This is a genomic window from Clostridium simiarum (genome assembly GCF_018919175.1).
In the GTDB taxonomy this organism is placed as follows: Bacteria; Bacillota; Clostridia; order Clostridiales; family Clostridiaceae; genus Clostridium_L; species Clostridium_L simiarum.
Genome location: NZ_JAHLQL010000001.1, coordinates 1,499,460 through 1,614,802, shown reverse-complemented (window position 1 = coordinate 1,614,802; position 115,343 = coordinate 1,499,460). Strand labels below are relative to the sequence as shown.

The window sequence follows — 115,343 nt, the reverse complement described above, 5'->3', positions numbered from 1 at the left end:
AGATATTACAGAAATGAATGATGATGAACTATCAGAATTTAGGAAGAAAAATTTAGGTTTTGTTTTTCAGGATTTTAATTTATTAGATACACTTACAATAGAAGAAAATATTGTACTACCTATGACACTTCATAAGAAGTCAAAAGAAGAGATTAAGAATAAGATAAATGAAATAACTATAAAGTTAGGAATAGAGGGAATAAGAGAAAAGTTTCCATATCAAGTGTCAGGAGGACAAAAGCAACGTTGTGCTTGTGCAAGAGCTATTGTGAACGAACCTAAGTTAATATTAGCAGATGAACCTACAGGGGCCTTAGATTCAAAATCAGCACAAATGCTATTAGAGACATTTCAAACAATGAATGAAGATATGAGAGCTACTATTTTAATGGTTACCCACGATGCATTTTCAGCAAGTTATGCACATAGAATCTTATTTTTAAAAGATGGTGAGATTTTTCATGAGTTAGTAAGAGGAGAGCAAAAAAGACGTGAATTCTTGAATGAAATTTTAGATGTATTATCTCTTACAGGAGGTGGCATATCAGATGTTAGGTAAGCTTGCAATCCGTAATGCAAAAAGATCAACTAGAGATTATCTTGTCTATTTTATTACTATGACTATTGCTTCAGGACTAATGTTTGCTTTTAATTCTATGATTTTTTCAAAAGATGTTAGAGCTTTATGTGCAATAGGCGGAGCAATGGAAGCGATGATAGGACTAGCTTCTATATTTATTATAATAATTCTAACTTGGTTAATTAATTATATGATAAATTTTATGATGGAAAAGAGAAGTAAAGAATTTGGAACATATCTTTTAATTGGCATGAAGAAAAAAGAAGTCTCAAATCTGTTTATGATAGAGAATCAATTACTTGGTGCAGCTGCCTTTATTCCAGGGGTATTATTAGGATTACTTTTGCAACAAATTTTAACTGCAATATTTTATAGTGTTTTTAATAAAGATTATCAAATATCAATTGAATTTAATATAGGTGCACTTCTTTTAACTTTAGGTTTATATGTGTTTATTTATATATTAGCACTTATTAGGAGTAAGAAAAAGTTAAAAAAGATGAATATAAATGACATGATGTATATGGATAAGCAAAATCAGTCTTTTGATGATAAGAATAGTAAGATGAAGCAAATCTTATTCTTTGTATCTATTTTATATTTTATTTTTTTTGATGTAATGATTTTTGGAGGATGGATTTATATTGAGAATGTATTTTTCTTAATAGCTGGATTAATTATATCAGTATATTTAATGTATTATGGAATATCTTCTTTTATTATACAATATATAAAAAAAGAAAAATCAGGAGTTTATAAAAGTGGGAAGCTATTTCTACTAAGACAGTTTTCATCTAAGATAAAGACAATGCAGTTTACAATGGGAACTTTAACTATTTTATTTACAGCTTCTTTATTAGGTGGAACAGTTTCTATGATGTTATGTGATTATAATAAAAAAGAGCTAGATAAAGCTATAGCATTTGATATTATGCTATTTAGTGATAATGTACAAGATGATTTTAAAAATCAATTAGATTTAATAAATAAAGAAACTGAAATCAAGGACAAAAGAATTTATAATATTTATGAAGATAAAGCAGAAGATATTAATCAGTTCTTATATAATAATTATTACTATTTTACTGAAAATCCATCAGCTATTTATAAGGATAAAGATAGGAATACTAATGAATACTTTGATTATGATACCTATATGAAGCTTAGTGATTATAATGCTTTAAGAAGGATGATAGGATATGAAGAAGTTACTTTATCTGAAGATGGATATTTAATACACGTAAAAGAAAGAATGAAAGAATATATGCTTAAGTATAGAAATGAAGAAAAGCTAGTAAAAGAAGGGAAAGAACTTAAGTGTGAAGGAGTTTATACAGAGCCTTTTTCACAAAGTGGTCAAAATGGATCTGACTATATAATAATTGTTTCAGATAGAGTTGTAGAAAAAATGAGTCCTTTCTACTCATTAGTAGCAGTTGATATTGAGGGGGACGCACCAGAAGGTTTACAAGAAAATTTAGAAAAATTAAGTAAGTTTAAAGATGATTATAAATATGAAACAAGTAATATTACCCATGCCTATGGAACAGATCAGATTTTTAGTTTTGGAGAAACTGGAAGTACTATAGTTAAAACAAATTTGATGAATCTAGGGAAATTTGTAATGACTATGACAACATACCCAATAGTTTATATGGCATTAGTATTTGTATGTGTTGCATTAACTATTTTATCAGTTCAGCAATTAAGTGATTCTAACAAATATAAATTTCGTTATTCAGTTTTAAGTAAATTAGGATTAAATGAAAAAGAAATTGATAATATTATTTTAAAACAATTAGGTGTTTATTATTTATGTCCTTTACTGGCTGCAGTAGCCATTAGTATTGTGACAGCATTATTTATGAGTAAAAAATTTGTATTATACACAGGAGTACACTCATCAATGTTCTTATATTATGGAATGTCACTTATACTATTAGGTTTTATATATACTATTTATTTTATTGCTACATATGTAAGCTTTAAAAGGAATGTACATGAGAGTTAAGGTTTTATATTAAATTAGGTGGTGATTTCACTATCTTATTTTTATTGTGTGGCCAGCATGGGCAACAACTTGATGGTGAAAGTCTGTTGTGGGCTTGGTAGTGGGAACCACTAGTGCCCTTACCCACTTTGGTAGGCACGATAAACTCGGGTTATCCTAAAAGTTCTGAAATTATAATGAAACGTATAGATAAAATAGTTACAAAATAGATAATACTATTATAGAAAATGTGTACACATGTAAAGTTTTATGCTAAAATATTCTAAAGACTGTGAAGAGAAGAGTAAATAAATATAAGAATTTACAGAGAGCTCTATAAGGTGAGAATGAGCAAGGACTTATTTATTGAAAAAGGCCTCAGAGTTGCACACCGAGTCTAGTTTTAGAGGTAGGCTGTGACGGTATAACCCGTTATAGTTATAGAGTATATAATTGTACTTGAAGAGGTCTGTATGGCAACGTATGGATAAACTGAGGTGGTACCACGAAGATATAACTTTCGTCCTCAAGATTAAATTCTTGGAGGTGAAGGTTTTTTTTATTTGTCAAAAATCTATTAAAGCACAAATAAATATGTAAAGGTGGTATTGAAAAAATGTATAATGAGTATGAAAGCATTGACAACTTAGAAAAGATAATGGCAGATTCAAATGAATTTGTAGTGGAAAGAATTAAAAAATTAAATAAGATTTATGAATTGGGAATTAATCCATATCCTTATAGCTACAAAGACATAACTCATACTAAGGATATTTATGATAACTTTGACAACATAGGAAAAGAAGAGGAATTTACATTAGCAGGAAGGGTTATGCTGATAAGAAGGATGGGAAATGCAACCTTTGCTAATATTACAGATGAAAAAGGAAGTATACAAATATACTTCGGTAAAAATCAAATAGGAGCTGAAAGTTATAAAATCTTAAAATTAATTGATATTGGAGATATTATTGGAATTGAGGGAACTGTATTTAAGACTCAAACTGGTGAAATTACCATAAAAGCAAGGAAGTTTGAATTACTATCTAAGTCTATCAGAACTCTTCCAGAAAAGTATCATGGCATTCAGGATGCTGACTTAAGACAAAGACATCGTTCACTAGATATGATAATGAATGGGGATGTTAAGGAACGATTTATCAAACGTTCAAGAGCAATAACTGCTATGAGGGAATATTTGAACAATATTAATTTTATTGAAGCAGATACACCTATTCTTGATACTAAATACGGCGGAGGAGAAGCAAAGCCTTTTACAACCTTCGTTAATGCCTTAGATTGTAATGTATATATGAATGTTTCTCCAGAGTTATATTTAAAAAGGCTTGTAGTTGGGGGAATTGAAAGAGTTTATACTTTTGTTAGGGCTTTTAGGAATGAGGGAATTGATAGGACACATTATCCAGAATTCACTTTATTTGAGTGCTACATGTCCTATGCTGACTATAATGACATGATGGAACTTATGGAAAATATATATGAACATGTATTTACTAAAGTTAATGGCACAACGAAGGTTCAGTATGGAGAAGTAGAAATTGATTTTAAAGCTCCATGGAAGAGAGAAAAGATGTGTGACCTTGTGAAAAAGGATACAGGAATTGATGTTGAAATTCTTACTAAGGAAGAAATTATTAAGAGCATTAAAGATAAGGAACTTTTAATAGAAAGTCAAAATGAGGGATTAAATATTGATAAATGTTCTAGGGGAGAATTAATAGTTAATTTGTTTGAAGAGTATTCAGAAAAGAAACTAATTCAACCAACCTTCGTAATAGACTTTCCAAAAGAATCTTCTCCATTATGCAAGAGTCATAGAAATAATCCAGATTTAATTGAAAGATTTGAACCTTATGCATATGGTATTGAACTTGGAAATGCTTATTCAGAACTTAATGATCCATTGAAGCAGAGAATTCTTTTGCATGACCAAGCATCAAAATTAAGAGCGGGACTTGAAACGGCTAGTCCAATGGATGAAGAATTCGCTGTTGCTATTGACACTGCAATGCCACCAACAGGAGGATTAGGAATAGGTATTGATAGAATGATAATGTTCCTTACTGGCTCTTACAACATAAGAGATGTTATAGCATTTCCTCTAATTAAAAGATAAAAATAAAGCAGGTGGCCTCATATAATTAGCAAAAAAGGTGGATATAACTATAAAAGTATATTAAGTGTAGTAAAGTACTATTAATTAAAATAGATATCTAAAATTACTTAGTAAATTTAGATATCTATTTATTTTTTTCGATGAATTGTGTAACACAAATATATTGTTAAAAAGTTTTTATTGGTTAAATTAAAAAGTTTATAAAAACTATTGACTTTACCTATAGTTAGAACTACAATAGTTACAACAGAGGTGATAAAAATGAAAATAAGCAGTAGATTTTCTGTAGCAGTTCATATTTTATCTATACTATCTATGGAAGATAGAAATTTATGTACTTCTGAGTGGATAGCAGATAGTGTAAATACTAATCCTGTTGTTATACGAAGAGTAATGGGAATGCTAAAGAGAGCTGGCTTGGTTAATGTTATAGCAGGTGCTGGTGGAGCTTATTTATTAAAGGAGCTGGACCAAATAACATTGCTAGAGGTATATAGGGCTGTAGAGGTTGTGCAAGAAGGAGAATTATTTCAATTTCATGAATCACCAAATATAAATTGTCCTATTGGTGCAAATATTGAAGCAGTGATGGAAGGCATATTACTAAGTGCTCAAGAAGCTATGGAACAGGTATTAGAAAATGTAACAATGGAATATGTGGTTACAGGTTTAAGAAAAAAAATTGAGAAATAAATCAATTTTTTTTTACAATAGATGTAACCTTCAAAGGTACAACCGTTAAGTAACTTCATAGGTTATTATAACTGAATTAATTATCATAGGAAATAAATTTTTTTAAACTTGTTGTAACTATAATAATTACAACAAGAAGAGAATAATATAATTTAATGTTTATAAGAATACAATTAAAAGGAGGAGTCATAATGATTAAAAAACAGCCAGTTTTATTTATAGCACATGGAAGTCCCATGAATGCAATAATAAAAAATTCCTATACTGAAAGTCTTAATAAATTAGGTGAGGAGTTAGAGAAACCTAAGGCTATAATGGTTATATCGGCTCATTGGCTAACAGAGGGAACTTTTATCACAGAGCAAGATTCACCTAGAGAGATATACGATTTTTACGGATTTCCTGAAGCGTTATATAAGGTTAAATATTCAACTAGTGGAGCTAAACCTTATATTAACATGGCTTTTGAAGAATTAAAAGATTATAACGTGAAACTAACTGATACATGGGGATTAGACCATGGGGCTTGGAGTGTATTAAGACATATTTTCCCTAAGGCTGACATTCCTGTATTTCAATTAAGCTTAAATGCATTAGAAAAGGAAGAATACCATTATAACTTAGGAAAAAAATTAGCTAGACTTAGAGAACAAGGAATACTAATTTTAGCCAGTGGAAATATAGTTCATAACTTAAGGAAGATGAAGCAAAATGAGGATGATACTCCCCATAGTTGGGCTTTGGAGTTTGATAATCTTGTAGCTGATGCTATTATTAAAGGTGAGCATGATAAGTTAATTAATTACAAAAATTTTGGAGAAGCAGCTTTGCTTTCTGCTCCAACAGATGAACACTTTTTACCATTACTATATGTTATGGCATTAAAGGAAGAGCAGGATAAAGTTGAATTTATATTTGATGGAATACATCATGGATCTCTTTCTATGAGATCTGTAAAAATAGGATAGAGTATTTATTTAAATTGCCTTACTATGAAAGTATATATTTACTTAAATAGTTTTTAAGTATTTAAAGTAGTGGGTTTCACTCACTGTGCTTTACCTTCACCAATAAAAACCCTGGATATATGTCTAGGGTTTTTATATTTTGATTAAGTATACATAAAATAGTATAATATAGAAAAATTCCAAATTTACTATAACTATTGGGGAAAAATTAAAATTAGATTTTAATCCAAGATGGTATGATGATTACTAAAGTTTCTATAAAGAGATTGTAAAATATCCTATTATTCAAAAATGAATTCCGAGCAATTGAGGACAGTGTTCTCTATATGATATAATCACTAATTAATTGAGAACAAATCACAATTTATAACGAATAAAGAGATGGTGATAAAATGGAAAATTGTAACATATTAATTAATTTAGAAATTCAAAATCATGAGGTACCGACTCTTCGTCAAGCTGTAGGTTGGGAAGGAAGAGATAGCGACTATCCTGTTTTATTTGAACACTGTTTATTTTGGGCAGGGTTACGGGATAAGAATGGTAATCTGATTGCATTTGGATATATGGTAGGTCCAGGTATAGAACATGGATATCTTGAGGATGTCATTGTTCATCCAAGTTATCAAGGGAAAGGTATTGGTAATGCACTTGTAAAAAGGTTGATGAAGGAAGCTGAAGATAGGGGAATTTCCATTGTAACAGTAACATTCGAAGAAAGTAATCGTAGCTTTTATGAAGAGTGTGGTTTTACTTCATGTCCTGGAGGAGTATGGAGAAAACACTAAAAGTTTATATGTAACATTATTTTTGAGATGAAAAATAATTTGATAGAAGAAATCGTAGACTATTAGGGAGATAATGGAGACCTCAAGATGAAGATTAGATGAAATTACCCAAGAATAATAGTAAATAATGGATAGTTATAAAGAATGCAAGAAAATATATCATTATATGTAGTTATTTACTATAAATACTATTAGTGATAATATTTAATTATTGGTTAATATTGAGAAAGGAGGAGATTTTATGATAGCTAAAATTACAGAAAAAAATTATGAGGTGATTGTTTTATAAGTTTTTGAATTCACTTGACCATGTGAATTGAGTATAGTTTTATATTATCTGTCACCTGAAAAGGAGATTGTTATGTATTATACTTATTTAAAAAATTCTCATGTTGAAGAGGTAGCTAATATTATCTCAACTAATTATAAAAATGCCAGGTTAGCATTACCTATTATATCTGATAAGTATGAAAATGCTGAAATGCACATAAAGGAAATTGGAAAATATGTTGATAACAATAATTTTGTTGTAGCTACAGAATCTGGTAAAGTTGCTGGGTTTATAAGCGGATTTAGTATTAATGAGTTTAAAGGAACAGCAAGAGGGGTATTATCATTACCTTCACTTCATGGAATAGCTGATGGATATGATAAAAATTATTTATATAGTGAACTCTATAGAAGGGTTTCTGATTTGTGGGTTAACTCAGATTGTTATACACATGCCGTAATGCTGTACCTTAATGATAAAAATGTAATTGATTCTTGGGTTATGAATGGATTTGGTATGTTAGTTGTTGACGCTGTACGTCCTCTTGAGGAAATAGCTATACCAAATATAGATAATAACACATTCATAAGAAAGGCAGAGATAAAGGATCTTATTAATATGCAAAATCTATTTAAAGGAATAGACAAGCATCTTTCCTCAACACCAATCTATTTACATAATTACATTAGTGAAAATTATATAGATGAATATGGAAGTTGGCTTAAAACAGAAGGTAACAATTTATGGATTGCAGAGATTAATAGCAAAATTATAGGTTATTTAAAAACAAATACAACTGAAATTAATATGGATGAATTAGATGATGGTTATACAATGGCGATAAATGGAGCTTACGTATTACCAGAATATAGAGGACAGCATATAATGTCAAGACTATTAAATATAGCAACTGATTGGGCTATTGAAAAGGATCTAAAACGTTGTTCTACAGATTTTGAATCTGCTAATATTGAAGGAAGACGTTTTTGGCTTAAACATTTTGCCCCATATTGTTATTCGATGATTAGAAGAATTGATGAAAGAAATCATTTAAATTCAATTAGTATTGGAGATAAATGATATGGACGAAATTATAATTGAAACAGAACGTTTATATATAAAACCTTGGTCATTAGATTATACTGACAAGCTGTATAACTTAATGTCAGACAATCGAGTTCATTTATACACTGGTGATAGTGTTTGGACTAAAGAAAGGACTAAGAGATATATTCAATTTAATATTAATAGAGGAAGTTTATCATTAGATAACTTTCATGGAGCAGTTATATTAAAAGAAAGCAATGAAATTATAGGATTAACAGGCTTGAATCCATATTTTCTTAAGCAACCAGAAATAGAATGGCAATTAGGAACTGAATTTTGGAATAAAGGATATGCTACTGAAATTGGCAACGCTATCATACAATCTGCTTTTAAGAATAGTAATATAATAAGAATATATGGGATGGCTAATCCTAAAAATATTGCTTCTATGACGGTTATGAAAAAAGTTGGAATGACCTGCCTTGGAGCTAGGGATTTCAGAGGTGAGCAGGCTATGTTTTATGAAATATTACGAAAAGTTTAATTAACGGTAGGTTAGTTTTTATAATTGTTGTAGACTTCTTGTAAAATATAAGTAGAAATAACATCAAAAAATAAGATAACGTGCCTTGAGTTTTGTTTACTTTAATTCAAGAGTATAATAATTTTATCATTATTAATGATTCAAAAGATGATTTAGAGAATGAAGTTATATATAAAGAATTAAATTAGTAGAATAAAGACTAAAAAGCCTAATTTAATCTGATTTGATTTGAAGTATTTATTAAAGTAGCGAATTCAAAAATCGTTACTTTTTTCTTTATTATAAGAATATAAATTTTGCTCATGATAAAAGTTATTTAACCACCCTTATCTGTATTTATAGATACCTTACAGTGTGCATATAAACGCAGGGATGAAATGGGAAAAAGAGGTAGAGATCATAAGGCCTTTACTTGTAGTATTTTTGATACTTAAATAAAAATCTATGCACATGAACTATTAGACATAGCTTCTGTTTAATATTATAATGGAAACTGATAGTGGAAACCTACAAGAAACAAAATAGGCTTATAATAAAGAGTTACAAAGAAAGAATTTATAGCAAGTAAAAAGAGAAGAAATGATTTATTTACTATTGCCTTAAAATGATTAACGTAGTATTAGGAATATAAATTTCAGTATATGATGGAATTTGGAGGAAGGTAAATAGTAAAAATTAAGAATATTATAGTATAAAATTTAGAATTAATAAAATAATAGAATAATTAGATAATTTATGATAATATAGTTTATGATTAAGGAAGGTGACATATTTATGGGATATAAATCAGAAGGAACTAAAAAAGCCGAAATAAGTATGAGATTTTCAGAATTTGAAATGCCTCCTATGCAAGATATATTAATTGTAGGTAAGAAGGCACCAATTGGACCAGAAGCTGCTAGAAGAATGGTAGATATATTATCTCCTGATCAATACGAAATAGTAAGAATAGAACACCAGTGTGTGGAAGCAGTAGTTGTTAGAAGAACCATATTAAATATGCTTCCTCAAGATAAACTAATTCCAATAATAATGGAGGAGGTTGAAAGGATTGCTAATGAAGATATGATTATAAAAGCACAAGTAAATATAACTATCAATGTTAGTAAATCCATAGATTTATGATACAAAGAGCCTTAGATATATTAGATAAAAATTTTTATAAAATAGATGTATTAGATGGAGTAAAAAAGGTTCAGGAAATATTTTATCAAAATAATATTGAGTGTTGTGCTGTTTATGATAAGAAGAAGTTAGTAGGTGTTTTAACTCTTAGAGAATTAGGAATTGCCCATCCTAACAGAATAGTTGCAGATGCTATGACTAATAGATATATTTCTGTAGGGGCAGAAACCTATGTATGGGACATTAAAAAGTTATTTAATTCAAATGAAGATATAGATGTAATCCTTGTAGAAAATAGAGGTAAGATTATAGGGTTTATAACTAAAAATCATTTAAAAGTAGAACTTGGAAAGCATATTGACTTACTAACCGGATTATATAAAAGCGATTACTTATTTTACCATCTACATACTTTAATAGAACAGAAGCAAAAAGTTTCGTTAATTTTTATAGACTTGAATAATTTTGGATATATTGATAAAAAGTTTGGACATATAAATGGAGATACAGTATTAAAAATTGTGGCAGGTTTACTTAGAGAAAATATACAACCAGATAATTTTTTATGTAGATATGCAGGGGATGAATTTGCAATTTTAACTTCTTATAGCGAAGATAAATGCAAAGTGCTTTCAGAAAAAATTTTGATGAAAATAAAGCAGTACAGTTATCCTAGTAATATTAAAGTTTCTGCATCCATTGGTGTAGTAAGTTATAATTTTAGTGAAGAAACAATTGATAATAAAATAAATACAATAAAAAATTTAGTAAACGCAGCAAGCTTGGCATCAACAAAAGCAAAACAAAGCATAAGTAATAATCCTATTTTTATTGAAAAATTCGATATAATGGAAACCGCATAAAAAGTTATTAATTTTAACATAGATTAACTAAGAGATATTATATAGATTTATATGAAGTAATGTGTATATAATGAAAACCTTTTTTAATTTAATATATAATTCTAAAAGAGGTTTCATTCCAATAGATTCAAAAATAGTAGAAACATTGGTTAAAAATATAAGTACAAGCTATAAAAGATAATAAAAATAAAATAATACTTATTTCACTGGCATCGATTATTTCGGTGCTTTTAATTTGGGCTTTTATAGCCATAGCATAATCTTTATAGAATCAATATCTACTGACATATCATTTTTTTAAAAACCTCTTAATTCCCTGAAATGTTTCATCGCTGATGATGTGCTCAACTTTACATGCGTCCTTCTCAGCTATTTCTTCACAGACCTTTGCTGTTTCAACGAAGAATTCAGTTAATACCTGATGACGTTCATATATGCTTTCTGCCTTTTCACGTCCTTTATCAGTTAAACTTATATATCCTTTAGGATCTACATTAATGTATCCCGATTCTTTTAACAATCCTACTGCATGGCTTACACTTGGCTTGCTAAAATTAAGTGTCTTTGCAATATCAATAGATCTTACAGAACCGTTTTTATTTTCTAATATTAAAATTGTTTCTAAATAATTTTCACCTGATTCGTACATGATTACCCTCCATGATATGAAATATAACATTATACTAGCAGTGGATATGATTTTCCACAAATTAATCACTTTATTCACTATCATATAATACTTAGGCATATTTTTCAATGAACTTAGCATTTATCCTTGTATCTATATAATCCAAAGGCTAAAAGAAAAGCTTAAACAATTGTCACATACAAATGCTTAAGCTTTCTAAAGATTATTTTAAATTATGATTTATACAATTCCTGCCTTTTCAAAATGTTTATGCAGAAGCTTTTTACCCCATAAGCTTCCCAAGTATGCTGCAATAACTGTTATAATACTTAAAATAATCATTGTTTGGACATTTAATATATTTAAGCATCTTTTTAATATTTCTAAGGATTGTGAGCCTTTTGCAGATTCCTGAGCAATATATGCACTCTTCATAAAAACAAAAGGAACATATTCTCCTAGTGCAAATCCAAGCATAAAGGAAGCAAAGCCTGTAGCTGCTGCTAAAAATTTCTTTCTACCCATAAGGCTGAATATAATTTCCCCAAGTACTCCTCCAAGGAAGATACAAATTCCCATAACACCACCAGGTGCCATAGTTAAAAAGCATACTCCAAGAAGTGTACCACTTATAATAAATATTCCAGGCATATCAGCTTTTGCAATCATAAGCATAAAAATAATACCTCCAACTAGGGACAAAATAATTGGAAGAACCACTAAAATTGGTGGAAACAGTCCTATAGTAAACCCTAAAGCAAAAAACATGGCAATCATCAAAGCATTAAATATTCCAATTGTTATTAACTTTCTTACAACGTTATTACTGTTTTTCTTGCTAGCCATAATATCATCTCCTCTATTATACAATTCTTGAATAAAGTAATTCACTTGAATATTTATGGAATGGAAAACTGCTGAATTTTCCATTATCATCAAAAGATAATAAGCGGTTAAATGTATTTAATGCAAACTCGTAGTCATGGGTAATTACAAAAATGCACCTACCCTCTTTTGCTAGTTCTTTTAAAATGCCGCTAATTATTTTCATGTTTTTTGCATCTAATCCGCTGGTAGGCTCGTCCAAAAATAAAAACTTACTATGTTGCATACATGCAAGAGCAATGGCAAGACGCTGTTTTTCACCGCCTGAAAGTGAAGCGGGATGAGCTGTTTTATAGTTTTCTAAATGAAATAATTTAAGGTACTTCTCTGCCTTCTCCTGTATATCTTTTGTTGGTTTTATACCAACCAGGATTTCTTCCCAGACGCTTGGAGCAAATAATTGATAATCAACATCCTGCATAACATAGAAAGAATTTTTAATACGACATCTATTTCCTGCTGGCTTTCCATTTATGTATATCTTTCCATCCTTTTGTTTAGTAAGTCCCATGAGTACTCTTGCTAAGGTACTTTTTCCAGTGCCGTTTTTTCCTACAATTCCTATAATATCACCTTCATTGGCATCAAAAGATACATCAAACCACAACCTTTTTCCCATCTTATAACCAAAGGCAAGATTTTTCACCTGAAGTAAGGGAGATTTTTCTTCTTTTACAGAAAAATTTTTAAAGTCTGGAATTGGAAGTGTGTCTAGTGCAACATGGCGAAGTCCTATATCATCAAACCACTGATTAGGTTTCTTTGAAAAAATTTCTCCTTTAAGGGTTTTCTTTATTTTACCTTTTTCCATTATAACTACCCTGTCTGCTAAATCCTTTAAGTAATATAGTTTGTGTTCAGAAACAATAATGGTATGTCCCTTGGCTTTAAGTATTTTTAAAACCTCAGAAAGTTGTCTAGTTCCTTCCATATCTAGATTTGCTGAAGGTTCATCTAAAACATATATTTTAGGTTTTAACGCATAAACAGAAGCAACTGCAATTTTTTGTTTTTCACCACTGGATAAATTGAAAATCTGTCTGTCCATTAAAGAATGCAGCTTTAAATCTTCTATAGATTCTTTTACCCTATTTTGTATTTTCTCTCTGTGAATTCCATAATTTTCACTTGGAAATGGTATCTCCGTTTTTACATGTAAGGTAAAAAATTGTGAGCGAGGATCTTGAAAAACAGAACCTACTTCTCTTGAAATTTCCCTAAGTGGAACTTTACTAATATCCATACCAGAGATTATGACGTCTCCTTCTAACTTACCATCATAAAATTCTGGTATCAAACCGTTTATGCATCGATTTACTGTTGTTTTTCCACAGCCACTTTCACCTGTAAGTACAATAAATTCACCCTGAGTTATCTTTAAATTGAAATCTAACAGGCTTTTTTCATCACTACCTTCATATGTAAAATTAACATTATTAAATTCAATCACACTTTTATCAGTGTTGTTCTTTTTTTCTTTACTTTGATTCTCAGCCAAAAGAAATCCCCTCCCTTCTTTAAATTATTCAAGCAAAAATATTACTTTTATTAATTAGTATAAATAACACAGAAACAGCTATACATCCAAAGCAGTAAATAACATCTCCTATTTCAAAGTGTACATTTGTACATGATGTTCTTTTATGTTCTGTATCAAGCCCTTTGCATAATGAAGCAGCTGATAGTTCCTCAGATATTTTTCCACTTCTGATTAGTAGCGGTATCATAAAATTCTCCACAGCACTCATAGGATGTGTTAATATCCCAATAAAAGAAGTATTTAATCCCCTCATCTTTAAGTTTTCTCTTACTTGTACTATTTCATCTTTGATGGTTGGAACATAACGGTAAACCACAGCTAGTGGAAGAATTAGTACTTTTGGAATATGCATTTTCTCCAAGGCAAATAAAAGCTCATCCATGTAAGTTTTCTGAATTAATATAATACATGCCATGTAAACTGGAAATAACCGAAGGCACAAAAATATAAGTGTTGTAAACATCATGGTAATAAGGGGGATTTTTAGATACATAAGTAAGGCATTACCTATATATAGTAATAAATAAGTAATTGAAAACCGGATAGCTATGGAAATCATCCCATGAAACAGCATTAAAATAGCCATTAAAAGAAACAAAAGTAATAGCTCTATAGGACGATTTATTACAAAATTGAGACTTGCTACAACTATCACTTGAAATATAAGCACTCTGGGATCAGGTTTCGATGCTTTAAATTCTATTCCATTGTTCAATGCTCTCACCTCCTAAATTTCAGGAGTTAGTGTAGACTAACCACCTAATCATAATACATTATGTTTTTTTACTTTTCAATCCTTTCTATAGCCTTCGTCTAATCATGGTATACTTTCGTCTAATCCTGGCATAATAAGGATTTTTATAGATTTCTTTTTCTTTTAAAAGTTACTCAAGCTGGTTGTAAAATTTGATGGTGTAATACTATCCTTCATAAATAAATACATTACCATTACAAAAATGTTCTTGTGATGTGCTTGTCCATTAATTCATAAGGCGATATAATGATTTTAAGTTAGTGTTAACTAACATTCATATACAATGTACAAATATACACTTAAGCCTTTAATATGATTTTAATATAGATGCACCTTTCAGGTATTTATTCGTCTAATCATGATATAAGGAGAGAATGAAATGAAGAATATTTTAAAAGAAATACATGATCCATGCCTAATGAAGTATGGTTTTCATTTAGATAAAGAATTTAAGGGATTTAACAGTGAAGGTATATGTTATTCAGTTCCCCCTGAAAAAGGTTCAGGACACTATTGGGTTTATACCCATAAAAACTTATTTTCTATCTCTATTCATGATTTTGTATTTTTCGAAGATATATTTATTGAATATAAGATTCCAGAATATTTAAGCATAAGTTATTTAAAATCTGGATCAGGAGAAGAATTTAAACCATATAAACGAATAACCTGTGGCTGTATTAGAGGTTTTATAGGAAATCATAATTTGTATCAAGCTCTATTTCATAAAAACATTCCTGTGCGTTCTATTGGTATTGAAATTATGCCAGAATACTACAACGATTATTTACAAAAACAATACCCTGGGGAGTATAAAAATCCATGCTCTGCTTTTTTAAGCATAGATGGCGCCAAAGATTTTCCTGAGTTAGTGTATTTATTAAAACAAGTTAAGAATTATCGTGGAACTGGTATGTCAGCAAAGCTATTTTACGAAAGTAAGGTGGCAGAAGCTATTTCTCTAGTAGTTGATAAATCAAAGACTATGCCGCCTACATCACAAGCTAAAAAAATATCAAATGAAGATATGGATAGGATAAGAACTGTAGCTAAATATATTGACCACCACTATGCCTTTGATATTCATCTAGAGCAACTTACTAGGATTGCCTGCATGGGTATAACTAAGTTAAAATATACATTTAAAAGAGTTTATAAATGCACAATTACTGAGTATATACAAAATAGAAGGATGCATGAAGCAGAACACATACTTTTGAATACAGATTTAAATATTAATCAAGTGGCACAGATTGTAGGGTATAAAAATGCAAGTCGATTTTCTGAATTATTTCATAAAAATACTGGTTTGCTTCCAAAGGAATTCCGTAAAAATTCAAAGGTTTAATTATGCTTACTAATAAACCTATATTAATGTAAATATGCTTGATTTTCATATGGATTATATAAACCTTGAAATAAAGCATAAGAAGAAAAAAGACCTATTTAAGGGAAGGAGGGGGATACTGAATGGAACATAAATTTTATATAAATACAAAAAAAGGATGTTCATCAATGCTTATGCAATATTCATCAATACGCAATAAGTTTGCAACAATACGAGATTATATGAATTTTAATAATGAGAAAGAAATTATATATGATATAAAACCTGAATATGGCAAAGGATGTATAAAATTTTATAAACTCATGGGAAATGTGATGCTTATAATTTATGATACAATATTTAATCATGATATGATAACAGAATTTGATCTATCAGAAGAATACTTTGAAATAGAATATTGTGTTGATGGGTGTTTAAATATTCATGAAGATAAAGTGGGCAATACCTATCTTTCTAAAAATGAACTTTCTATATCAATGTCTCGTGAAACTTGTGGAAGGGTAATTAATTGTGCAGGTCAGAAATATCAAGGGATTTCAATTACTACTGAAAAATCAGCTATAGAATCATATTTTGGCAGTTGTGGGATTAAACTATGGGAGGATACAATAGAGGAGTTAGAAAATGAACTTCGAAATCAGTATTATCAAGGAATAAATATTTCTCCTGAAATCGCTAATATATTTTTGCAAATATTTAATTGTAGTTTACCAGAGAAATCAAAAATTCTATTTTTTGAAAGTAAGGTAATGGAGATATTATCAAAGATAGTATCCTATGAAATTCTAGGAACAAGCAGAATAAATCAGTTGCAACTGGATGAATTTGAAATTAATCAGATAAAAAAGATACCAGAGGTATTAATGAAAAATTTGTACGAACTTCCCACCATAAATATTCTATCAAAACAGTTAGCAATAAATAAGAATAAATTGGCGAAAGGGTTTAAAGCAGTATATGGGGACACAATATTTAGATACCATAGAAAAATGTGTCTGGAGCGTGCTACTATACTATTATTAGATACTGATAAATCTATCAATGAAATTGCTTTTGATGTAGGCTATTCAAATCCAAGTAATTTCTGTTATGCTTTTAAAAAAAAGTTTGGAGTAACTCCAATGCAATATAAAGAGGACTCTTTAAAACTTGTAAACTAAAATTTAAAATAATTCTTTTATTTAAATTGCCACAGGTATTATACTTGTGGCTTATTTTATTAGAAAAATTTACTAGATATAGACATATTTAAATAACATTTAAAGCTAATATACATTGTCATTAGCTTTAAAGTTTTTTTCTCAATAGAAACAGTGACTACATCAATATAGTTAATATGAATTGTTTTGTATTATAGTTCTTGAGAAGAAATATAAGTTTGTAAAAGTTACAATACATAAGGAGGTAAAAATGTTAAAAAAATATGTCACATTATTCATAGGAGGTATTTTAATTTTAGGCTTTGTGGGATGCTCTCAATCTATGAAAAGTAAAGATAGTCAAGAGCAGAGCAGTATGGTACAAAAGCAAGAAATCCATAGTTTTAAAAGGGGGGATGATTATCCTGTTGAAATTAAGATTTATACGAAGGAAGGGAAAGAGGTAATACAAACCATTGAAAAAGAACCCCAAAAGGTTGTAGTAGTTGGATCAGCAGTGGCTGAGCTTATGATTGAATTTGGGCAAAAGGAAAAAGTTATTGGACTAGGATATATAGACAAATCCTTTTCAAAATATGATGATCAAATTGCTGAGTTGCCTCTTATCACAGAATTGTTGCCATCTAAAGAATCTGTGCTTGCATTGCAACCGGACATCATTTATTCAATTTCTTCAGCTTTTAGAGAAGATTCATTGGGAGATATTTCTTTTTGGAATGATCGAGGAATTCCAGTGATTTCAGCTGTTAACTTTACAGTGGGGCGTAGTATTGATGAATATTTTAAAGAAATAAACAATTTTGGACTCACATTTAACGTTACAGACAGAACAGATGCGTACCTAAAAGAGCAGAATTCTAGAATTGCTGAGATTAAAAAGATAGCTGAAGGAGCTGAGGAAACTCCAAAAGTATTGTTTATCGGTAGCGCACGTGATACCTACTATTACTATCCACCTTCATGGTGCATGATTGATGAAATGATTGAAGGCGCAGGAGGAGAATATATGAAGTTGTCAAAGGACGGATATATTGAGATGTCAATTGAAGCAATCATTGAGGCCAATCCGGAAAAAATTATCATAACAGAATTTCAGCAACCAGATAGTGAAGCTATAAAAAATAAATTACTTTCAAACGAAAGACTTCAAAATGTTAATGCAATAAAAACAGGCAATGTTATGGTAGCGGAATATACAAGTGCAATAAATGGCGGTATTGAACTTGTGAACCTATATGAGGATGTGGCAGAGTTTATTCATCCTAAATTATTTGGAGGGAAGGAAGAATGACATCAAAGATAAAGCAAAGTGCTAGAAAAGTCACTTCGATAAATTTTAATTCTGTATTAAAAAGCCGATATATGTTTACTTCAATAATCATTGCATTAATTGTGGCTACTGTATTTTCTGTTGTCATTTCAGTATCTATAGGACAAGTGTCCATTCCTTTTACTGAGTCCTTTCGAATATTGATTTATAAATTAACTGGTATACAAATGGGTGATGTTACTGGACTTACGTCAGGGATGTTTGTGGATATTATTTGGCTAATTCGTTTTCCAAGAGTATTGTTGGCCATGATTGCTGGAGTAGGTCTTACTTTGTGTGGAACAATTATGCAAGCATCTGTACAGAACCCCTTGGCCGATCCATATATATTAGGTATTTCATCTGGTGCCTCTTTAGGTGCAACATTTTCCATTATGATGGGTTTTAGTACTGCTGGTATCATTGGGGAAATGGGCGTTGCTTTTTGGGCCTTTATTGGTGCATTAGGATCTGCCACCATGGTCTTATTTCTTGCAAGCGTTGGTGGTAAAATGTCTTCCATTAAGTTAGTTCTTGCTGGAACGGTGATCAATGCTTTATGCAGTGCACTTTCGAACTTTATTATTTATTTTGCCAAAGATGCAGAAGGTATCCGTTCTATAACTTTCTGGACAATGGGCAGTTTTGCTTCTGCAAAGTGGGGCAAGTTACCGGTGATTACCCTTGTTACAATTATAGCTACTCTTTTCTTCTTATCTCAATCAAAGGTAATGAATGTTATGCTGATGGGGGATGAAACAGCAGTTACTCTTGGGATAAATCTCAATTTTTACAGAAGGTTATATATGGTGATTTCATCTGTTGTCACAGGGGTAATTGTATCAACCTGTGGTATTATCGGATTCGTTGGATTAATTGTTCCTCATATTGTAAGAAGTGTTGTTGGCTCCGATCATAAACGGCTTTTACCAACGGCTATTCTTTTTAGTGCAATATTTTTAATTTGGACAGATATTTTTGCAAGAATAATTATTCCAAATGGAGAACTTCCAATTGGTATTGTAACATCCCTTCTTGGAGCTCCTGTATTTATGTATATGTTGATGAAGAAAAGCTATGGGTTTGGAGGAAAGTAATATGAACTTAAAGGTTGATAATATTGATGTTGTAATTTCGGGCACCAATATTGTAAAAGACATTTCTCTTTATGTTGAGAGTGGACAATTTGTAGGTATTATTGGGCCTAATGGATGCGGCAAATCCACATTGCTAAAAAGTATATATAAAGTAATTAAACCTAAACAAGGTTCCGTATTTTTAGATGGGGAAGATGTTTTGAAATCCAGCCCAAAGTCAATTTCAAAAAGAATGAGTGTGGTTGGACAATTTAATGATTTAAGCTTTGATTTTACTGTTTATGAAATGGTTATGATGGGTAGAACTCCTCATAAGCACTTAATGGAATCCCATAATAAAGAAGATTATAAAATTGTGGATGCTGCTCTTGAAAAAGTGAATTTACTTTCATACTCGGATCGAAGTTACTTAACTCTTTCTGGTGGGGAAAAGCAAAGGGTTATATTAGCAAGGGCTATTGCACAAGAACCTAAATTTTTAGTTCTTGATGAGCCCACAAACCATTTGGATATTAAATATCAGTTGCAGATTTTATCTATTGTTAAATCTTTAAAAGTGGGAACTTTGACTGCATTGCATGATCTTCCCCTTGCCGCAACTTATTGCGATATTTTATATGTTGTAAAAAATGGGGAAATAGTCACCTATGGAAAGCCTGATGAGGTTTTAACTAAAGAACTTGTAAAACAAGTATTTGAAATTGATTGTGAGATCTACGTGAATCCCGTAACTGGTGGTTTGGCCATGGCGTATATACCTCCATCCAATTAAAAAAGTTTTATTTACAAGAAAGAAGGTTCTTACTATGGAAACTGATATGACAAAAGGAAAACCAATGAATATTATCATTGGATTTGCAATTCCTATGTTTATTGGCAATCTGTTTCAACAATTTTATAATATTGTTGATACAATTATCGTTGGTCGATTTGTTGGGAAAGAGGCATTAGCTGCCGTTGGTTCATCCTTTGCAATTATGACATTTGTAACATCTATTTTGATTGGGCTTTCTATGGGAGCCTCTGCACTTTTTTCTCAATTATTTGGTGCAAAGCAGTATGAAGAGTTGAAAAAAGCCATTTCAACTTCCTTTATATTCATTTTAGTTGTAAGCATTACTCTTACTGTTATAACGTCACTGTTTATGAATCAAATCATTCATTTGTTCCAGATGCCAGTGGAAACAAGAGCATATGCTGCCAACTATTTAAGATTTATATTTGCAGGACTGATTTTTTCAGGAGTCTATAATAGTTTTTCATTTTTACTTAGGGCTGTTGGCGATTCAAAATCTCCTCTTTATTTTTTAATTTTATCTGCTATCATTAATATAATTTTGGACTTGTTTTTTGTTGTAATTTTAAATATGGAAGTGACAGGCGTTGCACTGGCAACATTTATTGCACAAGGTGTTTCAGCAATTAGTTGCGCTATCTATACAATTAAACGTATGAATTTTCTTGAATTTAACCGTGAAGATATTATATTTCACAGACAGATGTTTAAGAAAATAGCCAGCTACTCTATTTTAACGGCTGTGCAACAATCAGCATCAAGTTTTGGTATGATGATGGTTCAAGGACTTGTTAATACCTTTGGAGCAATCGTAATGGCAGCCTTTGCAGCTGCTTCAAAGATTGATTCTTTTGCTAATATACCTATGCAAGATTTTGGTAATGCTTTATCTACCTATGTTGCACAAAATAAAGGGGCGAATAATACGAAAAGAATTCGTGAAGGAATTCGGGGTGTTTCTAAAATTATAATTATATTTTCTTTGGGTATCTCTATACTGGTTTTTGTTTTTGCGCCGCAGTTGGTATTGATTTTTGTTAAAAAAGAAGCACTAGATGTTATTGAAGTTAGTGTATACTATTTGCGTATTGTGTGTGTAACTTATATACTGCTTGGATTTTTACAAATGTTTTATGGATTTTATCGAGGACTTGGAGAGGTTAAAGTGTCTATTATGCTGACTTTTGTTTCACAGGTAACAAGAGTAGTCTTGGCATATGGACTAGCCTTGACACCTTTAGGGTTTACTGGAATTTGTTTAGCAATACCTATTGGATGGTTTTTATCGGATGCTTTAGGAGTCGCAATGTATAAAAAAATAATGATAAAATAGTGATTGCCTCTGGTGATTTGCTATACTTATTAACTTAAAAATCTTCTTGATTGTAGCACTAAATCCTGTTTTTCATAAAACTCATGAATTAGAAGGTGGATTTCCACCTTCAAAATTAATAGATTACAGTTTTGAATTAGATTTGTACATTTCAAATTGTACAATTATGAAATTCATGAAAAGTTATTATCATAACACCTATTGATTAGGGGTGTTGCTTCCAAAGAAATTCCGTAAAAATTCAAAGGTTTGATTATGCTTACTATCAATTGGAAATAACAATATTGACATTAGACAGTAAAGAGGTTAACATGAAAACAATTGAATAATAATGATACAGGTCTGTGAATGAACTTCATGGATAATAGGGAAGAGAGGTGAAAATCCTACACAGTCCCGCTGCTGTAATAGTTGAGCTATTTATAATTGCCACTGCCTTTAATAAGGTGGGAAGGCATAAATAGTGTTGAAGCTTGAGTCAGAAGACCTGCCTGTATTGATTTGTTAATAACCCTACGGATGATAGGGGCAAAACAATACGGACTAATATTATACTTTTATTTTATTGCCTGTTTAAGCCACTTATCTATATGATAAGTGGCTTTTTTGTTAGCAATTTTTTAGAAATATTGAAAAGGTTATAAGGTTAAGAAAGTTTTGTTTTGTAAAATTCAATAGGGTTAATAACTGGCTTTATCAAAGTAAGAATTGAAAGGAGGATAAAATTATGTTGAATAAGAAGGTTTTGAAAATTGCTCTTTATGGAAAAGGAGGTATAGGGAAATCCACTATAGCCACTAATCTATCTGCTGCTTTTTCAAAAATTGGATTAAAAGTTCTACATATTGGATGTGATCCCAAAGGTGATTCCACAAGAAATTTAGTGGGGCATAAGATTCCTACTGTAATGGAAGTGATTCGAAAAAAAGGAACAAATATAGAAGAAAAAGATATTTTACATTATGGATTTAATGAAATTGCATGTATAGAAGCGGGAGGTCCCAAAGCAGGTATGGGATGTGCAGGTATGGGAATAACAATGATGACTGAAGAATTACAAACTCTTGGTGTATTTAATAAGCCCTGGGATATAGTTATTTATGATGTCTTAGGGGATGTAGTCTGTGGTGGATTCGCAGTACCTATGCGTGAAAAATATGTTGATAAGGTATATATTGTTTCATCTTCAGAGTTTATGTCCATTTATGCTGCTAATAACATATTAAAAAGCGTTTCTACGTTTTCAGACAAAGAAAAGAATATTTTTGGAGGACTTATTCATAACCGGAGAACGGATAACTCTAAAGATGAAATAATTAAAAGTTTTGCAAAAAATACCAATATCAATGTTTTAAAGGATATTCCTTTTACTAATGAAATTGGTATATCTGAATTAATGGGGAAAACAGTCTTTGAAGCGTTACCTGATTCACAACTATGCGAAACTTTTATAAGCTTAGCTTATCTTATAAAAAGCAGCAATGAAACTAATGTACCAAGTCCATTGGAAGATTTTGAATTAGAGGCGTTTAGAAAAGAAGCATTGCAAATGGAGATGAAAAAATGAGTATGGATAAACTTTCTAATAGCCACAAGAGTAATGATTTTTTTACCAAAGCAGTTTATAAAGAGAGTTGTATGGGGATTATTAATCTAGCATTGAGTATTCCAGATATACATGTTTTAGCTATAGGACCAGAATCTTGCTTAAGAGTTCTGTATTTTAGAGCTTTGAGAGAGGGGCAAAATGAAAGATTACATATACAAAGTATGAGCCAAAATGATTTAGCATCATCTCAGCACTTGGAAGTGACAGAGAAAGTGTTAGATAAAATTATTTCTATTGAAAATAGAAAAATTAAAGCTGTGATTGTTTATATTTCATGCATTGATATTCTTATAGGAAGTGACTTTGACAGTATTTTCAAAAGGATAGAGGAGCGTTACGGTATTCCAGTGAAACTTTTTAAAAGAGGACCGCTTTCTAAAAGACGTATAACTCCAAAAGAAAGATTGAGCCTAATTTTTTCAGAAATACTTGATGTGTATGCTGAAGACAGTTCTTATGATAAAACTAAGGTTAGTCCTATTATTAATATTCTTGGAGAACAAAAACTAATTGAACAATGTCAATTGAAAACAGTGCTAAAAAATAAGGGGGATTTAAAACTTCAGGAATTTACAGAATGTGAATCTTTCAATGATTTTAAAAACCTTAGTAAAGCAACTTTTAGTGTTGTTACTGATAGGTTTGGAGTTAGCATAGCGGAATATCTAAAAGAGAATTTCAAGATTCCCTACTTTGTTACCTCAATAGAGTGTTCAGAGGAAATGGTTACTATGGAAATTAATAAAATGAATGGAAGACAAGGTGATAGATGATGCATAAATTATGGAATAGGATTCCTCCTTTAGCTAGTGACTATTCTGGAGTTTGTTCAATTTTATTTGAACTAAACTCACTAAATATACTGTATACACCAAGTGGATGTGTCCATCCCATTGTTGAAGTAGATGAAATAAGAAATTTTGATAATGTGTTTTTTTATAAATCTAATTTGAGTGATATTGATGTCATTATGGGAGTAGATGATAAATTTTTAGCAGAAGCAGAATTACTTGTTTTAAATAATCCCAACTTAGAATTCATTTCAATTATAGGGACACCAGTTTCTAATATTACAAATGTGGATTTTCAAAAAATAGCTGAAGAGTTAGAGAGAAAAACCAAAATTCCTGTAATTATTTTTAATACCAATGGATTTGAAAGCTATAATGTTGGGATTTATGAAGGACTATTAATGCTTGCTAAAGGATTATCTAAGGAGGCAGTTAGAAATCCAAAACATATCAATGTGATAGGATATTCTACTATTGCGTTGGGTTATAAGTATCATCTAAATGAGTTGGTAAAAGTACTAGAAAATATAGGATTAAAAGTGACGTTCTTTGCATCAGATGGATGTATAAAAAGTATCACTGAGGCTGCAAAAGCAGCAGTTAATTTTGTGATATCACCGGAAGGTGTAGGTGCTGCTGAATATTTTAAAGAGAAGTTTCATATCCCATATTTTATGGATATACCTGTAGGATTGAATGGAATCTCAAGAGTATTGAAATTATTAGGAACTCACCTTAATGTTGATTTATCTGAAATTGAAGAATCCATAGTCACGAGAACAGAATTAAGGGGTATCAATGAATATATTAATAAAAACGTTTTAATTATAGGAGAACCTTTAACTTCAATAGGAATCAGAGAATGCTTAAGAGCTGATTTCGTAATAAATAACATAACCATAATAACAAATTTAAATTCTACTAAAAAGAGCAGAGAAATTTATAAAGAAGATTTATTTTCACAAGTTATTTTTGTTGAAGATGAAGAACATGTAGCAAAATATATTAGTCAAGCTGATATTATCATCGCTGATCCACTATATACAATATTTATTAGAAAGGAGGATAATAAAATTTTTATACCATTACCTCACATAGGTCTAAGTGGTAGGGAGTTTGCAAAGATGGAATATGAATATGTAGGAAAGATGGGATTTGAATATTTTAAAAAGTTTTTAAAGTCAGAGGTTTAATTTAAAGGAGGTAGTTTGATATGAAGAAAAAAAATAAGTTTTTTATAAAAGGATTTACTATTGTTCTAGCTTTAACTCTATTTGGACTGGTAGGTTGCTCAACGAAACAGAAAGCAACTGATGCAGGAAATACAAATGTTAGTACTTCAGAAGGAAAAAAGATCATAACAGATACAACAGGTAAAAAAGTTGAATTAAAGCAAGAGATAGAAAGAATAGCTGTTGTTCCAATTCCTTGGGCATCTATAGCATATGCAGTAGATGGTTCTGGTGAAAGAATTGTAGGGATGCATCCTTCAGCAAAGACATCATACCAAAAGAGTATTTTAAAATCTATGGCACCAGAATTAAATGAGGCTTCTACTAATTTTGTAGGAAACGATTTTGCAATACATATGGAAGAGAGTGGTAAGCTAAATTTAGATGCTATAATTGTATGGGATTATCAAGAAAAAGAAATTGAACAATTAAAGAGTGTTGGTATACCAGCAGTATCTTTAAAATATGGTTCATTAGAAGATTTGCAAAATGGAATGGATGTTATAGGTCAATTACTTGGAAAAGAAGATAGGGCTAAAAAGCTAGTTGATTATCATAAGGAATCCATAAAATATTTTGATTGGAAAAAGGATGAAATCCAGGGTACTGAAAAACCAAGAGTTTTGTACTTAAGAGATGATCAACTTAAAGTAGCTGGAGCTGGAGCAGTTAATACAAATTTTATTGAAATGGCTGGAGGGGAAAACGTAGCAAAACAGGTGTCTGGTCAATGGGTAAATGTGACTATGGAACAAATAATGGAATGGAATCCTGAAATAATTATTATGAGCAATTTTTCTAATTTTAAACCAGAAGATATAATGAACAATAAAATTGAAGGACAAGATTGGAGAAATATAGATGCTGTAAAAAACAATAAAGTTCTAAAAGCACCTATGGGAATTTACAGATGGGATGCACCATGTGCTGAAACACCACTTATGATTAAATGGATTGCTAAGCAGTTACAACCTGATGTATTTAATGATTTTGACTTAGAAAAGGATATTAAAAGTTTTTATAATGAATTCTTGAATCATGATATAACTAAAGAGGAGGTTGATTCAGTTTTACAAAAAGAACTGAATGGAAAATAAAATATGGACAAGTCTAAGGTATTTAAAAAGAATAAAACTGCAAAATGGAGTTTTATGATTATAGCAATGATTTTAACCTTTTTTGCATCACTGTTTTTAGGGAGATATGTTATCTCCCCAAAAACAGTTTTAAATATACTTATTAATGGCATATTCAATACTAACTTAAATGCATCTGCAATGGAATCATCTATTGTTATTGGAATTAGGTTACCAAGGACTATTTTAAGTATGCTAATTGGAGCTGCTTTATCTGTTTCAGGGGCTACATATCAAGGTTTATTCAAAAATCCCCTTGTTAGTCCAGATGTGCTAGGCGTAAGTAGTGGTGCTGGGTTTGGAGCAGTTTTAGCAATACTTTTTACTGGTATTTCTGGAATAACTCCCTTATATGCTTTTGGATTTGGTATCTTTAGTGTATTTTTAACTTATTTCTTTGCAAAAGCTAGAGAAGAGGTATCTATGATGTCTTTGGTTTTGTCTGGCATGATAGTATCATCAATATTTTCTGCGCTGATTTCCTTGGTTAAATATGTTGCTGATCCATATGATAAACTACCAGCAATTACCTATTGGTTGATGGGAAGTTTTGCAAAGGTTACTTACGAAGATTTGAAATTAGTTATTGTGCCTATTATGATAGGAATTATAATGCTAAATCTTTTGAGATGGCGAATAAATATATTATCATTGGGTGATGAAGAATCTCTTTCTTTAGGAATTAATCCAGTAAAAATAAGATTTGTGGCCATATTCATTTCTACTGTTTTAACAGCGGCATCTGTATCAGTTGTTGGAATAGTAGGTTGGGTTGGACTAGTTATTCCACATATAAGTAGAATACTGGTTGGTGTTGACCATAAAGATTTAATTCCAGCATCATGTATTTTAGGAGCTATTTTTTTAACACTTGTGGATATTATTGCAAGATCTGCATCTAGTGTTGAAATACCAATTGGAATTATAACCTCATTATTAGGAGCTCCATTTTTTGCTTTTCTATTAAGAAATGTGAGAAGATCAAGAGGAGAGTGGTAGTTATGGTAGAATTAAGAAACTGTTATTATAGGTACCCAGGAAAAAAAATGCTTTTAAAGGACATTTCTTTCTTCTTGGATAAAAACGAAGTAATGGCTGTACTAGGGAAAAATGGTACTGGAAAAACAACTATGCTAAAATGCTTAACAGGCATACTCAAATGGGAAAAAGGTGAAGCTTTTATCCATGGAAAAAGCATTAACTTAAAGGATGGTATGAATGATATAGGATATGTGCCTCAAGGGCATAATTTACCTTTTCCATATACAGTAAGTGAAATGATCAGCATGGGGATGGCTAAGCATATAGGATTATTCTCAACACCATCTAAACAAGATATGATTAAGGTTGATGAAATTATTGAGGAAATTGGCATACAAGATTTAAAGAATTGTTCTTGTACAGAATTAAGTGGAGGACAGTTGCAATTGGTGTATATTGCTAGAGCATTGGTATCAAATCCAAAACTCTTAATACTAGATGAACCAGAATCACATTTAGATTTTAAAAATCAACTCATGGTAATGAAACTTATAAGGAGATTAGCTAATGAAAAAGATTTAGCTTGCATAATAAATACACACTATCCTGATCATGCTCTAAAGATATCAGATAAAACATTGCTTTTAGGTGACGGGAATTACTTAATTGGTAATACAAATGATTTAATCACAGAAGAGAATATTAAAAAATATTTTGATGTTGATGCTAAAATTGTTTCCTATGTGCATGAGAATATGAATTTAAGAACAATTGTAGCAGTATAAAATAATTTATCTTATTGATTATAATGGAAATTTAATGTTTAATTTTATATGAATAAAATGTCTCTAGATATGTATGATGTTGTAATAAAGCCTAAGGAAATAAAATCTTGTGAAGAGGTATCTATAGAAAGATTTTAACGGAACATTAAGGAAAGGTAGTTTTGAATTAGTTTTGCACATTCAAAATTGTACAAAACTAATTCTTTAGATTTATAGCTTATACATAGTCTGTTTCTATATTTCTATATTCTTACTACTATCAATTTTTATAATAACGCATTGCGTAAGTAAGGATATTTATATTCATATTAATTGGTAACATTTAATGTAATTAATATTTTAATTATCTGAAGACTTTATACTATATAACTTTTTAAATTCAATAGATAAAAGAACAATAGAAAGTATAAAAACTATTGCATCAGTAACTGGAGAAGCTAACCATGTTCCTTTAATTCCAACAGATTTAGTAAGGATTATAGCTATAGGCATGAAAAGTACTACCTGCTTTAAAATACTTATTAGTGCAGATTTTCCCCCCTTACCTATGGATTGGAAAAATGTCATAGACATAACTATAACTCCTGATACCGGGAAGGTTAAAAACATAAGTCTAAAGAACTTAGCCCCAGTTTCAATTAGAGTCCTATCATTAATAAACCAACCTAAAACAACTCGAGGATTAATCATATAAAAACCCCATAACACTCCAATAAATATGGTAGAAGCTATACTAAAGATTTTAACAGCATCTTTAACACGATTATATTTTTGGGCACCAAAGTTCATTCCTACTATAGGTTGAAGTCCCTGTCCTATGCCCCATATAGGTATGAATGTAAACATTAAAATTTTAAGTGCTACACCCATTAATACTAATTGTTCATCACCACCATATATAGATGTAAGCTTGTACAAAGCAGTTTGTTGTACTAGATACATAAGTTGCATCATTGCTGCCGAACCACCTATGGATAGTATCTCGGGCATTAAATCGAAAGCAAACTTTAATTTATTCACTGAAAGGAGTGATTTATTACGTTTAAAGTACATAAATGTAATGAAGGCCTGGATTATTTGTGCAATTATTGTAGCTATAGCGGCACCTTCAATACCAAAATCTAAAGTTTTTATAAATATTGGATCTAAGATAATATTTAATACTGCACCAAATGCCATAATACTCATAGCTTCTTTCATTTTTCCTTCTCCTCTTATGAGCATATTAGCACTTTGCGAAAAATTAACAAAAAATGAGCCAATATAAACTATTCTTAAATAGCTTGTTCCTGATTTTAATATTTCTCCTTTAGCCCCTGAAAAGCTAAGTAAGTTTTCTGCAAATAAGCATCCTAATATAGTTACAATCAATGACAAGACTAATACAGATAGTATTAAGTTACTTAAAATTTTATCCACAACCTCATTATCTTTTGATCCAATAGCTCGAGATAAAATTGAAGATGAGCCAACACCTACAAGTACAGCAATACAGTTGTTTATGAAGGTAAGTGGAGAGGAGATACTTACAGCAGCTAAAGCGGTTTCCCCTACCAATTTTCCAACAAAAATAGCATCACATAAATTATATAAACCTATAACTAACATTCCTATAATTCCTGGAATTGAAAGTTTTAAAAGCAATGTAAACATATTACCATTAATTAATTCTTCACGATTCTTATTCATAATGATCCTTCCTTTTCTCAAATTATTCTTTAAAATATTGAGTGCTAATAACTTTGCCACAAACTGATTCTATATTCTTACCTCCCTTAATATCAGTGGACATATTCTCTAATATTTTAATAATGATTCTCTGTATCGATTGTATAAAAAACTAGTACATGCTATCTACTAATATAAGGATTTTAAATAATGAAAAAAGGATTAAAAATTTATTACTTGGATAATTATTATAAATGAGAAAACATTTACACATAAAATAATTATTTTTAGAAACTATATATTGTATTAGTATATTATTAGGCCTTATTTTAACTTGGTAAATTCATATAATGAAGTTTGAGTTTAATAATTGCAATATCATTGTTGAAATATGATGTGATATATAAATAATAATAATTATGATAAAGTAAAAACATAAGAGTAGTACTTTCTTTTAAAATTGTTAGGAGGAGATCAGATGTTAGATCTAAATTCTAGACAAAAAGATTTAATAAAAATTATGATAAATGAAGCTAATTATAAAGCTGTTAATGAATATTCAAATTTTTTAAGAGTATCTCCTCGCACTATATATAGTGATATAAAATTAATTAATAAATGCTTACAAAACTTTCATATGGAAATAGAAAAAAAACCAGGACTAGGAATTAAATTAATTGGTGATGCAGAAAAAAAGATGCAGGTAATGGAGTTTTTGAATAATAAAGTTGAAGATAAAAACCAATATACAATAGCTGAAAGGCAATTAGAAATTATAAGGATGTTATTGGTTGATGAAAAAATAATTTCTTATCAAAAGCTTGCAGATTACTTTTGGGTTAGCAAAACCTCTATATCTAATGATATGCAATTAATTCAATCCATGCTAAATGAAAAGACAGTATCAATTCAGTCAAATAAAAAGGGAACGAAATTTATTGGAAGTGAGATACAAAAACAATATACACTACAAAGATATACTGAGCTTTTGTTAAAAGAAAAAAATGTAGAAAATGAAAAAAGTTTTTTAAAGTATGGACCAGATATATTAAAAAAAATTTATCCAGTAAACATTGTAGAAATTGTTTTTGAAGAAGTAGCACATTTAGAAAAAACTTTAAATATTTCCTTATCATATTATTATTTAAAGTCATTAATAATCACATTAATTATTTTTATGTTTAGACTGTCTAAAGATAATCATATTTATTCTAAAAAAAGTTTTATATTTGAAGAGATAAAGTCTCTAGAAACTTATTTTGTTGCCCAAAACACATTAGAAAGTATATCAAGTAAATTAAATATTAATGTTAATAAAGGCGATATAGATTATTTAAACAAGCAGTTATTAGCTTACTGTATTAAACCAGAAGTAAAAAACAAAGATGAGGCTAAAAAATATGAAGAGATAGTAACAGAAGCTATAAAAGAAATGAGTCAAATAATGAATGTAGATTTAACACAGGATAAAAAATTATATGATGGACTCATTTTTCACTTAATTCCCATGATATATAGAATTCGTATAGGTATAAGAATTGAAAATCCATTATTAAGTGAAATAAAAGAGCAATATTCTGTAACTCTAAGTGCTACTTGGTATGTAATATCTAAATTAGAAAAAAAGCTGGATATTACTTTAACAGAAGACGAAGTTGCTTTCGTTATGGTACATTTTCAAGCTTCAATAGATAGAAATGCTCAAGTAAAAAAAATATTAATAGTTTGTCCTACAGGAATAGGTTCTTCAGAATTAATTGCAAATAAAATAAAACGATTTTTACCAGCTAAAGATATTATAGAAGTTGTTCCTATAAGAAAAATTTATGAAAATGATATTAATAATGTAGATTTGATTATATCATCTGTTCAATTAGATATAAGTAATAAGCCAATTATTTATGTTTCATCTTTAGTGTCCAATGAAGATTTGAAAAATATTTATAGCATTTATGCAGATACCTTTATAAATGATAAAAAAATAAATTTACCTTCTCATAAATATGAATATAAATTTAAATATATTAATGAGCTAATTGATGAAAAATTTATATTTACGAATTGTGACTATACCTCTAAGGAAGAATGTTTAGATTATATGATAAGTTGTTTTGAAGAAGAAGGGTTGACCTATGAAGGCTTTAAAGAATCAATTTTAGAAAGAGAAGAGATTGGATCAACTTCCTTAGATTCAGCTGTAGCTATACCACATGCTTTACTTGCAACAGTTAAAAAAAGTAGGCTAGGAATTATGACTTTAAAAAATTATATTAAATGGGGAGGCAAAAATATAAACACTATAATTTTAATTAGTATTTCAGAAAAAGATATTAAAAAAGTAAAAAATATTTTATCTGAATTATATGAAATTGTAGAATCAAAAGAAAGAGTTGAAAATTTATTTTTACATAAAAATAGCAAAGAAATTTTCGAAGTTTTAGGAGGAACGGAACTTGATTAATAAGGATATGATTGTTTTAGATTCAAAATTAACCAATAGAGATGATATTATAAGTTCATTAGCAAAAAAATCAGTAGAATTAGGATATGTCTCTGATTTAGAAGAATATATAGAAGCAGTTAAAAAAAGAGAAAGTGAATTTTCTACTGCTATAGGATATGGTGTTAGTATTCCACATGGAAAATCTAAAGCAGTTAATAATGCTTTTATTGCATTCTTAAGAAGTGAAAAGTACTTTAAATGGGATGAAAATCAAGATGAAGAAGTAAGATTAGCATTTTTATTAGGAGTTCCAGAAGATAAAAAAGAAACGTTACATTTAAAAATATTAGCTCAAATCAGTAGAAAACTTATGGATGAAAATTTCAGAGAAAAGTTATTAACTGAAGATAAAGAACAAATATATGAAATGTTAAATGAAATTGAAAATAATATATTATCAGAAAAATAGGAGGAAAGAATATGAAAGTAGTAGGAGTAACAGCATGCCCAACAGGAGTTGCGCACACTTATATGGCACAGGAAGCTTTAGAAAAGGAATGTAGAAAAAGAGGATATGAAGTAAAGATTGAAACTCAAGGAAGCATAGGTATTGAAAATGAGTTAAGTCAAGAGGAAGTTGATGAAGCAGATGTTGTTATCATGGCTGTAGCGGTATTTGTTGAAGGAGAAGAGCGTTTTGAAGATAAAAAAATCCTTAACGTAGATGTAAACGATGCGATATCAAAAACAGCAAAAGTAATTGATGAAGCTGAAAAACTAGTAAAATAAGGGGGACTAAAGGTGCAAAAAACTAAAAGCGTATTAAAAGAAATACAAAAAGCATTTTTAAGTGGGGTTTCGTTTATGATGCCAGCAGTTGTAGCTGGTGGATTAATGTTAGCTATTTCTCTTGCAACGGGTGAAAAGACAGGTGGTGCACTAAAAATTACTAATGCATTTATGTTAAATATAAATGTATTAGGTAAAGCTGCATTTGCTATGATGATTCCAATATTGGCAGGGTATATTGCATATTCAATTGCTGGAAAACCGGGACTAGCTCCAGGTATGATTATGGGTTATATAGCAAATAATCCAGTTGGAGAAAATGGCGCAAAATCAGGATTTTTAGGAGCCATGTTATTAGGTGTTGTTGTTGGATATTTAGTTAAGTGGATTAAGGGATTTAAGGTTCCAAAGACAGTAAAAACTATTATGCCTATACTTATTATTCCAACAGTTTCCGTATTTGTAGTTGGAGTAGTATACATATATATAATAGCAGAACCTCTAGCTTCATTAATGAATTTCCTTACAGTATTTTTAGGAAATATGAATGGAACAAATAAAATTTTATTAGCCATTTGTATTGGTTGTATGAATGCATTTGATATGGGAGGTCCTGTAACAAAATCAGTTTCTATGTTTACATTAGCATTAATGAATGAAGGAATATATGAACCTAATGGTATGTTCCGTATCACAGTAGCAATTCCTCCTATAGGTATATTTTTAGCAACAAGATTATTTAAAAACAAATTTAATCAAGGGGAAAGAGATGCAGGCCTAGCAGCAGGAATTATGGGATGTATAGGTATTACTGAAGGTGCTATACCATTTGCAGTAAGTGACTTTAAGAGAGTAATACCATCAGGAATGGTAGGCGCAGCAGTAGGTGCAATAATAGGTGCTATTGCAGGAGTAAAATGCTATGTTCCTCACGGAGGCTTTGTTGTTTTACCTGTTGTAGAAAATAAACTTTGGTTTGTTATTGCAATAATAGCAGGATCTTTGGTTACAGCTTTAATGTTAGGTTTATTAAAACCAAATATTGAAAAAGCAGATAACTAATACAGGAAATATTAAATAGGTGACAATAAAAAAATTGTTAGAAGGTGTATAGATTGAAAAAAGATATAATAAAGTTTATTGAAGAAAATAAAATAATAGCAATTTGTAGAGGAATTTATGGAGAAAAATTAGTTCAATTAGTACAGGCATTATATGATGGTGGTGTTAAATTAGTTGAAATTACATTTGATCAAAATGATGAAAATTGTTTAGAAAAAACATCAGAAGCTATCAGTACATTAGTTTCTAAGTTTGATGGCAAGGTTAAAATCGGAGCAGGAACAGTAGTTACACCAGCCCAAGTTTTTGCTGCAAAAAATGCAGGAGCTGAATATATACTATCTCCTAATTCAGATATTGAAATTATAAAAATAGCTAATGAGGTGGATTTAGTAACTATACCAGGGGCTATGACACCAACAGAAATTTTGGCTGCCCATCATGCAGGGGCAGATTTTGTGAAGTTATTTCCAGCAGCTACACTAGGGGTAAAATATGTTAAAGATATATTAGGACCTATTAATAATGTCAAGTTTATTGCAACTGCCGGAGTTACTCCTGACAATTTAGGAGATTTTCTAAATTTAGGATTTGTAGGTGCGGGAATTAGTAGCTATATAACAAATAAAAATATGGTAAATGCAGGTGAGTTTGAAACATTAACTGAACATGCAAAAGAACTTATAAAAATAGCTAATGTTAAATAATACAAAAATCACCCAATATAAATATATAGAATTTGGTACAACAGTTCATTTCCGGTGTAAAGCAAAGTTTCAGAAGGGATGGATGTAGAATGAAGAATCTTTTAGTAGCACAATCAGGAGGTCCAACTGCAGCGATAAATTCAACACTAGTGGGTGTTCTAACTTATGCCTATACCAAAAAAGGTGATATAGGAAAAGTTTATGGGGCTATTAATGGAATAGAAGGGGTCTTTGAAGAAAAGTTTATAGATATTACAGAAAAAGTTAAAGATACAGAATCAATGAACCTTCTTTCTAATACACCATCTTCTGCACTGGGTTCATGCAGATATAAGCTTGGAGATAAAAAAGAGGATGAAGAAAAGCTTAAAGATATTATAGCAGTTTTTAGAAAATATAATATTGGATATTTTGTATACATAGGCGGAAATGACTCTATGGATACAGTATACAAGTTAGCTGCCTATTGTGAATTAAATAAAATAGATGATATTAAAGTTGTAGGTGCACCAAAAACAATAGACAATGATTTAGCAAAAATAGATCACTGTCCAGGGTTTGGTTCTGCAGCCAAATATGTTGCTACAACTTTTGCTGAGATAGAACGAGATATAAGTGTATATAATACTAAATCAGTAACTATTGTAGAAGTAATGGGAAGAAATGTAGGATGGCTTACAGCTGCATCAGCTTTAAGTAAACAAGCAGGTGGGAATGGTCCAAGCTTAATATATTTATGTGAATCAGATTTTGATATGGATAACTTTATTGAATCTATAAAAAATATTTTTAAAACTAAATCTAATGTGCTGGTAGCAATAAGTGAAGGAATTAAGAATAAAGATGGAAGATATATATCAGAAGAAGTTCAAAGTGATATGGTAGATTCATTTGGACATAAATATATATCAGGTGCAGCCAGGGTGTTAGAGGAGGTTGTAAGGAAAGAAATAGGTTGTAAAGTAAGGTCTATAGAGTTAAATTTAATGCAAAGATGTAGTGCTCATATTTTAAGTAGGACTGATATTGAAGAATCTAAGCTTTTAGGTATGAAAGCATGTCAGTGTGCAATTGATGGAAATGCAGGGGTAATGGCTACTATAATTCGTAAAAGTAATAATCCCTATGAAATTGAATTATCAAGTGTACCAGTATCAGAAGTTGCAAATATTGAAAAGAAAGTACCATTACATTGGATAAATAAAGAAGGTAATGGAGTACAACAGGAAATGATAGATTATTTACTTCCTCTTATTCAAGGAGAGGTTGAAATAGAGTATAGGAATGGAATACCAAAACATATGATTTTATAATTTATGAATTTATATTTTTATAATTTATGACTTTACATTTTTATAACAGCAAAAAGATAAAATCTAGTGAAGATTTGTTATTTAGAGTAACAGTTTCACTAGATTTTTATTTTAGTTATGAGATAAAAATGAAATAATAAGTGAGAGGGTTTATAGTTAAGTATGGTAAAGGGCAACTATCTAATTAGGTGCTTTTTATTATACCTAAATTAAAGAGAGTTTATGTTTAGGTATATAATATAACATTTATATAATTGTGATGATTATTTTAATGTAAATATTGTGAAAGTAACATTTTTAAATTTATAAGTGATATAATAAGTAATAATGATAATCAGTACTGTTTATAAAATGGTTCTTGGCTTTAGAGGGAATTTTCAATCCTTCTGAATCTAGAAATACTTATCCAGGTATGTAACCATCCTTAAGAGTATTAAATGGGATAGTCATGGGATAAATTTCGAAAAGGAGGGGGTAAAAATATGGCTAATGATTATATAAAAAAATATGAAACAAATAATTTGCATGATAAAAATTGTATCATTTGCGAAGAATTTAGTAAAATATATAATTTAGAAGGAAATATGTATAGGTTTGAAATTCCTAAAGAAATTGGATGTGGATATATAAGACAAATTTCTTCTTATGAGGGTTTACAAATTATAGATTTTGATATGACATTAGATAGGACAATAGAGTTTCAAGGTGTATCCAAAATGCCACATGTAGATATGCTATTTTGTCTTGGAGATAAATTGGAATGGGATTTTTCACAAAACAAAAATAATTTTCAAATTTCAAGTGGGGAAAGTTTTTTATCTAATTCTAAAAAAATAGAAAAAATAAAGAAATGTACTTATTTATCAAAACATAGATTTCACTTCATAGAGATCAAAATTCATCCAAGTAAATTTAATCAAATTACTAAAGATGTAAAGGATCAATGGGGTATTTTTTGTAGTGATAAATCTAATGATATACTTTATAAATCTCAAATAACTCCCGCTATAAATGTTATTTTACAACAAATACTCAGCTGTCCTTATGAGAAGGGGTTGAAGGATATTTATATTAAAGGTAAGGTTCTTGAACTTTTAGCAATATATCTTAATGAAACAGTTTTTCAAAAAGAAAGATATGATTTCGTAAAGCTTTCAAAGGAGGATATAATGAGTTTGTACAAAGCTAAAGAGATTTTAGATAAGGATATAATTAATCCACCTTCCTTGCAATTATTATCTAAAATGATATATATTAATGAGTTTAAGTTAAAAAATGGATTTAAGGAATTGTTTGGACAAACTGTATATTCTTATATTATTGATAGAAGATTAGAAATGGCTAGATTGTTATTTGAAACAAACAAAATAAATGTTAGTTCAGTGGCAAATTATGTAGGGTATGCAAATAAGAGTCACTTTGCACTAGCCTTCCGCAAAAAATTTGGTGTTAATCCAGGAGAGTATTTAAAAAATGTAGCTAACAATAAAAATTAAAAGGTCTAATATAAATTTAATATTAGACCTTTTAATATAAGATATTTATAGTGCATCTAAATTAGCTTCTAACATGCATGAAAGTAACTTTGAAGAGTTTCCATTTATTAAAAAATCCATATGACAACGACCATTTGCAAGTTGTATAGCGCGATTACAGGTAGAAACAGCAAACTCATAATCATGAGTGATAACAAAAATTGTTTTTTTCTCTTTGGAAAGATTTTTTAAATGAGAAGAAATTCTGCGCATATTCTCTCCGTCTAAGCCACTTGTAGGTTCATCTAAAATAAGAATATTAGGGTTAAGCATATCACCCACTGCCAATGTAAGACGTTGTTTTTCACCACCAGAAAGACAAACAGGATGTTTATCTCTATACTCCCATAATCCATATCTTTTTAGAGTGACTTCTATTTGAGATTCAGACATATTAGAGGAGTTATTGAGCATTAGTTCCTCTTTTACACTTTGGGCAAAAAGCTGACAGTCCGTGTTTTGCATAACAAAATAGGCAAGTTTTTTCCTATTATTTTTTCTTACTTTATGACCATTATATAAAATACAACCAGACTGTTCTTTCATAAGTCCACATAAGATCTGTGACAAGGTACTTTTACCAACTCCATTATGCCCTATGATTGCAATTATATCTCCAGGATAGGCTTTTATAGTAAGATCAGAAAATATACTGGTTTTACCGTAAGAAAATCTAAGGGACTGTATTTCTATAGAAGGCTCTCTATTAGATATACAGATTTTATCTTGAGGGATTGGGCATTCTAAGTTAGTTAAACGTAAACCAAGACTATTTACTTTATCCTTATCTAGACTTTTTATTTGTGCTGGGGTATATTCTCTAATAATTTCACCATCATCCATATAAATAAAACGATCTGCCAAATCAGTTAAATAGTACAAACGATGTTCGGCTACAACAATTGTATGTCCACTATTTTTTAAGAATAACATAAGCTCTTTTAATTTTATAACTGAATACATATCAAGATTTGCAGAAGGTTCATCAAATACATAAATTTTTGGATTAACAGCATAAACTGAAGCAATAGCAATCTTTTGTTTTTCACCACTGGACATGGGGTAAAGTAGTTTTTCACGTAGATTTTCTCCATCTATTTTCTGAATTGAATCATCCACACGATTATGTATAGTAGATTTATCAAATCCGTAATTCTCACACCCAAAGGCAATTTCATCTTCTGTAATACTTGCGAAAAATTGGCTACGAGGATCTTGAAAAATAGACCCTACTGTTTGACCAACTTTCCAAAGAGGAATTTTACTTAAATCTTCATTATTAATAATAACTTTTCCTGTAAGGTTTCCATCAAAAAATTTTGTTGATAATCCATTTATAATTCTAGTAACAGTGGTTTTACCGCAGCCACTTTTACCGGTAAGTACAATAAACTCTCCTTTTTTAATGTTTAGATTTATATTTTTTAGACTGTTATTGGCCTTTTCAGAATATGAATAGGTTACGTTTTCAAATTGTATCATTAGGCAATTACCACCTTTTCAAATATAAATAATAATACTGTGATTGCAGCACCTATAGCACATAAAAGTCCATCCTTTTTATTAAATGAAATATCTCTTCTGCATGTATGATTGTAGGGGTAGGTAATTCCTCTTGATTCTGCTGAAGCAGCAAGCTCATCAGATACTTTGGATGAGCGTATCATAATTGGTACTAATACATACTCTAAGGTTTTAAGAGGATGTCGAAAGGATAACAATCCTCTAAGACGCATGGCTGAGAATACATTTGAAAATTCACTCCTCACTGTTGGGATAAATCTTAACATAAAGGTTACAGGCAAGGCAAAGGAGTTTGGTATATTCATCTTTTTAAATACAGCAACTGCCTCTCCTGGGGGCATACCTATAATGGGCTGAGCTGCCATTAACATAATCATGATACGAATAATCATAAATAAGAACATATCTGGTATTAATATGGTAATGCCCTGTCCCATTGAGAGTATTTTAAGCATAATTGCTATGCAAGCTATAACTAGCAACTTAAAAGCTTTTCTAGAATATCCTTGTAAAATTAAATAAATCGTTAACATGAAAAGCATACTGTAAACAATAATATCAGTTGTAATAAATGCTACAAGAAGCATGTCTAAAAATAGAATAAATATTTTAGCACGAAAATCGAAATCTAACTTCATTAATTGATTAAACCACTCTTTCTAAAGTGTTTAGCTATAATTTTATTAGCTAACATGCAACCTAGTATAGACATTATAATAGTAGCAGTACAACTTAATAATACCCATGGAAGAGATGTGTAGTATTTAGTTTGAATAGCAATTTGTTCTGAGCTTACACCGCTACCCATGTAAGCATTTTTAAAGAACCATATCTCTGCCATGCCATGAGTTGCACGTACTAACATAGTAATTGCCCAGCTAATAGAAATTCTAGTAATACTTCTATAGCTATTTTTTCCTAACATACTAAGTTCTGCAATAATTCCCCCAACAATGAACCAAGGTGATATAAAAGGTCCCATCATGAAAAAAACAAGTAATGCATGAATAAGATTATAAATCAGTGCTATACCAGGTTTTCCTACTTTCATACACATATAAACGTAGAATGGAGCTAAGATAAAGGATACAAATACCGCATTAAAAATCATGTTGAAAAATAAGGATGCCCCTGTTATTATGGAAAACGCAATAAAGACTACTATCATAATTGCACTAAAAATACCAATAGTGGCTAGATCCTTAACCGCTAAGCTACTAGTATTTTTAAATTCTGTTTTTGTTTTCATTATTAATACCTCCTAAAAATTAAGATTTAAGATGTTGCCTATAGTTACAGCTGTATATGCAAATGATTGTCGTAATCAATTATATGTTCTTATAGGCAGCTTATCTACTCAAATTAGGAATATATAGACTCAAATCGGGATTTTCAAATACATTAATTAAATTAAGAATAGTTTACTTTTATTATAAATAAGCTATAATAATGGTAATGAGAATCAATGTTATCAAATACATAGGGGTTTAAAGATGGAAGAGAGTAAAAATATAAATGAACTGTATTTCAATATAATGGAGGATAGATTTTTAACTAGAACTATAACTAAACCTACATTTATTGAATATAAAGTAAATGATTACTTAGGTAGTGGAGTACTAAACAGAGTTATATTAAATAAAGGACTAGAATTTTGTTTATGTGAAAACCATACTTTTAATAGGGAACTATTAAATTCAGATTTAAATGAGGAAAGGTTTATAGAAATTAATTATTGTATAGATGGAGAAGCAACTATAAATCTAGAAATTGAAAATCAGTTGATTCATTTAAAAAAAGGTGATTTAATGTTTTATAGAAATTATAAATTACCACATTCTCAGTGTTTTAACATGGAGCTTAATAATTATTCTGGAATTATAATAGGGCTAGATGCTGATGAACTTAAAAAGTTTTTCTTTCCAGAATGTGAAGAGGATATGTTAAGGGAATGGGATAAATCTATAGAATCTATATTTAAAGGAAATGCTTACTTTAAGGTAAAGGCTCCTGCTGGTATAGAGTGGGATATGAAAGATTTGCTTAAGTACAATTATAACTTTAAAGATATTACAAGTTTACTTTTATGCCAAAGTAAGCTTATGGAAATTATATCTAAGAGTGTAAGTTATGGGGTTAGTAAGAGAAAAGAGATAAACTTAACAAAAGAAGATAAAGAATATATATATACAGCTAAGGAGATTTTAATTAAAAATATAGAGTGTCCACCTAGTATAGAAGAATTAGCGGAAATGTGTAATACAAATTCATATAAACTAAAGAAGGGATTTAAAGAAGTATTCAATAATACTCCTTATGGGTATTTAAGAGAAGTTAGGATGTACAAAGGAAAGTATTTGATTGAAAATACAGATAAAAGCATAGCAGAAATTGCAAGTTCTGTAGGGTATGCTAATCCTAGTAAATTTTCAGAAGCATTTAAGAGTAAGTTTAATATAACTCCTAGTGAGTGCAGAAAAGTTAATAAGAATATTGAAAATCGTAAGTAATAAAAAATATTATTTATGATTTTTTCTTTTTGGAGTACAAATAATACTTAGTGGAGTTGATAATTGTTATCAATATATGTAAGATTTACATAGGGTTAAGCTTAATTTGGGATAAGTTTTTAAGACAGAAGTTTTCATAAGAAATAAGGGGGAATTAATTTGAGTGAAGCTGTGATAAAAGAAAAAGAAAAGCAAAAACAATTTATTCTATCTAACAATATGTGGAAGGTTATGTTTGATCTATCCTGGCCAGCGGTTATTGCCATGGTTTTATATGGGCTAAACTCTGTATGTGACGCTATATTTGTTGGTAGATTTATAGGTGAAACTGCTTTAGCAGGGGTTTCTGTAGCCTACCCCCTATCTCAAATCAGTGTAGGGATAGGATCTTTAATTGGAGTTGGAGCAGGTTCAGCATTAAGTATTGCTTTAGGTAGTAAAGATGAAAGAGTACAGAAAAGGTTATTAGGTAACGTTAATTATCTTTCTATTATTACAACAGCTATATATATAGTATTAGGATTAATTTTTTCAACTCAATTAGTAAAGGTTATGGGGGGAGAAGGAGAGGCTTTAGTTTTAGGAGATAGGTATTTTAGAATTACAATTTTAGGGTCCCTTTTCTGGATATATGGATTAGCTGGAAATATGATTGTAAGAGCAGAAGGCAAAATGAAGTCAGCAGCAATAATGATGGGAATAGGATTAGTTGTTAATATTATTTTTAACTATATTCTTATTGTGGTATTTAATCTAGGTGTAGATGGAGCTGCTTGGGGAACAAATATAGGGATGTTTGTTTATACATTTATTGGTTGGATTTACTTTGGAAAAGGCTATGCTTCCTTTAAATCGAAGGTTTTTTCAATTTATAGAGATAAAGATATTATAAAATCTATTTTTAGTCTAGGTATTTCTTCCTTTATTATGAGTTTTATGAATTTAGTACAAGCTGTTATTGTTTTTAATGCATTATCTAAATATGGTACAGTAGCAGATATCGCTTTTTATGGTGCAGTATACCGTATATTCACATTTTTATTAACACCAATCTTTGGATTAATGAGGGCACTGCAGCCAGTAGCAGGTATTAATTATGGTGCAAAGCAATATGAACGTGTTATTAGTTCCTTTAAAGTATTCTTAGTTACATCTACCATATTGACCTTACCATTTTGGCTTATTTCAATGATATCTCCTAACCTTATTTTAGGATTAATGTTACCAGATCAACCATTTATAGGGACTCAATTAACTTATTTTAGAATTTATATGGCAATATTACCATTGTTAGCAACAATTTTTATGTCAATGACATTTTTTCCAGCTATTGATAAGGGTAAACCTGCCGCTATAATTGGAATTGTAAGACAGGTAGTTTTCTATATACCAGTTATGCTAATTTTACCTAAATTTGTTGGGGTTTCAGGTATCTATTATGGAACATTTGCAATAGATGTAATTATTGTGTTAGCTACTATTATGATGGTTAAAAAAGAATTTAATGTATTAAGATCGAAGGACAGTGTTTACGCTTAAGTTATTCTAATGTTCATATGAAGAGTACTTATCATAAGTCATTAAAGATGGGTTATATAAAAAGCTTTGGAATTTACAACAGGAATCTAGTGGTTGGAAAATTTAAATATAGAAGTAAAGAATATTTCATAAGTTAAGCCTTTTATCTGCTGTGATAAACAGCGGATAAAAGGCTTTTAAAAACTAACTATGTGTCAAAATGTTTTCTTTTTCCTTATGGATTTTCCAATTAAGTATAAATTCCTCTGGGTCTTTTTTGAACAGATTTTGAAGTTCTTCTGAATATCCTACAAAGGATGTATTAGAGTAGTTATTAAAGATATATTCAATAACTTCATCAATTACTTTCTCACCTTTAAATAAATCAACCTTATATGTATGCTTATCTGAAAAAACAAATACTAAGCTATTTATCTTACCAGCTGGAATAACAAAATATACTTTTTTAGTTATAGTTTCTTTATATACCCACATTAACTCCTTAAGTGGAAGAGCAAATACAATCTGCTGAGTTTTTACAACTATATAGTTTTTAGTTATAGTAATAGGTCCATTTTTATATACATCTGGTGAAGTAAGTTCGTCATCAATTTCTTCATAGGCAACTTCAATATCTCCATTGTAAAAATTCTTAAGACTTTTTAGCGCCATAGAATTTTTTCTCATACCATGGATATATAGGGCTAAAACAAATATGGTAAATAAACCTGCAAACGTAAAATAAACTGAAGCTGAATTAATTGGCTTTTCATAATTTAAGTATTGGAGATAGGGTACTAATTGAAAACCTCCTGAAAGAAGGTGGTTGTCTTTAATAGCTGTTTTTAAGATTTCTAATTCGCTATCTTTAAGTTCTACTAATGTTCCAGTTAATATGTAAGGACCATTTTCTTGTTCCATAAGTTTTATATATTCATCCTCAGGAAGAGCTACTGCTAATGTAAAAGGAGGTAGATTTATGGCTACAAATCTTGATTTTACCTTCTCTGATAATTTAATTCCCAACTTACTTCTTGTTTCTGTTATTACAATATCTAGGTCATATAGCATATCTGATGAAATTTGTATATAACTATCATCCTTAAGAGCTTTATTGTAATCTTCACCATTATTAACCACAGTTGCATTGTTTGTATTATTATAATAGGTATATATCCCAATACCTATAAGTGCCAAAACAACAAGGGCACATAATATCAGTGCTTTAACTCTAGAAGTCCATCTTTTTTTATAAGCATTTATAAAATACGATTGTTTCATTAACAAAATCCCCCTATTTAAACATTTTTTGCTCAACAATTTCTATTATATATATTTTTTTGAAAATAGTCCATAATTTTAATTTTATTTCACATATAAGTATACTATAATACAGAATATATTGAATTAATTGTATAATTTCATATAATTTTGTTTTTATAAGTGGATGTAAGAATTTCGCTAAAGTTTTAATTAAAGTTATGAAATTTATCTTCTTAAAGGGTAAGAGCTATTGTATAATTTATATTAGCAGACTTAATGGGAAATTATATGTATATAAGGCAAAGGTGAATGGAGGTGAAAAGCGTTGACTATATAAAGATTTTAAAGAACTCTAAAGGTAGAGAAAAACTAAGAATTAAGAGAAGTAGTAGCATAATAATAGCTATTAAATGTTGCTAGATTTAAGTTATTTTCTATTATGTATTTATAGAGATAAGTCAACGGTATTTATGTATTTATATATTTTTTTTATTCTTATTAGTATCTTATTAATAGGTATTTTACTTCTGGAACGTAGAAGTTTATGGAGTGGGTTTGGTTTTCTGATTTGGGCTGGAACTTCACTAGCTGTACTTGCAATTCTAGGAGACACTTATGAAACTAATATTTTATTTATTATTGTTTTAATAATAACAGGAATAATTATCATTGGATTCCCATTTTACTTGATGTCTTTTATTTTTGCTTTATTTGCTACAGCTTTTAAGTTAATAAAGCGGGAAGGAGGACAGTTTCGTAATTTTCTTTCTTTGTTTCTTGGAATATTTTTAGTGATTTGGGTATTTATTATACCATTCTTTATAGATAAAATTACTAATCCTATATGGCAAGGTATTTTTGCATTTATTTCATTTGGAACTACCTATTTCTTTTTTGTTATGTTATGTTTTGCTATTGCCTCTTGGCTCAATCTTGTGCCTAATCCTTTTAGAAAATATGATTATATTATTGTGCTTGGAAGTGGATTAATGGGAAGACGGGTCACACCATTATTAGCTAGTCGTATTGATAAAGGAATCCAACTTTTTCAACGCTATAATACAAAAGAAAGACCTGTTAAGCTTATTTTTACAGGAGGTCAAGGAGAGGATGAAGAGATATCAGAGGGGGATGCAATGGCAAGTTACGCCATGGATAAAGGTATACAACAAGAGAATATCATTATAGAAGATAAGGCAGTGGATACATACGAAAACATGCTTTTCTCAAAGGGATTAATTCAAGAAGATGTTAGAAATCGTGGTCTAAAAGGAAGTTATAGATGTATTATAGTAACAAACAATTTTCATGTCTTCCGTGCACTTTTATGGGCAAGGAAAGTTGAACTTAAATGTGATGGTGCAGGATCTAAAACTAAATTTTACTTTTGGTTAAATGCATTAATTCGTGAATTTATTGGAGTTCTTTATATGCAAAAAAACTTTCATATTTTTATTTTAGTATTAGCTGCAATTATTTCAACAGTCCTTACTTTTATTAATATATATTTTGTATTGCCAAGATAAAGGTGTTTTATATTAGGTATAAAAATCCAGGGATTTTAATGTTCCCTGGATTTTTTTATAACTATAGTTTTAGTTCTTCTAAATTAGCATATAATAATTTTTCATGTTCTTTTGTAGTATTACTAGCCTAACCTTTCCATAGTTTTCTTTTAATTTGTTATTTATAGCTCCTATTAGCTGATCTTGTACTATAATCATAATTAACTATAGATAAGATTTTTTCATTAAATTTATATAAATAGCTGATGAGAAATACATTAATATGTTATATAAAAAATTTAGAACTATATTTATGAGTTCTATATAATATATTATATAGAACATGATGGAAATGTAGTAGTGAGTTATTTTAGGGAAGGGTTTTATGAAAAGAATAAGTAAAAAATCAAAAAACTTTTTAATGAGTACGTTTATTTTGCTCCTTTTAGGATATATAGTTTATTATTTGTTTATTCCAGGATTTAAACAAAGCAAAATTTCAGATTATGCTTATATTTATGTGGATAATCATAAAATTTTTAAAAAAGTATATTTAGTTAAATATGGTGATAAGATGCTCATAGATCTAAAAAATGATAAGTTTTCTATTTATATACCTCATCACAAGCTTATGAAAGATATGTGGAAAGTAAATGATTTCACAGATAAGGATGTTAAAATTGTGAAAAGTTATATTAAAAAGAACAGAGTGCCCATATATGATTGGAATAAAGATGGTGGGCATTATGATATGCAAGTTTTTGAGTTTAAAACAGAAAAAGGTGTTTCTGGAAAGTTAGTTTTCTATTATGAAGAAGATACTGATAGCAATGTTCATAATGAAAATTTAAATGAAAAAAGAAAGAAGGAAATAACCCTTATTATTGGACATGAGAACAATTGATAATTTAAAAGGTGATTTTTGTTATAGATTTGTGAATAAGGTTTAAGTCTATGGCTAAAATTATGAAAAAACAAATTAAAGGCAATAAAGAGGATGCTACATAATTAATTATGTAGCATCCTCTTTAAGGTTAAATTCTTTTTATTAACATTATGATACCTGTAGTATCATATCTCTTTCTTTGAATAATTATTTGTTTTCAGAAATAACATCTTTATATGCTTTTAAATCAAAATATATGTCATCATTTAATGGATTTAGTTTATGCTGGTTTATACGTTTAATTTCATAAATCAAAACTGAGGCATTTGCTATTAAGGATAAAATACTAACAATTAATAATACATTTGTATTATGTGAAGATTTTACTGCAAACCTTGATGAATCAGCAAAGGTTGGAATTGTAAGTGTAAACATTGTGTATAATGCCAAGGTCTGAGCACGATGCTGAAGCCACGCCCCTTTTTTTATGAAAAAGGCAGGGATTGTACAGGATAAAAGTAAAATAAATCCTACATAGAAAGAACGGTCTGAAATACAGTTATAAGTATAGGAGAAATTCCACAAATCATAGGCAATAATCCAAAACCATAGTTGGTCAGGCCAAATCATATCTTTGCTTTTGCTTTTTGAAATAAAGATTGAACACCAGCCTGTAAGGGTAACTATATTTAGGATACCTGCAATACCATTAATGATATTCCAAAGACCACCAATCATAACTAAACCATTTTCAACACCTTGAATTCCAAAACATTGAAAATCACGATATACAGCCTCTAAAATATTCAAGGCTAAAATAAAAGGTGGAAACATAAGCATAAGTTTATTTTTATCTAAGCCTTTTACATATCTTAAAGCCATAAAGCCTATAACCCCTGCAAGGGCAGAGTAAGTCTTAACCCAAGGAAACCAGTATCCAACAGAAGAACCAGCTCCAGCTGTTTTAGGCCATAAAGAAAAGGTTAACACAATAGGCAAGATAATATAGACGGATATAGCACACCATTTGTTCTTTCTTGTTATTTCATTAATTAAAATTAATATAGTTAATAGTATAAGTGCCATTAGTGCAGAATACCAAGGAATTTTATCAAATAAAAACATTCCAGCACCCCCTTATGAAAGTTTAAAATAATGAAATTATAACCATACCTGATAATAATGCAAGATTTATTATCATTAAAATAATTTGAATATTCTTTTTGGCTGTAGCTTGAACAAATTTAGAGAAGCCATCACTTGCAAACTTTTCTTCAAGATACTCTTTGTTTGAGATTTGAATAATACCTGCAATAGTTAATGAATTACCTCTAAATATCAACCAAAGGGCAGGATTAAAATTAAATAAAATACCTAATAGCGGAGCGGCTAATACTCCTAGATGAAATTTAGCAATAGATGGACTAAACTCATTTGTAACAAAAATCCAGTTCCAAATAGTGTAAGCGATAATCCAAAAAATCATTCCAAGTGAACCTTTAGAACTTGCTAAATAGTAATAATCTAGCCACTCAATGTTAATGAAGAAAATAGTTGCTATAAGAACTATTCCTGTAACCACATTACAGTATTTTTTACGTTTAAGATCCGTTAAGGTGGCTTCTAAGATATTGATGCATAAAAATATTAATATAATCTTCACATATAAATCTCCAGGAAAAATGTTTAACACTGAAAAAACAATTAATATGCGCATTAATAATAATGTGGATAGTTTTAACTTTTCAAAGAATACGGATTTTAACTTTAATAAAACCACAATAGGCATAATAATGTTAATGGGCACATTGGCCCATATTGGTTCATAGGATGTAAGGATTGACAATGATGTCATTAAAGCAGTGAGTAAAACAAGTAAAACAAAGGGGCTTACACTTTTAAACCAGGGTTTATTAGTTAATTTATTCACTGTGAAATCCTCCTTCAATCTTTTTATATTTGAATTTCTAAATCAGATATAGGATATGATTTGCAAGAGTGTATATAGCCAAACTTTTCATCAGCATGTCGTAATAAAACACCTCTTGGCATAAATACTTTTCCAGAGAGTAATTGTAGTCGGCATAAGCTACATTCACCACTACGGCAACATACGTTAACACGAACACCTGAACGTTCCAAGGCTGTTAATAAGGATTCTCCTGAAACAGCAGGTATTTTCTTATTTTTGTTTATGGTAACAGTAAAAGTTTCTTTACCTGTTAATTCAGTTGGCCAAGCTACCTCGTTTTGAATGTCTTGACGGCTACCAAACATTTCTCTACGAATCATTCTTGGTTTTATATTCAGGCTCAAAAGTGCATTGGAAACAAAGTCATTCATTATCTGAGGGCCACAAATATAGTAAGTAGAACCTTGTATATCTTCTACTAATTTTTTAATACAAGCAGCATCGATAAACCCAGTAGGTCCTGAATACTCTTTTGAAGGTTCTGAAAGCACTAGTGAGAAGGTGAAGTTACTGTGTCTATTAGCCATATTAAGCAGTTCATCTTTGAATAACACTACTTCTTCATTACGGCAACCGTAAATCAAATGGATTTCTCTGTGAAGCCCTGTATTTAGTACCTCACGAGACATACTCATAAAAGGAGTAATTCCACTTCCCCCAGCAATAAACACTGACTTATTGCTGTGAAATACAGGATTGTAGTGGAAAGAACCAGCAGGACCATTAGCAGTAAATTCATCACCAACCTTTACCTTATCTAAGAAATAATCTGATACAAAACCAGAAGCAATACGAGCAACTGTAATTTCATAATAAGCATGCTGCCTATTAGAAGAGCAAATACTGTAAGGGCGACTGGTTAAAATGCCATCAATTTCTACAAAGATATTTATATATTGACCACTTTGAAATACAGGCAGTAATCCTTCTTTTGCTACTAAACGAAAAGTTTTTGCATCCTTATTAATTTCAATAATTTCAGACACAACTAGTTTAAGATTATCTTTATGCAATCTATTAATGATTTGTTCTCTACGACCTCTTTCAAGACGATAATCCTTTCCGTTTTTTTTACTAATTTCAATATCCATAAGTGTCTCAGCACCATTATCCATTTGCTTTATAATTAGTTCTTTCATATTACTCATCTTACTTACACCTCACTTAAAATTTCATCAGCAATAGCATTACCATACATATAATTTGGACCAAAGCCGCAAATATTTACCCAACCATTTGAAAAGGTTAAATTTTTAACTTGATTATCCCTTGGGAAGAAATAAACTGAAGACTTTAAATCCTGTTCAAACCCGTAAATAGCTCCTTCTGGATGATGAAGATAACGCATATGTGTCAAAGGTGTTGCAACTTCAATTTCTTCAATATGAGATCGGATACCAGGAAACTTTTCTTCTAAACGATCAATAATAATATTAGCAGCCTCATATTTTGTCTGGTAATATTCATCTGAAGAAAGTTCCATCCAAGCTTTACCGTATTTTAGTGCACCTGCTGTAATGATACTTGTACCAGCTGGACTAAGGCTTGGATCATCTATTGTATAACAAGTAGTAATAAGTGGATCTTTATCTGGCATAAGTTTATAAGAATTTTGGAAGGCTTCATTACAATCTGTATGGGCATAAATCAAGTTAAAGGAATCTGTAAAACCAATTTCGTGAGGAGTGCAATCTAAACCAATAAAGCAAGTAAGAGCTGAAATACCAACGGTGTAATTACTTAAATATTCCTTTGCACTAACAGGACAATCTTCAGGTTTGATTAATTTGAAATAGGTATCAATAGGAGAAATACCTGAAATAACTGTATGGCAGGAGTATTCATTATTTTCATCGTCAATTACACCAACGGCAACTCCATCTTTTACAACAATTTGTTTTGCACCACAATTATATTTTACAACTCCACCATTTTTACGAATAACATCTGCTAAAGCTTGAGAGATTACCTGGGAACCCCCTCGTAAATAGTAAGGTTTATCTGAAATATAAATGGCTGTACAGCGAGCCAAAATAGAAAATGGGAATCTATTTGGCGGCATACCCATGAAACACCAATATGCATTTAAACATAGCTGTAATTCCTTGGTTTTGAAGAACTCATCTAGTACATCTTGTGAGCTACGTAGGCCGTATTTTGCTAATGTAGGAAACTTTTTTCTAAAAAGAGTCTTTGTAATAAATTTTTTAAAGGTTCCAGGCTCTCCAGAAGCTTTACCTTGCATTGCTATAAACTGTTCAGTTTCATCACTAAATGCGAAAACGGTTTTAAAATAATTTAAGATATTTTCCTTCTCTTTAGGGAAACGTTTACAAAGAGCTTGTTCAGCTTTTTCTCGATCTGCAGGTAAGGACTGCTCAAATCCACCAGGAAGATTGATTTTGTATAAAGATTCTATGGGAACCCAATCTATCTTATCTTCAATACCGTACTCTTTAAAAAGTTTGCGTAATGGTCCAGGATTTTCTGGACTACCCATTGAACTTAGTTGATGTAATGCCACCTCAAATTCAAAACGACCACGTCTAAAACTTGTTCCACATCCACCTGGAATGTTGTGTTTTTCTAAAACAAGAACCTTTTTCCCCTTTAATGCAAGTTTTGTAGCGGAAGAAAGACCACCATTACCCGCACCAATAACAATTACATCATAATTCATTTATTGTACCCCCTTTGTTATGCAATCTTGCCTATGCAAAATTATTAAACATTTAAACAGAATCAATTTCACCGAATCTGATTCTATTTAAATACTACCATGTTTTATAAGGATTGTCAATGATTTAACAAACCATACTAAATATTCCATATTACAAAGAAATATGCTTAGATAGTGTATAAAAGAACATTTTTTATTTAAAAGAGGTAAATAAAATTACATTAATTTTATTTAATAAAATTGTGATGATATAATAAAGTTGAAAGGGGATTAATTGAGATATGAAACAATTAACAAGTAGACAAAATCAGGCTAAAGCTACAAAATTAAAAATTACTGAAAAAGCTATGGAATTAATTAAGATTCATGGTTTTGATTCCGTTAGAATCACAGATATTTGTGAAAGTGCTAATATTTCAACTGGAGCTTTTTATCATTATTTTCAGTCAAAAGAAAAGATAATTGAGAATGCTTATATGAAGATAGATTTATTGGTTGAAGAAAGTGTAGAGTCCATCCAATATAATAGCAGTTATGATAAAATCCTTGAAATTTTTAAGCAAGCTATGAAATCCATAGAAGAGCTTGGATATAAGTTTATGGCAGATATATTTAAACATAGCATTAGCTCTCCTTCAAAATATTCAATAGAAGCAACTCGATATCCTTATGATGCCATTAGAAAAGCAATTGAAAAAGGGGTGTCTTCTGGTGAGTTTTTACCTACAACGGATTCTATTCAATTGTCATGGGATTGCATGCGTATAGGTCGGGGAATGGTTTTCGACTGGTGCTTTTATGAGGGGAGTTACTCCTTACCAGAGGAAACAGAAAAGGTTGTGAAGGTATTCCTTAAGGGTTTTAAAAGCAAATAAATATTAGTGATATATACAAAAGATAATAAAATTAGAGTTATAAATTATGAGGATATTAAAAAAAAGGAATGTAACCTTTTAAAATATCTGAAAGAATATTGTTGAGACTATAAATTGGTTAATATTTCATAGAATATTTTCATTGACATTCTCTTAGATTTATAATAAATTGGAGAGGCATTTGTTTTATTCATTGTCTTTTTATTTAATAGGAGGTATTTTGGATTTTTTAAGATTATTATATTTTTAAAGGTTAAAGAACAATGTACATAGAACTTAGCGGATTAATTTATTATACAGGGGGATAAAAATGAATAATAGTAATAAAGTACAGATAGTTACAGCAGATCCATCTGCACTGGGTTTATTTGGTCTTGCGGTTATAACGCTAGTTGCATCTTCACAAAAGCTTGGTTTTACACAAGATGTTTCTTTTGTTTTACCTTGGGCAATATTTTTAGGTGCTTTTGCTCAATTACTTGCAAGTATAAATGATTTTAAGCATAATAATACCTTTGGAGCTACTGCCTTTGCAGCTTATGCATTCTTTTGGTTTGCTATGGGATTTACATGGCTTATACAAAATGGAGTTTTTGGTACGGAACTTGCATCTAAGGTAGATCCTAGACAACTTGGATTTGCATTTTTGGCATATTTAATATTTACTGCATTTATGACTATAGGGGCAATGGAGACTCATAAGGTTCTATTCTTTATATTTGTAGCTATCGATTTTTTATTCTTAGGATTAACATTAAATTCTTTTGGAATAATGAAAGAGTTTTCACATAGCATTGCTGCATATGCGGAATTTATAATAGCAATATTATCTTTTTATGGTAGTGCTGCAGCAGTATTAAATACTCACTTTGGCAAGGTGTTTTTACCAGTAGGTAAGCCTTTTGGGATTTTTAAATAAAAAAGAGGTATTCCGTAATTAATTATGGAGTACCTTTTTAATTGTTTTTAAATATTATCATTGTTTGGAAATTTCCCCTTGACATATTAAATAAGACTTGTTATTATTATATAAATTAAATATGGATCTTATCAAGAGAGGTGGAGGGAAAGGCCCTATGAAACCCAGCAACCAGTATGCATTATTTGCATATATGGTGCTAAATCCTACAACAAGTGTTGAAAGATAAGCAGACGATGTAACCTCTTTTAACAAAGAGGTTTTTTTTATTGATTGATGGATCCTTAGAAAATTAAATAATTTAACTCTTATCAAGAGAGGTGGAGGGAAAGGCCCTATGAAACCTCGGCAACCAGTATGTATCATTTGCATATATGGTGCCAACTCCTGCTTTAGATGTTTTATCTAAAGAAAGATGAGAGAGGTTGCGTACTATTTATTGAGTATAGCTCTCTTTCGTCAAAGTAATTTTGAGAAAGGGGGCTTTTTTACTTTACTATTAATTATTAAATAAGAAGATTTTTATTATATTTTATCATTAGGAATTGTGGAAGGATAAATAAAAAATAATTTTTAACTGTTCTCTAGATTATATTTGAAATTAGTTCATTGCATAACAATGGCCTTAATAAGAAGTTATTTTTTATGAAATTTAATATTAAAGAAAATCACATTAAAAGATTGGAAAGGGAGATTAAAATGAGTGAAAGAAAGTTAAATTTTGATACATTACAAGTACATGCAGGACAAGAACCAGATCCTCATACGGGAGCAAGGGCTGTTCCAATATATCAAACAACATCATATGTTTTTAATAGCGTTGACCATGGTGCAAATTTATTTGCTTTAAAGGAGCAAGGAAATATTTACACTAGAATTATGAATCCTACTACAGAGGTTTTTGAAAAGAGAGTAGCAGCTCTTGAAGGGGGAGTTGGAGCTCTCGCAGTAGCATCTGGTTCAGCTGCAATTACTTATTCAATAATTAATATAGCTAGAGCAGGTGATGAGATTATTGCAGCCAGTACCCTTTATGGAGGAACCTATAATCTTTTTTCTACTACACTACCTAGATTTGGGATTAAAACAATTTTTGTAGATCCTGATGAACCAGAAAATTTTAGAAAGGTAATAAGTGAAAAAACCAAAGTTATATATATTGAAAGCATAGGAAATCCAGGAATAAACATAATTGATATTGAGGCTGTGGCTAAAATTGCTCATGAAAATGGGATACCGTTAATTGTGGACAATACTTTTGGAACACCATATCTAATAAAACCTATAGAATTTGGGGCGGATATTGTAGTTCATTCTGCTACAAAATTCATTGGTGGACATGGGAATTCAATAGGTGGAGTAATAATAGATTCAGGTAAATTTGATTGGGAAAAAAGCGGAAGGTTTTCAGACCTTACAGAACCAGATTTAAGCTATCATGGGCTAAGATATGCAATTGACTTAAAAGAGTTAGCCTATATTACAAAAGTAAGAGTTCAGGTTTTGAGAGATACAGGAGCCGCTATTAGTCCTTTTAATTCATTCCTTTTTCTTCAAGGGCTTGAGACTCTTTCGTTAAGAGTAGAAAGACATGTATTAAATACAAAAAAGATTGTAAAGTTTTTAGAAAATCATCCCCTTGTGTCTTGGGTAAATTATCCTAATTTAGAAAATAGTAAGTACCATAAACTTGCAGAAAAATATTTTCCTAAAGGTGCTGGATCAATATTTACCTTTGGGATAAAAGGCGGCGTGGATGAAGGTAAGAAATTTATCGAAAGTCTTAAAATATTTTCCCATCTAGCTAATGTTGCAGATGCTAAATCTTTAGTTATACATCCTGCTAGTACAACTCATGCACAGTTAAATGAAGAAGAACAGAAAGCAGCAGGTGTTACCCCTGATATGATAAGACTTTCTATAGGAATTGAAGATGCTGATGACTTGATTTATGATCTTGATCAAGCTCTTAATCAAGTAATTAAGGAGAACTAAAATGCATATTAACAATTTATTTAAAGAAAAAGGGTTGGTATTTTCCTTTGAAATTTTTCCACCTAAGGTCACATCACCAATAGAAACTATTTATGATACCTTGGAGGAGTTAAGGGACTTAGAGCCAGATTATATTAGTGTAACTTATGGTGCTGGAGGGAGTAGCAAGGGTAATAAAACCTCTGAATTATCCTCTTTAGTTAAAAGCAAATATGGTATAGAGCCTCTAGCTCATTTAACTTGCATAAACTCTAATAAAGATTTTATGGAAATGATTTTACAGGAACTAAAAGAGAAAAAGGTAGAAAACATATTAGCATTGAGGGGAGATGTTTTAGGGAAAACTAAAATTTCAGGAGATTTTAATAATGCTTGCAAGCTTATTGAGTATATAAAGAAAAATAAAGGATTTGGTATATCAGCAGCCTGTTATCCAGAAGGCCATATAGAGAGTAAGAACTTACAACAAGATATTGAAGTTTTAAAGATGAAAGTTGAGGCAGGGGCAGAACACTTAATTTCTCAATTATTTTTCGATAATAATTGTTTTTATAATTTTTTAGATAAAGTGGAACAAAAGGGTATAAAGGTACCAATTCAAGCGGGTATAATGCCTGTTACTAATAAAAGACAAATAGAAAGGATAGTTTCCCTTTGTGGGTCTAATGTTCCATTAAAATTTATAAAGATATTAGAAAAATACGAGTATGACAAAGAAGCTTTAAGGGATGCAGGTATAGCTTATGCAATGGATCAAATAGTAGACTTAATTTCTACAGGGGTTAGAGGGATTCATCTTTACACTATGAATAACCCTTATATAGCAAAAAAGATAAATGAGAATATAGGCTCAGTAATAAATTCTATAAACAAAAAACAAGCTGTTTAATAAATTCTAGTTAATAAAATATGGAGGGGTTGCTTTGGGGAAGGTAGAAGGTTTTCAATTAGATAATACAAAAGTTGTGACAGCATATATAAGAAAGTATTCAGCATTAACTGGAAAAAATAGAGCTAAACAATATAATAAAAACATATTAAAGCATGGTTTAAATCTTAATATCTATGGTTGGAATTCATGGAAAAGTTATTTATAGACAAAAATGAAGTTTTAAGATATTTAGGATATAGGAAACAAGCTCTAGATAAAAATATTGAGAAGTTAATTGATGAGTGCATAAATGAAATTAAAATTTTAATAAAAGCAAAACATGTGTATAAGTTCTTTAAAGTAAATAAGAATAACAGAAAAATAACACTAGATAATTGTAGTACGGTTTTAGAAAGCAAGGATATTTACATGCATTTAGATAAGGCTGATACATGTATTTTAATGGCTGTAACTTTAGGTGGAGCTGTAGATACTAGAATAAAATATTATGAAAAATTGGATATGACCAAAGCAGTAATATTAGATGCTTGTGCTAATACTGCCATAGAGGAAGTGTGTGATAAGCTTTGTGTTGAAATAGAGGAAAGTGTAGAAGAGAAGGATAAAATATTAACCTCTAGATATAGTCCGGGGTATGGAGATTTATCTTTAGATATGCAGCCTGATTTTATATCACTAATTGATGCTCATAGAACTATAGGGCTTACAATATCATCCCATAATATTTTAACACCAAGAAAATCTGTTACAGCAATAGTTGGAGTGGTGGATAAAAAGTATAAAACAGAAAATAAAAAGTGCTTAGGATGTAATAATTATTTAAGCTGTAATTTTAGAAGGGATGGTGAGAGATGTGGAACTTAAGAGGTATTTAGAGAAGAATTTTTTAATCTTTGATGGGGCTATGGGAACTATACTTCAAAGTCTTGGGTTAAAGGCTGGTGAGTTACCAGAGATTCTAAATATTAAAGAACCTGAAAAGGTAATTGAAGTTCATAAAAGATATATTAACGCAGGTTCTAAAGTTATTACAACCAATACTTTTGGTGCTAATGAATTAAAACTAAAAGATACTGGATTTAAAGTTGAGGCAGTGATTAGTACTGCCGTAAGTAATGCTAAAGAAGCCATTAAAAATGAAGAGGTATTTATAGCTTTAGATATAGGACCTATTGGACGTTTATTAGAGCCTATGGGGGATTTGAGCTTTGAGAGGGCTTATGAAATATTTAAAAGGCAAATTATCCAAGGAGTTAGAAGTGGGGTTGATTTGATATTAATCGAAACTATGACAGATTTATATGAAGCAAAGGCAGCTGTATTAGCGGCGAAAGAAAATTCTAACTTACCAGTGTTTTGTACCATGAGTTTCCAAGAAGACGGGAGAACATTTTCAGGATGCACAGCACTTGCAATGACAACTGTATTGCAAGGACTTGGGGTAGATGCATTAGGAGTCAATTGTTCCTTAGGACCTAAAGAAATAGAACCTATAATAAGTGAAATATTAAAAGTATCAAAGATTCCAGTTATGGTGCAAGCAAATGCAGGGATTCCGAGGATTTGTAATGGAGAGACAACTTATGATATTTCCCCAAAGGAATTTGCGTTATACAGTCGTAAATATTTAGAAAAGGGAGTTAAAATAATTGGGGGATGCTGTGGTACTAATGATGAGTATATAAAAAGTATAACAAAAGAGCTAAATGATATAAAGATACAAAAGAGGGAAACTAAAGATATGAGCGCAGTATGTACTCCAACTAAGGTAGTGCTTATTGAAGGAATAAAGGTTATAGGTGAGAGAATTAATCCAACGGGTAAAAGATTATTTAAAGAAGCACTAAGAAACAATGATATAGATTATATTTTGAGGGAAGCAATATTGCAAGTAGAAGCAGGAGCAGATATTTTAGATATAAATGTAGGATTACCAGAAATAGATGAAGAGAAAACTATGATAAAAGTCATTAAAGAAATTCAAGCTATATTGGATGTTCCTCTTCAAATAGATTCTAATGATCCTAAGGTTATAGAAAGTGCATTAAGAATTTATAATGGCAAGGCTATTGTAAATTCAGTTAATGGAGAGGATAAAGTCCTAGACACCATTTTACCTATAGTAAAAAAATATGGTGCAGCAGTGATTGGATTAACATTAGATAATAAAGGTATACCTAGCGGTGCAAAAGAAAGATTTAAAATAGCCGAGAAGATAGTGAAAAGGGCTGAGGATTATGGAATAGGGAAAGAAGATATTTATATTGATTGCTTAACATTAACAGCGGCAGCTCAACAAAAAGAGGTAGAAGAAACTTTAAGTGCCATTACATTAGTAAAGGAAAAGTTAAATGTAAGGACTGTACTAGGAGTTTCAAATGTGTCTTTTGGATTGCCTAATAGAAGGCTTTTAAATAGAACCTTTTTATCAGCAAGTCTTATGGCAGGTCTTTCATTGCCTATAATAGATCCTATGGATAAGGATATGATGGATACTGTAAAAGCCTCTAAGGTTTTTAGAAACGATGATGTTGGTTCTGTAGAATATATTGAATGTTATAAAGATATTATTAATGATAAAAAACAATTAGAAAAAGAGGCGGTTGATGATGATTTATCTAGCATAATATTAAAAGGCCTTAAAGGAGAAGCAAAATATGCTACCTGTTCCCTTCTTAATGATAAAAAACCTCTTGAAATAGTTAATCAATATATAGTACCAGCATTAGATTTAATGGGGAAAAGGTACGAAAAGGGAGAAATATTTCTTCCACAACTAATACAGTCAGCGGAGACAGTAAAAAAGTCTTTTGATGTTATAAAGGAAGAGATAAAAGAAAAGTCGGATTTACCAATATGCAATGGAAAAATAATTTTAGCTACGGTAAAGGGGGATATCCACGATATTGGTAAAAATATTGTTAAAGTACTTCTTGAAAGTTATGGATTTGAAGTCCTTGACCTTGGAAAGGACGTAAGTAAGGAGATTATAATAGAGGAAGCTATTAAAAACAACATTAAATTAATAGGACTTAGTGCATTAATGACCACTACAGTAAAAAGTATGGAGGATACTATAAAAGATTTAAAAAGCCTTAACCCTCAATGTAAAGTCATGGTAGGAGGAGCTGTGTTAAATAAAGAATATGCAGATATGATTGGTGCTGACTATTATGCTAAAGATGCAAATGAATCAGTAGAAATTGCAAAAGAGTTTTTTAAGGAGCGTAATTAGGGTTTTATAAAATCATATTATAGGAGGTTTTTTATGTCAGAAAGGCTATCAGTTGATTTTAAACTTTATGATACAAAGTTTAAAGCTAAGCTAATAAAGGATATGGGAGATACTATGGCATATTTAAATACTTTTTTAAAGAACTTAGGATTAGAGATACTTAATCTAAAGGGTAAGGTCTATAGTGAAAAGGAAGTAGAATTGTATAAAGGGATTGAAATTAAGGAAGAGGTATTTCCTGAAATGATAAAAACTTCTACAGTTTTTGAAGATATAAAGGATAGAATTGAGGACTGTGAGAAGGTTCTTAACTATATAAAGTGATATGTCAATATATTTAAAAAAGCCTGTCAGAGGATTAAACCTTTTAGAAGAAGGAAGTATAGAGTACTCTATAAGTTCACAAAGACCTAAGGATTCAAAAAGTATAGGAATTTTAAATTTAATGCCAAATAAATATGAAACGGAAGCACAATTTATAAAATTATTTGATTCTATGAAACAATCTGTATATTTAAGATTTATAAGAATTTTAAATCATGAATTTAAAAATAGTTATAGATCCTATTTAGAAAATACTTATGAAACTTTTGAGAATATTAAGAAAGAAAAATTAGACGGTATAATTATAACTGGGGCACCTTTAGAAAAGATAGCTTTTGAAGAGGTGAATTACTGGAGTGAACTTCAAGATATATTTGATTTTATTGAAGGAAATGTAAAGACCTCTTTTTTTATATGTTGGGCTGCTCAAGCTGCATTATACCATTATTATGGTATTAGAAAGTATACAAGTGATAAAAAGATTTCTGGAGTGTACAAACATTATAAAGTTGAAGAAGAAAAGATTTTGGATAATTTAAGTTTTCCTTTAAATTGTCCTCATTCTAGGTATAGCGGAATTTCAAGGTCAGACTTAGAAAATAATCATGGTGTTAAAACACTTTTAAATTCTCAAGAAGTAGGAGAACTTTTATTGTTTCATGAAAATAAGTTTTTTATTTTAGGTCATATTGAATATGACAGAGAGGTTTTAAAAAGTGAGTATTTTAGAGACTTATCAAGGGGAATAGATGCACAAACTCCTAAAAATTATTTTCCTATGGACAACATTAAAGAAGAGCCCATATATAGTTGGAGGAATGAGGGAAAAGTTTTATTTAGTAATTGGATTAAATATTATCTTTGAGTGAATGGAGGTAGGAATTTTATGAATTATGCATTACTAGGGTACGGGGTAGTTGGGACAGGAATAGTAGAATTAATTGAAAAGGCAAAAGAAGATATAGATTTATATAAGAATGTCAATTTAAAAGGTATTTTGGTAAGGGATAAAAGTAAACATGTAAATAAAAGATATTTAGAATTAGTTACAAAGGATATAAACCGTATTTTTTCAGAGGATATTGATGTTATTATTGAGGTAATGGGAGGGATTAACCCAGCTTATGAGTATGTAAAGATGGCATTAATAAGAGGGGTACATGTAATTACTGCAAATAAGGATTTAATTGCAGAACATGGAAGTGAGCTTTCTAAAATAGCTAAAGAAAATAATGTAACAATAAAATTAGAGGCAGCAGTAGCTGGAGGAATTCCAATAATAAAACCCTTAGTAGAATCCTTAAGTGGTAATAAGATACTGTCTATTAAGGGAATACTCAATGGTACAACAAATTTTATATTAACTAAAATGTATCATGAAGGAGTAAATTATGAGGAGGCCTTAAAAGAAGCTCAAAGGTTGGGATTTGCAGAAGCAAATCCAGAATCAGATGTTATGGGTTACGATACAGCAAGGAAACTATCTATATTATCTTCTATAGCATTTAATGGAAGAGTATATTGGAAAGATATATTAATTGAAGGGATATCTGATTTAGATAAGGAAGACTTTTTGTATGCTAAAAAACAGAACTGTTGCATAAAGTTAGTAGGTTATAGCACTAAGAAAAATGATAGAATATATGGTGTAGTTAAACCTATGTTAGTAGATTCAAAATTTGAGTTTTTCGATATAAGTAATGAAGTTAATTCTGTTATTTTAGAAGGAGATGCGGTAGGGGAACTTACCTTTACGGGAAAAGGGGCGGGAATGTTTCCAACAGCTTCAGCGGTTTGCAGTGACCTATCAGATATAATTAATAGAAATTTCATCCAAAGTATAAACTATTCATATAATAATTATTCAGTTGAAAAATATCTTCCTAATAAATGTGAAGCTTTATTAAGAATAAGGACTAAAGATATTAATACTACTAAAAAGCTATTAAAATCAAATTTTAATGAAATAGTAGATATATGTTCATCAAAGAATGATGAAATAGTAGTTGTGGTTAAAGTAAATTCAGAGATAGAGATGGAGAAAAGTTTAGATAAGATTAAGAGTTGTCCATATGTATCTAAAGTAAAAAGATTAGTAAAGTTTAATACTTTAGTTAGCTAGTTAGTAATATAAAATTTTATTCTATTGTAGGCACAATACTTATTATTTCAGTATCTGTTGTTTGTGTAGATAAAAGCTAGTGTTATAGTTAAAGTACTGCTATTATAAGCAAGTCCCATGTTAATTTTAAAATTTACTCATAAAGAATTCTTGCTAATGTTTGTATAATATAGTATAATGAGTAAGCAAAATCGAATATGTAAGAAATAGGTTTAGTAGATATTAAATATCTGCTGATTAAAAGGGAAGTGGGTTTGAATCCCACGCGGTCCCGCCGCTGTAATAGAAGAGTTCCTACAATTATGCCACTGGGAAACTGGGAAGGCTGTAGGAATGTTGATGCTTAAGCCAGAATACCTGCCTGTTTTAAATTTGACAACAACTCTACGAGTGATGGGGGGATGCAACATTTTTAGGAATACTTTTTTGGATAAATGGCCTTTTAACCCTATGTTAAAGGGCTATTATTTTGTAAAAAAATAATCTACTTGAGAGGTAAAAATGAAAATAGCTATTGGAGTATGTGAAAAAATTAATGGAATATGTACAACCATGGGATGCTTTAAAGCATTAAATAATAGAGACAAAAATTTCAGCATGTATAAGAATGAGGATTTGGAGCTTGTATCATTTTTTACTTGTGAAGCCTGTTCTAATGATTCAGACGAAAATTTAATGAATATTGCTAAAAAATTAGAACAAGCAGGGGTTCAAAAGCTTCACTTGGGTGTTTGCATTGTTAAATGCGAAGCAGAAAGAACTAGGGAAATAAAGTCAATATTTGAAAAACATCATATAGAAGTAGTAGAAGGTACTCATTAACAATGAAATAATAAACAAAGGAGAAAAATTTAAATGAAAAAGATAATAAGTATGGTCCTAGCAGGACTTATGGCATTTGGAATAACTGGATGTAGTAACAAAAATGTAAAAGACACATCTAAATCAGAAACAAAGGTAGAGGATAGTAATAAAAAGTCCTCCCATTATCCTGTAACAATTACAACTTATGATTATGCAAAAAAACCTGTTGAAGTTACATTTGAAAAATCACCAGAAAAGGTTATTGCAGTATATCAAAACTCAATAGAAACATTACTAGCATTAGGATTAGAAGATAAAATTATTGCTACCGCTGGATTAGATCATGAGGTTAAAGACGAATATAAAGATGCTTTTAGTAAATTAAAGTATTATGAAAAATTACCTACAAAAGAAGAAGTTATTGGATTACAACCTGATTTTATATTAAGCTGGTATTCTCTATTTGATGAAAAAAGATTTGGAGATGTGGGATTTTGGCATGAAAGAAGTATAAATACATATATGTCACAAAATAGTGGTGTTATTAGTCCTAATACCTTACAAAATGAATATGATGATATTTTAAATATGGGTAAGGTTTTCGATGTGGAAGATAAAGCTAATAAAATAGTTAGCACAATGAAAGATGAAATAGAAAAAGCTAAAGATTTTGTTAAAGGAAAAGAAGCTGTTAGAGCGGTAATTTTAGAAGTACAAAAAGATGGCGTATACAGAATTTATGGTGAAGACAGTATAGGTGGCGATATTGCAAAAAAGGTTGGAGCAGATTTAGTTGCAAAGTCTAATGGTAAAATAGGAAACGAAGATTTAGTAAAGCTTAACCCAGATGTTATTTTTACAGTGTATTATGGAAAAGAGATTGAAAGGGATTCTGCATTAAAATCTATTATGGAAAACCCTGCCCTTTCAAGCGTTTCAGCTATAAATTCAAAACGTGTTAACCCTATAATGCTAAGTGAAGTTTATTCTAGTGGTATCAGGACTTTAGACGGTATAAAAACAATTTCCAAAGGACTATATCCTGAGCTATATGGGAACAAATAAAAATGAAAAAAATTAATAAACATAATGGACAAAATGGGTTATTAAATGGGACACCTACTTATATAGGTGTTTCCCTTATATTATTGATTATTTTAGGTTTTTCTATTTTAATAACTGTAACTATGGGTTCTATAGATATTTCAATAAAAGACGTGTATGAAATTATAATGTATAAGATATTAGGTATTGGTGATGCAAAACTTTTATCAAAGGGACCTGTACATGATATTGTATGGTTTGTAAGGCTTCCAAGAATTATTTTGGCAGTTGCTGTAGGCATAGGGCTTTCAGTATCTGGAGTTATAATGCAGGCCATTGTAAAAAATCCTTTAGCAGATCCTTATGTATTAGGAGTTTCTTCAGGAGCATCCTTAGGAGCCACGCTAGCTATAATGCTTGGGGTAGGTACTTTTTTTGGAAGTAATTATGTGGGGATATGTGCATTTTTAGGAGCATTTGCAATGTCAATACTTGTATTAACTCTTGCGAATGTAAAAGGAAGGGCTAATTCTACAAAGCTTTTGTTGTCTGGTATGGCATTAAGTACTGTATGTTCAGCATTTTCAAGTTTTGTTGTATACTTTTCCAATGACAAAAATGCTGCACAAGCTATAGTATATTGGCTTATGGGAAGCCTTGCAGGTGCAAAATGGGAAAATATAAGAATAATTTTTCCAATTGTAATATTAGCTACATTATTCTTTATTACTCAATATAGAACCCTTAATTTGATGTTACTTGGCGATGAAGTTTCTATAACCTTAGGTACAGACATGAATAAGTATAGACAACTATATCTTATAATTACATCTATTGTAATTGGCTTTATAGTATACTCATCAGGAATAATTGGATTTGTGGGACTTATTATTCCGCATCTTGCGAGAATAATATTTGGAACAGATCATAAAAGAATTATTGTAGTATCAGCATTAATAGGAGCTATATTTATGGTTTGGGCGGATGTTTTATCTAGAATTATAATGAAGGGAAATGAACTACCCATAGGGATATTAATTTCTATAATAGGTGCTCCAATTTTTATATATCTTATGATAAGTAAATCCTATGGATTTGGAGGTAATGCTTGATGGAAATAAAAACTTTAGATGTGGAAGCCTATTTAGGGGGAAGTCATATTTTAAAGGGATTGAGTATTAATGCAAATAAAGAAGAGTTTGTAGGCATTATAGGACCGAATGGTAGTGGCAAAAGTACACTTTTAAAATGTATATATAGAACCTTAAAACCTTCTACAGGAACTATATTTTTAGATGGTAAAAATATAAAAGACCTTTCTGTGAAAGAAAGTTCAAAACAGATGGCTGTAGTGTCTCAACATAATAATTATAATTTTGACTTTATGGTTTCAGATATGGTTTTAATGGGACGATCACCACATAAAAAATTTATAGAAAAAGATAATGCTGAGGATTATAAGATCATGAAAGAATCCTTAGAAAAAGTTGGGATGAAGGATTATGCTAACCGAAGTTTTTCTACTCTTTCAGGTGGAGAAAAGCAAAGGATAATTCTTGCAAGAGCATTAGCACAAAAAACTCAGTGTCTAATTTTAGATGAACCTACAAATCATTTAGATATAAAATATCAGCTTCAATTTATGTCTACTGTAAAAAAACTTGGAATTACAATTATATCTGCTATTCATGACTTAAATATTGCCGCATTATACTGCGATAAAATTTATGCTTTGAAATCAGGTAAGATTGTTAGTTATGGCACACCAAAGGAAGTGTTAACTAAAGAATTGATAAACTCTTTGTATGATATCGATGCTAAGGTTACGGAGGATGAAGAAACTGGTATTCTAAATGTTATGTATAAACCTAATATTTAAACACTGTTGTTCTAGAGTAAATTTTGTCTAACTACTAAAATATAAAGTAATTTACATAAAAACAAACACACAATTAATTTAACAATATATAATTATAAAACGCTTAAATTTTTATAAAACTTTATAAAAATTTAAGTGTTTTTTTATATGCAATTATAAAGTAACCACTTAAATAAAAAAGTTTAACTACTAATTAAAATTGCTGATTTTCTATAGTGTTTTAAATTTGCACTAATAATGGTGCAATTATACATTTTGAGATTCACTAATTTAACATTTATAATGAAATCGTAGACAAAATGAAAATGCAAATAAGGGGTGATGAAATGACAACATTGATGGATTGTATTGAGGATATCCCATGTAAGTTAGAAGAAATTGCAAATAATCGTCATATCAGATTTTCTAAATTGCTAAAATATTTAGAAGGAAAAGATGAAATAGATGAAATAGTATTGGTGGCCAGTGGAACATCTTATAATAGTGCATTTACCATTAAAAGTTTTTGTGAAAATCTATGTGGGTTAAGAACAACTTTAGTATATCCAAATATCTTTGTAAATTATACTAAGAATTTAAATAAGAAAGCTTTATATGTGATGATTTCTCAAGGGGGAGCCACACGATTAGTATATGAAGCATTAGAAAAGGTAAAAAACAAAGGTTGTCTAAATTGTTCTATTACAGCTAATTTAGATTGTATTATTGCAACTCATGCTGATGTGGCTATTGAAATGGGTTGTGGTGAGGAAGAGTACAATTACCGTACATTAGGGTATTCTACTACAGTTGCTACGTTATATATGATGTGCATTAAAATTGCTGAGTTTTATAATAAATTATCTGAAGAGAAGGTAGAAGAATTAATTTTAGATTTTAGCAAATTGTATTCTAGCTTAAAACAAATTAAAGAAAATACTCTTACTTGGTATTATAAAAACAAATTCTCATTAATGAGAAGAAATAAAATGATGATTGCTGCAACTAATGATCTATGGCCTGTTGCTCAAGAGTCAGATATAAAAGTTATGGAGATGGTTCCCATGATTACTCGAAGCTTTGAGCTAGAGGAATTTATACATGGACCACAAAATTCCTTTGATGATGCTACAGTGTTTTTTATTCTAAGTAGAGAAGGGGAAGATAGCAATAAGGCTAAATCCATTGCACGATTTATAAAAAGTGAAATCGGATTTTGTGCTCTTATTGGCAATAATGGTATAGAAGAAAGGGATTTAGAGATAAATCCAGTTAGTAAGTATTTTAGTACTTTAGAGTTTATTACTCCAATGCAAATTATAGCTTTTAAACTTGCAGACGATCATGGACGGGATTTAAAGCGAGGGGTAAACGCTAGTATAACAAATTATATAACTAAAACAATATAGAAAGAGGTTAATATGAGAAAAATATTAATAGCATCCCATGGTAAATACGCGGATGGTGTAAAAAGTGCAACAAATATAATTATAGGAAATAAAGAAAATGTTCATTATCTAAATGCTTATGTAAGTGAAGAATCAGTAGAAGAGCAAATGAATAATTTTTTCAAAGAAGTTAATGAGGATGATGAGGTAATAATTTTAACTGATATTTATGGTGGAAGTGTAAACCAAAAGATATTTCCTTATTTAAAAAGAGAAAACGTATATATTATTTCTGGATTTAATCTTGCCGTAGTACTTGAAATATTATTATTAAGCTCTGAGGAGAAAGTATCTTTAGATCAACTAAGAAACATTGTGGAGGAAGGTAAAAAACAAATATTATTTATAAATGACTATTTTGAAGAAAATTCAAAGAAAGATGACTTTGATATATAGAAAGGAAGGGTAATTATGATAGTAAAAATTAGAATTGATGATCGATTATTACATGGACAAGTAGCTTATAGTTGGAAATCAGCATTAAGCTACGATGCTATAGTTATTGCTAGTGATGATGCAGCTAATGATGAGATAAGAAAGGTAGCATTAAAGCTATGCTGCCCCGACGGAGTAAAGCTTGCAATAAGAAGCATTAAAGATGCCGCTACATTACTAAAAAATCCTAAGTTAGCTTCTATGAAAGTGTTTGTTGTATGCCCTAATCCTAAAAGTGTATATGATTTACTACAGTTAATAGAAGAAAGAGCTACTGTAAATTTAGGAGGTATGCAAATGGAGCCTAATAAGATTTTATTTTCTCCAGCTGTGTATGTAAATAAGGAAGATATAGAGTATTTAGATAAAATAGTAGAATCCGGAATAGTATTAGAAGTACAAGAAGTTCCTTCAAAGTCAGTAAAAGAATATAAAAGTTTAAGAAATAAAGTAGATTTTAGTAAATAAAAAAGTAAAGGGGGATTAATTATGCAAGCAGCATTTATGGTAGGATTAGTACTTGCCATACTTTGGCTAATTGAAAAATTAGGTGGAACACCAATGGTTATTCGTCCAATTGTGGTATCGCCACTAGTTGGATTGGTTCTAGGAGATCTTCAAAGTGGATTGTTAATTGGTGCAACACTAGAGTTAATTTTTATGGGAGCAATTCAAATAGGGGCAGCAGTTCCACCGGACGTACTAGTAGGAGCTGGACTTGGTACAGCTTTTGCAATTCTTAGTGGGAAAGGTGCAGAAGTAGCACTTGCTTTAGCATTACCAATAGCAATTTTAGCGCAATCATTAAAGGTAATTGTATTTATTGTAAGAAGTTGGTTTATGGATTTTGCAATGAAATTAGCTTCTGAGGCAAATATAAAAGGATTAATTGCATTAAACTTTGCGGGATTGTTGTTACAGTGTTTAATGTATTTCACAGTAGCTTTTGTGGCAATTACTTTTGGATCTAGTGCAGTAGAAAGCTTTGTAGCAAACATTCCTAAAACAATTATGAATGGATTAACTGTTGCAGGAGGATTATTACCAGCTGTAGGTTTTGCTTTATTATTGCAACCTATGATGACTTCAAAAAACACTATTTACTTTATACTAGGATTTATTTTAATATCATATGCAAATTTACCAATCTTAGCAGTTACAATGTTTGGAGTTATATTAGCTTATATAATTACTTATGAAATTGGAAATAATGTAGTACAAAATAATAGTGAAGAGGAGATGTTATTTGATGACTAAAGATATTAAATTAAATAAGGATGAAAAGAAACTAATAAAAGAAATCTTCTGGTCTTCCTTCGCTTTAGAAGAATGTTATAACTATGAAAGACAGCAAGCATTAGGTTTTGCAATTGGTATGTGGCCAGCAATTAAACGTTATTACAAGACAAAAGAAGAACAAGCTGAAGCATTAGTTAGGCATATGTCAATATTTAACACTACTCCTCATGTAGTTTCAGCCATAACAGGAGTTGCTACAGTACTTGAAAAAGAAGCAAGTGAAAATAAAGACTTTGATAAAAATATTATAAACAATGTAAAGGTTGCTTTAATGGGACCACTAGCTGGAATTGGAGATTCATTCTTTTGGGGAACTGTACGTGTTATAGCTACAGGTATAGGTTTATCATTAGCACAACAAGGAAGTATTTTGGGACCAATATTATTCTTATTAATATTTAATGTGCCTCATTTAATAATTCGTTATTATGGAGCAGTATTTGGTTATAAATTTGGACTTGGTTTAATGTCTAATGCAAAAGATACTGGAATACTTTCAAAGGTTTCTAAAGGTGCTACTATTGTAGGTTTAATGGTAATTGGTGGAATGAGTGCTTCCATGGTTAAGTTAAACACAACTTTAAATTTTAATATTGGAGGAACGGCCTTTGCACTTCAAAAATACATAGATCAAATATTCCCATTGTTATTACCATTATTATATACCCTAGGAATGTTTAAATTACTTAAAAAAGGGTATAAATCTACTACAATATTATTAATAACTATAGCAGTTGGGATTGTAGGATCATTGATTGGACTTCTTTAATAAATCTAGTATATAATAATAATAATAACCTTAATTATAATATATAAAATTACAAAAACAACATTTAAAGATGTTGTTTTTGTGCTATAAAAGGAAGGTAATTCATGAAATCACTTCACAAAAGACAAATAATATTAATCAATAAATTATTACTAGAAGATAAGCCAATAACTTCAAAGCAATTGGCTTTCTTTATAGGGGTATCTGTACGTACTATCAAAAGCGATATTGTGGAAATAAACGAAAAGATAGATCATTATAATATTCGTATTATGTCCAAACCAAGAGAAGGATATTGGATAGTTATAGATGAGGATGCTGATATTAGAGCGTTATCAGAAATTACAGATTATAAAATTATAAAAAGATTCGATGATACTCCAAAATATAATTATGAGAGAATCAATTATATTATTAAAAAGCTATTAGTGGTTGATTATCACATTAAGCTTGAAGATTTGATGGATGAGATTTTTGTAAGTAGATCCACCTTAACACAGGATTTAAAAGAAATCAAAAATTTATTATCAAAATTTAGATTAAAGGTCATATCAAGATCAAACTATGGAATTATTATTGAGGGAAGCGAGATTGACAAAAGATTGTGCATTGCAGAATACTTTTTTCATTACAATAACAGAGCAAACTATAGTATAGCTTCTGAAAATATGTTTACCTTTGGAAAAAGCAAGAAAGAATATGATACCATTTTAAAATTTACTAAAGAAGTTTGCGATAAATATAACATTATATTATCAGACTTTTCTATTAATAATTTTACTATACATATATTTATTTCTTTAAGAAGGTGTACGTTTTATAATTACATTAAAGCAGAGGATGACTTAAAGGAAAATATTAAAGATAGTGTGGAATTTAAGGCAGCCACTGAACTTACGAAAAAATTAGAGGACTATTTTGAATTTATGTTGCCACTTGGAGAAACTATATATTATAGCTTACATTTAAAGAGCAAGCGTATTTCAAGTGAAGATCAAATAAATTCTGAAGAAAAGGAAAGACTAAAACAATGCATTTTTACCATTATTGAAGAAGTTAATAGTAATTTTAATATTAACTTAGAAAATGATAGTGAGTTATATGATTATTTATACCTTCATATTGCACAGATGGTTACAAGGCTTAAAAATAATATGAGTATTCGTAACCCACTGGCACATGATAATCTAAGAAGGTATTTATTTGCAACAAAGATTACTTATACTGCATGTATGATTATTGAAAAGTATTATGATATTAAGATAGATATTAACGAATTTGGCTACTTAGTTTTATATTTTAATCTTGCTTTATATAAAATTAATAGCAAAAAGAAAATTAGAATAGGCTTTTTAAGTGGCAGGGGAAGACCAGAAGCTACCATGTATTTAAATGAAATAAATGAAAATTTCAGTCAAGAAAAATATGAAATTATTAGCATACTTGATAAGGATCAAATTACTAATGGTGATTACAAGGATATTGATTTATTGGTGAGCACCTATACTCTTAAAAATCCATCCAATATAACCTCTATTACCATTGAAAATGATTATTATATTGATAAAATTAGAAAAGCAGTAAATAAAATTCAAGTAGACAATCTTAATTTTAAAAAATATTTCAAACCAGAATATAGTTGTTTCAATTTAGAGGGGAGTACTAAGGAAAAGGTTCTAGAAAATTTATATAAAAAGTTTATTGAACTAAAATTTATTGATGAGCTTCCAGTGAAAAACAAGAATTTTGTTTGTAATGAAATAGGTCATGGTATTGTACATTTTCAAGATTTATATAGAATTTGTAGAAATGGATTCTTTTTTATTGCAGTACTTAATAAACCTGTGCTTTGGGATCAAGATGTTATTCGTGTTTTAATTATGCTTAAGACGAAAAGGGATGGAGATAAAGATTTAAGCACGTTGTGTAAGATAATTTCAAAATGGGCAAACAATGCAGATATGGTAGAAGGTCTCATTGAACATATGGATTACTCATTATTTTTAAATGATATTAAAAATATTTAGAAGGGAAATAAAGTTATGATAAAACTATTGCGCATAGATGATAAATTACTCCACGGTCAGGTTGCTTTTTCATGGGTTAGAAACTTGAAGATTCATACAATTATTATAGCGGATGATAAAGTAGCTTATGATGAATTTTCTAAAATGACCCTTGGATTATCTAAGCCTACAGGAGTAAATTTAATTATTGTAGAAGTTGATGAAGCTATTGAATTATTAAAAAGTCATGTAAATAGTGGGATGAATGTGATGGCTATAGTAAGTAGTATTGATAATGCCTATCGTATTATTTATAATATTCCAGAAATAAAAAGTCTTAACCTAGGAGTACTAAGGAAGAATTATAATTCGGTATCTCTTACTCATGATATTGCTATTAATGAAAATGAAGCAAAGTTATGTAAGGAAATTTTAGATAAATCAGTAGAGATTGAAATCAGGCTAACCTATGATGATGAAAAGTTATTTTTATCGGATTTAATAAAAGAGTAGCTTGCATTACTATTGGAATCTTTAATAAAGGGATGTATATAGATTTGTTTTTATAAAACAAAATCTATTTTAGGATCCATAAAACTTATAGTTTCATGGATCTTTTTTATATATCTGAAGGTATGACTTTTTAAAAAAGATTAAATGAATCTTATTGACAAAAATATTTAATTGGCATAAAGTTAAAAGTGAACGGAGGTTTTCTAATGCAATATTTAAAGGAAGAGGTTAGGAAGAGTATAATAAAAGAAGCTTTAAAAGAATTTAAAGAAAAGGGTTATAAAAGAGCTTCTGTTAGAAATATTGCTAAAAACTCTAATACCTCAGTAGGAAATCTATATAAGTACTTTAATAGCAAAGAGACTTTATATGAAAATATTATAGGTTCAGTTTATAATAGCCTTATGAGTTATATTAATCAATTTGATAAGGTTAAAATTAATAATAAAGCCGAACCTATATTTTATGGACTTTTAGACAATATTATGGAGATATTTAAATATAGTAGCATAGAGCTTTCTATTCTTCTAAATAAAAGTCAAGGTTCTAAATATGAAAACTGTAAAAATAATTTTGTGGATTTTGTAACTAGGATAGTTACAGAAACAATGAAATATGAATTATCTTTGCAGGGCAAAATACTTAAGGATAATTTTATTATATATTTAGTTTCACATAGTCTTGTTGAAAGTATTTCTATAATATTAGAGGAAAAGGACGATGGAGAGGAAGTTAAAAAACTTATACTTGATATAATAAGTCTTTTCTATGACAATATAAGAAATAAATTAGAAATTGAAAATGTTTAATAAGTACTGTTACTTTTTAAAGTAGCAGTATTAAAAAAAACAAAAGAGAACGATGGTTCATAGCACTATAAATAGGAGGAAAATATAAAATGGGCGAATTTATTGAATTAAAAAATGTAAAAAAGAGTTATACAATGGGTGAAGTTACTATTAAAGCAGTAGATGATGTTTCATTTTCCATAGATAAAGGTGAGGTTGTGGTTGTACTTGGTGCTAGTGGTGCAGGAAAATCTACAATACTTAACCTTCTTGGAGGCATGGATCAGGTAACTGAGGGAAGTATTTTTGTAGATGGAAATGAGATAAGTAAATATGACAAAAAAAATCTTACAAAATATAGACGTGAGGATATAGGTTTTGTATTTCAATTTTATAACTTAATTCAGAATTTAAATGCACTAGAAAATGTGGAGTTAGCAGTTGAAATATGCAAAAAACCAATGAAGCCAATAGAGGTACTTAAAGATGTTGGACTTGGAGATAGAATATACAACTTTCCATCACAGCTTTCAGGAGGAGAACAACAAAGGGTATCTATCGCAAGAGCCCTTGCTAAAAATCCAAAATTGCTTCTTTGTGATGAGCCTACAGGAGCTTTAGATTACAATACAGGCAAATCAATAATTAGAATATTATATGATACATCAAAAAAATATGATATGACTGTGGTTATTATAACCCATAACTCGGCTATAGCTCCCATCGCTGATAAGGTAATAACTATAAAAAGTGGTAAGGTGCATGATGTAAAGAAAAATCCTAATCCTTTATCAATAGAAAGTATAGAGTGGTAATTATGAAAAAAACATTTTTTAAAAATTTATTTAGAGATATAAAAAACACTCCTTCAAGGTTTTTATCCATAGTTATAATTATAGCAGTTGGAGTATCCTTTTATGCTGGAGTTAGAGCCACAAGCCCAGATATGAAAATGTCAGCAGATCGTTACTTTAGCGAAAATAATCTTATGGATTTTAAGGTGATTTCTACATTAGGACTTACTAAAGATGATATATATGAAGTAGAAAAACAAAGTGGGGTAATAAAAGTTCAAGGTTCCTATTCCTTAGATGCTGTGATTGAAAAGGATAAATCCTCTTTAGTTATGAATATTAACTCACTGCCAGATAAAGGTGGTATAAATGATATAAGTATAGTTAGTGGTAGAAGGCCAGAAAATAATGATGAAGCTATAGTTGAAGATAGATTTCTTAAGGAAAATAATCTAAAGATAGGTGATAGAATCTTTATACAGTCTGGAAATAATAGCGAAATAGAGGATAGCTTAAAAAATAATGAATTTGAAATCGTTGCTACTGCAAACTCACCTTTATACATATCACGTCAAAGGCAGCTTAGTTCTGTTGGAAATGGATCTGTAAAAGGGTTTATGTATATATTACAAGATGTATTTAAAAGTGATGTTTATACAGAATTATATGTAAAAACAGATATCAGTGAGTCAAAAAATAGCCTTATTTATAATGAAGATTATAAAAATAGCAATAAAAGTATAGAGGAGAATCTTAAAAGTCTTGGAGTTAAAAGAAGTGGGCTACGCTATGATGAAATTGTAAAAACTGGTAATGATAAGATAAAAGAAGCAGAGGATAAATTAAATATATCTCAAAAAGAGGCAGAAGATAAATTCAAGGATGGATATAGAACTTTAGAAAATGAGCAAAATAAAATAGCAAAAGGAAAAGAAGAACTTAAAAAAAACCAAGATATCTTCAATAAGGAAATGGAAGATGGGGAAAAAGAAATATCCAATAGCAAAGATAAAATAAATGCTGGAAAAGATGAACTAAACTTAAAAGCTAAAGAAATTGAAAAGGGTAAGATTCAGATAGAGGAAGGTAAATCACAGCTTTATAATATCGAAAAACAGCTAACTTTAGGTAAAAATGAAGCTGCAAATAATATTTCAGAAGGAATATTAAAGATGGTATCAGAGGCGAAAATTAAGCTAGATTCTGATCCTACTAATCCAGTATTTATAGCCCAATATAATTTTATTAATAATATTTATGAAAATAATATTAAAGACAAAGATTTTGATAGTATGTATAATGCTTTAGAAAAGGATAATAATTTAGATAAAATAAAGGATTATTTTGATATAAAAACATTAAAAAATAATTTTGATAAGGTAACTTCTGATATCACACTAGGTAGACAGCAAATAGAGAGCAAGGAAAAGTTACTTCAAAGTGGACAGGGTGAAATAGAAGCTTTTAGAAGTGAACTTGAAGCAAATGAAAAGAAGATAAGTGATGCAGAAGTTCAGTTAAATAAAGGACGACAAGAAGGTTTAAAAAAGTTAAATGAAGCAAAGAAAGAGCTAGAGGATGGGGAAAGAAAAATTAATGAAAGCTTTCAAAAGCTAAAGCTAGAAGAAGAAAAGGTAAATGCGGATATTAAAAAAGCCCAAGAGAAAATTGAAAAAAACAGATATGATCTTAACCATATGAAAGATCCAGAGTGGTTTGTACTTGGAAGGTCAACTAATGTAGGCTATGAAACCTATAAGCAAGATAGCGATAGAATGGATAACATAGGAAAAGCATTTCCATTTATATTTTTCTTAGTAGCAGCTTTAGTTAGTTTAACTACTATGACTAGGATGGTTCAAGAAAAGAGAATAGAAATAGGTACATTTAAGGCTTTAGGATACTCTATAGGATCAATAGTATCTCACTACCTTATATATTCTCTTACTGCAAGCTTTACAGGGATCATAATTGGTATATCTTTTGGATTTAAGCTATTTCCTACTCTTATAATAGATGCTTACGGTTCACTGTATACTGTGCCCTACTTAATAACCCCCTTTAACGTAGTTCTAGCAGTAAAATCAGCTATTATAGTTATATTATTTATATCAATATCTGTAGTAGCGGCAACCTTAGAAGAATTAAAAGAAGTTCCAGCATCTTTAATGAGACCAAAAAGTCCCAAGTCGGGAAAAACAATATTACTTGAAAGGGTAGCATTTATATGGAAGAGGTTAAGCTTTACAAAGAAGGTTACAGCAAGAAATGTATTTAGGTATAAGCAAAGACTATTTATGACAGTAATAGGAATAGCTGCTTGTACTGGTCTTATGATAACAGGATTCGGTATTAAAGAGGGAGTAGTAGGTGCTACAAAAAATCAATTCAATAAAATTTATAGATATGATATTCAAACAACCCTTACTAGTAATATAAATGAGGATGAAAAAAATCATATTAAAGATAGGGTTTTGGAAGATTCTAATATAAAATCAGTACTTTTTACTTACTCGAAGAATGGAGTAGTTAAAGAAAAGAATCCTGAAAGTGAAGATGTTTATATAGTAGTTCCAGAAGATATTAATGACATAAATAGTTATATAAATCTTACAATGAAGGGAAAGGATTTGAATCTTAGTGATGATGGGGTAATCATAACTGAAAAACTTTCAAAAATTATGGGTAAAAAAGTTGGTGATACCTTTAAAATAACCATAGATGATAAAGTAATAGAAGCTAGGATATCTGGGATAACAGAGCATTATGTTATGCATTACATCTATATGAGCCCTAAATACTATAAGAATATAACTGGTGAAAAGGTAGAGTTTAATAGTTTTTATGGATTATTAAAAAGTACTGAAAAGAGTGGAGAGGATGAAACCTCAAAACTTCTTACAACAATTAATGGTATAAACTCCGTAAGTTTTAAGGATAATATTCAACTTAACTATGATAAGAGCATAAAAAGTATAAATTCTGTAATATTAGTTCTTATAATATCTGCAGGGGTACTAGCATTTGTTGTAATATACAATCTCACAAATATAAATATTAATGAGAGAAGAAGAGAACTTGCCACAATAAAATTACTAGGATTTTATGATAAGGAACTTGCATCTTATATATATAGGGAAAATATTATATTGACGGTTATAGGAAGTTTAACTGGAATAGGGCTTGGGATACTTCTAAATAAATTTGTAATAGTAAGTGCAGAGATAAATATATTGATGTTTCTAAGAACAATTAAACCAATTTATTTTATATACTCAGTAGCACTTACAATGATTTTCTCTATAATTGTAAACCTAGCTATGTACAAAAAGTTCCATAGGATAGACATGATAGAATCACTTAAAAGTGCAGAATAGAATAATAATGCTGGAGTATATTTAGAGGAAACCGTGAGTATATTATAATATAGCATTATTAACAGGGAAAAATATGAATTTATTAGCGAAAAAATTATTAAGATATGGACTATTAATGCAATTATATGATGACTTCTTTACTTATGGTTACGAAACTTGCATTGATATAAACTATAAGGTACCAAAGGATTGTAGGATAGAAGTAATAGCTGCACTTTATTATATAAATTTCAGAAGGTGGATTTTTTTTAATATAGAAAAAGACCAAACAGTGTCAGCTTATATTTTAGGTAATGGTATAGATGAAATAGAAAATGCCATACAAGAAAGTGGAGAATTAGTATTATCAAATGTTTACAGAAATGTACTGATACCTGTAAAGGAAAATATAGATGGTGGTGATAAGGATGGAAGTGCGAGTAGAACCTCTGTTTGATAAAAAAGCCAATTTTGTAGGATGGCTCTATAATAGAGAGCATATATTTGATACTGAACTTAAATGGGTAGCTTATATAAATAATGGATATGTTTGGTCTACTAATAAACTTAATTGGATTGGTATGATTAGGGATACAAATTGCTTAGATAGGGATGGAAAAGTAGTTGCTTGGAATCCCAATTCACCAGTAATAGGTGGACTTGCTAAAACGGAAGAACCATTAAAAGCATATAAACCACTGCCACCGCCAAAACCTTTAATTGATGAAGAGCCGTTAAAACCACCAAAAGCACCTAAAGCAATAGGGGGATGGTCACATCTAACTTTTAATCAATGGTTAAACCAATAGCATAAGGGGTAGTGAGCTTGTTACCACTTGAAAATGATTTATTAAGACTTAAGATATTATGGGAACTTTATCAAAACCTATTTACTGTTTGCGATTATAGAGAAATTCAAACTCAAAGGTATAAAATAGTATCAGATAATATATCAAATGTTTTAGCGGCTATTTACTATTTGGATGGTAAAGGATATATAAATGCTAGAAATACTAAAGATAAAAATGTGTTAATACTCTATATTAGATCAAGAGGTATAGATGAAATAGAACATAGGTGGAGAAAGGGTAATATGTTGTTGTTTGGAAGTTGCTATAGTAATATCTTAATAAGAGAAACAAAATATGAAGATTCTGATAAAAGTGGTGATGATTAACCTCCAATGGAGTTTACTTAAGAGAAGTATATAACTCCATTGGAAGCTTTGAAGGACTTTCAATATTGTATGTATGGAGCTTTTGTAAGACACAACAAACTTGTGCTATACTAAAAGCTAAGAGAACATATTATTTATTGAATAAGAGTTATGAAAGTAAAGGGAGAGCAGAAGGAAGGTCAATAACCAGTGAGAAAGTTTGATGAAGATATGAGTATGTTTAGGTACATTATTGGATTAAAAGAAATTATGGAAGATCAGGTAGTATATAATATTTCAGTAGAATTTGGCAAGGGGAATATAACAAGTCATAACGTAATGCCTGGAATTGAAGTTACTTATAATGATTTTGAGATATATAAACCATTAAGTGAAAGCTTTAAATTAAGAGAGGATTCTTTAGAAATAAACTATTGCTTAGAAGGGTATTTAGAAAGTGAATTTGCCAATAAAAAAATAGTTTATATGGGTGATGGAGATATTTCTATTTTTGGATATAAAACAGGAGTTGTCCTAGCTGATTTTACAACTAAGCACTATAAAGGTATAACTGTAATGCTGTATATAGATGAAGCTTCCAAAAGTGTAGGTACCATGCTCGGAGTATCTGAAGCCGAAATTAAAAGCCTTATTAAGGCTTCTTTTAATGAGGATACCTGCATAGTAAACCATGCAAGTCAGAGTTTAGAACATATTTTTAAAGAGTTTTTTGTACTGCCTGAAAAATGTAAAAGTTATTTTCTTAAGATAAAGGTGGTAGAACTTTTACTTTATATAGTAGGAAATTCTGATTATAAAATTAGTGATAAGAAATACTTTCCGAGATCTTTTGTAGATAAAATAAAAGATGCTAGAAGAATACTTGTATCAAATATAGATTCTCATATTACAATAAAAGAACTTTCTAATATGGTAGGAATTAATTCAACTGATTTGCAGAGGGGTTTTAAGGAAATTTATCAGTGTCCTATATATGCATATCTTAAAAGTTATAGAATGAAAAAAGCAAAAGAATTGCTTGTGAAAGAAGAACTAACCATAGCACATATAGCAAATTTAGTAGGATATACTAACAATAGCAAGTTTTCAAAAGCTTTCAAAGAGGAATTTGGAATAACCCCCTCTAAATATAGAATTTCTAATAGATAAAAATCTTTCAAAAATACAGATTCAATGACAGTAGGATTAAATAATTTAACGGGATTTTTTAATAACCATTTTACTAATCTAAGATGGTTATTTTTTATGCTTATTATTATAGAATAACTTCTGAAATAGGTTAAATACCATTTTGATATGTGTTATCATATGAAAAACAATTTCAAAATGGTACATTTACAAATTAATGGAGTAGATAATATTTTTGCCATGAAGTATTCTGTACTTACAAAAAATTATACGAATGGCAGGTGGCAGTTATGAGTGAAAAAAAACAAAATCCTTTATTAACCCTGTTTAAATGGGCAGGGAAAGAAAAATATAAGCTGTATTTTTCTATGTTTTGTGGTCTTGTAAGTGGCTTAATGGTTATAGCTCCATATATTGCAATATACAAAATTATAGAAGGGGTATATTTAAAACAAGTAACAAGAGAATTAATATTTCAATATAGTATTTTACTAATAATTTCAATAGTATTGAGATATTTCTTTATGGCAATAGGTATAATAGCTTCACATAAAGGTGCCTATAATGCTCTTTATAATGTAAGGTGTATGATTATAAATCATATGGCAAAAATACCTTTAGGATATCTTAGTGAGAAAAGTTCTGGAGAAATTAAAAGGGTAATCAGTGAAGACATAGAAAAGCTAGAACTTTTCTTAGCACATCACCTCTCTGAAATTTTTATGTATTTAAGTGGACCAATAGCTATATTTGTTTATTTATGCACTATAAATCTTAAATTAGCTCTTATTACATTAATTCCAATACCTATTGGTATATTGCTACAGTTTATGATGTTTAAAGATCAAAGTTCTAGAATGAGCGAATTAAATAGAGTTATTGGTAATTTAAATTCATCAATGATTGAATATATAAATGGAATGAAACTTATAAAAGCCTATGATATGGGAGCTGATTCCTATAAAAAATATAAAGGAGCCATTGATGAGCAACATAGTTTGTGGAAGAGGGTTGCATGTAAAATGGGACCTTTGTATTCAATTTTTGTAATAGTTCTTCAATGTGGAGTATTATTTATAATTCCTATGGGTGGATTCATGTATAATCATGGACATGCTACAGCTGGAGCTTTAATGCTATTTGCTTTTGTAGGAAGTCTTTATCTTTCAGAACTACGCCCATTAATGGAACTTGGGTCAAATTTTTCACAGGTTCTTAATGGTGTTAATAATGCAAAAGCAATAATTGAAATACCTGCTTATGAAAAAGGAGAGAAGGTATTTCCAGCTAGCACAGAAATTAAACTTAAAGATGTAAGTTTTTCCTATGATGGAAAGGTTAATATATTAAACAAAGTTAACCTTACTATTAAGGATGGTGAAAAAATAGCACTTGTTGGAAAGTCAGGAGCAGGAAAAAGTACAATAATACAACTTATTGCAAGATTTTTTGATATAAATAAGGGAGAAATTTTAATAGGTGGAAAGGATATAAGAACTATAGATTATGAAACCCTTCTTCAAAATGTATCAATAGTTTTTCAGAATACTTTTCTTACAAAAGAAAGCATACTTGAAAATATAAAAATGGGAACAGAAGCAAGCTTTGATGAAGTAAAAGAGGCAGCTAAAAAAGCACAAATTCATGACTTTATTGAAAGTCTTCCAGAAGGATACCATACAAAGGTAGGAAGCTATGGAACACGCTTTAGTGGAGGAGAAGAACAAAGGATTGCCATTGCAAGAGCCATACTTAAAAATGCCCCAATACTTATACTTGATGAGGCTACTTCAGCGGCAGATCCTGAAAATCAACAGGAAATAGAAGAGGCTATAGATAATTTATGTAAGAATAAGACTGTAATTATTGTTGCTCATAGACTTAATATAGTGAAAAAATGTGATAGAGCAGCTATAGTAGAAAATAATACAGTAACAGATATAGGTGTTCATGAGGATTTGTTAAAAACAAATGAATACTATAGAAAAATATGGGATTGTCACGAGAAATCTAAGAGTATTGAGTATTCCGTAAAGGAAGGTGCATAATATGGAAAATCCTACATGGATAAAAAAAGATAAAAGATTGATTACCTCAATTCTGCTTAATATGATTGAAGGATTACTTACAGGTTCAGTTATTGGATGTATATTTTTAACTATAGATTCATTATTTCAAAATAGTTTTGATTTAAGAAAACTAATGAATTTATGTATATTATTAGCATGTATATTTATTCTAAGATTAGTTTTATACTCAATAGGTTACACCTTAGGACATATTGGAGGGTCTGCAACTGCAAAATATATAAGACTTTTCCTTGGGAATAAGATAAAGAATCTTCCTCTTATAAATTTTTCAAAGTATAAAACTGGAGAATTTATTAATGTAATAACTCATGATGTAAATAATTATGAAGATGTTCTAGGGCATAAGGCAGGAGAAATAGCTAAAAATTTAACTTTAAGTATTGTAACCTTGATATTTTTGTGTAGCATGAATATTAATATTGGTATGGTAAATTTAATTCTTGCTTTATTGATTATTCCTTTTATGATCATATCCTTCAAAATGGTAAAGAAGTATGGAGGTATAAAAAAGGAAATACTCAATGATAATGTTAGTGATTTAATTGAATATATAAATGGTATCCAACCCTTTAGAAGTTATGGACTTGGAGGAGTAAAAAATGAAAAAATAAATAAATCCTTAAAGAATATAAGTGATATAAGTTATAAATTTGAGTCTAAAGTAGTTCCTATAGGATGTATTTATAGGGTAGTAGAAGATATAAGTATTCCAATATCTATTATCCTTGGAGGAAACCAATGGGTTTTAGGTAAAATATCATCTTCAGAATATGTTATTTGTATAATTTTATCATTGTTTATATCACAACTTATGGGAAACTTGTTTATAGATTTAACCTCTTATAAAAATCTTATGATTTCAAAAAAATCTATGGATAATTTAGCAGCTGAAAAGGAAGATAACTATTCAGACATTGAATTTAAACCAAATAATTATGATATCGAATTTGAAAATGTTTCTTTTAGTTATGTAAAAGATCAACCTGTTTTAGAAAATATAAGCTTTAAAGCAAAACATGGCGAGATAACTGCTATTGTAGGGGATTCTGGCTCTGGAAAATCTACAATACTTAATCTTATCTCCAAGTTTTATGAGGCAGAGGCTGGTGATATAAAAATAGGAGGAATAAATACTAAAAATATTAATGGAGAAAAAGTGCTTAAAAATGTTTCCATGGTATATCAGGATGTTTTCTTATTTAATGATAGTATAAAAAATAATATAAGATTTGCAAAACCACAGGCTTCAGATGAGGAAATAGTTGGTGCATGTAAAGCTTCTAATTGTCATGATTTTATTTCAAAGCTAGAAAAAGGATATGACACCTTTACTGGTGAAAATGGTAATAGGTTATCAGGAGGAGAAAAGCAACGTATTTCTATTGGAAGAGCTATACTTAAAGATAGTCCTATACTTCTACTTGATGAAGCTACAGCATCTTTAGATATAGAAAACGAGTTATATGTTAAAGAAGCAATATCAAATCTTGTAAGCAAAAATAAAACTATAATTATGATTGCTCATAATCTTTCTGTAGTTAAAAATGCAGATAAAATTTTAGTTGTATCTAATGGAAAAATCATTGAAGAAGGTAATCATGAAAAACTCATAAAGAAGGGGGGAAAGTACTATTCAATGTGGCAAGCTGAAACATCTACACAATAACATCAGCTTAATTATATATTAAAAAACTTGATATTTTGAAGATAAGTAATTAATAATAATTTTTTATTATTTGCAAAATAACTGAGATAAAATTAGGATTAAGTAAATTTTATATAAATTTATTTAATCCTTTTTTATAATTTAAGGTTTCAAGTCATTGTTAATAACGGTAAAAGAAAGGGGAAAATTTGTAAAAAATGTTGACATAATATTTTAAATATGTTATATAAAAGTTAGCTGTTAGCACTCGAAGATAATGAGTGCTAATAATAAAAATCATGTTTTTTATCATGAAGGGAGAGATTTAAATTGGAAACAAAAGAATTTAAGGCAGAGTCTAAAAGGCTTCTAGATCTTATGATTAACTCAATTTATACTCATAGGGAAATATTTTTAAGAGAACTTATTTCTAATGCTAGCGATGCCATTGATAAAATTTATTATAAGGCATTAGTAGATGATTCTTTGAGCTTTGAAAAAGAAAACTACTACATTAAGGTGGTTGCTGATAAGGAAAATAGAGTATTAAAAATTTCTGATACTGGTATTGGAATGACAAAAGAAGAACTTGATGATAATCTTGGGGTTATAGCAAAAAGTGGTTCATTACAATTTAAAAAAGAAACTGAACTAAAAGAAGGATATGACATAATTGGTCAGTTTGGTGTAGGATTCTATTCGGCCTTTTTGGTAGCTGATAAGGTTACTGTCATAAGTAAAGCTTTTGGTAGTAATAAAGCTTACAAGTGGGAATCTAAGGGTATAGATGGGTACACCATTGAAGAGTGTGAAAAAGATTCAGTAGGTACAGAAATTATACTTAAAATAAAGGAAAACACAGAAGATGAAACTTTTGATGAATACTTAGAGGAATACAAATTAAAGTCTATAATTAAGAAATACTCTGATTTTATTAGATATCCAATAAAAATGGATATAACTACAGAAAAACTTAAAGAAGGCAGTGAAGAAGAATACGAAGAGTATATAGAGGAACAAATTGTAAATAGCATGGTTCCTATATGGAGAAAAAATAAAAATGAACTTACTAAAGAAGACTATGATAGCTTTTATTCTGAAAAGCACTATGGATTTGATAAGCCAATAAAACATATTCATACTAGTGTTGATGGTGCTGTAAGTTATAATGCCATTTTATTTATTCCAGAAAAAACCCCATATGATTTCTATACAAAAGAATATGAAAAGGGTCTAGAGCTATATTCAAATGGTGTTTTGATTATGAATAAGTGTGCAGATCTATTACCTGACTACTTTGGATTTGTTAAAGGTATAGTAGATTCAGAAGATTTATCTCTTAACATATCTAGAGAAATACTACAACATGATAGACAATTAAAACTTATTGCTAAAAACATAAAAACTAAGATAAAAAATGAATTAGAAAATATATTAAAAAATGAGAGAGAGAAATACGAAGAGTTTTATAAGTCCTTTGGAACACAATTAAAATATGGCGTTTATAGTGATTTTGGAAGTAATAAAGATGATCTGCAAGATTTATTAATGTTCTATTCATCAAAAGAGAAAAAAATGGTGACCTTAGCTGAATATGTTTCTAGAATGCCAGAAGATCAAAAATACATTTATTATGCTGCAGGGGAATCAAATGAAAGAATTGAAAAACTTCCACAAACAGAAATTGTATTAGATAAAGGATATGAAATATTATACTTTACAGAAGATATAGATGAATTTGCTATAAAAATGCTGATGAAGTATAAAGAGAAAGAATTCAAATCTGTATCAAGTGCTGATTTGGGCATAGATATGGAGGAAAATGAAACAACAGCTACTTCAGATGATAAGGATAATAAAGAACTTTTTGAACATATGAAAGATATTTTATCTGATAAAGTTAAAGATGTTAGAGCATCAAAAAGGTTAAAGAACCATCCGGTGTGTCTATCAAACGATGGTGAACTTACAATTGAAATGGAGAAAATTCTAAACGCTATGCCTAATAATGAAAATATAAAGGCAGATAAAGTTTTAGAAATAAATATAAATCATGAGGTATTTAAGGCATTAAAAGAAGCTTTCGAAAAAGATAAAGATAAGCTTAAGTTATACACAGATTTATTATATAATCAAGCGTTACTTATAGAAGGGTTAACTATAACTGATCCTGTAGAATTTACAAATAATATATGTAAAATAATGAGATAGATAAAAGCCTGGAAATCTATTAAGGATTTTCAGGCTTTTATTTGTTTTAAATTCAACATGAACAAAATTTAAAAGAAATATTAAAATTTGTAGGAACTTTTCAATGGTTTTAGAGAGAAATTAAAACTAATAAATATTACTCCATAAAAGCTTCCAATATTAGGAAAGAAAAGCGTGAGGTGAAAGAGAGTCATTTAATAACTTAATTAAAGGTGTGTTGTCTATAACATAATTCTATTATACTTATTCCATTATATTGTATATAATCATTTAGTATTAGATGGGTTAATTAAATATAATGGTTTATTCTTTATGTTGGAAAGGAAGTGCTTTAATTGATAAAGGAAGAGATGACTCCGAGAGAAAGAATGGATGCTTTTGCTAAAGGTGAAGAGATAGATCGTATAATATCTATACCTGATATGGGAGTTACCATGGTACCTTTTATTGGAGTGACAGCCAGAGATTATTATCATTCAGCAGAACTTATGGCAGGTTTAGAAATAGCTTTATTTAGAAGACTTAGACATGATAGTGTAGGAATCTCCACTAGCCTTAGAGGAGTTGCTGAGGCTATGGGGTCTAAGGTAGGTTATCCTGATTATAGTATTTCATATTTATTGGAACCAGCTATTAAATCTGTAGATGAAATAGAATCTCTTAAAGTCGTTAATCCATTAAAAGATGGAAAGTTACCAATTTTAATTGAAGCTTTAAGGCTTACTAGAGATGCCCTTATAAGTGAAGTAGATGTTGGTGCGGCAATGTCTGGGCCCTTTAGTGTTGCAGCTTCTTTAGTAGGAACAGAAAATTTGTTAAAATGGATGATAAAGTATCCTAAAAAAGTTCATACCTTAATGGAAATAGTGGCAGAATCCAACAATAGATATATAGAAGAAGTAGCGAAATTAGGGTTATCCATTGGTTTTGCTGATCCAGTTTCATCTAATAGCCTTATAAGCTCGAAACAATTTAGGGAATTTTCTTTACCTTATCTCCAAAAGAATGTTAATAAGATAAAAGAGAAAACTGGAAGTGCTCCTAGTATACATATCTGTGGAAAGAGTAGGGGTATTTGGGAAGACGTTGTGGGCACAGGTATTTCTAATTTCAGCATAGATAATATAGAAGATTTAGAAGAGGCTAAGGAAGTAATGGGAGATAGAGTTATAATCACCGGGAATGTTCCTCCTGTGGATGTAATTCATAAAGGAACTAGAGAAGATATCTTTAAATCAGTGAAAGAGTGTATTAGAAAAGGTTATGATTCTAAAAAGGGGTATATTTTAAGTACAGGCTGTCAAATTCCAATGAATACTCCAATTGAGAAAGTTGAAATGTTTATGGAAGCTGCCAAAACCTATGGTAAATATCCAATAGATCTAGATTTATTACATGATAGGGTTTAAAGGAAACTCATCTTCTTAAGTTAAAATGAGTACTGGAAGAGTAAGGAAAGTACCATCAAATCATAGAATTGTGATATCTGCTTAAGGGAAATATTAATTTTCAACAAAGGTTACTTGCACATTTTTGATAATAATACTATAATTTGATAAAGAATTTATACTACTAAATAATTATTAAGGTGTGTGAAAATAGTGAAATATTTATTTTTAGAATATCCTAAATGTACTACATGTAGAAAAGCTAAAAAGTGGCTACAAGATAATAATATTACTTTTGAAGACAGACATATAGTTGAAAATAATCCAACAAAACAAGAATTAAAAGAATGGATTGAAAAAAGCGGACTTCCAGTAAATAAGTTCTTTAATACAAGTGGAGTTCTTTATAGAGAGATGAATTTAAAAGAAAAGGTTAAGAGTGCAGGAGAAGATGAACTAATTGAGATATTATCAACAAATGGTATGCTAGTTAAGCGTCCATTACTTATAGCTGAGGATTTTGTTATAGTAGGATTTAAAGAAGTAGAGTGGCAGAATGTTAAATAAAGAAATCTATGAAAATACATAGGAATTATTTTCTTATATCCCATATCTAGAACATGAATAAATAAAAAAGCGTCATGAAAACATGGCGCTTTTTTTATTTTTTGACTTTAGTCATATAGAAATAAGTTATCACATAATTCGTCTCATCAATCCTTTCACCTGCAATTAAATTATATTATTTTTCAGTAATCATATCTGGGTACATGTCATATATTAACTAGTGCAGGTTTTCAAAGCTTTTGTTTTAGTTATGGAAAAAGATTAAGAATTGGGAATTTCGACCCTAAGGTTAAATTTCTATACTTTTTTGTGGCAAAAATCTGCAACCAATATATATTACTAGGGAGATGGCAAAGTAATATACCACTGCAAAGTTTTAAATGTACGTCATATGTTTAAGCACTTGGATAGGTGAATCTTTATTTTAAAGGCTGTTGAACATTAAGATAGCCAGGCAATATTTAAATTATAAGGAGGGGAAAGATGAGGAAGAAAAAGTTTTCTATCATTGCAGTGATGCTTGCTTTATTTTTGCAGTTTTCAACCATTGAATCCATAGTAAAAGTTAATGCAACAGATCTTACAGGTACATTTCAGTTTATTACAGGTATAACATTAATAGATGGAAAAGGGAATCCAATTAATGAGCATTCAAATCCAATCAGCAAGAATTCAGAAGTTAAACTGAATTATACCTTTGCAATTCCAAATGAAACTACAGTAAAAAAAGATGATGTATATATCATGAAGATACCAAAGGAAATAAAGATAATAAAAGACATGAGTTTTCCACTGAAGTTGGAGGATAGCGATGAATACATTGGTACTTGTACCATAGATACTAGTGGCAATGTTACCATTGTTTTTTCTGATTATGCAGAGCATAACTCTAATGTATCAGGTTATTTTTATGTGAATACTTATTTTGATGAGAGTAAAATAGGAAACAATAACCCTGTACCTATTAAATTCCAAATTGGAGGAAATTCTGCCCCTGTTACAATTAATGTAAACTTTGAGCAACCACAAATCCCTGATGCTTCCGTTAAAAAAGAAGGGAGCTATGACCCTTCTAAAAATGAAATTACTTGGAAAGTAATAGTTAATCCAGAAAATGTTAAGGTTAATAATGCTCAAATTATAGACAACATTAGAGAGGGGCAAGAATTTGTACCAGGCTCTGTTAAAATAAATGGAGCTAATGCAGATGAGACAAATTATAGCTATGATGGTACGGATAAAAAACTAATCTATAACTTCCAAGATGTAATAGAAAGGCAGCAAGTAATTAGCTTTAAGACTAAGGTAACAGATCCAAAAGCCTTTGAAAATGAAGGTGCTACAGTATACGAGTATAATAAAGCAATCTTTAATCATGATGGAACTACTGTAGAATCAAATGAAGCATCAGTGAAAGTAGTTACAGATTTTATTAGAAAAGATGGAAAGTATGATGCAATAACTAAGAGAATTAATTGGACCATTTATGTAAACAATAATGCTCAGTATATAGAAAATGCTGTAGTTACAGATGATATACCACAGGGATTAACTTTTACTCCTGATAGTGTTAAGATAGATGGAAATCTAACTAAGGATAATTACACTATAAATGGACAAAAATTCACATATACCTTTCCAAGTGAAATTAATGAGCCTCATAAAATTGAATTTTCAACAGATGTAACTGATGAAGATGCATTTAATTCTAATACAGGGAAAACCTATAATAATAAAGTAACTTTAACTGGTGATGGGGTACCAGGTAATGCTTCAGATACTAAAGGCGTTGGAGTGCCTACTAGTATTATTAATAAGCAAGGAGTAGGGTACAATCCAGCCACAGGTGAGATTACTTGGAAAGTTACTGTAAACGGTAATAAGATAGCTATAAAAAATGCAGTGGTTACTGATGACATAAGAGTAGGACAGGAGTATGTAGAAGGATCTTTCACAATTGATAAAGGGACTTCTGAAGGGGCTTTCACTTATGTAAAGGCAGATTCAAGTGATAAAGAGAAAACTGGAACATTAACCTATAAATTCAATGATACTGTAAATGAAATTCATACTATAACCTTCAAAACAAAAGTAACAGATCCTAAAGTATATGCAGGAAATAGAAATGAAAACTATTATAATGTTAGCAAATTAACAGGGGATAATATTAAACCTTCAACCTCTCAAGGTACACAAAATATACAAAGTCAAGTTATCAATAAGGCTAGTGAAGAGTATAACTATGCTACAAGAGAAATTACCTGGAAGGTTGTAGTTAATAAAAATAAAATGCTTCTTACAAATGCTTATTTTACAGATGTTATAAAGGAAGGACAGGAATTTGTACCTAATTCTGTTAATCTTAATGGAAGTCCTGCAGAATCATCAAACTATTCTTATGATGAAGGAACAAAAACATTAAGATATAATTTTCCTAGTGAAATTAAAGAGGAGCAAGTAATAACTTTTAAAACTAAAATTACTGATACTTCTGTATTTGACTCTAATGGAGAGAAAGAATTTAAAAATACTGTAAAGCTAATAACTGATTTAGTGCCTGGCGGTGTAGAAAGTACTGGCACAGGTAAGATAAAAAATACATTGATATATAAAAATGCAGATTATGTTAAAGGAAATTCTTATATTGATTGGAATGTGACCATTAACTCTAATAAAATATTATTAGAGGATGCTGTTATTACAGATACACTTCAAGAAGGTCTAGAACTCGATACTACTTCGGTAAAATTATATAAACAAATCTTAAATTCAGATGGAAGTCTCATAAAAGGAGAAGAAGTTACTTTGGAGGAAAATAGCGTAAAATATGATATGGTAAAAAGAGAGTTCATATTTACATTACCTAGTCCAACAAGTGAAGCTTATCTTCTGACCTTTAGAACTGATGTTACAAATAAATCAAAGTCACCATTTACTAACTCCGTTTCCTTTGTTGGAACAGGAATAAGTGAGTCAGCAACTTCATCAGGTGTTGGTGTAATATTTCAAGGTTCAGGTGGTGGTGGAGTTGGTGAAACTGGAAGTATTAAGGTTATAAAAGTAGACAAGAAAGATGACTCTGAAAAATTACAAGGAGCAGTGTTTGAACTTCTTGATAAATACCACAATGTGATAAAAACTTCAGCTCCTACTGGAGATGATGGAGAAATCTTATTTAATAAACTTAAGTTTGGTATAGACTATTATGTGAGAGAAATAACTCCTCCAACAGGATATAAGTTAAGCAACGAAACTTATAAATTCCAGATTGAAAATAAGGAAGATAAAAAGAATATTATATATAATTATGAAAATGATAAAATAACTGGAACAATAGAATTTTACAAAACAGGAGAAGATGAAGATCCCCTTGAAGGTGCAGAATTTAAACTTTATAAAGAGACTGATAAGAATTTTGAAGATCCTTTGGGGGTAGCCATAAGTGATAAAAACGGACGTATTCAATTTCAAAATGTAGAATACGGAGATTATAATATAAAGGAAACAAAAGCTCCAGCAGGATATGTTCTTTCTAAGGAAATTTTAACAGCAACTGTTAGTGAAGAGGGAGCTACTGTATCTGCCAATCCTTATACAATTTCTAATGACAAAATTAAAGGAGCCATAGAATTCTATAAGACTGGAGAGGGTGGAAAATCTCTTGAGGGAGCAGAATTTAAGCTTTACAAGGATACTGATAAGAGTTTTGAAAATCCTCTAGCTACAGCAATAAGTGATAAAAATGGCTGTGTTCAGTTTCAAGACGTAGAGTACGGAAACTACAATATAAAAGAAATAAAAGCACCTACAGGATACTATCTCTCTAGTAGGGTATTGACTGCAAGTATAAATGAAGATGGAATTACTGTACATGCTGATCCCTATAGATTTTCTAATACAAAGATTAAAGGAAATATAGAGTTCTATAAAACAGGAGAAGATAAAAAGCCCCTTGAGGGTGCAGAATTTAAGCTTTATAAAAAGGGTGATAAAAATTTTGAAAATCCTTTGGCTACAGCAATAAGTGATAAAAATGGACGTGTTCAATTTGGAAGTGTAGAATACGGAGATTATAATATAAAAGAAACAAAAGCTCCAGCAGGATATCTTCTTTCTAAGGAAATTTTAACAGCAACTATTAGTGAAGATGGAAAAGTTGTAAAAACAAATCCTGAAAGTATTTCTAATACAAAAATTAAAGGAACAATAGAATTTTACAAGACAGGAGAAGATAAGAATCCACTTGAAGGTGCAGAATTTAAGCTTTATAAAGATGCTGATAAGAGCTTTAAAAATCCTTTAGCTACAGCAATAAGTGATAAAAATGGACGTGTTCAGTTTGAAGGTGTAGAATACGGAGATTACATTATAAAAGAAACGAAAGCTCCTATAGGGTATGTTATCTCCAAGGAAGTTTTAAAGGCAACTATTAGCGAAGATGGGGAAGTTGTAAAATCAGATCCATATACAGTGTATAACTCAAAGATTAGAGGAAGTATTAAGGTTGAGAAGATTGGAGAAAATGGTGAAAGACTTGCAGGAGCAGAATTCACACTTTTGGATTCATCGGAAAATATAGTTCAGACCCTTGTAACAGACAAGAATGGATTAGTAGAATTTAAAAATGTGGAATATGGAAAGTATAGCCTAAAGGAAACAAAGGCACCAGAAGGATATATTGTTTCTGATAAGAAGATTTCCTTTGAAGTGACTGAAGATGGTAAGGTATATGAAATAGGATCAATAAAGAATAGAAAAATCAGAGGAAAAATACAGGTTAAAAAGACCGATGAAACTGGAAATTATCTTGAAGGCGCAGAATTCACACTTTTCGATTTATCAGAAAATGTGATCCAGACCTCTGTAACAGATAAGAATGGATTAGTAGAGTTTAAAAATGTGGAATACGGGAAGTATACCATAAAAGAAACAAAAGCACCAGAAGGATATGTTGTTTCTAATGAGAAGATTTCCATTGAAATAACTGAAGATGGAAAGACTTATGAAGCTGGAACTATCACAAATACTAAAATCAAGGCAACCATTCAGATTAAGAAATTAAATCAAGATAAAAAGCCTCTTCAGGGAGCAGAATTCACATTGTATGATTCAGAAGGTAAAGTCATAGCCAGTTCTGTGTCAGGAGAAGAGGGGATTGCAGTCTTTGAGAGAATAGCTTATGGAAAGTACACAATTAAGGAGACAAGAGTTCCAGAAGGATATAAAGCATCAGAAGGTATTATAGAAATATCTATTGACAAAGATGGTGAAGTTTATATCTATGAGGTTGAAAATAATAGAATCAAAGGAACGATTGAAGTAAAAAAGACAGACATGAAAGGAAATGTACTCCAAGGAGCAGAGTTTACTTTATATGATAAGGATGGAAATGCAGTAGCTACAGCTATAAGTGACCAAGGTGGAATTGCAAGATTTAATGCTGTAGACTATGGAATTTACACAATTAAGGAAACCAAAGCACCTAAGGGATATATAATAAATAAAGAAGTTATAATGGCTCAGATTAATTCTCAAGAAATACAAAAGTTTACTGTAGAAAATGAACAAGAAAAAGTATGGGCTGAACCAACTAAGGTTATGCCTAAGACAGGAAGTATTATAAATACAAAAATTTTGATTACAATAGGAAGTATAGCCATTCTTCTAGGAGTTATGCTAATGCTAAAAAATAAAAACAGTAAAAAATGTAATTAAAGTGAGTAAATATTTAATACAATAGTATCTTTTAAATGAAGTTAACCCCGTTAATTAGACATGGTCATAAAGACCTTATAAGATCTATTTAACGGGGTAATTTCTGTATTAATATAATTTAAGCAAACTCCACGGATCAAAATCACTTGATAATTTACCATTGATCCACAATAAGTTTTAATGAAGGCTAAAGTGACTTAATATAAATAAATATTACAATTAATGGAAAAAAGTTTCCATATTTTATTTTAGTGTGATAAAATTTATTTAGAAGTTTAATATTAGAAGGTGGAGGTATAATTAATGAAGAACAAAATTCTTTCTGCGCTTTTGGCAAGTGTTATAATCACTGGATTATTCTCTCCAGTAAGCGCAATGGCAAAGGATGAAAATAAACGCATAGTAACTTTAGGGGCTGACTTAACAAAAGCTCAAAGAGTTCAGATGCTAGACAGATTTAATGTAACACAGGATCAAATAGAAAAAAATGAAATTAAAGAAGTGGAAGTAACTATACAAGATATAAGAGAACAGCTTAGAATGGACACTAGCAAACCTGTAGCCAAGGGCAGTGTTTCTATTTCTAGCTGTTATGTTGAAGTTTTACCTAAAGGAAAGGGAATAAAGGTAACTACAAATAATCTAACAGAAGTAACTAAAAATATGCTGTCTAATGCAATTGTAACCTCAGGAATAACAGATGCAAAAGTAATAGCAGACGCTCCCTACGAAGTAACAGGAACAGCAGCCTTGGCAGGGATATTAAAAGGATTTGAACAGTCTATGGGTAAAGAGTTACCTTTAGAAAATAAAGAAGTTGCTAGAGATGAAATAAATGTAACAAAGTCTCTAGGTAATGAAATAGGACCGGATAAGGCAGCATCATTAATAAATGATGCAAAGACAGAAGTTATAAAAGATAAACCAAAAGATAAAGAACACATAACAGGAATAGTGGACAAGACTGCCGATAAATATGAGGTTAAACTATCTGAAAGCCAACAGGAAAGTATCACACAATTATTAACAAGATTAAATGACTTAGATTTGAAATACAAAGACTTAAAAGGAACTTTATCTAAATTAAATGATACCATGACAAAGAGTTTAGAAAAGTCAGGGGTTATATTAGCGGCCAATAACACTTTGTTAAAGAAAATATCTAAACAATTAGATAGGTTTGGAACATGGGTTAAAGGATTATTTAATAAAGAGGAAAGAGAAGAAATAGAACCAGCCAAATTAGAAACTAAAAAAGCACAAGTTAAAGAAACTATAGATGATATATTTGAAAAAGATACAGTGAAATAATAAAATTAAAGATATTTTATTAGTATCTTAATCTAAAACAAGGAGCTACAGAATTGTAGGTCCTTGTTTTGTTGTACTAGTGATTAACTAACACAACAAGTTATATTAGTTTCAGAAAAGCCAATCCTATCAATATAAGCCCAGAGAGCCATGATAGATTAAGTTTTGTTTTTTCAACAAATTTTCTACCTAAAAATAATCCTGCCCAGACAGCAACTGCGTCAGTTATTAAAGAAAACAGCACCACTTGTTTGTAATTAATACTTCCTAAAGCACTGGCGAAGCCTACTGCTAATGAATCAAGAGAAAGAGCAACGGCTAAATAAAAAGCTTCTTTTGATTTAACAGACTTTAAACTATTGGAATCTTCTTTACCTTCACTGACATATATATTTAATACAAATCTTAAATCATATAGTTTAAACTTTATTGATTTATCTGAGTTTTTATTCTTTTCTACATAACTTTTAATAATACTTTGTATTATATATCGTCCACCCAATAACATTAAAGCTATAAAACTTATTATTGTACTAATATTTCCTGGTAGAAATTTTTTTACTATAGAACCAAAAAATAATGATATAGCAAGAATAGATGAACAAACTAAATTAATAATCTGTATAGATATAAAAGGTATTTTTACTTTATTTGTTCCGTAGGCAATACTGGCTACAAATGCATCCAAAGAACATGATGCTGCTAATAATAAAGCTTCCACGATAATAACACTCCTTAATATTTTTCTTTTATGCTAATATAGTATAGAAAAAAGCTACATATTGTTCCTAATATATCAAATTTATATTGAGATATTATCAACATATAGAAGTTATAATATAATATAAAAAAATTTATAATAAATGATGATCTCTTACATATAATTTAATAAACCATCATTTATATAATAATAGGAGTGAAAAAAGTGTGTTAAAAAATAAGGAAGAGTTAAATTTAGGAATAATGATTAAATCATTATTAAAAGAACAATCACTCTCCATGCGCAAACTTAGTTTACTTACAGGAATCGATACCTCCACAATTTCAAGAATTGTTAACGGAAAGCAACCTCCAAACATTAATCATCTACAAAAAATTTCTCAACATTTAAATGTTCCTATAGAAAAGTTGCTAGTAGCTGCTGGATATGATATTGGAGTTTTAGATAAACAAATCTCTTTAAATAACAATACTGTAGCTGATATTATTCAGCAAATTACTAAATATCTAGATATATCAGATCAAGAGTGTTTAATAGAATGCGTTGAAAAAGATTTAAATAAGTATGAGCAGTATGCACTAACAGAAGAAGGAAAGGAAATGATTTATAAGAATTTTGATGAAAAAATAAATAATGTAAATGGAGTGGGTCCATTTATACAACAGTTAAAAGAGATGTATGAGCAATTTTGTAATGATAGTATATCAACCAAAGAGCGTGCCATACTTGGAAGTGGACTTTTTTATTTTATTCTTTCTACAGATATTATCCCTGATTACATTTTTCCATATGGATACTTTGACGATGTTATAGCCATAAAATTAGTTATGGATCGGCTATCTAAAATTGATAATAATCAAATTGATTAAATTTTGGAGGCACCTTATGGAGGGTTATCATTACATTTGTGTAAAAATAATAAATGCCAAAAGCTTAGTTTATTTTATCATATTAGATATTGTGATATAAACTAGGCTTTTTTAATAAAATAAAAGTAATGTAGAAATATACTATCAATTAAAGTTCATAAACAGAGTTCTTGGATTTAGAGGGAGTTTGTGCTCCAACTAAAGCTTAAAAATAGTTATTCAAGGATGTAGCTGATCTTTATTTTCATTTTGAAGAAGATGAGAGTATTAGAGCAGAGGGGCATGGGGTGAGTTTGATGAATAATCATTAGAAGAAAAGTATCCTTAAGATGCCTTAATTAAAAATTGACAAAGAATTATAATTGATATACACTAATTTTGGTTTGAACTTGAAGTAGTTATACAAATAACAGAATATTAGGTAAAAAAGGAATTGTCATGATTTAGTTAGGAGGTAGAGATATGGCAAAAATTTCAGAACTATTTGCTCCAAAAGATATGACTGAAGGGACGCCTTGGAAACGAATTGTTGAATTTGCATTGCCAATGTTAATAGGTAATATAGCTCAGCAGTTTTATAACACTGCTGATTCTATTATAGTAGGTAAATATGTAGGTGATAATGCACTTGCTGCTGTTGGTAGCGCAGCTCCTATATTAAATCTTCTGGTAGTGCTTTTTGTTGGAATTGCTACAGGTGCAGGTATTATGGTTGCGCAATACTTTGGTGCAAAAGAACGTGAGCATTTATCACATACAATTGGTATTTGCATAACACTTACTGCTATTGCATCAGTAATAATAATGATTGTTGGACCTATTGTAACTCGTCCATTACTTTCTTTGCTTAATACACCAGATTCTATAATGGAGTGGTGTGCGGAATATCTTATTATTTATTATGTAGGTATTGCGGGATTTGCTTATTACAATATTTTAGCAGGGGTTCTTCGTGGACTTGGTGACTCTTTATCTGCACTTGGATTTTTACTTATTTCCACAGTATTGAATGTAGGACTTGATATTTGGTTTGTTGCAGGAATGGGACTAGGTGTTCCAGGGGTTGCTCTTGCAACTGTTATTGCACAAGGAATATCAGCAGTACTTTGTATTATTAAATTAGCAAAGATGAAAAGCTCTTTTGATTTGAATCTTAAAATGTTAAAGTTAAAAAAGCAGTATTATGTTAAGCTTATGAAACTTGGACTACCATCTGGCTTCACTCAGGCAATATTTTCTCTTGCAATGATAGCTGTACAATCTCTAACTAACAGCTTTGGAGAAATGGTTATTGCATGTAATGTAATTGTTATGCGTGTGGATGCTTTTGCCATGATGCCTAACTTTACTTTTGGTAATGCCATGACAACCTATGCTGGTCAAAATATTGGTGCAAAAAAGATGGACAGGGTTGAAAAAGGAACTAAAGATGGTACCAGAATTGCCGTTGGGGTTTCTACTGTCATAACAATATTAATACTATTTTTTGGTAGAAATCTAATGAGTATATTTACAGATACTAAAGAATTAGTGGATTTAAGTATGCATATGATGAAAATCCTTGCAGTAGGTTATATTGCAATGGCAGTAACACAGAGTTTGTCAGGAGTCATGAGAGGGTCAGGAGATACAATGACACCTATGTGGATTTCACTAATTACTACGGTAATTATACGTGTACCAGTTGCTTATGGTATTGCTTATTTAACCCGTAGTGCAGCTTATCCTACAGGTAGACCAGAATCTACTTTTATTTCATTACTTGTTTCTTGGACACTTGGGGCCATTGTGACCACAATTTTCTTTAAGAGAGGTAAATGGAGAAACAAAGGATTTGTTGGTAATGATTAGTACTTCAATATAAAATCAACAAGTAAAATTAGTTAATAGAAAATGCATAACTATCCTCATCTATTTTAGGAATTACCTAAGGGGTTATTTTTAATGGGCAAATGAAAGGCATTACGCCACAACTCTTTTGATAAACCTATTAGATCAATTGTAGCTACAGTAATAGGTTATATAATTAGACGTATTTAAAATAAGAGACATCTAGAATTTTTTTCTTGACATTAAGATAATATTCAATTAAACTTTTTAATAAAAGTAAAACATAAAGCTAACTTTAAATTGGTTCAGTGAGACCAGAAAGGGGATAGGTGTATGACTACAATTTTTTGTGCTACAGATTTTTATATAAATCAAAAGGCTATTAAAGAAAAATCTATTAATCTTAAGATAAATTTAAAGGATGATTATGGGAATGATTTATTATTCTCATAGTTATCCTTTTATTTTTAATATTCAATACAGGAGGTTAATAGAATGAAGGCTAAATTAATATTAGAAAACGGAATGATTTTTGAAGGAAGAGCTTTTGGATATATTGAAGAAACTTTAGGAGAAGTGGTTTTCAATACCGGGATTACTGGTTATCAAGAGGTGCTTACGGACCCTTCTTATTATGGTCAGATAGTAACCATGACATCTCCTCTTATAGGTAATTATGGTTTGAATTTAGAGGATAGTCAATCACAAAGTCCAAAGGTAAAGGGGTTTATAGTAAGGGAAGCCTGCAAGTACCCTAATAATTTTAGATGTGAGATGGAGCTTGAGGATTACTTGAAAAATAATAAAATAATGGCATTGGAAAAGATAGATACTAGAGCACTTACTAAAGTATTAAGAAGTAGTGGTACCATGAAAGGAATCATAACTTTAGAGGAACTTAGTAAGGAATATGTAAAAGATAAATTTGATAGTTTTAACAATAAAGATGCAGTGATGAAGGTTACTACAAAAGATGTATATACTATACAAGGGACTGGGAAGCATGTAGCTTTGTTGAATTTTGGAGTAAAGAGTAATATAATTGATTCTTTTATAAAAAGAAATTGTAAGGTTACAGTGTTTCCAGCAGATACTTCACCGGAAGATGTGCTAAAGACTAATCCGGATTTGATATTTTTATCTAATGGACCTGGAAACCCTGAAGATTTAGAGGATATTATAAAAAATATTAATACGTTAATAGGTAAGAAACCTATAGTAGGGATATGCCTTGGTCATCAACTTTTAGCTCTAGCATTAGGAGGAAAGACAAAGAAGTTAAAATTTGGACATAGAGGTTGTAACCATCCTGTGAGAAACATTAAAAATAATAAAATTTATATTACCTCTCAAAATCATGGATATTATGTTCATGAGCTTCCAAAGGATACTGAAATTACTCATGTTAGTGTAAATGACGGTACTGTAGAAGGCATGAGGCACAATACATTACCTATTTACAGCGTGCAGTTTCATCCGGAAGCTTGTCCAGGACCTCAAGATGCTGAAGAAATTTTTGATGAGTTCTTAAAGCTTTGATTGTTAAGGTTAAGTTTAAATCAGTATTGGTTTAATATTAGAAAAACCTATCATTAGTGGTTGCTCGATTAAGAAGAATACTTGGAGGGATATTTATGCCATTAAATAAAAATATAAAAAAAGTATTAGTTATAGGATCAGGTCCTATTGTTATAGGTCAAGCTGCTGAGTTTGATTACTCAGGAACCCAAGCTTGTGAGGCTCTAAAAGAAGAAGGAATAGAAGTAGTTTTAATAAATAGTAATCCAGCCACTATAATGACAGATAAAGAGGTGGCTCATAATATATACATAGAACCTTTAACCTGTGAGTTTGTGGAGAGGGTAATAGCAAAGGAAAGACCAGATAGTTTGCTTGCAGGACTGGGAGGACAAACAGCTTTAAATCTTGCTGTAGAACTAAGTGATAATAAGATATTAAAAAAATATAACGTAAACCTTATTGGTACTTCCATTGAGGCTATTAAGAAAGGTGAAGATAGGGAGCTTTTCAGAGAAGAAATGAAAAAAATAGGACAACCTACCATTGAAAGCGAAATAATCAAGGATATTGAAGGTGGGAAAATCTTTAGTAATAAAATAGGATATCCAGTTATAGTAAGACCTGCCTATACCTTAGGGGGAACAGGCGGAGGTATAGCTAACAATGAGGAGGAACTTATAAAGATATTAGAACAAGGACTTCATTTAAGCACTATAGGACAAGTTCTTATTGAAAAGAGTGTTAAGGGATGGAAGGAAATAGAGTATGAAGTAATGAGGGATAGTAATGGTAACTCTATTATCGTATGTAATATGGAGAATATAGACCCTGTAGGTATTCATACTGGAGATAGTATTGTAGTTGCACCAAGTCAGACCTTGTCAGATAAAGAATATCAGATGCTAAGAACTGCCTCTATAGATATTATAAATTCTATAAGTATTGAAGGAGGATGTAATGTACAGTTTGCATTAGATCCTAACAGTTATGAATATGGGGTTATAGAAATAAACCCTAGGGTAAGTAGATCCTCTGCTCTAGCATCTAAAGCTACAGGTTATCCTATTGCAAAAGTAGTAGCAAAAATAGCACTGGGATATACTTTAGATGAAATTAAAAACGCCGTAACCAAAAAAACTTATGCATGTTTTGAACCATCCTTAGATTATGTGGTAGTTAAGATACCAAAATGGCCTTTTGATAAGTTCAGTAATGCAGATAGAGTTTTAGGAACAAAAATGATGGCTACAGGAGAGATTATGGCGATAGGAAGTAATTTTGAATCAGCCTTTTTAAAAGGAATTCGAAGTTTAGAACTAGGTAAATATAATTTAGAGCACAAGGCTATGAAAAAACTTACTTTAGAGGAACTAAAGAAAAAAGTTATGTCCCCAGACGATGAAAGGATATTTGCACTGGCAGAATTAATTAGGAGAGATTATAGGATTGAAATGATATCTCAAATAACAGGTATAGACAGTTTCTTCCTAAGAAAAATAAAGAATATCGTAGATAAAGAGGAGAACCTTAGAACTCTTAATGTTGATGAATTATCAAGGGAATATCTCTATGAACTAAAGCGCATGGGCTTTTCTGATAAGGGAATAGGGGATTTAATTAAAACAAGTCCTGATGAAATATATAAGCTAAGAAAAAAGTGGAATATACACCCTGTATATAATATGGTAGATACTTGTGCTGGAGAGTTTGAAGCACTAACTCCCTATTTTTATTCCACCTATAATACTTTAGATGAAGTTGAAGTAACACAAAGAAAAAAGGTAGTGGTAATAGGTTCTGGACCTATAAGAATAGGACAGGGTATAGAGTTTGATTATGCTTCAGTACATGCGGTTAAGACTTTGAAAAAAATGGGTATAGAAACTATAATAATAAACAATAATCCTGAAACTGTAAGTACAGATTTTGATATATCAGATAAGTTGTACTTTGAACCCTTAACAGAGGAAGAGGTATTAAACGTCATTGATAAAGAAAAGCCTTATGGAGTAATACTTCAATTTGGTGGACAAACCGCTATAAAACTTGCTAATTTCCTACAAGAAAAAAACATAAAAATATTAGGAACAACTTCACAGCAAATAGACACTGCAGAAAATAGAGAAAAGTTTGATGACCTTTTAGAGAAGCTTCATATTGCAAGACCTAAAGGTAGAGCAATTTGGAGTGCTAAAGAAGGATTAGAACATGGTAAAGCCTTGGGCTATCCTGTGCTGGTAAGACCATCTTATGTGCTAGGTGGACAAGGTATGGAGATTACCTATACCCCTGAAGAACTTCAATATTATTTAGAAAATGCATTTGAAAAGGATACTAAAAATCCAGTACTAATTGATAAATATCTTATGGGAAGAGAAATAGAGGTAGATGCTATATGTGATGGTGAAGATGTACTCATTCCTGGAATTATGGAACATCTTGAAAGAGCAGGGGTACATTCTGGTGATAGCATAACCATGTATCCTACTCAAAATGTAGCTAAAGAAATAAAAGATAAAGTACTGGAGTACACTAAAAAACTTGCCCGAGGTATAGGTATTAAAGGTATGATAAATATTCAATTTATAGAGTTTCATAATGAATTATATGTTATAGAGGTAAATCCTAGAGCTAGTAGAACAGTGCCTTATATAAGTAAGGTTAGCGGAGTTCCTATAGTGGAATTAGCTACAAAAGTTATGATGGGTGAGAAACTTAAATCTCTTGGTTATGGAATAGATGTTTATAAAGAACCAAATCTAGTGGCTGTAAAGATTCCAGTATTCTCTACACAAAAACTTCCAAGAGTAGAGGTATCTTTAGGACCTGAAATGAAGTCTACCGGAGAAGTATTAGGAGTTGGAAAAGATATAAATGAAGCACTTTACAAAGGTTTCTTAGCCTCAGACATGCAACTTACAAGAAAAAGATCCACAATACTTGCAACCATAAGCGATCATGATAAAGAAGAATTTGCACATATAGCAAAGGAACTAGAGGATATTGGGTACAGTTTTATATGCACAAAAGGCACAGCAAACTTTTTAAAGTCTGTAGGTATAGAGGCTAAAGAAGTAAGCAAAATTAAAGAAAACTCCCCCAATATATTAGATATAATAAATAGCTTAGAGGTAGATTTAGTAGTAAACACCCCTACTAAAGCTAATAATTCCTATAGGGATGGTTTTATTATAAGAAGAGCAGCCATAGAAAAAAATATAGAAGTCATAACTACCTTAGATACCTTAAAGGCTTTAGTAAAAGTAAGCAAAAAGTATAAGGATATAAAAGAATTAGATAATATAGATATATATAATATGGGAATAACTATTTAGCATATATAAATATATTAAAAAACACCTTACTCTTAATTTATCTATGAATCTCATAGTAAAATGTAAATATTAACTTTATATACTTAATTTGCCATATATCATTTAGCTAATGATAGGCAAAGCATTAGAGCAGGTAGTCATGGTATAAATTTGACTTAGGTAAAATTATATTAAAGATGCATAAGGCTGTAATAAAGAGGTAAAAGCCCTTTGTTACAGCCTTTGCACTTAAAAGGAATTTAATATAAATTCACTTAGTTAAATACTTGAAAGTAAGGTTTTTAAATGGATATATGTTTTATTAATGGTTGGCAGGAGTAGTCATTGTACCTGCTAAGAGTGAGCACACTTTTTTAGAATTACCATCAATTTCTATAATTACTTTTTTACTAGAGGTATCCCTATCTTCAAATATAAATCTATAATAGGTGTTTTTATTTATTATAGTCTTTTCTTTATCAATAAGGTTTGCAATTGAAATACCTCCAATATTATTTTTCACAATAAATCCACTTGCAAATGTTTCTGCTTCCTCAATACTAATATTAGAAGTTGAATTAGTTGGATATTTAAAAAAATAATGATCAAAACTGAGTAATTTTCCTGTTTTTGCATCTAATTCAGTAATATAAGTATCAAATTCTTTTTCTTGCAAGCTTACTGATTTTTTAGAATAAAAATTTATGATATAAGATCCACTACCTGATAGAGAATAATTATTTTCAAATTGAAGGTTTTGATTATTATTGAATCCTATCCTACTTAAAGAATTTTTTATTTGATTTGAATCATTAAAATAAACATTGCAATCTACTTCTGTTAAATATAGTTTTATGTTAAAAAAATTTTCTAAAGTTTCTAAGGCTTTTAACTTTGCATCTTCTTCTGATAAAATTCTTGTTTCATTTATTTTATATGAAACAGAAGAGTCGTTATCAAGGGTTTCAACTATTAATTTATTTTTTTCCATAGAATTAAAAGTACTACAAGAAGCTAAAAATATAGTTGAAATTAATAAAAGAGGAAATAATTTTTTAGATTTCATTGTACTTATAACCACCTTTTTAAGTATTAAATGTTAATTTGATTGAAGTACCCTTAGTTACTTCGCTTTGGACTTTAAATCTTCCGTTATGAATATCCAATATTCCTTTACATATTGATAAACCCAATCCAGCTCCATTATTTTCTCTAGTTCTTGCTTTATCTACTATATAAAAAGGTTCGAAAATTTTATCAAGATGATTTTCAGCAATTCCTATACCAAAGTCTATTATTTCAATCTCGTATTTTTCTTTATTAATACTAACATGAACTTCAGAGTTAGGACTTGAAGCTTGTATAGCATTATCTATAAGATTAGATAGTAATACTCTTATTAAAGTGCATTCCATCATTAATTCAAAGTCATCACCTTTTATTACTAAATTGATATTCTTTTTATTCAATTTTGGAATTAATAATCCTTTAACTTCTAGAGTAATCTCTTTTATGCTTTGCTTTTCTAATTTAAAATCTTCTTTGTTTAATAATATCAAGTCCATTAACTTAAAAGATAACTTTTCTAAGCTTTTTCCTTCTTTATATATAAAGTTAAGACCATCTATAAAAATCTCTTCATTATATTTAGTTGTGCGAAGTAAGTCTGCATATCCTATTATGGAAGTTAAGGGTGTTTTTAATTCATGAGTTAAGTTATTAATAAATCTTTGCTTTTCAATATTGTTTTTTTCTAATTCATTAATTTTTTCATCAACAACTTCAGCCATTAAGTTAAAATTTTTTGCTAAGGACCCTAATTCATCTTTAGAATTAACTTTCACTTTTTCGGAAAAGTTTCCTTCTGATATTCTTTTAGTGGCCTCTGTAAGTTTTTTTATTGGTTTTGTAATGTAATTACTTATAAAATACATAAATACCATAAAAATCACGCAAACTAATATATATATATTAAAAAAGAAAATGTACTGATCTTTTTTTTCCTTATAGATTTCTGAAATATTTCTTACATAAGTAAATGTATATATTTTATTATTTATATTTATAGGATTTGTTACGAAAATATAGGAGTTATTATCTATATCCCTTATGATATATTGCCTTTTATTATGTTCAAGTGACTGAAGTTCCTCTCTGTTTTCAGGTAATTCAAAATTAATATTACTAAATATATTTTTATTATTTTCACCTAAGATTTCAATATAAACATTTTCATCATTATTTCTTTTATAATAATTATTAATAGAATTATATAAAATCTCATCATCAGAACTTATATTCCGTGAATATCTCCTTAAAGTATCATTTATAGGAATACTTAAGTTTATTCCAGAATAAATACTTAGATGTTCACTTAAACATCTATTTACTTCTCTCTTTAAAGCTTCGTTATGAAATTTTTCTATTATTAAAACACCTGCAAAATTAAAAGTTAGGATAAATAATAACAAAGAAAAAACATATATTTTCTGCCAAAACTTCACTGCTTAATCCTCCAATCTATAACCCACTTTATAAACTGTTTTTATGTTATCATTTAAATCTAATTTTTTTCTAAGGGAGCCTATATGCATATCCACAGTTCGAGTACCTCCAAAGTAATCAAATTGCCATACTTTCTCTAATAGCATTTCTCTAGTTAAGGCTATATTTTTATTTAGAACTAGTATGCATAATAACTCAAATTCTTTAAGGGTTAAATCTATTAAGGTATCCTTCTTCTTTACTAATCTTTCTTTTAAATATACTTTTATATCTTTAAATTCTAGCATGTCCGTAGATTTACCATATCTTCTTAAAATCGTTTCAATTCTTGCTAAAAGTTCTATTGCTTCAAAGGGCTTTACAATATAATCTTCTGCCCCTAACTTTAAGCCGTTTACTTTATCAATAACAGAGTTTTTTGCCGTTAGAAATATAACAGGAATGTCTAAAGGCCTAATTTTATCTATTATAGTAAATCCGTCAGCTCCTGGAAGCATAACATCTAAAAGTATTAAGTCAAAGTGCTCTTTTTCAATAATATTAATTGCTTCTAATCCATCATACACTTCTTTAGTTTCATAATTTGCTATATTTAAATTTAATTTAATCAAATTTGATATTCCTAAATCATCTTCAACTATTAAAATCTTTTGTCTCAATTTTATCACCTCATAAAAATCGTTTATATGTAAATATTTTAAAATACGACTTGTATTTAGCATCTTTATACGCTACCATAAAAATACAACTAATCTATAATTTGTGTGAAATATTACTAGTTATAAATAACTAGTCATGTATGAAGTTTATTATATTTATATGGCTTTTGTAAAGGTATTTACAACTTCTTTACAACTTACAAAAACTTATAATATATTTAAAAATTATAATTAATCATGTAATGAAATAAAGATTTTTGTACTAAAAGGGGTGAAGAGATATTTATAAGAAAAAATTAGTGAGAAAAAAGAAGATATTAATGAAAAAGAAATCATGTAGGAATCGTAAAAGGGTTTTAATTAAAATATATTTAGTATTAATTTCTTTATTTATAGTGTCACTTATGTTTGTTTATAAGGCAATAGATACTAATGCAACTAATTATGAAAATAAAGCTGTTTTTACAAAAAATGATACCAAGCATTCGAACAATAACTCAAACCTTATAGTCTGTATAGATCCTGGTCATGGTGGATATGATAATGGAACTAAAAGTTCTTCTGGTATTTTGGAAAAAGATATTACTTTAAATGTTGCCCTTGAAGTTGGTAAAATTTTAGAGGAAAATGGCATCAAAGTAATATATACAAGGACTAGTGATAGTGTCCAATGGCCCTCTAATGAAAAGTTAGATCTTAGGGAGAGAGTTAAGATATCAAATGATGCTAAAGCGGATATATTTGTGTCTATACATTGTAATGGTGATAAAAATGCTTCCTATAAAGGTGTAGAAACTTGGTGTAGATTTCCTAATAGTCAGGGGGAGAATCTTGCTAAAAACATACAAAAAGAACTAACTAATGCTAATTATACTACTGACAGAGGTTTAAAATATGAATCAAATAGATCTCTGGCTGTATTAAAGCTTAATAATTCAGTATCCGCATTAGTTGAATTAGGGTTTTTAAGTAATTCATCTGATGCAAAGTTTATTACATCAAAAGTGGGACAAGCTCAATGTTCTGAAGCTTTAGCTAAAGCTATTTTAAACTATGCTTTAACTTTTGAAAAATAATATAAACAGAGTTCTTGCCTTTAGAGGGAGTTTTTACTCCCTCTAAAGCTTAGAAATCGTTATCCAGGGACGTAGCCGCTCTTTATTACCACTTTGAAGAAGATGGGAGTATTAGAGCGAGTAGTCATCGGATAAAAAATACTACAGCAAATAAATTATTTTAGCTGTTTAATTTGGAAGGATTTATGAAGATAGCATTAGCTAAATAGTTTTTTGAATAGCTAGAATGAGACATTAAAATTGTTATATAATTAAACCACTACTATTACAAATTTAAATGGTAGTGGTTCTTCTTTTTATAATCCATTTTACTATAATGATATTAAAGGACAATATAGAAATCTAGAGGTGTTAAGATGGATAAAATTATTAGACCAGTATGGGCAGAAGTGAATTTGGATGCAATAGAGTATAATATGAAAAAAATTAGGGAAATAACTACTGGTAAAGAGATAATAGCTGTAATAAAAGCAGATGCTTATGGACATGGAGCTGTAGATGTAGCTCCAGTTTTATTAGAAAATGGAGCTTCAAGACTAGCTGTAGCAGTTATAACAGAAGCTATAGAACTTATAGATAATAATATTAAGTCTCCTATAATTATATTAGGATATACTCCTATAGAGTTTGGAGATTATTTAGTAAATTACAATATAGAACAAACTGTTTATGATTTAGAATATGCAAAGGAATTATCAAAGATTGCCTTATCTTTAGGAAAAAAAGCTAAAATTCATATTGCATTAGATACGGGAATGGGAAGAATAGGATTTTTACCTGATGATAAAAGTTTTAATGACATATTAGAAATTTGTTCATTAGAAGGTATAGAAGTAGAAGGATTATTTACTCACTTTTCAAGTTCATCTGAAAAGCATAAGGAATATACCTATGAACAATTTTCAAAATTTCACAATTTTAATAGAAGGCTTTTGAAGATAGGAATTAATATACCTTTAAAGCATACTGCAAACAGTGGAGCAATCATAGATTTAGAAGATACATATTTAGATGGAGTTAGAGCAGGAATTATACTATATGGATATTACCCTTCTTATGAGGTTAATAAGGAGAATTTGAACTTAAAACCTGCATTAACCATAAAAACAAAGGTATCTCATGTTAAAAAGTTAGATGAGGATATGTATATAAGTTACGGAAGAACATTTAAAGCTCATAAAGACAGTATAATTGCTACATTACCAATAGGATATGCGGATGGGTATTTAAGAGGTCTAAGTGGAAAAGCAAAGGTTATTATAAATGGTAAGTTTGCAAAGGTTGTAGGTACCATATGCATGGATCAATGTATGATTGATGTAACAGATATAGGACAAGTTAAAGTTGGGGATGAGGTCATTATACTTGGAGAAGAAGGAAGTTTAAAGTTTGATGCAGATGATATAGCGGATATTATGGAAACTATAAATTATGAGATCCTTTGTATGATTAAACAACGAATACCAAGAGTATATATTAAAAATAATGAAATTATAAGTATAAGAAATTATATCTAGAACAAGGATTTTAAATGAAGATTGAGATAGAAAAGTAGGTGAGGACTTGATTTTTTCATCCTTAAATATTAATAGTAAAGAAAAAATTCATATTCAAATAGAAAATCACGTAAAAGAAGAGATAGAAAAAGGTATATTTAAAAAGGGAAGCAAGCTCCCATCCACTAGAGAGGTAAGTAAAGTATTAGGTATAAGTAGAAATTCTGTAATCTTAGCTTATGAGAATTTAGAAAGTGAAGGAGTTATAAAAAGTTTAAGGGGCAAGGGAACTTTTGTGGCCATTGAGAAAAAGCTACATAAAGGTGATTTGATTATAGATTGGGAAGAGAGGATTAGTGATTACGGAAAGGTTTGTGAAGAGCTTGATATAGTAAAAACAGAATTGCCTTGGAAGAAGGGAATGATCTCTTTCAAGAGTATTGCACCAGATGAGAGTCTCTTCGATTTAGAAGAGTTCAAAAGAGCCTTTTTTAATGTATTTTCTCTAGAAGGAGATAAACTATTAAATTACGGATACGCAAAGGGATATAAGCCTTTAATAGATTATATAAAAGGATATATGGAGAAAAAAGGAGTAAATCTACAGGGAAAAGATTTATTAATAACCAATGGGTTTACTGAAGGATTTGATATTTTATTAAGGGCAGTAACTGAAAAGGGAGATACTATAGCTTGTGAGGAACCTACTCACAATACTGCAATAAAAATAATAAAGGCCCAGGGATTAAATATAAAATCTATTCCTATGGATTCTGATGGAATAGACACAAATTTATTAGAAGAAGCTTTAATGGATAATCCACCTAAATTAGTATATTTAATACCTTCCTATCATAATCCAACAGGCATCGTTATGAATGGAGAAAAAAGGCAAGAAGTATATAGAATCTGTGAGAAGTATAAGATACCAATAATTGAAGATGGATTTAATGAGGAGTTGATGTATTCAGGATCACATGTAGCTCCACTTGTTTCTTTATGTGGCAAAGGGAATGGAATAGTGTATATAGGAAGTTTTTCAAAAATTCTTTTTCCAGGGCTTAGGATTGGATGGGTATTTGGAGATGAAAAGCTCATAGATAAATTAGAAAGTATAAAAAGGGCTAAAAATATCCATTCATCAGCTTTAGATCAGGCAGTATTTCATAAATATATGGAAAGTGGTGCATTTAAAAGGTATATAAAGAAGATAAGAAAGCATTATAAGGCTAAATACAACTTCACTCTCCTTCAAGTTAAGAAATATATACCTCATGAATGTATATTAGGACAGGGCGGACTTCATGTTTTTATTAAACTAAAAGCTGTTAATGGAAGAGAGGTTTTAAATGAATGCTATAAAAGAGGGGTAGTATTTATGCCGGGAGATATATTCTTCAATAACAATAATAATGGGCACCAGTGGATAAGAATAGGATTCTCTAGAGTAAAAGAAGAGGATATAGAAAAAGGAATAAAAATAATAGGGGAAGTAGTTAAGGAGTTAATGTAGAAACTTTTTATATCCTTATTAAATATTAAGTGATTTCTAGATTAATGCTTTAAATTATTATTTTTTACTTTTATTAAAGATGCCTATAGATAGGTGTAGATGTAGGTTTTACATCATGTAAATGATATACTGGTATTGGGTGAGAATAATGAAGATAAATAGATTATTTCATATAGTCATAACTTTATTAAATAAAGGAACAGTTACTGCTAAAGAACTTGCAGAGAAGTTTGAAGTATCAACAAGAACCATATATAGAGATGTAGAAGATCTGTCTGCTGCTGGAATACCCATATATACAAGCAAAGGTAACGGTGGAGGCATATCTTTATTAGAAGAATATGTGATGAGTAATGCCTTAATCTCGGCAGAGGAAAGTGAAAGCCTTATACTAGCTCTTAAAACTCTACAAGCAACAAACTATCCTGAAATTGATAGGGTTTTAGAGAAAATGAATGCAATATTCGGTAAAACTCATATTAGTGATTGGATAGAAGTTGATTTTTCCCATTGGGGAGCAAATAAAGATACTGACATTAAATTTCAAAACATTAAGCAGGGAATATTAAAAAGAATTGTATTAGGATTCGATTATATAAATTCATATAATAAGAAAACTAGAAGGTTAGTATATCCTCTAAAACTTATTTTTAAAGGGCAGACCTGGTATTTATGGTCTTATTGCATTCTAAAAGATGATTTTCGTTTATTTAAAATTACACGGATGAAAAATTTAGAAGTAAAAAACCAGAACTTTGAAAGAGGAGATATCATTTCAAAGGGCAACGAAAAAATAATTACTGAAAGTAAAGTAAAGAAAGTAAATTTAAGGCTAAAATTTAATGAAAGTGTATTGTACCTTTTATATGATTATTATGATGAGGACATGATTGTTAAAGATCAGGATGGAAGCTATATTGTTAATGTAACTTTTCCAGAAAATGAATGGGTATATTCATATATTATGTCCTTTGGATATAATGTAGAGGTGATAGAGCCTAAGTATGTAAGGGATGAAATTGTAAAAAGGCTCAATAAAAATTTAGATATTTATAAATCATAATTCTAATATGACATATAGTTGTCTTATTATATATTTTATAATATACCTAATAAGATTTAAGGGGATGAAAATATGAATTATGAAATTGTAAATGTTGATAAAAAGTTAGTTTCAGGTATTGGTACTTTAACAACTAATGAAAATAATAAGGCTATGAAAGATATAAGTGAGATATGGGGAAAGCTTATAGAGGAAAATGTCTTTCATAAAATAAGTGGAGCTATTGATAAAAAAGGAATAGCTTTATATACAGATTATGAAGGGGACTATACTAAACCTTATTATTTTCTTGCAGGATGTGAAGTAGAAGATGTAAAATCAAATATAGAAAAAGGCTTTGAATATAGAGAAATACCTGAGGGGAAATATGCAAAATTTACTGTGCAGGGAGATGTAAAATCAGCAGTTATAGAAGTTTGGGAAAATATTTGGAAATTAAATTTAGATAGAAAGTATAGCTGTGATTTTGAGGTATATCACAATGACAGCGAAGATATGGATAATCAAATAATAGATATTTATATATCATTAAATTAGTTAAAGTTTTAATATTTGCACCGCTATTAGCGGTGCTTTAAATTTATCTTAAGTCAATTTATATTCATTATATTATAATTAATATAATAATAAGTATGGACTTAAATTATGATCTATTACTAAATTTTATGAGCTACATGTAATAACCGTATTTCCTATACTTTCAGATAATTCGAAATTAAGATATAATACAAATGTGAATTGGGGAGAAAAGTCAAGTATGCAATGTTATTCATAATAGGATCGTTGTACAAATTTTAATAAGGGGGAATTTAAGTGGAGTCTATCATAAATTACTATGAGGCTTATGATGAGGAAAATAGGTTAACTAAAGATAGGGCACATAAGATAGAATTTATTACAACAACACACTTTTTAGATAAGTATATTAATAAAAATTCAAAGATTTTAGACTTAGGAGCAGGAACAGGAATATATTCCTTTTTTTATGCAGAAAAAGGGGTTGATATTGTATCAATGGATATATGCCCTAAGCATGTTTCTATAATGAAGGATAAAGCAAAGAAAAGAAATATAAGCTTAAATGTGCTTGAAGGAAATGCCTTAGATCTAAATGCCTTTTCAGAGGAGACTTTTGATATGGTATTATGCCTTGGTCCTCTGTATCACCTTATGAATAAAGAGGAAAGAGATAAATGTATAAAGGAATGTAAAAGGGTATTAAAGTCTGATGGGATATTAGCTACTGCATATATTAGTAGGTTTGCCACTTTTATAAACATGATTCATAGAAATACTAAAAATATCAATGACCATGGATTAAGAAACATATCTAAAACAGGAAAAGAATTTGATGACTCAAGAGATTGTTTTTATCATTCTACCTATAAGGAAATGGAAGAAATTATGGATGAAAATAAAATTTATAAACTTGAACATATTGGTACCGATGGAATAGGAGGAGGATTAAGGCATATAATAAATAAATTTGATGATGATGAATTTGATTATTGGATGAAATATCATATGGAAACTTGTAAAGATGAAAGTTTGATTGGCTACAGTCAACATGGGTTATATATAGGAAAAAAACTATAAAGAGATGAAAATCCTTTCCACCAATCTCCTAAAGAGTGGTGGAAAGGATTTTTTTGTTCCATCATTTCTATATGATAAAAATATTCTCATAGCTATTAAAATAAAGTAATTCTTTATGTTAGTGTGGATTATTAAAAAAGGATTTAGTGTTAGTGCTAGTTTACAGTTACCAAGATTATATTTACATATATAAAAATAAAAAAGAAAAATCTATTTCTATATATATAAAAATAAATTGAAATAAAGTGATTTTGTTGTTATAGTTATATTAGATGACAATTTTCAGGAAAGGGGATAATATGATTGAGAAATGAGAAGTTAAAAGAAAGTTATAGTGAAGCATTAAAAAATAAGCAACAAATGTACAAAGAGGGCATAGAAAAATTTATATCCTTAGAATGTAAGGATGAAGCTAATTTAGAAAAGATAAAGCTTAATATATACAGTATTTTTTCGTCAGTGTTTGATATTAGCTACAAGAAAGTATATGGGGGAAAAAATGAATTTAATGAGGAGAGTTACAATAAATTGTATGAAGTCTATATGGAGTTTTTTGATAAGATACCATCAAATTGGAAAGAAAACTATGCAAAAGCAGAGAAACATGGTTTCACAACGGAATGTATTATTGAAGAAATAAAGTTAACTACAGCAAATGAAATTAAAGATATGTTTATTAAGCATTACAATGAGCAAAAAATTATAGGTTAAGAGGAGAGACTATGGAAAAATTAGATCCAATAAGTTTATTTAAGTGTTTATCTGATAAATCTAGATTACTTATAATTAATAATCTACTTAAGGAACCTATGTATGTAGAACTTTTATCTGAGCGATTAGCTTTGGCTCCATCAACAGTGTCTTTCCACTTAAAAAAGCTCGAAGAGGCGGGTATAGTTTACTCAAAGAAGGAGCAGTACTACGTAGTTTACAGTGTGAATAAGAAGATATTTAAAATCTCTCTAGAAGAATTGATAAAATCAGATATATCTAATAAAAACATTGAAAAGGAAAGAGAAGAACAATATAGGAAAAAGGTAATAGAAGCCTTTTTTGAATATGGAAGTTTAAAATCTATTCCTGTACAGCAAAAGAAAAAAAGAATAGTGTTAGAGGAAATAGCAAAAAAATTTGAAGAAAATATGCAATACACTGAAAGGGAAGTAAATATAATTATAGCAGATTATCATGAAGATTTTTGCACAATAAGAAGAGACATGGTGGCAGAAAAGCTTCTAGAGAGAGAAAATGGGATTTACAAGTTAGTGAGAAAATATTAAGAAAAATATATTTTAGGAGTATAGAGCTATGTTTAAAAGGGAATTGATTAAGAGAATTGTTGAGGCAATAGGAATAAAAAAGGGAGATATTGTACTACTTCAATTATGGGGAGAAGATGAGGAAAGAGAAATACTGAAGGATTTTAGTTATGAAGTAGCAGCAATAGGTGCAACTCCAATGGAACAACAGCATTCAAGAATATATTACAAAAATTTGTTTGAAGCTACTAAAGATAAGTGTTATAGCCAGAGGTTTTTTAAGAGCTTTGAAGAGGTAAGTGTTGTAATAGATATTTGTACTTATGAACCAGTGAAGCCTCATAAAGAGTTTCCAAAAGATAAGATTAATTTTTATAGAGAATACATGAGAGAATTATTCAAAGCTTTATCCAACAAGGAAAAATTTGTTCAAATTACAGTACCTACAATAGAAAATTCACTAGGCTCAAATTTAGATTTTGAAGAGTATAAAACTCTTATGATGAAGGCTTACAATATAAATTATGATGAATTAAAAATAAAATCTAATGATATGGTAAATGCTTTGTTAAATAAAGATTTAGCTAAAATAATTACAGACAAAGATCATGAATTATATTTATCTCTAGAGAATAGACATTGGTATATTGATACAGGGGATGGGGATCTACCTTGTGGTGAGATTTATATAGCGCCAATTGAAAATTCAGCAAAGGGTTCAATATTTATAGAAAAACTTTTCTTAGAAGGAAAAATATTAGAAAATTTAGTTTTAACTTTTAAGTATGGAAGGTTAATTAATTCCTCATCTGAAATATTTAATGAGTACTTAAAAACCTTACCTGAAAATGCTAATGTATTATGTGAACTAGGAATTGGATTAAATGAAAATGTAACTGATTTAGTAGGATATACAGCGCTAGATGAAAAAGCAAAAGGTACAATTCATATTGCAATTGGAATGAATACAATGTTTGGAGGAAATAATCAATGTAGTTATCATAAGGATTTTGTATTCAAAGGTACCTTAATTTTTAATGATGAAATAAAAATCGAACATGGGGAAGTTGAGGTATTAAGATAAATAATTATTCTAAGGTAAGTTAATAAGAATTACAAAAAAAATTCATGTAATATATGGTAGTATCATTTATAGTTCTTTCTAAGAAAAGAGAGTAAGAAGGAGATGGTAAAACATCTCCTAAGGCTAATAATAAAGATGCTTATTATTAAATCTCTAAAGGAAGTTCTTTTAGTGCTATTTTAAGAAGTTCTGAAGCCTTTATATTTTTGGAAGCAGGAGTTCCAAGTATCTGTCGCCATCTTTTACTTCCAGGTTTACCTTCAAATAATCCTATCATATGTTTAATAGCATAAAAAGAATTGCCTCCAAGGTTTTCTAAACTTTCTATATAAGGTATAAATTCCTCTATAACCTCTTTTCTTGA

Annotated in this window: 99 protein-coding genes, 4 riboswitches and 1 other annotated feature (2 of these 104 cut by a window edge); of the genes, 81 read left to right on the top strand and 18 right to left on the bottom strand. The window is 29.8% G+C overall.

Annotated features, from left to right (window positions below; genetic code table 11):
* From KQI89_RS07555 to KQI89_RS07510, 10 genes are all read left to right on the top strand, one after another.
* Positions 1-559 carry the 3' portion of an ABC transporter ATP-binding protein gene (locus KQI89_RS07555; RefSeq protein WP_216456561.1) on the top strand. 209 nt of this gene lie to the left of the window's left edge, so only the last 559 of its 768 coding nucleotides appear in the window; its start codon lies beyond the left edge, outside the window; it ends in the stop codon at positions 557-559.
* Positions 549-2,591 carry an FtsX-like permease family protein gene (locus tag KQI89_RS07550; protein WP_216456560.1) on the top strand — a complete coding sequence of 681 codons (2,043 nt, stop codon included), beginning with the start codon at positions 549-551 and terminating at the stop codon, positions 2,589-2,591. Before KQI89_RS07555 ends, KQI89_RS07550 begins: the two co-directional genes overlap by 11 nt.
* A gap of 262 nt (positions 2,592-2,853) precedes the next feature.
* Positions 2,854-3,101: a binding site (T-box leader), on the top strand.
* An 85-nt stretch (positions 3,102-3,186) separates the two neighbouring features.
* Entirely contained in the window at positions 3,187-4,707 is a 1,521-nt protein-coding gene (lysS, locus tag KQI89_RS07545; RefSeq protein WP_216456559.1) for a lysine--tRNA ligase, read from the top strand.
* 261 nt (positions 4,708-4,968) lie between these two features.
* The gene (locus KQI89_RS07540) at positions 4,969-5,400 is read left to right on the top strand and encodes an Rrf2 family transcriptional regulator (protein ID WP_216456558.1); all 432 of its coding nucleotides are present in this window, start codon (positions 4,969-4,971) and stop codon (positions 5,398-5,400) included.
* Positions 5,401-5,591: 191 nt separating this feature from the next.
* Entirely contained in the window at positions 5,592-6,368 is a 777-nt protein-coding gene (gene ygiD / locus KQI89_RS07535; RefSeq protein ID WP_216456557.1) for a 4,5-DOPA-extradiol-dioxygenase, read from the top strand.
* 392 nt (positions 6,369-6,760) lie between these two features.
* Positions 6,761-7,156 (top strand): GNAT family N-acetyltransferase, encoded by a 396-nt coding sequence (locus KQI89_RS07530; protein WP_216456556.1) that lies wholly within the window; start codon positions 6,761-6,763, stop codon positions 7,154-7,156.
* Positions 7,157-7,517: 361 nt separating this feature from the next.
* Entirely contained in the window at positions 7,518-8,507 is a 990-nt protein-coding gene (locus KQI89_RS07525; RefSeq protein ID WP_216456555.1) for a GNAT family N-acetyltransferase, read from the top strand.
* 1 nt (position 8,508) lies between these two features.
* Complete coding sequence (locus KQI89_RS07520) at positions 8,509-9,018, top strand: GNAT family N-acetyltransferase (RefSeq protein ID WP_216456554.1); 510 nt, start codon at positions 8,509-8,511, stop codon at positions 9,016-9,018.
* 774 nt (positions 9,019-9,792) lie between these two features.
* Positions 9,793-10,143, top strand: coding sequence for a hypothetical protein (locus KQI89_RS07515; protein ID WP_032122435.1), 351 nt, complete (start codon positions 9,793-9,795; stop codon positions 10,141-10,143).
* Entirely contained in the window at positions 10,140-11,006 is an 867-nt protein-coding gene (locus KQI89_RS07510) for a diguanylate cyclase domain-containing protein (RefSeq protein ID WP_216456553.1), read from the top strand. Before KQI89_RS07515 ends, KQI89_RS07510 begins: the two co-directional genes overlap by 4 nt.
* Positions 11,007-11,295: 289 nt before the next feature.
* On the opposite strand, the gene KQI89_RS07505 is transcribed toward KQI89_RS07510, so the two are convergent.
* The 4 genes from KQI89_RS07505 to KQI89_RS07490 all read right to left on the bottom strand — a co-directional run bounded on the left by KQI89_RS07505 (position 11,296) and on the right by KQI89_RS07490 (position 14,774).
* Entirely contained in the window at positions 11,296-11,655 is a 360-nt protein-coding gene (locus KQI89_RS07505) for a metal-dependent transcriptional regulator (RefSeq protein ID WP_216456552.1), read from the bottom strand.
* Between the two features lie 219 nt (positions 11,656-11,874).
* On the bottom strand, positions 11,875-12,480 hold the full coding sequence (locus tag KQI89_RS07500) for an MptD family putative ECF transporter S component (RefSeq protein ID WP_216456551.1): 606 nt from the start codon (positions 12,478-12,480) through the stop codon (positions 11,875-11,877).
* Positions 12,481-12,496: 16 nt separating this feature from the next.
* Entirely contained in the window at positions 12,497-14,017 is a 1,521-nt protein-coding gene (locus KQI89_RS07495) for an ABC transporter ATP-binding protein (protein WP_216456550.1), read from the bottom strand.
* A gap of 28 nt (positions 14,018-14,045) precedes the next feature.
* Complete coding sequence (locus tag KQI89_RS07490; RefSeq protein WP_216456549.1) at positions 14,046-14,774, bottom strand: energy-coupling factor transporter transmembrane component T; 729 nt, start codon at positions 14,772-14,774, stop codon at positions 14,046-14,048.
* A gap of 418 nt (positions 14,775-15,192) precedes the next feature.
* Here KQI89_RS07490 and KQI89_RS07485 point away from each other — a divergent pair, with 418 nt between their 5' ends.
* The 12 genes from KQI89_RS07485 to KQI89_RS07430 all read left to right on the top strand — a co-directional run bounded on the left by KQI89_RS07485 (position 15,193) and on the right by KQI89_RS07430 (position 28,390).
* On the top strand, positions 15,193-16,161 hold the full coding sequence (locus KQI89_RS07485; protein WP_216456548.1) for a helix-turn-helix domain-containing protein: 969 nt from the start codon (positions 15,193-15,195) through the stop codon (positions 16,159-16,161).
* 122 nt (positions 16,162-16,283) lie between these two features.
* The gene (locus KQI89_RS07480) at positions 16,284-17,321 is read left to right on the top strand and encodes a helix-turn-helix domain-containing protein (RefSeq protein ID WP_216456547.1); all 1,038 of its coding nucleotides are present in this window, start codon (positions 16,284-16,286) and stop codon (positions 17,319-17,321) included.
* A 250-nt stretch (positions 17,322-17,571) separates the two neighbouring features.
* A complete protein-coding gene (locus tag KQI89_RS07475; RefSeq protein ID WP_216456546.1) occupies positions 17,572-18,612 on the top strand; it encodes an ABC transporter substrate-binding protein in 1,041 nt (346 codons plus the stop codon).
* Positions 18,613-18,683: 71 nt separating this feature from the next.
* Complete coding sequence (locus KQI89_RS07470; RefSeq protein ID WP_246583026.1) at positions 18,684-19,727, top strand: FecCD family ABC transporter permease; 1,044 nt, start codon at positions 18,684-18,686, stop codon at positions 19,725-19,727.
* A gap of 1 nt (position 19,728) precedes the next feature.
* Complete coding sequence (locus tag KQI89_RS07465) at positions 19,729-20,499, top strand: ABC transporter ATP-binding protein (protein ID WP_216456544.1); 771 nt, start codon at positions 19,729-19,731, stop codon at positions 20,497-20,499.
* A gap of 34 nt (positions 20,500-20,533) precedes the next feature.
* Positions 20,534-21,856 (top strand): MATE family efflux transporter, encoded by a 1,323-nt coding sequence (locus KQI89_RS07460; RefSeq protein ID WP_216456543.1) that lies wholly within the window; start codon positions 20,534-20,536, stop codon positions 21,854-21,856.
* A 321-nt stretch (positions 21,857-22,177) separates the two neighbouring features.
* Positions 22,178-22,365: riboswitch (cobalamin riboswitch) on the top strand.
* A 218-nt stretch (positions 22,366-22,583) separates the two neighbouring features.
* On the top strand, positions 22,584-23,423 hold the full coding sequence (locus KQI89_RS07455; protein ID WP_216456542.1) for a nucleotide-binding protein: 840 nt from the start codon (positions 22,584-22,586) through the stop codon (positions 23,421-23,423).
* Complete coding sequence (locus KQI89_RS07450) at positions 23,420-24,238, top strand: nitrogenase component 1 (RefSeq protein WP_216456541.1); 819 nt, start codon at positions 23,420-23,422, stop codon at positions 24,236-24,238. Before KQI89_RS07455 ends, KQI89_RS07450 begins: the two co-directional genes overlap by 4 nt.
* Positions 24,238-25,449, top strand: a complete 1,212-nt coding sequence (locus tag KQI89_RS07445; protein WP_216456540.1) for a nitrogenase component 1 — start codon at positions 24,238-24,240, stop codon at positions 25,447-25,449. Before KQI89_RS07450 ends, KQI89_RS07445 begins: the two co-directional genes overlap by 1 nt.
* A gap of 20 nt (positions 25,450-25,469) precedes the next feature.
* Complete coding sequence (locus KQI89_RS07440; protein WP_216456539.1) at positions 25,470-26,585, top strand: ABC transporter substrate-binding protein; 1,116 nt, start codon at positions 25,470-25,472, stop codon at positions 26,583-26,585.
* 3 nt (positions 26,586-26,588) lie between these two features.
* Complete coding sequence (locus tag KQI89_RS07435) at positions 26,589-27,623, top strand: FecCD family ABC transporter permease (RefSeq protein WP_216456538.1); 1,035 nt, start codon at positions 26,589-26,591, stop codon at positions 27,621-27,623.
* Between the two features lie 2 nt (positions 27,624-27,625).
* Positions 27,626-28,390, top strand: a complete 765-nt coding sequence (locus KQI89_RS07430; protein WP_216456537.1) for an ABC transporter ATP-binding protein — start codon at positions 27,626-27,628, stop codon at positions 28,388-28,390.
* Between the two features lie 339 nt (positions 28,391-28,729).
* Here KQI89_RS07430 and KQI89_RS07425 read toward each other — a convergent pair whose 3' ends face one another.
* Positions 28,730-30,079 (bottom strand): MATE family efflux transporter, encoded by a 1,350-nt coding sequence (locus KQI89_RS07425; RefSeq protein ID WP_216456536.1) that lies wholly within the window; start codon positions 30,077-30,079, stop codon positions 28,730-28,732.
* 457 nt (positions 30,080-30,536) lie between these two features.
* On the opposite strand from KQI89_RS07425, the gene KQI89_RS07420 reads away from it, so the two are divergent.
* The 7 genes from KQI89_RS07420 to KQI89_RS07390 all read left to right on the top strand — a co-directional run bounded on the left by KQI89_RS07420 (position 30,537) and on the right by KQI89_RS07390 (position 37,868).
* Entirely contained in the window at positions 30,537-32,519 is a 1,983-nt protein-coding gene (locus tag KQI89_RS07420; protein ID WP_216456535.1) for a BglG family transcription antiterminator, read from the top strand.
* The gene (locus KQI89_RS07415) at positions 32,512-32,970 is read left to right on the top strand and encodes a PTS sugar transporter subunit IIA (protein ID WP_207706372.1); all 459 of its coding nucleotides are present in this window, start codon (positions 32,512-32,514) and stop codon (positions 32,968-32,970) included. Before KQI89_RS07420 ends, KQI89_RS07415 begins: the two co-directional genes overlap by 8 nt.
* A gap of 11 nt (positions 32,971-32,981) precedes the next feature.
* Positions 32,982-33,290 carry a PTS fructose transporter subunit IIB gene (locus KQI89_RS07410; protein WP_032122417.1) on the top strand — a complete coding sequence of 103 codons (309 nt, stop codon included), beginning with the start codon at positions 32,982-32,984 and terminating at the stop codon, positions 33,288-33,290.
* Between the two features lie 12 nt (positions 33,291-33,302).
* Entirely contained in the window at positions 33,303-34,352 is a 1,050-nt protein-coding gene (locus tag KQI89_RS07405) for a PTS fructose transporter subunit IIC (RefSeq protein ID WP_032122416.1), read from the top strand.
* Between the two features lie 53 nt (positions 34,353-34,405).
* Entirely contained in the window at positions 34,406-35,059 is a 654-nt protein-coding gene (locus KQI89_RS07400) for a bifunctional 4-hydroxy-2-oxoglutarate aldolase/2-dehydro-3-deoxy-phosphogluconate aldolase (protein WP_216456534.1), read from the top strand.
* Between the two features lie 89 nt (positions 35,060-35,148).
* On the top strand, positions 35,149-36,372 hold the full coding sequence (locus KQI89_RS07395; protein WP_216456533.1) for a 6-phosphofructokinase: 1,224 nt from the start codon (positions 35,149-35,151) through the stop codon (positions 36,370-36,372).
* A gap of 482 nt (positions 36,373-36,854) precedes the next feature.
* Positions 36,855-37,868: a helix-turn-helix transcriptional regulator gene (locus KQI89_RS07390; protein ID WP_216456532.1), complete on the top strand. Its 1,014-nt coding sequence runs from the start codon at positions 36,855-36,857 to the stop codon at positions 37,866-37,868.
* A 45-nt stretch (positions 37,869-37,913) separates the two neighbouring features.
* Here the strand turns inward: KQI89_RS07390 and KQI89_RS07385 are convergent, their stop codons facing one another.
* Genes KQI89_RS07385 through KQI89_RS07375 form a run of 3 tightly spaced genes read right to left on the bottom strand, consistent with a single transcriptional unit; the run spans position 37,914 to position 40,680 of the window.
* Positions 37,914-39,389, bottom strand: a complete 1,476-nt coding sequence (locus tag KQI89_RS07385; protein ID WP_216456531.1) for an ABC transporter ATP-binding protein — start codon at positions 39,387-39,389, stop codon at positions 37,914-37,916.
* The gene (locus tag KQI89_RS07380; protein ID WP_032122411.1) at positions 39,389-40,069 is read right to left on the bottom strand and encodes an energy-coupling factor transporter transmembrane component T; all 681 of its coding nucleotides are present in this window, start codon (positions 40,067-40,069) and stop codon (positions 39,389-39,391) included. Before KQI89_RS07380 ends, KQI89_RS07385 begins: the two co-directional genes overlap by 1 nt.
* The gene (locus KQI89_RS07375; RefSeq protein ID WP_216456530.1) at positions 40,069-40,680 is read right to left on the bottom strand and encodes an MptD family putative ECF transporter S component; all 612 of its coding nucleotides are present in this window, start codon (positions 40,678-40,680) and stop codon (positions 40,069-40,071) included. The genes KQI89_RS07380 and KQI89_RS07375 overlap by 1 nt, the downstream gene beginning before the upstream one ends.
* Positions 40,681-40,924: 244 nt before the next feature.
* Here KQI89_RS07375 and KQI89_RS07370 point away from each other — a divergent pair, with 244 nt between their 5' ends.
* Together KQI89_RS07370 and KQI89_RS07365 are read left to right on the top strand one after the other, a co-directional pair.
* Positions 40,925-41,941 carry a helix-turn-helix transcriptional regulator gene (locus tag KQI89_RS07370; protein WP_216456529.1) on the top strand — a complete coding sequence of 339 codons (1,017 nt, stop codon included), beginning with the start codon at positions 40,925-40,927 and terminating at the stop codon, positions 41,939-41,941.
* A gap of 159 nt (positions 41,942-42,100) precedes the next feature.
* The gene (locus KQI89_RS07365) at positions 42,101-43,480 is read left to right on the top strand and encodes an MATE family efflux transporter (protein ID WP_216456528.1); all 1,380 of its coding nucleotides are present in this window, start codon (positions 42,101-42,103) and stop codon (positions 43,478-43,480) included.
* A 183-nt stretch (positions 43,481-43,663) separates the two neighbouring features.
* On the opposite strand, the gene KQI89_RS07360 is transcribed toward KQI89_RS07365, so the two are convergent.
* On the bottom strand, positions 43,664-44,740 hold the full coding sequence (locus KQI89_RS07360) for a DUF6709 family protein (RefSeq protein ID WP_216456527.1): 1,077 nt from the start codon (positions 44,738-44,740) through the stop codon (positions 43,664-43,666).
* A gap of 452 nt (positions 44,741-45,192) precedes the next feature.
* Here KQI89_RS07360 and KQI89_RS07355 point away from each other — a divergent pair, with 452 nt between their 5' ends.
* Both KQI89_RS07355 and KQI89_RS07350 read left to right on the top strand, forming a co-directional pair.
* Complete coding sequence (locus tag KQI89_RS07355; protein ID WP_216456526.1) at positions 45,193-46,248, top strand: YdcF family protein; 1,056 nt, start codon at positions 45,193-45,195, stop codon at positions 46,246-46,248.
* A gap of 364 nt (positions 46,249-46,612) precedes the next feature.
* Positions 46,613-47,131: a hypothetical protein gene (locus KQI89_RS07350; RefSeq protein ID WP_216456525.1), complete on the top strand. Its 519-nt coding sequence runs from the start codon at positions 46,613-46,615 to the stop codon at positions 47,129-47,131.
* A 189-nt stretch (positions 47,132-47,320) separates the two neighbouring features.
* Here KQI89_RS07350 and KQI89_RS07345 read toward each other — a convergent pair whose 3' ends face one another.
* The 4 genes from KQI89_RS07345 to KQI89_RS07330 are packed head-to-tail and all read right to left on the bottom strand — an operon-like array spanning position 47,321 to position 51,765.
* Positions 47,321-48,238 carry a DUF5692 family protein gene (locus KQI89_RS07345; RefSeq protein ID WP_216456524.1) on the bottom strand — a complete coding sequence of 306 codons (918 nt, stop codon included), beginning with the start codon at positions 48,236-48,238 and terminating at the stop codon, positions 47,321-47,323.
* 22 nt (positions 48,239-48,260) lie between these two features.
* Positions 48,261-49,043, bottom strand: a complete 783-nt coding sequence (locus KQI89_RS07340; protein WP_216456523.1) for a hypothetical protein — start codon at positions 49,041-49,043, stop codon at positions 48,261-48,263.
* Positions 49,044-49,066: 23 nt separating this feature from the next.
* Complete coding sequence (locus KQI89_RS07335; RefSeq protein WP_246582970.1) at positions 49,067-50,233, bottom strand: FAD-binding oxidoreductase; 1,167 nt, start codon at positions 50,231-50,233, stop codon at positions 49,067-49,069.
* 5 nt (positions 50,234-50,238) lie between these two features.
* Complete coding sequence (locus tag KQI89_RS07330) at positions 50,239-51,765, bottom strand: phytoene desaturase family protein (RefSeq protein ID WP_216456522.1); 1,527 nt, start codon at positions 51,763-51,765, stop codon at positions 50,239-50,241.
* A gap of 281 nt (positions 51,766-52,046) precedes the next feature.
* Here KQI89_RS07330 and KQI89_RS07325 point away from each other — a divergent pair, with 281 nt between their 5' ends.
* The 35 genes from KQI89_RS07325 to KQI89_RS07155 all read left to right on the top strand — a co-directional run bounded on the left by KQI89_RS07325 (position 52,047) and on the right by KQI89_RS07155 (position 94,473).
* Entirely contained in the window at positions 52,047-52,640 is a 594-nt protein-coding gene (locus KQI89_RS07325; protein ID WP_032122402.1) for a TetR/AcrR family transcriptional regulator, read from the top strand.
* A 310-nt stretch (positions 52,641-52,950) separates the two neighbouring features.
* Positions 52,951-53,559, top strand: coding sequence for an acetate uptake transporter (locus KQI89_RS07320; protein WP_216456521.1), 609 nt, complete (start codon positions 52,951-52,953; stop codon positions 53,557-53,559).
* 125 nt (positions 53,560-53,684) lie between these two features.
* A riboswitch (SAM riboswitch) is annotated at positions 53,685-53,791 on the top strand.
* Positions 53,792-53,864: 73 nt separating this feature from the next.
* Positions 53,865-53,981, top strand: a riboswitch (SAM riboswitch).
* Positions 53,982-54,258: 277 nt separating this feature from the next.
* Positions 54,259-55,554: a homocysteine synthase gene (locus KQI89_RS07315; RefSeq protein WP_216456520.1), complete on the top strand. Its 1,296-nt coding sequence runs from the start codon at positions 54,259-54,261 to the stop codon at positions 55,552-55,554.
* Between the two features lies 1 nt (position 55,555).
* Positions 55,556-56,443 carry a methylenetetrahydrofolate reductase [NAD(P)H] gene (metF, locus tag KQI89_RS07310; protein ID WP_216456519.1) on the top strand — a complete coding sequence of 296 codons (888 nt, stop codon included), beginning with the start codon at positions 55,556-55,558 and terminating at the stop codon, positions 56,441-56,443.
* Between the two features lie 34 nt (positions 56,444-56,477).
* Positions 56,478-56,651, top strand: a complete 174-nt coding sequence (locus KQI89_RS07305) for a hypothetical protein (RefSeq protein ID WP_216456518.1) — start codon at positions 56,478-56,480, stop codon at positions 56,649-56,651.
* A complete protein-coding gene (locus tag KQI89_RS07300) occupies positions 56,633-57,310 on the top strand; it encodes a methionine synthase (RefSeq protein ID WP_216456517.1) in 678 nt (225 codons plus the stop codon). Before KQI89_RS07305 ends, KQI89_RS07300 begins: the two co-directional genes overlap by 19 nt.
* A complete protein-coding gene (locus tag KQI89_RS07295) occupies positions 57,300-59,681 on the top strand; it encodes a homocysteine S-methyltransferase family protein (RefSeq protein WP_216456516.1) in 2,382 nt (793 codons plus the stop codon). The genes KQI89_RS07300 and KQI89_RS07295 overlap by 11 nt, the downstream gene beginning before the upstream one ends.
* Positions 59,682-59,714: 33 nt before the next feature.
* The gene (locus tag KQI89_RS07290) at positions 59,715-60,005 is read left to right on the top strand and encodes a hypothetical protein (RefSeq protein WP_216456515.1); all 291 of its coding nucleotides are present in this window, start codon (positions 59,715-59,717) and stop codon (positions 60,003-60,005) included.
* A 1-nt stretch (position 60,006) separates the two neighbouring features.
* Complete coding sequence (locus KQI89_RS07285; RefSeq protein WP_216456514.1) at positions 60,007-60,870, top strand: homoserine O-succinyltransferase; 864 nt, start codon at positions 60,007-60,009, stop codon at positions 60,868-60,870.
* A 21-nt stretch (positions 60,871-60,891) separates the two neighbouring features.
* Positions 60,892-62,127 carry a homoserine dehydrogenase gene (locus tag KQI89_RS07280; protein ID WP_216456513.1) on the top strand — a complete coding sequence of 412 codons (1,236 nt, stop codon included), beginning with the start codon at positions 60,892-60,894 and terminating at the stop codon, positions 62,125-62,127.
* 191 nt (positions 62,128-62,318) lie between these two features.
* A riboswitch (cobalamin riboswitch) is annotated at positions 62,319-62,506 on the top strand.
* Positions 62,507-62,628: 122 nt separating this feature from the next.
* Positions 62,629-62,949 (top strand): CGGC domain-containing protein, encoded by a 321-nt coding sequence (locus KQI89_RS07275; protein WP_216456512.1) that lies wholly within the window; start codon positions 62,629-62,631, stop codon positions 62,947-62,949.
* A 33-nt stretch (positions 62,950-62,982) separates the two neighbouring features.
* Positions 62,983-63,996: an ABC transporter substrate-binding protein gene (locus KQI89_RS07270; RefSeq protein ID WP_216456511.1), complete on the top strand. Its 1,014-nt coding sequence runs from the start codon at positions 62,983-62,985 to the stop codon at positions 63,994-63,996.
* Between the two features lie 2 nt (positions 63,997-63,998).
* The gene (locus KQI89_RS07265; protein ID WP_216456510.1) at positions 63,999-65,087 is read left to right on the top strand and encodes a FecCD family ABC transporter permease; all 1,089 of its coding nucleotides are present in this window, start codon (positions 63,999-64,001) and stop codon (positions 65,085-65,087) included.
* On the top strand, positions 65,087-65,854 hold the full coding sequence (locus KQI89_RS07260; RefSeq protein WP_216456509.1) for an ABC transporter ATP-binding protein: 768 nt from the start codon (positions 65,087-65,089) through the stop codon (positions 65,852-65,854). The genes KQI89_RS07265 and KQI89_RS07260 overlap by 1 nt, the downstream gene beginning before the upstream one ends.
* Before the next feature lie 326 nt (positions 65,855-66,180).
* Positions 66,181-67,242 (top strand): SIS domain-containing protein, encoded by a 1,062-nt coding sequence (locus tag KQI89_RS07255; RefSeq protein ID WP_216456508.1) that lies wholly within the window; start codon positions 66,181-66,183, stop codon positions 67,240-67,242.
* 12 nt (positions 67,243-67,254) lie between these two features.
* Complete coding sequence (locus tag KQI89_RS07250) at positions 67,255-67,677, top strand: PTS sugar transporter subunit IIA (protein ID WP_032122392.1); 423 nt, start codon at positions 67,255-67,257, stop codon at positions 67,675-67,677.
* Between the two features lie 15 nt (positions 67,678-67,692).
* Positions 67,693-68,184 (top strand): PTS sugar transporter subunit IIB, encoded by a 492-nt coding sequence (locus KQI89_RS07245; protein WP_032122391.1) that lies wholly within the window; start codon positions 67,693-67,695, stop codon positions 68,182-68,184.
* 21 nt (positions 68,185-68,205) lie between these two features.
* Positions 68,206-68,973: a PTS mannose/fructose/sorbose/N-acetylgalactosamine transporter subunit IIC gene (locus KQI89_RS07240; RefSeq protein ID WP_032122390.1), complete on the top strand. Its 768-nt coding sequence runs from the start codon at positions 68,206-68,208 to the stop codon at positions 68,971-68,973.
* Positions 68,966-69,784, top strand: a complete 819-nt coding sequence (locus KQI89_RS07235) for a PTS system mannose/fructose/sorbose family transporter subunit IID (RefSeq protein WP_216456507.1) — start codon at positions 68,966-68,968, stop codon at positions 69,782-69,784. Before KQI89_RS07240 ends, KQI89_RS07235 begins: the two co-directional genes overlap by 8 nt.
* Positions 69,785-69,888: 104 nt before the next feature.
* Positions 69,889-71,811 (top strand): BglG family transcription antiterminator, encoded by a 1,923-nt coding sequence (locus tag KQI89_RS07230; protein ID WP_216456506.1) that lies wholly within the window; start codon positions 69,889-69,891, stop codon positions 71,809-71,811.
* A 15-nt stretch (positions 71,812-71,826) separates the two neighbouring features.
* Positions 71,827-72,303 carry a PTS sugar transporter subunit IIB gene (locus KQI89_RS07225; RefSeq protein ID WP_216456505.1) on the top strand — a complete coding sequence of 159 codons (477 nt, stop codon included), beginning with the start codon at positions 71,827-71,829 and terminating at the stop codon, positions 72,301-72,303.
* Between the two features lie 206 nt (positions 72,304-72,509).
* Positions 72,510-73,112, top strand: coding sequence for a TetR/AcrR family transcriptional regulator (locus KQI89_RS07220; RefSeq protein ID WP_216456504.1), 603 nt, complete (start codon positions 72,510-72,512; stop codon positions 73,110-73,112).
* An 89-nt stretch (positions 73,113-73,201) separates the two neighbouring features.
* Positions 73,202-73,906, top strand: a complete 705-nt coding sequence (locus tag KQI89_RS07215; protein WP_032122385.1) for an ABC transporter ATP-binding protein — start codon at positions 73,202-73,204, stop codon at positions 73,904-73,906.
* Positions 73,907-73,908: 2 nt separating this feature from the next.
* Positions 73,909-77,262 (top strand): ABC transporter permease, encoded by a 3,354-nt coding sequence (locus tag KQI89_RS07210; RefSeq protein ID WP_216456503.1) that lies wholly within the window; start codon positions 73,909-73,911, stop codon positions 77,260-77,262.
* Between the two features lie 73 nt (positions 77,263-77,335).
* Positions 77,336-77,698: a hypothetical protein gene (locus KQI89_RS07205; protein WP_216456502.1), complete on the top strand. Its 363-nt coding sequence runs from the start codon at positions 77,336-77,338 to the stop codon at positions 77,696-77,698.
* Positions 77,670-78,050, top strand: a complete 381-nt coding sequence (locus tag KQI89_RS07200) for a 4-fold beta flower protein (RefSeq protein ID WP_216456501.1) — start codon at positions 77,670-77,672, stop codon at positions 78,048-78,050. The genes KQI89_RS07205 and KQI89_RS07200 overlap by 29 nt, the downstream gene beginning before the upstream one ends.
* Before the next feature lie 17 nt (positions 78,051-78,067).
* Positions 78,068-78,418 carry a hypothetical protein gene (locus KQI89_RS07195; RefSeq protein ID WP_216456500.1) on the top strand — a complete coding sequence of 117 codons (351 nt, stop codon included), beginning with the start codon at positions 78,068-78,070 and terminating at the stop codon, positions 78,416-78,418.
* Between the two features lie 189 nt (positions 78,419-78,607).
* Positions 78,608-79,567 carry a helix-turn-helix domain-containing protein gene (locus KQI89_RS18010; protein ID WP_216456499.1) on the top strand — a complete coding sequence of 320 codons (960 nt, stop codon included), beginning with the start codon at positions 78,608-78,610 and terminating at the stop codon, positions 79,565-79,567.
* 269 nt (positions 79,568-79,836) lie between these two features.
* Positions 79,837-81,594 carry an ABC transporter ATP-binding protein gene (locus KQI89_RS07185; RefSeq protein ID WP_216456498.1) on the top strand — a complete coding sequence of 586 codons (1,758 nt, stop codon included), beginning with the start codon at positions 79,837-79,839 and terminating at the stop codon, positions 81,592-81,594.
* 1 nt (position 81,595) lies between these two features.
* Positions 81,596-83,302 carry an ABC transporter ATP-binding protein gene (locus KQI89_RS07180; protein ID WP_216456497.1) on the top strand — a complete coding sequence of 569 codons (1,707 nt, stop codon included), beginning with the start codon at positions 81,596-81,598 and terminating at the stop codon, positions 83,300-83,302.
* Between the two features lie 309 nt (positions 83,303-83,611).
* Positions 83,612-85,492, top strand: coding sequence for a molecular chaperone HtpG (gene htpG / locus KQI89_RS07175; RefSeq protein WP_216456496.1), 1,881 nt, complete (start codon positions 83,612-83,614; stop codon positions 85,490-85,492).
* Between the two features lie 335 nt (positions 85,493-85,827).
* Positions 85,828-86,901, top strand: coding sequence for a uroporphyrinogen decarboxylase family protein (locus KQI89_RS07170; RefSeq protein ID WP_216456495.1), 1,074 nt, complete (start codon positions 85,828-85,830; stop codon positions 86,899-86,901).
* Between the two features lie 192 nt (positions 86,902-87,093).
* Positions 87,094-87,447 carry an arsenate reductase family protein gene (locus KQI89_RS07165; RefSeq protein WP_216456494.1) on the top strand — a complete coding sequence of 118 codons (354 nt, stop codon included), beginning with the start codon at positions 87,094-87,096 and terminating at the stop codon, positions 87,445-87,447.
* A 483-nt stretch (positions 87,448-87,930) separates the two neighbouring features.
* Positions 87,931-93,162, top strand: coding sequence for a SpaA isopeptide-forming pilin-related protein (locus tag KQI89_RS07160; protein ID WP_216456493.1), 5,232 nt, complete (start codon positions 87,931-87,933; stop codon positions 93,160-93,162).
* A gap of 303 nt (positions 93,163-93,465) precedes the next feature.
* Positions 93,466-94,473, top strand: coding sequence for a DUF1002 domain-containing protein (locus KQI89_RS07155; protein WP_216456492.1), 1,008 nt, complete (start codon positions 93,466-93,468; stop codon positions 94,471-94,473).
* Positions 94,474-94,573: 100 nt separating this feature from the next.
* Here the strand turns inward: KQI89_RS07155 and ytaF are convergent, their stop codons facing one another.
* Positions 94,574-95,197 (bottom strand): sporulation membrane protein YtaF, encoded by a 624-nt coding sequence (ytaF, locus tag KQI89_RS07150; protein WP_216456692.1) that lies wholly within the window; start codon positions 95,195-95,197, stop codon positions 94,574-94,576.
* A gap of 203 nt (positions 95,198-95,400) precedes the next feature.
* Between ytaF and KQI89_RS07145 the strand changes: the two genes are divergently transcribed.
* The 4 genes from KQI89_RS07145 to carB all read left to right on the top strand — a co-directional run bounded on the left by KQI89_RS07145 (position 95,401) and on the right by carB (position 102,749).
* On the top strand, positions 95,401-96,063 hold the full coding sequence (locus tag KQI89_RS07145) for a helix-turn-helix domain-containing protein (RefSeq protein WP_216456491.1): 663 nt from the start codon (positions 95,401-95,403) through the stop codon (positions 96,061-96,063).
* Between the two features lie 462 nt (positions 96,064-96,525).
* Positions 96,526-97,914 carry an MATE family efflux transporter gene (locus KQI89_RS07140; RefSeq protein WP_032122371.1) on the top strand — a complete coding sequence of 463 codons (1,389 nt, stop codon included), beginning with the start codon at positions 96,526-96,528 and terminating at the stop codon, positions 97,912-97,914.
* Between the two features lie 474 nt (positions 97,915-98,388).
* Positions 98,389-99,432 carry a carbamoyl phosphate synthase small subunit gene (locus tag KQI89_RS07135; protein ID WP_216456490.1) on the top strand — a complete coding sequence of 348 codons (1,044 nt, stop codon included), beginning with the start codon at positions 98,389-98,391 and terminating at the stop codon, positions 99,430-99,432.
* A gap of 95 nt (positions 99,433-99,527) precedes the next feature.
* Positions 99,528-102,749: a carbamoyl-phosphate synthase large subunit gene (gene carB, locus KQI89_RS07130; RefSeq protein ID WP_216456489.1), complete on the top strand. Its 3,222-nt coding sequence runs from the start codon at positions 99,528-99,530 to the stop codon at positions 102,747-102,749.
* A 301-nt stretch (positions 102,750-103,050) separates the two neighbouring features.
* On the opposite strand, the gene KQI89_RS07125 is transcribed toward carB, so the two are convergent.
* Genes KQI89_RS07125 through KQI89_RS07115 form a run of 3 tightly spaced genes read right to left on the bottom strand, consistent with a single transcriptional unit; the run spans position 103,051 to position 105,892 of the window.
* Complete coding sequence (locus KQI89_RS07125) at positions 103,051-103,794, bottom strand: hypothetical protein (protein ID WP_216456488.1); 744 nt, start codon at positions 103,792-103,794, stop codon at positions 103,051-103,053.
* Between the two features lie 19 nt (positions 103,795-103,813).
* Entirely contained in the window at positions 103,814-105,232 is a 1,419-nt protein-coding gene (locus KQI89_RS18005) for a HAMP domain-containing sensor histidine kinase (protein ID WP_216456487.1), read from the bottom strand.
* Between the two features lie 3 nt (positions 105,233-105,235).
* Positions 105,236-105,892, bottom strand: coding sequence for a response regulator transcription factor (locus KQI89_RS07115; RefSeq protein WP_216456486.1), 657 nt, complete (start codon positions 105,890-105,892; stop codon positions 105,236-105,238).
* A gap of 320 nt (positions 105,893-106,212) precedes the next feature.
* On the opposite strand from KQI89_RS07115, the gene KQI89_RS07110 reads away from it, so the two are divergent.
* From KQI89_RS07110 to KQI89_RS07070, 9 genes are all read left to right on the top strand, one after another.
* The gene (locus KQI89_RS07110; protein WP_216456485.1) at positions 106,213-106,968 is read left to right on the top strand and encodes an N-acetylmuramoyl-L-alanine amidase family protein; all 756 of its coding nucleotides are present in this window, start codon (positions 106,213-106,215) and stop codon (positions 106,966-106,968) included.
* A 356-nt stretch (positions 106,969-107,324) separates the two neighbouring features.
* A complete protein-coding gene (gene alr, locus KQI89_RS07105) occupies positions 107,325-108,485 on the top strand; it encodes an alanine racemase (RefSeq protein WP_216456484.1) in 1,161 nt (386 codons plus the stop codon).
* Positions 108,486-108,531: 46 nt separating this feature from the next.
* Entirely contained in the window at positions 108,532-109,977 is a 1,446-nt protein-coding gene (gene pdxR / locus KQI89_RS07100) for a MocR-like pyridoxine biosynthesis transcription factor PdxR (protein ID WP_216456483.1), read from the top strand.
* Between the two features lie 148 nt (positions 109,978-110,125).
* Entirely contained in the window at positions 110,126-111,040 is a 915-nt protein-coding gene (locus KQI89_RS07095; protein WP_216456482.1) for a helix-turn-helix transcriptional regulator, read from the top strand.
* Between the two features lie 72 nt (positions 111,041-111,112).
* A complete protein-coding gene (locus KQI89_RS07090; protein ID WP_216456481.1) occupies positions 111,113-111,577 on the top strand; it encodes a GyrI-like domain-containing protein in 465 nt (154 codons plus the stop codon).
* 276 nt (positions 111,578-111,853) lie between these two features.
* Complete coding sequence (locus KQI89_RS07085) at positions 111,854-112,636, top strand: class I SAM-dependent methyltransferase (RefSeq protein ID WP_216456480.1); 783 nt, start codon at positions 111,854-111,856, stop codon at positions 112,634-112,636.
* 303 nt (positions 112,637-112,939) lie between these two features.
* A complete protein-coding gene (locus KQI89_RS07080) occupies positions 112,940-113,347 on the top strand; it encodes a hypothetical protein (protein WP_216456479.1) in 408 nt (135 codons plus the stop codon).
* Positions 113,348-113,358: 11 nt separating this feature from the next.
* Complete coding sequence (locus KQI89_RS07075) at positions 113,359-113,916, top strand: DUF2087 domain-containing protein (RefSeq protein ID WP_216456478.1); 558 nt, start codon at positions 113,359-113,361, stop codon at positions 113,914-113,916.
* 28 nt (positions 113,917-113,944) lie between these two features.
* A complete protein-coding gene (locus tag KQI89_RS07070; protein ID WP_216456477.1) occupies positions 113,945-114,979 on the top strand; it encodes an aminopeptidase in 1,035 nt (344 codons plus the stop codon).
* A gap of 145 nt (positions 114,980-115,124) precedes the next feature.
* Here the strand turns inward: KQI89_RS07070 and dusA are convergent, their stop codons facing one another.
* Positions 115,125-115,343, bottom strand: partial view of a tRNA dihydrouridine(20/20a) synthase DusA gene (dusA, locus tag KQI89_RS07065; RefSeq protein WP_216456476.1) — the final stretch only. It continues 810 nt past the right edge of the window; 219 of the gene's 1,029 nt are visible here — the last part of the coding sequence; its start codon lies beyond the right edge, outside the window — the gene reads right to left on this strand; it ends in the stop codon at positions 115,125-115,127.

Coding starts and splice junctions, on each gene's coding strand:
- KQI89_RS07445 (WP_216456540.1), top strand. CDS start 24,238: ATGCATAAATTATGGAATAGGATTCCTCCTTTAGCTAGTGACTATTCT.
- KQI89_RS07155 (WP_216456492.1), top strand. CDS start 93,466: ATGAAGAACAAAATTCTTTCTGCGCTTTTGGCAAGTGTTATAATCACT.
- KQI89_RS07420 (WP_216456535.1), top strand. CDS start 30,537: ATGTTAGATCTAAATTCTAGACAAAAAGATTTAATAAAAATTATGATA.
- alr (WP_216456484.1), top strand. CDS start 107,325: ATGGATAAAATTATTAGACCAGTATGGGCAGAAGTGAATTTGGATGCA.
- lysS (WP_216456559.1), top strand. CDS start 3,187: ATGTATAATGAGTATGAAAGCATTGACAACTTAGAAAAGATAATGGCA.
- KQI89_RS07550 (WP_216456560.1), top strand. CDS start 549: ATGTTAGGTAAGCTTGCAATCCGTAATGCAAAAAGATCAACTAGAGAT.
- KQI89_RS07110 (WP_216456485.1), top strand. CDS start 106,213: ATGAAAAAGAAATCATGTAGGAATCGTAAAAGGGTTTTAATTAAAATA.
- KQI89_RS07360 (WP_216456527.1), bottom strand. CDS start 44,740: ATGAAACAATCGTATTTTATAAATGCTTATAAAAAAAGATGGACTTCT.
- KQI89_RS07270 (WP_216456511.1), top strand. CDS start 62,983: ATGAAAAAGATAATAAGTATGGTCCTAGCAGGACTTATGGCATTTGGA.
- KQI89_RS07235 (WP_216456507.1), top strand. CDS start 68,966: ATGACTAAAGATATTAAATTAAATAAGGATGAAAAGAAACTAATAAAA.
- KQI89_RS07355 (WP_216456526.1), top strand. CDS start 45,193: ATGTATTTATATATTTTTTTTATTCTTATTAGTATCTTATTAATAGGT.
- KQI89_RS07280 (WP_216456513.1), top strand. CDS start 60,892: ATGAATTATGCATTACTAGGGTACGGGGTAGTTGGGACAGGAATAGTA.
- KQI89_RS07380 (WP_032122411.1), bottom strand. CDS start 40,069: ATGAAGTTAGATTTCGATTTTCGTGCTAAAATATTTATTCTATTTTTA.
- KQI89_RS07075 (WP_216456478.1), top strand. CDS start 113,359: ATGGAAAAATTAGATCCAATAAGTTTATTTAAGTGTTTATCTGATAAA.
- KQI89_RS07200 (WP_216456501.1), top strand. CDS start 77,670: ATGGAAGTGCGAGTAGAACCTCTGTTTGATAAAAAAGCCAATTTTGTA.
- KQI89_RS07220 (WP_216456504.1), top strand. CDS start 72,510: ATGCAATATTTAAAGGAAGAGGTTAGGAAGAGTATAATAAAAGAAGCT.
- KQI89_RS07185 (WP_216456498.1), top strand. CDS start 79,837: ATGAGTGAAAAAAAACAAAATCCTTTATTAACCCTGTTTAAATGGGCA.
- KQI89_RS07525 (WP_216456555.1), top strand. CDS start 7,518: ATGTATTATACTTATTTAAAAAATTCTCATGTTGAAGAGGTAGCTAAT.
- KQI89_RS07345 (WP_216456524.1), bottom strand. CDS start 48,238: ATGTTTTTATTTGATAAAATTCCTTGGTATTCTGCACTAATGGCACTT.
- KQI89_RS07300 (WP_216456517.1), top strand. CDS start 56,633: ATGGAAAAGTTATTTATAGACAAAAATGAAGTTTTAAGATATTTAGGA.
- KQI89_RS07530 (WP_216456556.1), top strand. CDS start 6,761: ATGGAAAATTGTAACATATTAATTAATTTAGAAATTCAAAATCATGAG.
- KQI89_RS07475 (WP_216456546.1), top strand. CDS start 17,572: ATGTTAAAAAAATATGTCACATTATTCATAGGAGGTATTTTAATTTTA.
- KQI89_RS07180 (WP_216456497.1), top strand. CDS start 81,596: ATGGAAAATCCTACATGGATAAAAAAAGATAAAAGATTGATTACCTCA.
- KQI89_RS07335 (WP_246582970.1), bottom strand. CDS start 50,233: ATGAGTAATATGAAAGAACTAATTATAAAGCAAATGGATAATGGTGCT.
- KQI89_RS07330 (WP_216456522.1), bottom strand. CDS start 51,765: ATGAATTATGATGTAATTGTTATTGGTGCGGGTAATGGTGGTCTTTCT.
- KQI89_RS07125 (WP_216456488.1), bottom strand. CDS start 103,794: ATGAAATCTAAAAAATTATTTCCTCTTTTATTAATTTCAACTATATTT.
- KQI89_RS07135 (WP_216456490.1), top strand. CDS start 98,389: ATGAAGGCTAAATTAATATTAGAAAACGGAATGATTTTTGAAGGAAGA.
- KQI89_RS07465 (WP_216456544.1), top strand. CDS start 19,729: ATGAACTTAAAGGTTGATAATATTGATGTTGTAATTTCGGGCACCAAT.
- KQI89_RS07425 (WP_216456536.1), bottom strand. CDS start 30,079: ATGAATAAGAATCGTGAAGAATTAATTAATGGTAATATGTTTACATTG.
- metF (WP_216456519.1), top strand. CDS start 55,556: ATGCATATTAACAATTTATTTAAAGAAAAAGGGTTGGTATTTTCCTTT.
- KQI89_RS07500 (WP_216456551.1), bottom strand. CDS start 12,480: ATGGCTAGCAAGAAAAACAGTAATAACGTTGTAAGAAAGTTAATAACA.
- KQI89_RS07250 (WP_032122392.1), top strand. CDS start 67,255: ATGAGAAAAATATTAATAGCATCCCATGGTAAATACGCGGATGGTGTA.
- KQI89_RS07320 (WP_216456521.1), top strand. CDS start 52,951: ATGAATAATAGTAATAAAGTACAGATAGTTACAGCAGATCCATCTGCA.
- KQI89_RS07160 (WP_216456493.1), top strand. CDS start 87,931: ATGAGGAAGAAAAAGTTTTCTATCATTGCAGTGATGCTTGCTTTATTT.
- KQI89_RS07485 (WP_216456548.1), top strand. CDS start 15,193: ATGAAGAATATTTTAAAAGAAATACATGATCCATGCCTAATGAAGTAT.
- KQI89_RS07260 (WP_216456509.1), top strand. CDS start 65,087: ATGGAAATAAAAACTTTAGATGTGGAAGCCTATTTAGGGGGAAGTCAT.
- KQI89_RS07215 (WP_032122385.1), top strand. CDS start 73,202: ATGGGCGAATTTATTGAATTAAAAAATGTAAAAAAGAGTTATACAATG.
- ygiD (WP_216456557.1), top strand. CDS start 5,592: ATGATTAAAAAACAGCCAGTTTTATTTATAGCACATGGAAGTCCCATG.
- KQI89_RS07470 (WP_246583026.1), top strand. CDS start 18,684: ATGTTTACTTCAATAATCATTGCATTAATTGTGGCTACTGTATTTTCT.
- KQI89_RS07450 (WP_216456541.1), top strand. CDS start 23,420: ATGAGTATGGATAAACTTTCTAATAGCCACAAGAGTAATGATTTTTTT.
- KQI89_RS07240 (WP_032122390.1), top strand. CDS start 68,206: ATGCAAGCAGCATTTATGGTAGGATTAGTACTTGCCATACTTTGGCTA.
- KQI89_RS07290 (WP_216456515.1), top strand. CDS start 59,715: ATGTCAGAAAGGCTATCAGTTGATTTTAAACTTTATGATACAAAGTTT.
- KQI89_RS07410 (WP_032122417.1), top strand. CDS start 32,982: ATGAAAGTAGTAGGAGTAACAGCATGCCCAACAGGAGTTGCGCACACT.
- KQI89_RS07505 (WP_216456552.1), bottom strand. CDS start 11,655: ATGTACGAATCAGGTGAAAATTATTTAGAAACAATTTTAATATTAGAA.
- KQI89_RS07205 (WP_216456502.1), top strand. CDS start 77,336: ATGAATTTATTAGCGAAAAAATTATTAAGATATGGACTATTAATGCAA.
- KQI89_RS07520 (WP_216456554.1), top strand. CDS start 8,509: ATGGACGAAATTATAATTGAAACAGAACGTTTATATATAAAACCTTGG.
- KQI89_RS07095 (WP_216456482.1), top strand. CDS start 110,126: ATGAAGATAAATAGATTATTTCATATAGTCATAACTTTATTAAATAAA.
- KQI89_RS07245 (WP_032122391.1), top strand. CDS start 67,693: ATGATAGTAAAAATTAGAATTGATGATCGATTATTACATGGACAAGTA.
- KQI89_RS07070 (WP_216456477.1), top strand. CDS start 113,945: ATGTTTAAAAGGGAATTGATTAAGAGAATTGTTGAGGCAATAGGAATA.
- KQI89_RS07265 (WP_216456510.1), top strand. CDS start 63,999: ATGAAAAAAATTAATAAACATAATGGACAAAATGGGTTATTAAATGGG.
- KQI89_RS07225 (WP_216456505.1), top strand. CDS start 71,827: ATGATAAAACTATTGCGCATAGATGATAAATTACTCCACGGTCAGGTT.
- KQI89_RS07515 (WP_032122435.1), top strand. CDS start 9,793: ATGGGATATAAATCAGAAGGAACTAAAAAAGCCGAAATAAGTATGAGA.
- carB (WP_216456489.1), top strand. CDS start 99,528: ATGCCATTAAATAAAAATATAAAAAAAGTATTAGTTATAGGATCAGGT.
- KQI89_RS07370 (WP_216456529.1), top strand. CDS start 40,925: ATGGAAGAGAGTAAAAATATAAATGAACTGTATTTCAATATAATGGAG.
- KQI89_RS07540 (WP_216456558.1), top strand. CDS start 4,969: ATGAAAATAAGCAGTAGATTTTCTGTAGCAGTTCATATTTTATCTATA.
- KQI89_RS07455 (WP_216456542.1), top strand. CDS start 22,584: ATGTTGAATAAGAAGGTTTTGAAAATTGCTCTTTATGGAAAAGGAGGT.
- KQI89_RS07375 (WP_216456530.1), bottom strand. CDS start 40,680: ATGAAAACAAAAACAGAATTTAAAAATACTAGTAGCTTAGCGGTTAAG.
- KQI89_RS07390 (WP_216456532.1), top strand. CDS start 36,855: ATGGCTAATGATTATATAAAAAAATATGAAACAAATAATTTGCATGAT.
- KQI89_RS07090 (WP_216456481.1), top strand. CDS start 111,113: ATGAATTATGAAATTGTAAATGTTGATAAAAAGTTAGTTTCAGGTATT.
- KQI89_RS07255 (WP_216456508.1), top strand. CDS start 66,181: ATGACAACATTGATGGATTGTATTGAGGATATCCCATGTAAGTTAGAA.
- KQI89_RS07440 (WP_216456539.1), top strand. CDS start 25,470: ATGAAGAAAAAAAATAAGTTTTTTATAAAAGGATTTACTATTGTTCTA.
- KQI89_RS07460 (WP_216456543.1), top strand. CDS start 20,534: ATGGAAACTGATATGACAAAAGGAAAACCAATGAATATTATCATTGGA.
- KQI89_RS07395 (WP_216456533.1), top strand. CDS start 35,149: ATGAAGAATCTTTTAGTAGCACAATCAGGAGGTCCAACTGCAGCGATA.
- KQI89_RS07285 (WP_216456514.1), top strand. CDS start 60,007: ATGTCAATATATTTAAAAAAGCCTGTCAGAGGATTAAACCTTTTAGAA.
- KQI89_RS07430 (WP_216456537.1), top strand. CDS start 27,626: ATGGTAGAATTAAGAAACTGTTATTATAGGTACCCAGGAAAAAAAATG.
- KQI89_RS07385 (WP_216456531.1), bottom strand. CDS start 39,389: ATGATACAATTTGAAAACGTAACCTATTCATATTCTGAAAAGGCCAAT.
- KQI89_RS07315 (WP_216456520.1), top strand. CDS start 54,259: ATGAGTGAAAGAAAGTTAAATTTTGATACATTACAAGTACATGCAGGA.
- KQI89_RS07350 (WP_216456525.1), top strand. CDS start 46,613: ATGAAAAGAATAAGTAAAAAATCAAAAAACTTTTTAATGAGTACGTTT.
- KQI89_RS07325 (WP_032122402.1), top strand. CDS start 52,047: ATGAAACAATTAACAAGTAGACAAAATCAGGCTAAAGCTACAAAATTA.
- KQI89_RS07230 (WP_216456506.1), top strand. CDS start 69,889: ATGAAATCACTTCACAAAAGACAAATAATATTAATCAATAAATTATTA.
- KQI89_RS07275 (WP_216456512.1), top strand. CDS start 62,629: ATGAAAATAGCTATTGGAGTATGTGAAAAAATTAATGGAATATGTACA.
- KQI89_RS07210 (WP_216456503.1), top strand. CDS start 73,909: ATGAAAAAAACATTTTTTAAAAATTTATTTAGAGATATAAAAAACACT.
- KQI89_RS07435 (WP_216456538.1), top strand. CDS start 26,589: ATGGACAAGTCTAAGGTATTTAAAAAGAATAAAACTGCAAAATGGAGT.
- KQI89_RS07510 (WP_216456553.1), top strand. CDS start 10,140: ATGATACAAAGAGCCTTAGATATATTAGATAAAAATTTTTATAAAATA.
- KQI89_RS07480 (WP_216456547.1), top strand. CDS start 16,284: ATGGAACATAAATTTTATATAAATACAAAAAAAGGATGTTCATCAATG.
- KQI89_RS07140 (WP_032122371.1), top strand. CDS start 96,526: ATGGCAAAAATTTCAGAACTATTTGCTCCAAAAGATATGACTGAAGGG.